The following is a 108,396-nucleotide window of genomic DNA, read 5'->3' as shown; positions in this document are numbered from 1 at the left end:
GCTCGTCTACGACGGCTACCCGTCCATCGGCTGCGCGCCGTGCACCCGCCGGGTCGCCCCCGGCGAGGACCCGCGCAGTGGCCGCTGGGCCGGCACCAACAAGACCGAATGCGGCATCCACTCATGACAGCGACGTCATCGGATGACCGCATCAGGGATGGAAGGGGTATCTCCTGATGACTGCTCCCGCACTCATCGCCCTGGCCCACGGCAGCCGCGACCCGCGCTCGGCCGCCACGATCACGGCCCTGGTGGACGCGACGAAGGCGCTGCGTCCGGACCTGCGCATCGAGAGGGCGTTCCTCGACCTCTCCAAGCCCGGGTTCCACACGGTCGTCGACCGGTTGGTCAAGGCGGGCTTCGAGGAGATCGTCGTCGTACCGCTGCTGCTGGTCGAGGCGTTCCACGCGAAGGTCGACATCCCCGAGACTCATCGCCGAGGCGACGACCCGCCACCCCGGTCTGCAGATCCGCGCGACCGAGGTGCTCGGCCTGGAGGCGCGCTTCCTGGAGGTGCTCGACGAGCGCCTGCGCGAGGCGCTGCGCGACGCCCGGGTCCGTGAGCCTGGACGCGCTGGTGCTGGCTGCCGCCGGGACGACCGACCCGCTCGCCAACCAGGCTGTCGCCCGGCTCGCCCGGCTCTGGGGCGCCCACCACCGGCTCCCCGTGACCGCGGCGTACGCGACCTCCGCCCCGCCGGCCACCGGCGAGGCCGTGCGCGCGTTCCGCGCCGAGGGCCGCCGGCACATCGCCGTCGCCTCGCTCTTCCTCGCCCCCGGCAACCTGGTCGACCGGGCCGCCGAGGCTCGCGATCGAGGCCGGCGCCGTCGCCGTCTCCGAGCCGCTCGGCGCGCACCCGGAGATCGCGCGGACCATCCTGGCCCGCTACGCCGTGGGCGCGGTCGAGCTCGTCCCGGTCTGAGCAGGCTAGCGAACCAGCGTCTCGAGCAGCCGCTCGAGCGTTCGGGCCGGGTCCGCGGTGACACCGCCGTGGACCGGGCCCGGCTGGAGGACGGTGCTGCGCGGCGCCTTGAGGAAGCCGAACCGGGTGCTGGCGTCGTCCTTCGCCTCCCGGTTGCCGTACGCCGTTGCGCGGGTCCCGACCCCGAAGTCGGTGTGCGCCTCGCCGCGGCACACCTTGGCGATCGCGACCAGCCCCGCCTCGACCGCGGCAAGGTCGACCTCCGCGTGCAGGGCCCGGAGCCGGACGGGGTCCACCGCGGAGCGGACGTCGAGGAAGTCGGCGTCCGGGCAGTGCAGCACCACCCCGACGTTGACGAACTCCTCGCGCTCCACGCGGGGCACGCAGCGCACGACGACGTACTGGTAGGGGCTCACGCGCCGGCCTCCGCCCGCACCTCGGGCAGCCAGGGGCGGCCGCCGTCGCGGCGCGCGGCGAGGAAGGCGACATACCGCTCGCGGAGGGCGGTGGCCGTCTCCGCGCCCGGCACCGGCTCGAACCAGTCGTCGCAGACGTCGGCCAGCACCGCGGTCAGCGCTGCGTCGTCGACCCGCGCGGCCAGGCTCCTCGTCCTGGGCACGGGCCCGGCCGGCGTAGGAACGCAGCACGTGCTCGCTCACGTCGTACGGCTGCCGGGCGAAGCGCTCCGGGTCGCCCGGTCCGCCGGGCCAGGAGTGGTGGAAGTAGAGCGACGCACCGTGGTCGATCGCCTGCAGGGTGCCGCGCCACACGAGCAGGTTCGGGTTGCGCCAGGCTCCGGTCGACGTTCGCGGCGAAGGCATCCAGCCACAGCACCCGGCCGGCGAGGTCGGCGTCCGGTTCCGTCGTCGGGTCGTAGCCGAACGAGCCGGGCAGGAAGTCGATGCCGAGGTTCAGCCCGGCGCTGGCGTTGAGCAGGTCCTGGACCTCCTCGTCCGCCTCGTACCGCGCGATCTCCGGGTCCAGGTCGAGCACGACCTGGTCGGGCGTCGGGATGTCGAGCAAGCGCGCCAGGCCCGCCACGATCACCTCCGCGACCAGCACCCGGAGGCCCTGGCCCGCTCCGCGGAACTTGCAGACGTAGGTCCCCAGGTCCTCCGCCTCGACGATCCCGGGCAGGCTGCCGCCCTCGCGCAGCGGCGTGACGTACCGGGTGACCCGGACCTGCTCCAGACCCACCGACGTCACAGCGGCTTCTCGTCGAGCAGGCGCTGCTTCTCGTGCTCGACGTCGAAGTCCGCCTCCGGCCAGGACAGGTCGAAGGAGCGCAGCGCGTCGAGCAGCAGCGTGCCGATCGCGAGGTTGCGGAACCACTTCTTGTCCGCGGGGATCACGTGCCACGGCGCGATCTCGGTGTTGGTCCGCTCGATCGCGATCCGGTACGCCTCCTGGTACGCCGGCCACAGACTCGCGCTCGTCCACGTCGCCCGGGTTGTACTTCCAGAACTTGGTCGGGTCGTCGAGCCGGGCCAGCAGGCGCTCCTTCTGCTCGCCGGCGGAGATGTGCAGCATGCACTTGATGATCGTCACCCCGGACTCGACCAGGCTCCGCCTCCCAGGCGTTGATCGCGTCGTACCGTCGCTCGATCTCCTCCGGCGGCGCCGACTCCCGCACCCGGCCGATCAGCACGTCCTCGTAGTGCGAGCGGTCGAACACCCCGATCAGGCCGACCGGCGGCAGCGCCTTCGTGATCCGCCAGAGGAAGTCGTGCTTGCGCTCCTCCTCGGTCGGCGCCTTGAACGAGGTGATCCGCACGCCCTGCGGGTCCACCAGGCCGACCGTGGAGCGCAGCGTGCCTCCCTTGCCGGAGGTGTCCATGCCCTGCAGCACCAGCAGGATCGAGCGGCGTCCGTCCGTCTTGCCCTGCGCGAACAGCCGCTCCTGCAGGCTCCTCCAGGCTCCGGTGCCAGGCTTCAGCAGGGCCTTCTCGCCGTCCGACTTGTTGCCGTCGAAGCCCGGCGCGTCGTCGGTCTCGATGGCGGCGAGATCGACCGGGCTGCCCGGCTCGATCCGCAGTCCGGCGGTCAGGTCCGAGAGAGGAAAGGCGCTCATGCCGCGAGACTAGTGGGCCACGCCGCCCCGGCGGTCGACCAGCGGCGGCGTCGAGGACCACGGGAAGTCGATCCACGCCTCCGTACGGCGCCACACGTACTCCGGCCGGATCACCGTCCACGGCTTCTCGTAGATCACCGCCGTCCGCGCCTCCGCGACGTGGTCGGCGAAGAAGTCCCGCACCACCTCCAGCGTCTTGCCGGTGTCGGCCACGTCGTCGGCGATGAGCACCTTCATCCCCGTCAGGTCGATCGCCGCCGGCGTCGGCGGCAGCATCATCGGCACGTCGAGACGCTGGTCCACCCCGGTGTAGAACTCGACGTTCACCGCGGACAGGTTCTTGACGTCCAGCGCGTAGCCCAGGCCCATCGCCAGCCCCAGCCCGCCCCGGGCGATCGCCAGCACGATGTCCGGCTCGAAGCCGTCGTCGACGACCTGCTGGGCGAGGTCGCGCACCGCGGTGCCGAAGAGGTCGTAGGTGAGGATCTCGCGCTCGGGAGCGGCTCCGGTGTCACTGGTCACGCGCACATTGTGCGACATCCCCCTGTGCCGCTCAGCAGTCGGCGTCGGGGTCGTCCTGGAGAGCGAGCTCCCGCCGGACCACGGCATAGGCCAGCCCTGCGCCGTACCCCTTGCGGGCGAGCATGCCCACCAGCCGGCGCGCGGCGACCTGCTCGTCGAGCCCGCGCATGCTGCGCAGACTTCTTCTGCACCAGCAGCCGCGCCGCGGCCTCCTCGTCGTCCGGGTCCACCTCGGCGAGCACGGTACGGGCGGTCTCGTCCGCGATGCCCTTGCGGCGCAGGCTCGACCGCCAGCGCCGTCCGGGCCAGGCCGCGGGTGCGCTGGCGGCTGTCCACCCACGAGCGCGCGAACGCCTCGTCGTCGACCAGGCCGACCTCCTCGAACCGGTCGAGCAGTCGGGTCGCGATCTCCTCGGGCACGTCCTTGCGAGCCAGCCGCTCCTCGAGCTCGCGGCGGCTGCGGGCGGTCATGCTCAGGCTGGTCGAGCAGGATCTTGCGGGCCACCGACTCGGGGTCGGCGTCGTCACCGGGCACGCCGGGGGGCGGCTCTGCTGTGCGGCGGGGCATCAGTGGTCTCCTGTCGGCTCGTGGTCCTGCGGCTGGCCGGTCCGTGTGGCTGTGGCGCCGGCCGGGGGCTGCTCGGCGGCTTCGACGGGGGCCCCGCCGCCGGCGCTGGTCTGGCTTCGCTATGGGAGTCTCCTTCGCGGGCCGGCGACACCCCGAGGCGCCGGCGAGCAGCACCCCGTCCCGCGCCCACACCACACGGCCTCACTCGCACGGGGACGAATCCGGGTGGCTCTGGCGTCGGCCGGGGTATTGCTCGGCGGCTTCGACGGGGCCCCGCCGCCGGCGCCGGCCTGGCTTCGCTACGGGAGTCTCCTTCGCGGGCCGGCGACACCCCGAGGCGTCGGCGAGCAGCACCCCGGCCCGCGCCCCTGACACACGGACCCACGCGGCTCGGACACGGACCGTGCGGCGCAGACGCCTGCCGAGGTGCTCCTCGGCGGCTTCGACGGGGACCCCGCCACCGGCGCCGGCCTGTGGTCGCAACGACGAACCTCGTTCGCAAGCCGGCGGCACCCCGAGGCGCCGGCGAGCAGCACCCCGACCTGCGCCTGCACCGCACGGACCACTCGCATGGGCCGCGCCCAGCGAGATCGAGCAACCCGAAGGAACCAAGCAAGGGAATCCACCTTCCTCCCCTTGCTGCCGCCCGACGCGGGATGGCGGCGGCCCGGAGCCGGAGGGAGCGAAGCGACCGGAGGCGCAGGGAGACGTCGTCCCGCGTGGCGGCCGGCTTGCCGCCATGCGAACGCAACCCCTACGCCACCCGACCGCGAGCGCGGCAGCGCGGCAGCGCGGCAAGCGAAGCGCCGACGCGCTCGCGCCATCAGAAAGTTCGTCGACGCCGATGGGCTCGTCGGAGAGGTCGTCGAGGTCGCCGTCGACGGTGGGGGTGACGCCGAGCTTCTCGAGGATCTTCTTCTCCAGGCTCGTTGGCCAGGTCGGGGTTGTCCTTGAGGAAGGCTCCGGGCGTTCTCCTTGCCCTGGCCGAGCTTGGTCGCCCTCGTAGGTGTACCAGGCGCCGGCCTTGCGGACGAGGCCTGCCTCGACGCCCACGTCGATGAGCCCACCCTCGCGGGAGATGCCCTTGCCGTACATGATGTCGAACTCGGCCTGCTTGAACGGCGGGGCCACCTTGTTCTTCACGACCTTGACCCTGGTCCGGTTGCCGACCATGTCGGTGCCGTCCTTGAGGGTCTCGATGCGGCGCACGTCGAGGCGCACCGAGGAGTAGAACTTGAGCGCCCGGCCACCGGTGGTCGTCTCCGGGGAGCCGAACATGACGCCGATCTTCTCGCGGAGCCTGGTTGATGAAGATCGCGGTCGTCTTCGACTGGTTGAGGGCACCGGTCATCTTGCGCAGGGCCTGGCTCATCAGGCGCGCCTGCAGGCCGACGTGGCTGTCGCCCATCTCGCCCTCGATCTCGGCCCGGGGCACCAGCGCCGCGACGGAGTCGATGACGATCAGGTCGAGCGCACCGGAGCGGATCAGCATGTCCGCGATCTCCAGCGCCTGCTCGCCGGAGTCGGGCTGGGAGACCAGGAGCGCGTCGGTGTCGACGCCGAGAGCCTTCGCGTACTCCGGGTCCAGCGCGTGCTCGGCGTCGATGAACGCCACGATGCCGCCGGCGGCCTGGGCGGAGGCCACCGCGTGCAGGGCGACCGTGGTCTTACCACTCGACTCGGGACCGTAGATCTCCACGACCCGCCCGCGCGGGAGCCCGCCGATGCCGAGCGCCACGTCGAGCGCGATCGCCCCGGTGGGGATCACGTCGAGCGGGGCGCGCGAGTCGTCGCCGAGGCGCATGACCGAGCCCTTGCCGTACTGCTTCTCGATGGTGAGCAGCGCCGTCTCCAGCGCCTTGTGCCGGTCGTCTCCAGCCATGTGCCTTGTCCTTTGTGAGTGGTGAGCCAGGTACGTCGGCGACGCTATGACGAGGGTCCGACACAAAGCCTGGTCAGCCGTGCCTGCTGTGGACAACCCGTGCGAGCGTCGTACCTGTGGACGGTGGGTGGACCGTCGTGAGGCTCACGTTAACGAACAGGTGTTCGAAAGCCCGTCAGGCCGTACGGCGTGTCGCCGCGCCCACCGCGCCGGAGGCACGCAGCGCCGCGCCGAGCACGCCCAGGACGAGCACCAGGCTGGCCAGGGCGAGGGCCGGGTAGCCGGCGGCGCCGACGATGACGCCGGCCAGCGCACCCGCGACCGCAGCGGTCATGCCCATGACCAAGTCGGAGCCTGCCCTGGACGTCGGTGCGCGCCTCCAAGGGCGCGTGCTCGGCGACCATCGTGGAGGCCGACACCATGGCCAGCGACCAGCCGAGGCCGAGCAGGAACAGCCCGGCCGTGACCTGCCACGACATCCCGCTGGGCGCGGAGGCGCAGAGCAGGAGCGCGACGAGCAGCACCGCTCCCCCGGCGCCCAGCACGGGTGGGCGCCCGAACCGGTCGGCGAGCAGGCCGACCAGTGGGGAGAAGGCGAACATGCCCAGCACGTGCACGCTGATGACGATGCCGATGACCTCCAGGCCCGAGCCGCCGTGCTCCATGTGCAGCGGCGTCATCACCATCACGCCGATCATGGTGGCGTGGGTCAGCGCCAGCCCGCCGATGGCGTAGCCCAGCACCGGCCGCTCACGCACGGCGGCGACGGCGCGGGACCACGACGACCCCGTGAGCGGTACGACGGTCCGCAGCCCCGCCTCCGCGTCGGCAGCCGCCTGCTCCTGGGCGAGCAGGAGCGGGTCGGGGCGGAGCAGCGCTCCCACGACGAGGGCCGCGAGCAGCATCCCGATCGCCCCGAGCGCGAACGGCCCGGTCAGGCTCGGGGATACCGAGGGTGTCGGCGAAGGAGCCCGCGGGTCCGGTGAGGTTGGGCCCGGCGACCGCGCCGACGGTGGTGGCCCACACGACCAGGGACAGCGAGCGGGCGCGGGTCTCGTCGGTGGCGAGATCGGTGGCGGCGTAGCGCGCGGCGCTGTTGGCGGCCGTGCCGGCGCCGAGCAGGACCGCGCCCACCAGCAGCAGCGGCATCGAGCCGAGCACTCCGGCGAGGACGGCGAGCAGGCCGCCGCAGGCGCCGACGAGGTAGCCGGTGAGCAACCCGGCGCGCCGGCCGCGCCGGGCCATCAGCGGCGCGAGCAGGAAGGAGATCAGCGCCGCACCCAGCACCTGCGTGGTCTGGGCGAGCCCGGACAGCGTCTCTGAACCGGACAGGTCCCGAGCCAGCAGCGAGGCCGTCGCGATGCCGATGGTGATGCCGACGGCTCCGACCGCCTGGGTCAGCACCAGGACCCGGACGGTACGGCGCTGGACGTTCACCGCTCGCTGTCCGGCAGCCCGAGCGCGGCCCACACCGCCCGCCACACCTGCTTGGGCGGGACTCCGGCGTCGAGCGCCTCCTGCGGGGTGCGGCCCTCGAGCTCGGACATCACCTGCTGCGTGGCCCAGGTCCGCGCGTAGGCCGCACCGAGGTGCTGCTCCATCCGCGCCCAGAACTCCGTGTGCCTCACCCGGCAATGATCCACCGCACGTCCCAGCGGTGGTGCACCAGGTCGTGCAGGTGGTAGCGCCCGAGCGTCTCGACGGTGAAGACAGAACCGTTGCTGCGGCGCCCGGGGCGGGCCCACTCCTCGTCGCCGACGCGGTCGTACCAGGCTCGCGGCGAGACTCGGCCGCCGCGAGCAGGTCCGGCCGCACCTCGGCTGCGGTCTGCAGGTCGTAGCGCTCGACGCGGGCGGTCTCGTCCTGGTCCCAGTTGGCGAAGAGCGGGTCGGGCTCGGTGAGCAGGCTGCTCGACCCGGCCGGCGAAGACGCGGTGGACGTCGCGTACGTGGGCGCCGTACTCGGTCGGCGACCAGATCGCCGGCTCGGGGCGGGTCCCCGCGCGCGGGTCGTCGAGGACGCGGGCCCAGAACGCGGCATCCTCGCGGATCGCCGCTCCGATGGCGGCTCGGTCGACGGCGGCGGCGTCGTAGCCGCAGTCAGGACAGACCTCGTCGAGCACCCAGGTCCAGTCCTTGGTGTCGGGCTCGATCGTGGTGCGCTCGGTCGTCATGGGCTCATCCTCGTGGACCCGCGAACCGGCCGCGAGCGAGATCCGGCCAAGCCCCGTCGAACGACTGCCATCGCCGGCGCCTCAGTCCGGGCGGCGCCGGACCCGGGCGACGAGGCGGGCCCGTCGTTCGGACGCGGGGCGCCACACCGCCTGCTGGAACGCCAGGGTGAGCCAGCCCGCGACGGCCATGCCGGCCACGTTGAGCAGCAGGCTGGAGCAGGCTGCCCCGGACCTCACCGGGGACGCCGAACGCCAGGCCCAGTGCGACGTTCCCGGCCGCGGGGATGGTGGTCACCGAGATGAAGACCCCCGACAGTCCGCTCGCCTTCGCCGAGGTGAGCGACAGCGCGCCGGCCGCGGCCGCGATGACGGCGACGATGAAGGACCACTTGTCGGGTGAGTAGACGAACGCGGTCGCCGGCCGTGGTGCGGTGACCTGCTCGGCCGTGACCCAGCCCAGCCACCGGGCGACGAGCGCGGCGAGGGTCGCGATGGCGATGGCGACCGCGAAGCCGACGGCGAGCGCGGCGGCGGCGTGACGCAGGAGCGCGGGACGACGGCGGACGAGGGCGAGGCCGAGCGCGGCGATCGGCACGAACTCCGGTCCGAGGACCATCGCGCCGATCACCAGGATCTGCGAGTCGAGCACGATCGCGATGCTCGCGATGAGGGTTGCCAGCGTCATGAACGTCAGGTAGGTCCAGTTCAGACTCGGACTCGTCGAACGCGCGCTGGGTCACCTCGGCCCACACCACCGCGTCGGCGGAGGATCCGGGCGTCCGCCGCTCGGCGTCGTGGGCGGGTCGGGAGAGCCAGGTCGCCACCGGTACGACGTGCACGGCGCCCTCGTGCTGCACGCCGATCGCCCGCAGCGCGTCCACCACCTCGTTCACCGCCTCCCGCGGCAGGTCCGCCTCCACGAGGTCGCCCTCGGGCACGATCGCCGCACCGCGGACACAGGTCAGCCCGGTGACCGCCGGGTCCTGCTGCAACAGGTCGACGACCGCATCGGTCAGGCTCGCGCGGCGAGGTGATCCGCAGGTGCTGCACGGCTCAGTCCTGCCGCGCCAGCGGACTCGGAGCGGCGCTGGGTCGCCGTGCGGTTCAGGCCGAGCAGGTTGAACCGGGCCAGGCGGGCCGGGACCGGCGCGGGGTCCACGCCGAGGAGCGCGGCCACGGTGGCCACAGCCTCGTCGTTGCCGTCCGCGGAGCGGATGGCGTCGAGCACCTCCTCGGCGCGCTCCCCCACGGCCGCGGCGAACCGCAGCCGGTCGAGCGCGGCGGCCCGCTCCACGGCGGGATCCTGGGGGTCGGGCGCGCGGCGGACCACCTCGTCGGCGTACCGCTCGCCGTCGGCCGCCCACCGCGCCTCGGTCCGCTCCGCCATCGACTGCAGGAGCGCGCACAGCAGCGGCACCTGGTCGGTCCGGATGACCACGTCCTCCAGGTCGGAGGCCCGCAGCCGGAGGTGCGGACCGGGCGTCCCGGCGTCGGCGTGGCTGGCGAGCCAGCCCTCGACCACGACCGACCGGTCGCGGCGACCGCTCGGCATGGCTCCCTGCGTGTCCTCGGACGGCTCCATGCCGGCACGCTAGCCGGTCAGCCCCCGTGCCAGGTCCGTACGACGAGCGGCACGCCCGGCCGGTAGGCCAGGTGCACGTGGCTCGGCGCGTCGAGCAGCACCAGGTCGGCGCGCTTCCCGGGAGCGACGGCACCGACGTCTTCGCGGCCCAGCGCGGCCGCTCCTCCGGCGGTCGCGGCTGTCACCGCCTCCAGCGGTGTCATGCCCATCTCCCGCACCGCGAGGGCGATGCAGAAGGGCAGCGAGTCTGGTGTAGCACGAGCCGGGGTTGCAGTCGCTGGCGATCGCGACGGTGACGCCCGCGTCGATCAGCCGGCGCCCGGACGGATAGGGCTGGCGGGTGCTGAACTCCACGCCCGGCAGCAGGGTGGCGACCGTTCCGGCGTCGCGCAGGGCGTGCACGTCGTCGTCGGTGAGGTAGGTGCAGTGGTCCACGGCGGTCAGGCCGAGTCCGGCGGCGAGCGCGACCCCGGGGCCGTGCCCGAGCCTGGTTGGCGTGCAGCCGTCCGCCGAGGCCGGCGGCCTCGCCCGCGCGCAGGATCGTGCGGGCCTGGTCCGCGTCGAAGGCCCCGGTCTCGCAGAACACGTCGATCCACCGGGCGTACGGCGCCGCGGCGGCCAGCATCGGACCGGTGACCAGGCCGACGTACCCGGCGGGGTCGTCGGCGTGCTCCGGCGGCACCACGTGCGCGCCGAGGAAGGTGGTCTCCTCGGTGAACCCGCGGGCGATGCGCAGCGAGCGCGCCTCGTCGGCGACGGACAGCCCGTAGCCGGACTTGATCTCGACGGTCGTGGTGCCCTGGCGCCGCATCTGCGCGACGTGGCGCGCCACACCCGCGGCGAGCTCGTCGTCGGAGGCGGCCCGGGTGGCGGCGACGGTGGTGCGGATGCCCCCGGCGGCGTACGGCTCGCCGGCCATCCGCGCGGCGAACTCCTGCGACCGGTCGCCCGCGAACACCAGGTGGCTGTGGCTGTCGACGAAGCCGGGCAGCACGGCCCGGCCCTCGACGTCGGCCACCTCGTCGGCGGCGGGCGCGCCGGCAGCGTCGCCCACCCAGGCGATCCGTCCGTCCTCGACCACCACCGCGGCGTCGGTGCGGACCGGGCGGGCCGGGTCGTTGGTGACCAGGCTCGCCGATGCCGGTGATCAGTGTGCTCACGTCCACAGCCTCTCGATCGCGGTGCCGAGCGCGCGGCCGACGCGCCCGTGGTCGCCGTCGAAGACGACGCGCCCGGCCGCGACCACCTGCGTGACGTCGGCGGCGGTCGCGGCGAAGACGGCGGTGTGCTCGTCGGCGCCGGTGCCGGCGGTGCGCGGGGAGTGCAGGTCGACGGTGACCAGGTCCGCCGGCTCCCCCACCGCGATCCGTCCGGTGGTGCGGGACAGCAGGTCGGCGGCACCGAAGCGGCCGCGCTCGATGGAGGCCAGGCGCTCGTCCATCTCCACGGCCCGCAGGCTCCTCGAACGGGTCCACGACCGCCTGGCTGTCGCTGCCGATGCTCAGCCGCACCCCGGCGTCGGCCAGGGCACGAGCCGGGCCGATGCCGTCGCCGAGGTCGCGCTCGGTGGTCGGGCAGAGACTGACCTCGCAGTCACTTCCGGCGAGGAGCGCGATGTCGGCGTCCGTCAGGTGGGTCGCGTGGACGGCCGTGGTGAGCGGGCCGAGGGCACCGGCGTCGGCGAGCAGCGCCACCGGGGAGAGCCCGTACGCCGCCACGCAGGCCTCGTTCTCGGCCGGCTGCTCGGACACGTGCACGTGCAGCGGCCGGCCCCGGGTCGCGGCCACCACGGTGGGCATCTGCTCGCGCGGGACCGCGCGCACGGAGTGGATCGCCCCGCCCACCCGGTCGTGCGCGATCGCGGCCACCCGCTCGGCCCAGCGGTCCGCGTCGCCGTCGCCGAAGCGGCGCTGCACCGGGCCCAGCGGCTCGCCGATCCCGCCGGCGAGGTAGCAGGTGTCGACCAGCGTGAGCCGGATGCCGGTGGTCTCCGCGGCGGCGACGAGGGCATGTCCGAGCGCGTTCGGGTCGTCGTACGGCGTGCCGTCGGGCTGGTGGTGCACGTAGTGGAACTCGCTCACCGACGTGTAGCCCGCGGCCAGCATCTCGGCGTACGTCGCCCGGGCGAGCTCGAAGTAGGAGTCCGGGTCGAGGCGGGCCGCCACGGCGTACATCTGCTCGCGCCAGGTCCAGAAGGTGCCGCTCCCCCGCTGCGTGCGCCCGCGCAGGGCGCGGTGGAAGGCGTGGCTGTGCGTGTTCGCGAACCCGGGCAGGGTCAGCCCACGCAACGGCGTGGCCGTGCGGGTGGCGTCCGGCTCGACGGCGGTGAAGACGCCGTCCTCGATCTCGACCCGCACCGTCTCGCGGACCGCGCCGTCGACCCAGGCCCGCTGCAGCAGCCAGGCGGTCATGCGACCAGCCCGGCGAGGGCGTCCGCCAGTGCCTCGACACCGGCGAGACAGTCCTCGACGGACGCGGTCTCGGCCGGAGAGTGGGAGACCCCGCTGGGGTTGCGGACGAAGAGCATCGCGCTCGGGATGCCGGCGGCCTGCAGAATGCCGGCGTCGTGGCCCGCCTGCGTCGGCAGCACCGGCAGTCCCGGACCGACCCGCTCGCGCAGCGCGGTGTCGAAGGCGACGGCGCCGCTGACCGACTCGGGAGTCACCTCCACGCTGGTGCCGTCGCGCCCGGCCCGGTCGGCGGCCTGCTTCTCGATCGCCGCGACCAGCACCGTGAGCGCCTCGTCGGACTCGGCACGGGCGTCCAGCCAGGCGGTGACGTGGGAGGGCACCGCGTTGGTGCCGTTGGGCCGCACGTCGATCCGGCCGAAGGTCGCCCGCTGCCCGGCGAGCCGGGCCTGCTTGTTGGCCGCCAGCGCGGTCATCGCAAAGGTCAGCATCGGGTCGGCGCGGTCCTCCATCCGGGTGGTGCCGGCGTGGTCGGCCCGCCCCGCGATGTCGTAGCGGTAGCGCCCGTGCGGCCAGATCCCGCTGTGCACCCCGACGGGCGCGTCCCGGTCGACGAGCCCACGACCCTGCTCCACGTGCAGGCTCGACGTAGGCCTCGACCCCGTCGAGCAGGGTGGACGAGCCGCCCTCGACCACGTCACCGAGGCGTACGCCGTCGCGGTCGGTCAGGCTCGCGCGCGTCGGCCCATGAGGCCGCGCCCACGGCGAGCCGGGAGCCGAGGCAGGCGCGGCCGAAGCGGGAGCCCTCCTCCTCCACGAAGGCGGCGACGCCGAGCCGCCGCGTGGGCGTCACGCCCCGGGCGACCAGCCGGTCCACGGCGGCGAAGGACGAGACCACGCCGAGCGGGCCGTCGTAGGCCCCGCCGTCCAGGACGGAGTCGAGGTGCGAGCCGGTCAGCACCCGCCCCGGCAGGTCGGCGGGCCCCCACCAGGCGACCAGGTTGCCGAAGGCGTCCTCCTCGACGTCCAGGCCGCGCTCGTCGGCGGCCGAGCGGAACCAGGCGCGCAACTCCGAACTCGGCGGGCAGCCAGGGCTGGCGGAAGTAGCCGCCGGAGGCTGCGGAGCGACCGATGGGTGCGAGGTCGGCCCACATCCGCTCGAAGTCAGTCATGCACCGAGTCCCGCTGCATCGGGATGGTGACACCGCGCTCGGCGGCGACCTCGACCGCGCGGTCGTAGCCCGCGTCGACGTGGCGGATGACGCCCATGCCCGGGTCGTTGGTCAGCACGCGCTCGATCTTCGCAGCAGCCAGGCTCGGTGCCGTCGGCGACGCACACCTGGCCGGCGTGGATCGAGCGGCCCATGCCGACGCCGCCACCGTGGTGGATCGAGACCCAGGAGGCACCGGAGGCGGTGTTGACGAGGGCGTTGAGCAGCGCCCAGTCGGCGATCGCGTCGGAGCCGTCGAGCATCGCCTCGGTCTCCCGGTACGGCGAGGCGACGGACCCGCAGTCGAGGTGGTCGCGGCCGATCACGACCGGCGCCTTGAGCCGCCGTTGGCGACCATCTCGTTGAACTTGAGCCCGGCGAGGTGGCGCTCGCCGTAGCCCAGCCAGCAGATCCGGGCGGGCAGGCCCTGGAAGTGCACCCGCTCCTGGGCCATCGTGATCCACCTGCGCAGCCGCTCGTTCTCGGGAAAGAGCTCGAGGATGGCCTTGTCGGTGGCGGCGATGTCGGCCGGGTCGCCGGACAGCGCGGCCCAGCGGAACGGCCCCTTGCCCTCGCAGAAGAGCGGCCGGATGTAGGCCGGCACGAAGCCGGGGAACGCGAACGCCCGGTCGTAGCCGCCCTTGCGGGCCTCGTCCCGGATGGAGTTGCCGTAGTCGAAGACCTCGGCCCCGGCGTCCTGGAACTCCACCATCGCCCGCACGTGCGCGGCCATCGAGGCCTGCGCCTGCGTGGTGAAGCCGGCCGGGTCGGCCTCCGCGCGCTGGTGCCACTCGGCGAAGGGGACGCCGACGGGCAGGTACGACAGGGGGTCGTGCGCGGAGGTCTGGTCGGTGACCACGTCGATCGGCGCCTTCATCTGCAGCAACCGCGGGAAGACCTCGGCGGCGTTGCCGAGCAGGCCGATGGAGAGCGCGCGGCGCTCGTCACGGGCCGCGACGGCCAGACCCAGGGCGTGCTCCAGCGAGTCGGCCTGCACGTCGAGGTAGCGGTGCTCGATGCGGCGCTGGATGCGCGAGGCGTCGACGTCGACGCAGATCGCGACGCCGTCGTTCATGGTGACGGCGAGAGGCTGCGCGCCGCCCATCCCGCCGAGGCCGGCGGTGAGCGTGATCGTGCCGGCCAGCGTGCCGCCGAAGCGCTTGTCGGCGACTGCCGCGAAGGTCTCGAAGGTGCCCTGGAGGATGCCCTGGGTGCCGATGTAGATCCACGACCCGGCGGTCATCTGGCCGTACATCGTCAGACCGAGGTCCTCGAGGCGCCGGAACTCCTCCCAGTTGGCCCAGTCGCCGACCAGGTTGGAGTTGGCGATCAGGACCCGCGGCGCCCACGGGTTCGTGCGCATCACACCGACGGGCTTGCCGCTCTGCACGAGCATCGTCTCGTCGTCCTCGAGGTCGCGCAGGGTGCGCACGAGGGCGTCGTAGGCCTCCCAGTCTGCGGGCGGCCTTGCCGGTGCCGCCGTAGACGACGAGGTCCTCGGGGCGCTCGGCGTTCTCCGGGTCGAGGTTGTTCATCAGCATCCGCAGCGGCGCCTCGGTCTGCCAGGCTCTTGGCGCTCAGGCTCGGTGCCCGTGGCGGCGTGGATGGGCAGGCGGGGGTTGGTCATGCGAGTTCTCCGATCGCGGCGGTGACGGCGGCGGTGACGGCGCGGCCGGTGACGAGCCTGGTGGGCGGTGTCGATCTCGGGGGCGAGGAAGCGGTCCGTGCCCGGTCCGCCGACGCCGGCGTCGCGGAGCAGGTCCACGACGGCGCCGGTGCCCGGGCCCGGGGTCAGCGGGGCCCGCAGGTTGAGGCCGCGGGCAGCGGTCATCAGGCTCGATCGCGAGCACCCGGGACAGCCCGTCGACCGAGCGGCGCAGGCTTTGCGCGCGGCCGACCAGCCCATCGAGACGTGGTCCTCCTGCATCGCGCTGCTGGGGATCGAGTCCACGGACGCCGGAACGGCGAGCCGCTTGAGCTCGGAGACGATCGCCGCCTGGGTGTACTGCGCGATCATCAGCCCGGAGTCGACGCCCGGGTCGTCGGCGAGGAACGGCGGGAGCCCGTGGTTGCGGGACTTGTCCAGGAACCGGTCGGTGCGACGCTCGGCGATCGAGGCCACGTCGGCCGCGACGATCGCGAGGAAGTCCAGCACGTAGGCCACCGGTGCTCCGTGGAAGTTGCCGTTGGACTCCACCCGGGACTCGTCGGCGAGGACGACCGGGTTGTCCACGGCGGCGGCGAGACTCGCGCGACGCGACGCCGGCCGCATGGGAGACGGTGTCGCGAGCGGCACCGTGCACCTGCGGAGAGCAGCGCAGCGAGTAGGCGTCCTGCACGCGGTTGCAGTCGGGCCCGCGGTGCGAGGCCACGACCCCGGAGTCGCGCAGCAGCGCGGTGAGGTTGGCAGCGGAAAGCGCCTGGCCGGGGTGGGGGCGGATGGCCTGCAGGCTCCGGGGCGAACACCCGGTCCGTGCCGAGTCTGGCCCTCCACGGACATCGCGGCCGAGACGTCGGCGACACGCAGCAGGCTCCGTGAGGTCGTCGATGGCCAGCACCAGCATGCCGAGCATGCCGTCGGTGCCGTTGATCAGCGCCAGCCCCTCCTTCTCCTGCAGGCTCCACCGGCGTCAGGCCGGCCGCGGCGAGCGCGGTCGCGGCATCGGCGAGACTCGCCGTCGGCCGTGCGGACCGGGCCCTCGCCCATCAGCGCCAGGGCGCAGTGCGCGAGCGGGGCCAGGTCGCCGGAGCACCCGAGCGAGCCGTACTCGTGGACCACCGGGGTGATGCCGGCGGTGAGCAGCCCGGCGAGCAGACTCGGCCGTCGCGCGTCGTACGCCGGTGTGTCCGGTCGCCAGCGTCGAGAGCCGCAGCAGCATGAGCGCCCGGACCACCTCACGCTCGACCTCGGGACCGCTGCCGGCGGCGTGCGAGCGCACCAGCGAGCGCTGGAGCTGGGCGCGCAGGCTCGGGCGCGATGTGCCGGGTGGCGAGGGCACCGAACCCGGTCGAGACGCCGTAGTGCGGTGTCGGCGAGGCTGCGAGATCCTCGATCACCGCCCGGGCCTTGTCGATCGCGGCCAGGGCGTCCTCGCCCAGCACCACTCCGGCGCCCCTGCGGGCCACTGCCACCACGTCCTCGAACGACACCGCACCGGTGCCGACCGTCACCATCTCCATGCCTCGATTTCATCTGCGAGGGGTGGCGCGCGCCACCCCTGTGGGCGATCATCAGTCTCGAATCCGAGACACAAGGGGGAACGGATGACACAGGTCCCGGCAGCGACCCGGGCGCTGCGGGTGCTGCGCTTCCTGGCGGCGCAGCTCGAGCCGGTGGCCGTCGAGCGGATCGCGCGGGAGGCTGGACATCCCGCGCTCCACGACGTACCACCTGCTGCAGGCGATGACCGAGGAGGGATTCGTGGTGCACCTCGTCGACGAGCGTCGCTTCGGGCTGGGCGTCGCGGCCTTCGAGGTCGGCAGCGGGTACGCCCGGCAGGCACCACTGCAGCGGATCGCGCGCCGCCCGCTCGCCGCCCTGGCCGATCGCACCGGGCACAGCGCGCACCTGGCGGTGCCGCACGGGCGCGACGTGCTCTACGTCGTCGAGGAGCGCGCTCCAGGGCGGCCGCCTCTCGTGACCGATGTCGGCGTCCGGCTGCCCTCGCACCTGACCGCGAGCGGGCGCGCGATCCTCGCCCACCTGCCGGCCAACCAGGTCCGCGCGCTGTATCCCGACCGCACGGTGTTCGTCGACCGCACCGGCGTCGGCCCCAGGCTCCCCGACCGCGCTCCGCTCGGTCCTGGTCGAGACCCGTCGGCGGGGGCATGCGACCGAGGACGGCGAGGTCACCACGGGCATGGCCAGCGTCGCCGCGGCCGTGCTCGACCACAACGGCCTGCCCGTGGCCGGCGTCGCGGTGACCTTCCCGGCCGAGGAGCGGCCACCGGCCACAGCCCTCGCGGAGGCGGTCGTGGACACCGCCGCCACGCTGAGCCGCCGGCTGCACGGACGGTGACGTTCCCGGTTCCGGGCACACGTTCTCTCCGAAGCCGGTGCCACCCCGGCGCCCGGCTAGGGTCGTGGCCGGCTGTGCGGGCAGCCGGGGGCGGGATCTCAGGGGAAGCACTGTGGACGGCTACGAGCGGTACGACGAGGACGTCGCCGCCTTCTGGAACCGCGTCGGCGACGCCGGGTCCGGCCGGCTCCGCTTCGCGCTACGCCATCCCGCCGCCACCGTCGGCGGTCTGCGCGAGATCCGCCGCCTTCCGCACCTGCACTACGAGCCGGGCTCCGGACCCGGCGCCCGCGCCCTGCTCGCCACCCTGCGCCGGCGCCGGCTGACCCGCCACGACTTCGCACTCTTCGGTGCCGCCGTGCTGGCGGTCCCGGACGACCCGGCCACCCTGCTGCAGGGCCGGCGTCAGCAGACCCTCCGACGGATGCTGCGCAAGGCCGAGCAGGCCGGGCTCTCCTGTCGCGCCGTCCAGCCGCACGAGCGGGCCGCGCTGCTGAAGCGGGCCAACGCCATGGAGCGTCAGCACCGGCTCGACCGCTATCGCGTCGAGGAGCCCGACAACGACGACCTGCTGGAGCACCCGCTGTGGCGGGTCTGCGAAGTGCACGGCCGTCCCGTCCTGCTGTCGGTGACGCCGGTCGACGGCACCTGGTCCTGCCTGCGCTACTTCCGCACGCTCGGCGCGAGCGAGCACCACACGCTCGCGCGGTGGCTCTCGACGTACGACCTCGTGGGTCAGCTTGTCCGCCCGCGGCGTGCGCCACCTGCTCGACACCGAGGCGCCGGCCGTGCAGACGAACGGGGTGCGCCACTTCCAGCGGATGCTGGGCTTCCGGTACGTCGTCGTGACCCGCCCGCTGGCGCGCGGCCGGCGGCGTGGTGGAGCCGGCACGCCCGCACCTCAGTCGCGTGAGACCCGGTCCCACCACCACTCGAGCGCTGGCCCCGGGCAGGAGTAGGCCGCGGCCATCACGCGGCCCGTCTCGCGCAGGAGCGCCGGTCGCTCCGAGGGGGGCGGCCTCCTGCGCCCGCCGGGCGAGGCCGGCCCCCTCGGCCCAGGCGTCCTCGTCGGCGGGCAGCGGCAGGGCCGCGAGCCTGGCGCGCGCTGACCTTGACCGAGCCGGGCGTGAGCCCGGTGCCGAGGTAGCGGGCGGCCGCGTGCGCGACCAACGGCGGCGCCAGGGTCACCGCCAGGAGCCGCCACAGGTCGGCAGGATCGTCCGGTACGACGCTCAGCACCGGCACCGACGGCAGCCACGCACCGCTCACGTCGACGACCGCCTCGATCACCCGGCCCTGGGCGGCCACCAGCAGGCTTGGGCACCAGCCGCGCGCCGGCCCAGGCGGCGAGCCGCCCATCGGCGCGGAGCGCGTCGAGGTCGACCGCCGGTGCGTCGTAGCGCTGCCGCGCGAAGCGGGTGGGCACCCTCCCCCACCGGCACTCCGCGGGGTCGATCAGCCCGCTCGTGACCAGCGGGGCGCCGCCGGGGTCCTCGCTCACGAACGGGACCAGGCCGTAGTACTGGTCGCGGAAGTCCGCCGTGCAGGTCGCGATCGTGCCCAGCGCGCGGCCTGTCGGCAGGCGCACGGCGGGGATGCCGAAGGCCGGTGCGGCCAGGTCGCCCCACGCGTCGGGGTCGGTCGCCGGCCCACTGCCGACGCGGACGACCGGGACGCAGGTGAGCACCGGGGTGCCGGCGAAGACCGGCACCGGGGAGCACCAGAAGTCGGTGATCGTGCCGCGCTCGGCGACCGCGCGCCGCACCGCTCCGGCGTCCCGGGTCGCCAGCACCGACAGCGGCTGCACGAGCGCCACGACGCCACCGTCCTCGACCAGGTCGAGGGCGTGGTGCAGGAACACCGCACTGGTGTCGGTGTAGGCGCCGAGCCCGCGACGGGCGTCCTCCGACTGCCCGGCCGTACGACGCCGCAGGCTGGCCCAGGAACGGCGGGTTGCCCACCACCGCGGCGAACCGGCGGCCGGCCCAGGCGGTGAGCCCGTCGGCGACCACCACCTGCGCGGCGATCAGGCTCGGCGGGCACGCTCGGGTCGAGCGCGGCGAGGCGATCCCGGGCGATCCGCACCGCCTCGGCGTCGAGGTCGGAGCCGTGCACGGCCGCGACGCCGACGCGCTGCGCAGCGGCGACGAGGAAGTGCCCGGTACCGCAGGCCGGGTCGAGGACCGGCGCACCCGGGGCGAGCGCGGAGCGGTCGAGGATCCAGGAGACCAGGCTCGGGAGGGGTGTAGAACGCTCCCCGGCGGCGACGCTCGTCACGACGCGCGGCGAGTCCGCGCTCGTGGGCCTCGGCAGCCTGGTCCCCGCCCGACATGATGGAAACCGTAGGCCACGGATGTTATAGTCACTATGACTACAACTTGAGGAGTCATGATGGACCGGACCGGACTGCTGACCGACCGCTACGAGCCTGACCATGCTCGACTCGTTCGTGCGCGACGGCAGCGCCGACCGGCCCGCGGTCTTCGAGGCGTTCGCCCGGCGGCTGCCCGAGGGCCGGCGTTACGGGATGCTCGGCGGGCTGGGCCGGCTGCTCGCCGCTATCGAGGCGTTCACGTTCGACGCCGACGAGGTCGCGTGGCTGGAGGCCGAGGGCGTCGTCGGCGAGCAGACCGCCGCCTGGCTGCGGGAGTTCCGCTTCGCCGGCGACGTCGACGGCTACCGCGAGGGCGACCTCTACTTCCCCGGCAGCCCGGTCCTCACCGTCACCGGCACGCTCGGCGAGTGCCTGCTGCTGGAGACCATCGTGCTGAGCATCCTCAACCACGACACCGCCATCGCCAGCGCGGCCGCCCGGATGGTCGACGCCGCGCAGGGCCGGCCGATCATCGAGATGGGCGGGCGCCGCACGCACGAGCAGGCGGCGGTCGCGACCGCCCGGGCGGCCTACGTCGCCGGCTTCGCGACCTCCTCCAACCTGGCAGCGGGGCGGCAGTTCGGCGTACCGACCGCCGGGACCGCGGCGCACGCCTTCACCCTCGCCCACGCCACCGAGGCCGACGCCTTCCGCAGCCAGGTGGAGGCGCTGGGCGTGGGTACCACCCTGCTCGTGGACACCTACGACATCGCCCAGGGCATCCGTACGGCGGTCGAGGTCGCCGGCACCGGTCTCGGCGCGGTCCGCATCGACTCCGGCGACCTGGCCGAGGAGTCGCACAAGGCGCGGGTGCTGCTCGACTCGCTCGGCGCCACCGGCACCCGGATCGTGGTGACCAGCGACCTCGATGAGTTCGTGATCGCCGCGCTCGCCGACGCCCCCATCGACGGCTACGGCGTCGGGACCCGCGTCGCCACCGGGTCCGGGCACCCCACGGCCAGCATGGTCTACAAGGTCGGTCGCGATCGCCGACGGCGACGGCGCCCCGCTGCGCCCGGTCGCGAAGAAGTCCCAGGACAAGGCATCCGTCGGCGGGCGCAAGCGCCCCTACCGGACCTACGCCGACGACGTGCTCACCGCGGAGTTCTTCACCACCCAGGACGCCTCGCCCCCGGACCCGGACGCGCGCCCCGTGCAGGTGCCGCTGATCCGCAAGGGCGAGGTCGTGCACCGCCCGAGCCTGACCGAGGTGCGCGACTTCGCCGCCACCACCCTCGCCACCCTCCCGGCCGACGCCCGCGGCGTGGCCGCGGGAGCGTCGTACCTGACCGCCAGCCTTCGAGAGGACAGCACCAAATGACCAGAGAAGCCACCCGCGCCCTGATCGTCGTCGACGTGCAGAACGACTTCGTCGAGGGCGGATCGCTCGGTGTCACCGGAGGCCGCGCCGTCGCCGGCCGGATCACTGCCCACCTCGCGGAGCACGCGTCCGAGTACGCCGTGGTCGCCGCCTCCCGCGACTGGCACCACGCCGACGACAGCAACGGCGGGCACTTCCACGCACCCGGCGAGGACCCCGACTACGTCACCACCTGGCCGGTGCACTGCGTGCAGGGCCAGCCGGGCTCGGACTACGCGCCCGAGCCTGGAGACCGGCGCCGTGACGCACCACGTCGTCAAGGGCATGGGCGCGCCGGCCTACTCCGCCTTCGAGGGCGTCACCGACGCCGGCGAGCGGCTGGCGGACGTGCTCCGCGAGGCGGGGGTCACCGAGGTCGACGTCACCGGCATTGCCACCGACTACTGCGTGCGCGCCACCGCGCTGGACGCCCGGAGGTCGGGCTTCGCCGTCCGTCTCCTCGGCGGGCTCCACGCGGGCGTGGCACCCGATTCATCGGAGGCGGCGCTCGCCGAGCTCGCGAGCGCGGGCGTGGAGGTGACGGCATGAGCGCGGCGCACCCCCCGTTCGCGGTCGCGGTCGACCTGGCGATCTTCACCATCCGCGACGGCGCTCTTGCCGTCCTGCTCGTCGAGCGCGGCGAGGAGCCGTACGCCGGCTCGTGGGCCCTGCCCGGTGGCTTCGTCGGGCCCGAGGAGGACGCCGAGCAGGCGGCGTGGCGCGAGCCTGCGCGAGGAGACCGGCGTCGAGCGCTTTCCCGGACACCTCGAACAAGCTTGCGCACCTACTCCGCCCCCGACCGCGACCCCCGGATGCGGGTGGTCTCCGTCGCCCATGTCGCCCTCGCCCCGGACCTGCCCGAGCCGCAGGCCGGCACGGACGCCGCCGATGCGCGCTGGTGGGCGGTGGACGACCTGCTCGAGGACGCCGACGGGCCGGCGCTCGCCTTCGACCACCACCAGATCCTGGTCGACGCCCGCGAACGGGTGCGGGCGAAGGCTGGAGTACACCACGTTGGCCACCGAGTTCGTCGCCGAGCCGTTCACCCTCCCCGAGCTCCGGCGCGTCTACGCCGCCGTCTGGGGCTCCCCGCCCGACCTCGGCAACTTCCGCCGCAAGGTGCTCGGCACCGAGGGCTTCGTCGTCCCGACCGACGACCGGGGCGAGGCGACCGGCGCGGGCGGCCGTCCGGCGCTGCTCTACAAGCGCGGCCCGGCCCGCCTGGTCCAGCCGCCGATGGCCCGCGGCTGACCGGCCGCGCACCACTCCCTGTCGTCAACCAGGTGGTTGACAAAGAGCGGGCACGGGTGTTTGCTCAACCACATGGTTGACCACGACGACCGGCTCTCCCGGGTCTTCGGCGCCCTCGCCGACCCGACCCGGCGCGACATGGTGGCCCGCCTCGCGACGGGCGATGCGACGGTGAGCGAGCCTGGCAGCGCCGTACGACGTGTCGCTCCAGGCCGTCTCCAAGCACCTCAAGGTGCTCGAGGAGGCCGGGCTGGTGCGGCGCAGCAAGGACGCGCAGCGGCGGCCGGTGCACCTGGACGCGGAGGTGTTCGACCTGATGAGGAAGTGGATCGAGAGGTACCAGCGGCAGGCCGAGGAGCGCTTCGGCCGCCTCGACCAGGTCCTCGCCCGGATGCAGGGCCAGGACTCCCCCGCCACCGACACCGAGCAGCAGCGAGCCGAAGGAGCAGCAGGATGACCACGAGCACCACCCCCGAGGTCCGCATCGAGGCGGACCCGGACGTCCCCACCGTGCGGATCGTGCGCGAGTTCGACGCCCCGCGCGAGCCTGGTGTTCCGCGCGCACGTCGAGCCCGACCTCGTGAGGCAGTGGCTCGGGCCGGACTCCATCGACACCGACATCGACGTCTGGGACATCCGCACCGGCGGCGAGTACCGCTACACCGCGACCCGGGCCGGCGAGCCGGTCGCCCACTTCTACGGCGCGGTCCACCGCGTGAACGAGAACGAGAAGATCGTGCAGACCTTCGGCTTCGAGGAGATGCCGGACGCCGTCAGCCTGGACACCCTGGTCTTCACCGACCTGCCGGGTGGGCGCTCCCGCATGGAGGCTCTCTCCATCGTCTACGACTTCGAGTCCCGCGCCGGCATGCTGGCCAGCGGCATGGAGGTCGGCATCCGTGAGGGGTACGCCGCCCTGGACCGCGTGCTCGCCGGCCTCGCCGAGGCGCAGGCATGAGCCCCGCCGAGGAGCACCGCACGATCGCGGGCACCTTCACCGACCGGGTCCGCGGTGTCCGCGACTGGGACGTGCCGAGCCCGGTCCCGGACTGGCGGGCGCGGGACGTCGTGCGCCACCTGGTGGAGTGGTTCCCGGCGTTCCTCGCCGACGGCTCCGACCTGCGTCTGCCGGCGGTCCCCTCCGTCGACGACGCCCCGGTCGGCGCGTGGGAGCAGCACACGACCGCGGTGCAGGCCCTCCTCGACGACCCGGCCAACGCGGAGATCGCCTTCGCCCACCCCCGGCTGCCGCAGTCGCCGCTCCCCCAGGCGATCGCGCAGTTCTACACCGGCGACGTCTTCCTGCACACCTGGGACCTCGCCCGGGCGACCGGTCAGGACGACCGCCTCGACCCCGAGCGCTGCCAGATGATGTTCGAGGGCATGCAGCCGCTCGACGAGATGCTGCGCCAGAGCGGGCAGTACGGGCCGCGCGTGCCCGTCGCCGAGGACGCCGACGTCCAGGACCGCCTCGTCGGCTTCATCGGCCGGGACCCGGCCTGGCAGCCGTCGTCCTAGTGCGCGGCGCCCCGCCAGCCGGGGTGCGGGCAGGGCTGCCGCGGGACATCTTCGCCGCGCAGGTGCGGGTCGTGCGGTCGTCGGCTCACTGGCGCCCCCTCCACCGTTGTCGGCAGGCGCGCCTAACCTGCTGCCATGGCGTACGACGAAGGGCTGGCCCAGCGGCTGCGTGACCTCCTCGTGGACGAGCCCGCCGTGGCCGGGCACGAGGTCGGCGAGAAGAAGATGTTCGGCGGGCTGGCGTTCCTCGTCGGCGGCAACATGGCCGTCGCGGCGAGCGGCCAGGGCGGGCTGATGGTGCGCATCGACCCGGCCGAGGGCGAGGAGCCTGGTAGCCACCACGGCGGCGTACCCGATGGAGATGCGCGGGCGCTCGATGGGCGGCTGGCTGCGCGTCGACCTCGACGACCTCGCCGACGACACGGCCCTGGCGACGTGGGTGCGGCGTGGTGCGTCGTACGCCGCGAGCCTGCCGGCCAAGCCGGCCAGGTGAGGTCCTTCTGGGCGCAGACTGCCCGCCGAGGGGCGCTGGCTGCTGTCGACCGTCGCGATCCAGACCCTCGGTCGCGGCCTGACGCTGCCCTTCACGCTGATCTACCTGCACGAGGTGCGTGGCTTCGACCTCGGCCTCTCCGGCACCCTGATGGCGCTGATCGCGATCACCGGCCTGCTGGTGACCGGCCCGGGCGGCGTCCTCACCGACCGCTACGGCGCCCGCACGATCCTGCTCACCGGCATCTCCGCGATGGTGGTCGGCAACGTGGTCCTCGCCTTCGCCACCACTCCCCTGGTCGCGGCGCTGGGCCTGGTGCTGATCGGCTTCAACTTCGGGGTGTCCTGGCCGGCGTTCAACGCCCTGATCGCGGCGGTCGTCTCCGGTGACCTGCGCCAGCAGTACTTCGGCATCAACTTCGCCCTGGTCAACCTCGGCATCGGCGTGGGCGGCATCGTCGGCGGGCTCTTCGCCGACGTCGGCCGGCCGAGCACCTTCACCGGCATCTTCCTCGCCGACGCCCTCACCGGTCTCGTGCCGATGGCGCTGCTGCTCGGCCCGCTCCGGCACGTGCACGGGCGCGCGGCGGCGCCGGAGGAGGGCGCCGACAGCGAGGTCGAGCTACCTGGCGATCCTGCGCCGGCCCGCGGTGCGCTGGCTGACGGCGCTCACCTTCGTCGCGATGTTCCTCGGCTACGGCCAGCCTGGAGGCAGGCTTCCCCGGCTTCGCGCGGCAGGCCGGCGAGGTCTCCACCCGCACGATCGGGCTGGCCTTCGCGGTCAACACCGCCGTGATCGTGGTGCTCCAGTTCTCCGTCCTGTCCAAGATCAAGGGCCGGCTGCGCACCCGGGTGATGATCGTGATGGCGGCGATCTGGGCGGTCGCGTGGGGGCTGCTGGGGCTGGCCGGCGGCGTACCGGGCGGTGGGGTGGCGATCACCGCGGTGCTCGCCTTCATGGCGGTCTTCGCGCTCGGCGAGACCCTGCTGCAACCGACCGTCCCGGCGATGAGCAACGACCTCGCCGCCGACCACACGCGCGGGCGCTACAACGCGATCAACGCCGCCGCCTTCCAGGGCGGCGCGATCGCCGGGCCGGTCGTGGCGGGCTTCCTGCTCGACCACGGCCTGGGCTCGGTCTACATCGGGGTGATGGTGGTCGGCTGTGCCGCCATCGCCGGGATGGCGCTGGTGCTGGAACGGCACGTCCCGGACGCCGCCAACGGCCGGGGCGCGCAGGCCCCGGCCGAGGTGGCTCCCTAGGTCACATCGCCCCGGTGCCGGTGAAGGTCGGGAACACCGGTTCCTCGTCCCACCTGAGTCGCAGGAGCACCCGCTGCTTCCCCGTCGCGGGGTCGACGGCGACGACCCGCTGGGCGTCGGGCGCCTGGGCCAGCACGACCAGGCTCCTCGCCGCTCCACCCCAGCGGGGTGCCGGGCACGCCCGCGCCCACGTCGATCGGCACCTGCTTGCCCGAGGAGACCTCGTAGACGTCGACCAGGCCCGAGGCGAGTCTGCTGGTAGGCCACCGTGTCGCGGTCACGCCACCGGGCGATCGCGCTCACGGGGACATCGCCGGCCTTCGCGACCGAGCCGTCGTCCGCAACGGTGGCGAACTCGGCCGTGCGCGAGCCTGAAACCGTCGACGAGGACGATCCCACCGGGTGCGAGGGCGCCGAAGTGCCGCTCCCCCGTGCGGATGGTCACCTCGGCGCCGGCGACGGTGCGCATCCGCTGCGTGGCACCGTCCTGCCAGTACAGCCGGCCCTGGTCGTCGAAGCCCCACAGCCACGGGTCCTCCGCGGCGGGGCGGCGCGACAGCGGCACCGTGTCGAGGACCTCCCCGCTGGCGGTGTCCCACAGCCGCAGCGAGGCCGTGGCGCCGGTGGTCACCGGTGCGGCGACCCGGGTGCCGTCGTACGACACCTGGGCGCTCCACGCGCCGTCCAGGTAGGGCAGCGCCTCCAGCCGGTCGCCCGCCAACCGCTGCCAGGTGATCGCGTCTCCGCTGGCCTCGGCACGGGCGACGAGCACCTGCGCTCCGGCCACGACGAGTTCGGTTGCCGCGGGTCGGCAGCGTCCGGCTCCCGACGTGCAGGCTCACCGTCGAGGAGGTAGGGAACCTCCGGGCCGTGCGGCTTCTCGGGCCGCTGCACCGGCGGGGCGGGGTCGTGGCCGCGCTGCGCCAGGCCGACCGGAACGGCGATCGCGGCCACCGCCGCCGCGACGAGGCCCGCCACGACCGCTCGCCGGCGCCAGGGCCGCGGCGGCTCGGCCTCGAGGAGGCCGGCCGGCACGGGCGGCACGTCGGCCTGCTCGGCACGGGTCGCGAACATCTCGGCGAGCTCCCGCTCGATCTGCTCGGTCATCACGACACCTCCTCGTTCGACTGCTCGGAGAGCCTGGGCGGAGCGCAGCGCGCGGAGCGCGGCGGACGCCTGTGACTTCACGGTCCCCGGCGAGACGCCGAGCACGGCGGCGATCTCCGCCTCGGACAGGTCCTCGTAGTAGCGCAGGACCAGGACCGCCCGCTGGCGCGGCGGCAACGCCTGGACCCGCTGCCACAGGTCCAACCGGGTCGCGGTGTCGGTGGCGGGATCGGCGCCGGGCGGTGGGACCGCGACGAGGTGCTGCTTGCCGGCGCGACGGCCGCGCTTGCGGCGCTCGCCCAGCAGGCTCGTTGAGCAGCATCTTGCGGACGTAGGCGTCGGGGGCGTCGGCGCGTCGTACCCGCGCCCACTGGGCCATCACCTTCAACAGGGTCGACTGCAGCAGGTCCTCGGCGGCTGCGGGGTCACCGGTGAGCAGGTGGGCGGTCCGGTAGAGCGCCGCCCAGCGGGCGGTGACGTACTCCTCGAAGGTCATCGTCGCCTCCTTCCACCCCCTCAGATGTCACGAGGCCGGCACCGGGTTGGGTACGGCGCCCACCGGATCTGCGAACCACAGCGTCCGGTGCGTCCACCGCCCCGGTCCGAGCCGCTGGCCGGAGCAGACCACGATGACGACCTGGGGCGCACCGTCCGCGGCGCTCCAGCCCGGGTACCCGTCCTCGACGCGCACCTCCACCCGCTTGGCCACCCGGTAGCACGCGATCCTCCCGGGCCGGGCGAGCCGCAGACTCGGCACCGACCCGGAGCCGGTCGAGCAGGGTGTTGCCCATCGCCGAGCCGTCCGGCCAGGTGTGGGTGTTGAGCAGGACGTGGCCCTGCCGGGACCCGGGCTCGACGCCGCCGAGGTCCCAGGCGAAGACCTGCTTGTCGGCGACGGGCGGGACACCGACCACGCCCGCGGCGTCACGAGGCAGAGCCCGGACCTCCGCGCGTCGTACGACGCCGGGGAGGGTGATGCTCGTCGGCACGAACCCGCGGCGTGCCTGCCCGGCGCACGGGTCGGCTCGCGGCGTCGGGCTCGGCGCCGGGGTGAGCGTCGGGACGGGGTCCGGTGCGGCGGCCGGTGGCGGGTCCTCGTCCCGGCCCAGCCACCAGGCGAGCAGGACGACGAGAAGCAGGGCCACAACACCCGCGGCTGCCGCCTGCCACGCCCTCCTCCGCCTGCTCACCGCACCATTGTGGGGCTTGTGTCGGAGGTCTGCGGAAGGATGGCTGTCGTGACCGAAGACCCGCTTGCCGCGTTCAGCGAGCCGACCCGGACCTGGTTCCGGGCGGCCTTCGCCGAGCCGACCGCTGCCCAGGCCGGCGCCTGGGACGCCATCGGCCGCGGGCGGCACACCCTGGTCGTCGCGCCGACGGGCTCGGGCAAGACGCTGAGCGCCTTCCTGGCCGGCATCGACCGGTTGCTGACGACACCACCCCCGGCCGACAAGAAGCACCGCACCCGGGTGCTCTACGTCTCCCCGCTCAAGGCGCTCGCGGTCGACGTCGAGCGCAACCTGCGCGCCCCGCTGACCGGCATCCGGCAGACCGCGGAGCGGCTCGGCGCGACCGGCCTGCCCGAGGTCACCGTCGGCATCCGCTCCGGCGACACGGCTGCGGGCGACCGGCGCAAGCTCGCGACCAAGCCGCCCGACGTGCTGATCACGACGCCGGAGTCGCTGTTCCTCATCCTCACCAGCCAGGCGCGGGAGACGCTGCGCGGCATCGAGACGGTGATCCTCGACGAGGTGCACGCGGTGGCCGGCACCAAGCGCGGAGCGCACCTGGCGGTCAGCCTGGAGCGGCTCGACGCGCTGCTCGCCACGCCGGCGCAGCGGATCGGGCTGTCCGCGACGGTGCGCCCGACCGAGGAGGTGGCCCGCTTCCTCGGCGGGTCCGCGCCGGTCGAGATCGTCGCGCCCCCGGCGCACAAGGAGTGGGACCTTCGGGTCGAGGTCCCGGTCGAGGACATGACCGAGCCTGGGCCAGGTCGTGGACGACGAGGATCCCACCGCGCCGCCCGCGCGGGCGAGCATCTGGCCGCACGTCGAGCAGCGGGTGGCCGAGGCTGATCGAGGAGCACAGACTCGACGATCGTGTTCACCAACGGCCGTCGCACGGCCGAGCGGCTGACGGCCCGGCTCAACGAGATCGCCGCCGAGCAGTCCGCCGAGGGTCTCGAGCCACCCGCCCAGATCATGGCGCAGTCGGGGGCGTCCGCCGGCGCGGCGCCGGTGCTCGCCCGCACCCACCACGGATCGGTCTCCAAGGAGCAGCGGGCGATCGTCGAGGACGACCTCAAGGCCGGCCGGCTGCCCGCCGTGGTCGCCACGAGCAGCCTCGAGCTCGGGATCGACATGGGCGCCGTCGACCTGGTCCTGCAGATCGCCTCGCCTCCCAGCGTCGCCAGCGCCCTGCAGCGGGTCGGCCGCGCGGGTCACCAGGTCGGCGAGACCTCGCGCGGGATCTTCTTCCCCCAGCACCGCGGCGACCTCGCCCCGGCCGCCGTGGCCGTCGCCCGGATGCGCACCGGTGGCATCGAGGAGCTCACGGTCCCGGCCAACCCGCTCGACGTGCTGGCCCAACAGGTCGTCGCCGCCACGGCCGTCGAGGAGTGGGACGTCGACGAGTCTCTACGACGTGGTGCGGCGGGCCGCGCCCTACGCCCACCTCCCCCGCTCGGCGTACGACGCGGTGCTCGAACTGCTCGCCGGCCGCTACCCCAGCGACGAGTTCGCCGAGTCTGCGCCCCCGGGTCACCTGGGACCGGGTGACCGGGCGGATCAGCGGCCGGCCCGGTGCCCAGCGGCTCGCGGTCACCAGCGGCGGCACGATTCCCGACCGCGGTCTCTACGGCGTGTTCCTCGCCGGCTCGGGCGACGGGCGCCGGGTCGGTGAGACTCGACGAGGAGATGGTCTACGAGAGCCGGGTCGGCGACGTCTTCGCGCTGGGCGCGACGAGTCTGGCGGATCGAGGACATCACCCGCGACCAGGTCATCGTCACCCCCGCGCCGGGCGTGCCTGGCCGGCTGCCGTTCTGGAAGGGCGACACCGCCGGGCGCCCGACCGAGCTCGGGGAGGCGATCGGCGCGTTCACCCGCGAGCTCGCTGCGCTCCCGGACAAGAAGGCCGAGGCCCGGGCCCGCGAGATCGGGCTCGACACCAATGCCGCGAGCAACCTGGTGACCTACCTGCGCGAGCAGGTCGAGTCCACCCGGGTCCTGCCCAGTGACAACACGGTCCTGGTCGAGCGCTTCCGTGACGAGACTCGGCGACTGGCGCATCGCCGTGCACTCGCCCTACGGCACCGCCGTGCACGCGCCCTGGGCGCTGGCGATCAACGCCCGGCTGCGCGAGCGCTTCGGCGTGGACGGCCAGGCGATGGCCTCCGACGACGGGATCGTGATCCGGATCCCCGACACCGACGCCGAGCCGCCCGGTGCCGACCTGATCGCCTTCGAGCCGGACGAGATCGAGGAGGTCGTGACCCGCGAGGTCGGTGGCTCCGCGCTCTTCGCCGCCCGCTTCCGCGAGTGCGCGGCCCGGGCGCTGCTGCTCCCCCGGCGCGACCCCGGCCGGCGCTCACCGCTGTGGCAGCAGCGGCAGCGGGCAGCGGCTCTCCTGGAGGTGGCGAGCCGCTACCCGTCGTTCCCGATCGTGCTGGAGACGGTCCGCGAGGTGCTCAACGACGTCTACGACCTGCCGGGCCTGACCACGCTGCTGCGCCGGGTCGAGCAGCGCGAGGTCACGGTCACCGAGGTCGAGACGAACCAACCCTCGCCGTACGCGCGGACGTTGATGTTCGGCTACGTCGCCCAGTTCGTCTACGAGGGCGACTCGCCGCTCGCCGAGCGCCGGGCCGCCGCACTCACCCTCGACCAGGGCCTGCTCGCGGAGCCTGCTCGGCCGGGCGGAGCCTGCGCGAGCCTGCTCGACCCCGACGTGCTGGCCGAGGCTCGAGGCAGAGCCTGCAGCGGACGATCCCGGACCGCCGTGCCCGCGACGCCGAGGGCGTGGCCGACCTGCTCCGGCTGCTCGGCCCGCTCACCGAGGCCGAGGTCACCGCCCGCGCCCGCGAGGAGGCGCCGGTCGCGGAGTGGCTGGCCGACCTGGTCGGCACCCGCCGGGTGGTCCCGGTCCGGATGGCCTACGGCGAGGCGTGGGCCGCCGTCGAGGACGTCGCCCGGCTGCGCGACGGCCTCGGTGTCCCCGTCCCGCCCGGCACCCCCGCCGCCTTCGCCGAGCCGGTCGAGGACCCGCTCTCGGACCTCGTCGGGCGCTACGCCCGCACCCACGGGCCGTTCACCCCCGACCAGGTCGCCGCCCGGCTGGGCCTCGGCGTCGCCGTCGTCCGGCACACCCTGCAGCGGCTGGAGGCCCAGGGCCGCGTCCTGTCGGGTGAGTTCCGGCCGGTCGGCGCGGGCGAGGAGTGGTGCGACGTCGAGGTGCTGCGCCGGCTGCGGCGCCGCTCGCTGGCCAGGCTGCGCCACGAGATCGAGCCCGTCGAGCCCGCCACGCTGGCCCGGTTCACCGCCGCCTGGCACGAGATCACCACCGCCCGGGGACCGCGCGGTGCGGACGGCCTGCTGCGCACCGTGGAGCAGGCTCGCCGGTGCGCCGGTGCCCGCCAGCGGGCTGGAGTCGCTGATCCTGCCGGCGCGGGTGCGCGACTACGAGCCGGCCCTGCTCGACGAGACTCACCGCGACCGGCGAGGTGCTCTGGGCCGGGCACGGCGCCCTGCCCGGCAGCGACGGCTGGATCTCGCTGCACCTGGCCGACCAGGCGCACCTCACCCTGCCCGAGCCGGGGGCGGTCGAGGACCCGCTGCAGCAGCGGGTGCTCGACGTGCTGAGCCCGGGCGGGGCGTGGTTCTTCCGCCAGGTCGCCGACCAGGTGGCTCGCGCCTGCGTCGAGGCCGGTGACCACGCACCGCTCGACGACGCCCTGAGTGCGGCGCTGTGGGGCCTGGTCTGGTCCGGCCACCTCACCAACGACACCCTCACGCCCGTGCGGGCGCTGACCCGCAGCGGCCGCGGCGCCCACCGCACCCGTCGCGCCCCTGCCCGGCCCGGCCGGGTCGCTCGCACCGGACCACCCGAGACCGCCGGGCGTTGGGCACTGCTGCCCGCGATCGACCGCGACCCGACCCGCCGGGCGCACGCCTTCGCCGAGCAAGCTTGCTGGAGCGGCACGGCGTGGTGACCCGGGGGGCGGTCGTCAACGAGCGGGTGCCCGGCGGCTTCGCGGCGGTCTACAAGGTCCTCAGCGCGTTCGAGGAGTCCGGCCGCTGCCGCCGGGGCTACTTCGTCGAGGGGCTCGGTGCCGCCCAGTTCGGCACCGCCGGCGCCGTCGACCGGCTGCGCACCTTCGTGCCGACCGGCCTGGAGGACAAGCCGGTTGCCGTCGCCCTGGCCGCGACCGACCCGGCGAACCCGTTCGGCGCGGCGCTCCCCTGGCCGCAGGCCGCCCGCGGCGAGGACGAGAGCGCCGGCCACCGACCAGGCCGCAAGGCCGGCGCGCTGGTCGTGCTGGTCGACGGTGCGTTGGTGCTGTACGTCGAGCGCGGCGGCCGAACGCTGCTCACCTGGAGCGAGGAGCCAGCCCTGCTCGCGCCCGCGGCCGAGGCGCTGTCCACCGCCGTCCGGCGCGGCACGCTCGGCCAGGCTCACCGTGGAGAAGGCCGACGGCGCGGCACTCCTCGGCAGCGGGAGCCCGCTGCGGGAGGCGCTCGCGGGAGCCGGCTTCGTGGCGACACCGCGGGGGTTGCGCATCCGTGCATGAGACACGATCCACCGGCTCTCCGCTGCCGCGCAGCCTTCGGCGGGCGCGCTCGCGCCTTGCGATCACACCCGTCGGGCGCCGCTCGCGTCACGGACAGCCGGTGTCTCGTGCCTGAGGGAGACGCCGTCCGCCGTACGGGCGACCGGTTGGACCGGGCCCTGGCCGGGCAGGTGCTGGTGCGCTCGGACTTCCGGGTGCCCCAGGCTGGCGCCCACCGACCTGGCCGGCGCGACCGTCCAGCCCACCGCGACCCATGGCAAGCACCTGCTGACCCGGCTGGTGACCGCCGACGGGACCCGGTTGACCCTGCACACCCACCTCAAGATGGAGGGCAGGCTGGCGCACCGTCGCGCCCGGCGAGCGCTGGCCGGGGCCGGCCGCGGACGCCCGGGTGGTGCTCACCACCGACCGGGTCGTCGCAGTCGGACTGCGGCTGGGCCTGGTCGAGTCTGTTCCCGACCGCCGAGGAGCCGGCGGTCATCGGCCACCTCGGGCCGGACCTGCTCGGGCCGTGGACCGACGCCGAGCGCGACGAGGCCGTCGCCCGGCTGACCGCGCGGCCGGACCGGGTGCTCGGCGAGGCGCTGCTCGACCAGACCGTGGTGGCCGGGATCGGCACCATCTGGCTCGCCGAGAGCCTGCTTCGTCCACGGCGTGTGCCCGGTCGGCCCGGTGTCCCAGGTCCGCGACCCCGCCCGGTTCCTCAACCGGGCCCGCCAGATGCTCCAGTCGGCGATGCGTACCGGGCGCCCGGTCACCACCGGCGACCGGCGCAACCCGGTCTACGTCTTCCGGCGCCAGCGCCAGCCCTGCCGCCGCTGCGGCACCACGATCCTCGCCGGCGAGGTGGGCGAGGCCGGGCGGGAGCGGACCACCTACTGGTGTCCCCGCTGCCAGCCCGGCCCCACCGGCTCGACCGCCACGAGCGGCTAGTCGTCGGTCCGCAGGCTCGAGCGTCGTACCGTGCGGCAGGGCCTGGACCAGCCGCAGCCGGGCCAGCGCCGGGTTGTCGGCCAGCAGGCTTCGCGCCGTTGGCGAGCGAGCGGAGCGCGGCCGTCTCGGCGCGTGCCTCCTCCAGGCTTCACCTGCGCCCGGTGCCGGGCCACGACCAGGTCCGCGCGCGCCTGGCGCAGGCTCGAACGGCAGCAGCACGTCCTTGACGTCCATGGCCAGCACCTCCATGCCGACCCGGGCACCCTCGGCACGCACGTCCGCGAGCAGCCGGTCGGTGCCCTCGGCACGGACCGCGGTGGCGACGTCCTCGGCGGCGAGGCCGGCCGCGAGTCTCGCGCACGGCGACCTGCACGGCGAGGTACACCACGGCGACGGCGTCCGTCGCGACCTCGGCGTAGGAGACCGGGTCGGCGACCCGCCAGCGCACCGTGGCCGAGATCTTCACGCTCAGCCCGTCGTCGGTCGGCACCTCCTGCGGAGCGAGGGCGGTGAGTCTGCTCGCGCAGGTCCACGATCTCGTACGACGCCCGCGGGCGCGCGGCATGCCGGCCCGCCGGGAGCACCACGGTCGGCTGGCCGTCAAGGCGCTCCAGCGCGACCGTCGTACGGACCGGGACCGCCGCAGGGCGCGGCGCGGGGTGGTGGCCGTCGCCCACCGCCTCAGGGAGACGGGAGTCGAACCCGAGTGCTTTGCAGGCACGTGCCGGCGAAGCGGGGGACAACACGCGGAACCGCCGCCGGTACGCCGGAGTGGCCGCTGACCTCGCGCCGAGAACGGTAGGCGCCGCTCCCCCGCCGGCGCACCTCATTTCTTCCCGCAGGGTGATCTGGCTCTCGCTGCAGGCCCGGAACGCGCGCCCTGGTTCCGTTCGTTGACCGAGCATGCACCGCCATCACAACGGCCTCAAGACCGCCGGTCTGTTCGGCGTCATCTTCGCCCTGCTGCTCGCCGTCGGCGGGCTGATCGCCGCTTCGACCGGCGAACTCGGCGTTCATCTGGATCTTCGCGCTGATCGGCGTCGGCACGACCGCCTACGGCTACTGGAACTCCGACAAGCTCGCGATCAAGGCGATGCACGCCTATCCGGTGAGCGAGTCGCAGCAGCCCGCGATGTACCGCATCGTGCGCGAAGCTCTCCACGACCGCCGGCCAGCCGATGCCCGCCCTCTTCGTCTCCCCCACCCAGGCGCCCAACGCGTTCGCGACCGGCCGCAACCCGCAGAACGCAGCGGTCTGCTGCACCGAGGGCATCCTCGGCCTGCTCGACGAGCGCGAGTCTGCGCGGCGTGCTGGGCCACGAGTCCATGCACGTCTACAACCGCGACATCCTGACCGGCTCGATCGCGGCCGCGGTGGCCGGCGTGATCAGACTCGGTCGCCCAGTTCCTGGCTTTCACCTCGTTCTTCGGCGGCGGCAACGACGAGAACCGGCCCAACCCGCTGGCCATGATCGCGACCGCGCTGCTGGCGCCCTTCGCCGCGGCGATCATCCAGATGGCGATCAGTCGCACCCGGGAGTACGACGCGGACGAGGACGGCGCCCGTCTCACCAACGACCCGCTGGCCCTCGCCTCCGCGCTGCGCAAGGCTGGAGTCGGGCACCGCCCGCGCGCCCCTGGCGCCCACCCCGCAGCTGCAGAACGCCAGCCACATGATGATCGCGAACCCGTTCCGGGCCGCGGACGTGCAGAAGATGTTCTCCACCCACCCGCCGATGGCGGAGCGGATCGCGCGCCTGGAGGCGATGGCCGGGGGACGCCGCTGACGGGAGCCGGCGGACCCCCGTCGGAGATCCGGTGGGGTCAGGCGGCGGAGGCGACGACCTCGCCCGTGCGGCGGGTCGTGATCGGCGTCGGGGCGGCGGCCACCAGAGCGGCCTCCTCCAGCGCCACGGCATCCGCGACCTCGCGGAGCACGTCGGACAGCGGCATCTCGAGCGCGTCGCACAGCGAGGACAGCAGACTCCGAGGACGCCTCCTTCTGGCCGCGCTCGATCTCGGAGATGTAGCCGAGGCTGACCCGGGCGGCACCCGAGACCTCGCGCAGGGTGAGACCGAGGCTCTGCGCGACGGTTGCGCAGGATGTCACCGAGTGAACGGCGGAACAGCACCATCTCGATCTCCTCTCCCTGGACGTCCCCGGGCTCCCGGTTCACCCGGGTCGTGTGCCCAACGCTACCCGAGGCCTGAATCTTCCGCGGGCTGAGTGTCCGAGCCGATCATGTCAGCCAGCGCCGACAACGCGGCGTCGACACTCGCTTCCTGGACGGTCGGCCGGTCCCCGTCGAGCGCGAGACCGACCGCGCGGACGCCGTGCGGGCCCGCCACGCCGACGTAGACGGTGCCGACCGGCTTGCCCTCCTGGCGCTCCGGCCCGGCGACGCCGGTGGTGCTGACGGCGTACGTCGTGCCGAGAAGCCGCCGCGCGCCGGCCGCCATCTCCTCGGCACACGCGGCCGAGACCACGCCGTGCTCGTCGACGGTCTCCTGGGCGACGCCGAGGACGTCCACCTTCACCTCGGTGTGGTAGGCTCACCACTCCCCCGGCGAAGACCGCGGAGGACCCGGGCACCCCGGTCAGCCGCGAGGCCAGCCGGCCTCCGGTCAACGACTCCGCGGTGGCCACCGTGGCCTCCAGGCTCGCGGAGGTGGTCAACGAGGTCGGCCGGCGATCCCATGGCACCGATCGTGCCACGGGACCGCCGGCCGGCGTACCTCAGGTCAGGCTCAGCGGACCACCGTGAAGGTGGACGTCACCCGCTTGAGCTCGAGGAGGGCGCTGCCGTTGTAGACCAGCGCCAGGGTCTTCGTGCCCGTGGTGGGGAAGACCGGGAGGCTTGGCCGAGGCACGCCCGTCGACGAGCGTGACCGTGACCGCCCCGACGCCCGTCGCCGAGACCGTCACGGTCCCGGTGGCCGGGACCCCGTCGGCGTTGGCGACCCGGACGTTGACGACCGTGCGGGTCGACTTCACCTTGACCGGCGAGGTCATCGCCATCTTGGTGATCGTCACCGTGCCCTTGCGGACCACGATGACGCCCGTGTCCGACCCGGTGCCCACACCGGCGTTGCCGCTGTAGGTGGCCAGGAAGGTGAACGGGGACAGACCCGGCACCAGCGAGCGCGCCGCGACGACGACGTTGGCACGACCGGTGGCGTCCACGGTCGCCGTACCGAGCACCTTGGTGCCGATCCGGAGGGTGACCGTGCCGCCGGCCGTCGAGGCACCGGCCGCCGTCACGAAGACCGGGACGGTGACCGTCTTGCCGTAGGTCATGGTCGCGTTGCCGGCCGTGACGACGGGAGTGGCCTTGGCAACCGCAGCGGTGGCCTCCGAGGTGGCGTCCTTCGCCGTGAATCCGGCCGCGGTGGCCGTCGCGACGACCGTGATCGTCTTGCCCACCTCGGCCGCCGTCAGCGTGTACGACGCGTCGGTGGCCCCGCTGATGGCGGTCCCGTCGGCGAACCACTGGTAGGTGACCGCGTCGGGCGCCGGGTCCCAGGCTGCCGGAGGAGGCGGACGAGCTTCTGCCCGACGACCGGCGAGCCGGAGATGGTCGGCACCGCCGTGTTGGCGAAGGTGCCCGGCGCGACCTCCGCGGTCGCCGCGGACGTCGCCGAGGCGTCGTCCCAGCCCTCGAGCGAGGCGGTCACCCGGACGGTGATCGTCTTGCCCGCCTGCGCCGCACCCGGGGTGAAGGTGGACGAGGTGGCGCCGGAGATCGCGACGCCGTCGGCCAGCCACTGGTACGCGTAGGACGTCGGGGTCGGCGTCCACGAGCCGTTGCCGGCCGTGAGCTCCTCGCCCACCTTGGGCGTACCGGTGATGGTCGGCTCGCCCGTGTTGGCCAGCGTGCCCCGCACGATCGTCGCCGGGACGGGCACGGTGGTGCCGGTCGAGGTCCCGACCAGCGTCAGGCTGGACCGTGCCGGAGGGCAGGCTCGTCGGCAGGACGACGTCGACCGACGCCTTGCCGTAGGGGTCGAACACGGCCGTGCCGATGGTGTTGTCGACCGGGAAGGTCCCCAGCACCTGGTCGCCGAGCCTTGACCTGCAGCGTGGCGTCCTTCGTGTCGGCGGAGGTGGACATCGCCCACGAGCCGACGGAGAAGGTCACGTGGTCACCCGGGGCGTACGACGCCGGGGCGCCGGCCGGGAAGTCCACCTGCACCGCGTGCTGGGTCCGGTCGACCGGGAGCGGTGCCTGCGCGGCCTTGGCGGCCATGTAGTCCACCATCGCCTGCAGGTCGGCCTTGCCGGTGTCGACCTTGCTCGTGCCGTTGGCGAACTCGCGGAAGTTGTCTCCGCCGGTCGCCAGGAACGAGTTGACCGTCACCGAGTAGACTCGTGGCCGGGTCGATCGGCTCGCCGTTGAGCCACATCCCGGTCACCGTGCCCTGGACGGTCGCGGTGCCGTTCGGCAGGGTGACCGGCTTCTCCGAGTAGGTGTAGGTGAACCCGTCGGAGACGCCGAGCCGCAGGAACGGCCGCGTGGGCAGCGTCCCGTCGGCGTTGCGCTGCCACTGCTGCTCGAGCACCTTCTTGGTCTGGGCTCCGGTGAGCCTTGATGTTGTTCAGCGTGTTGGCGAAGGGCTGGACGACCGCGGCCTGCTTGTAGGTCAGGATCCGGTCGCCGATCTTGGCGGTCGACTCCGGGTGGGCGTCTAGGTAGGCCTGGTCCACCACGGTGCCGACCATGTCCGCACGCAGACCGCCGGGGTTCATGAAGGCGATCTGGGCGTCGGTGGCCCAGCGCTGCACCTCGGCGACCTTGTTGCCCAGCGTCGACTCACCACCGCGGTTCTCGGTGGTGCCGTCGGCCGGCTTGGCGCGGTTGAAGGCACCCTGGATCTTGCCGAGGCTCCTTCGCCCCGAGCACGTTGGCCTGCGCCGAGGCGGCGTTGACGATCGAGGTGACCGCCGGGTCCGCCGGCCAGGTGCCGTTGGTGAGGTTCAGGACCTGCTGCGTCTTGGCCGTGACCTTGCCATCGCCGTCGACGGTGAACACCAGGCTTGTTGAGGTTGGTGCCGTACTGGCCGGCCGAGACGACCGGGCGCTCGGTGACCGCACGACCGTCCTGGGCCCACTTGGCGACGGGGATCGAGCAGTTGTAGGCCTTGTGCGTGTGGCCGGAGACGATCGCGTCCACGTCGGGCGAGACGTTCTGGGTGATGTTGCCCCAGACGGTGCTCGGGTCGGTGAACTGCGCCGAGCCGCAGTCCGTGTCGGCCGCGCCCTCGTGGACCAGCAGGACCACGAGCCTGCGCACCGTCGGTCTTGAGTCGCGCCGCGGCCGCGTTGGTCGAGTCGACGATGTCGCTCACGGTCACGCCCTGGATGCCACCGGGGCTGACCAGGGTCGGCAGGTCCTCGGTGACCGCGCCGACGAAGCCGACCTTGACGCCGTCGATCGTCTTGGTCCAGGTGTCCGCGAGATCGTCGCGACCGTTGGGCTCGTTGACGTTGGCGGCGATGTACTTCCAGTTCGCCCGGTCCTGCACCCGGCCCACGAGGTCCTCGTAGCCCTGGTCGAACTCGTGGTTGCCTGCGGCCGAGACCTCCAGGCCGGCCTCGTTGAGCGCGTCGATCGTCGGCTCGTCCCTCTGGATGAAGGACTCGAAGGTCGAGGCGCCGATCAGGTCGCCCGCGGCGACGAAGACCGTGTCCGGGTTCTCCGAGCGCAGGCTTCTTCACGGCCCCGGACAGGACTGCGGCACCGGCGGCGTTGGTTCCGTCAGCGAGCAGGCGGCCGTGGAAGTCGTTCGTGCCGATGATCTGCACGTCGGTGCTCGCGGGCACGACCTTCTTGATGCCGATGACCTCCGGGTTGTGGTCGGAGGCGCTGTAGGTGCCGTCGGTGTAGAGGTTCGTGCCGACGTAGTTGTAGCGGGAGTACAGGTTGAAGACCGTCTCGTTGGCGTTGATCTCCCAGATGTCGACCCCGGTCACGAGCGCCTTGGCGGCGGCGTTGGCGAGCACGTGGTCGAGCGAGCCGGACTGGCCGTCGAAGTCTGTAGGAGTGCTTGCCCTCCGCCTCGAGCCTGGCTGTAGCCCTTGCCATAGAGGACCTGCATCGGGTCCTCCTGCGAGTAGGAGTTGAAGTCGCCGGTCAGGAAGACGGCGCTCACCCCGCGCGCGGCGGCGAAGTCGTCGGCGTACTGGGCCAGGCGGGTGGCCTGGTTGATCCGGTCCGGGTTGGCGTTGCCCTGGCCCGTGCCGTCGTTGGCGCCGGAGCCCTTGGACTTGAAGTGGTTGACGATCACCGCGAACTTGCTGGCGTCGGTGGCGCCCTTCGGCTTGAACACCGAGGCGAAGGGCTCGCGGGCGTTGTCGAACTCGGAGGTGCCGAACAGCATGTCGGCGGCGCCGACGACCTCCACCTTGGCCGGCTTGTAGATGAAGCCGGTCCGGATCACGTCCTGCAGGGCGACGTTGGCGTCCGTCGACGCGCTCGCCGGCGAGCGGACGTAGTCCCAGGTACCGGCACCGGCGGCCGCGTTGAGCGCGGTCACCAGCGCGGCCAGCGCCTCGTCACGGTCGACACCGGCGCCGTCGACGACGCGGCTGTTCTCGATCTCCTCGACCGAGATGATGTCGGCGTCGATCTTGTTGATCGCACCGACGATCTTCGCCTGCTGGCGCTGGAAGTTCGTCTCGTCCCAGGCGCCGCGCGGACCGGTGCCGGGGCAGGTGTTCACCGCGATCGGGGTGCCGGCGCGGTCCTTGAAGGAGCCTGCAGCCGGCGTAGTCCTTGCCGAGGGTGGTGAAGTAGTTGAGCACGTTGAAGGTGCCCAGGCTTGATGTCGCCGCCCACCGGCGCCGGAGCGGCCGGCCGGTTCTGCTCGAAGGTCAGGCTTTGCCGGTCGGGGCGCCGACCACCTGGGAGGTGGGCTGCACCTTCCAGCCGAAGCGGTAGTCGAGGATCACGGGCTGGTCGAAGGTGACCTTCGCGCCCACCCGGACCTGGTGGTCGGGGGTGAACCAGGGCAGCGGCGAGTCCTTGCCCGCGGCGGTGTTGGCGGTGTTCCAGTACGTCGTGCTGGAGCCGTCGTCGAGGATGACCCGGTGCGCGTCGTTCCAGCGCGTGCGGGCCGCGATCGCCGCGGTGTCCTGGGCGTCGATGATGTCGGTCGGCGTGATGAGCGGCTCGTTCGACTCGGCCGCGAGGCCGATCTCGCCGAAGTTGCTGCTCGACGGGGTGGCGCCGGAGACGAACGCCGAGCCGTCGTAGGCGTCGGTGACGGTGTACGACGAGGTGGGCTTGAACGCCTCGCCCTCGACGGCCTCACGCGCGGCTTCCAGGGCGGCACCCTGGAGGCAGTCGGTGCCCGGGAGGGCGCAGTCCGTGCCGGGGAGGACCGTCTTGGGGACCACGGTGCCGAGGTTGGCGATCGTGGTGACCGATCCGGCGGTGACGTCGATCTCGGTGAGGCCGTTGAACTCCTTCACCGTGCCGGAGACCCGGACCGAGTCGCCGACGGCGAGCCCGGCCGGGACGCTGCCGAAGACGAAGACGCCGTCGGACTTGCCCGGAGTGGCGTCGGGGCCGGGGGTCTGGATGTAGAAGCCGTTGAAGCCGCCGGTCGGGTACGCCGCGGTGACGACGCCCTGGGTGGTGACCGCGGTGTCCACGAGCGGGCTGGCCGCGCCGCTGCCCTGGATGTCGGCGATCGGGGTGGTGGCCGCGGGGTCGTTGACGGTGATGGTGAACGTCGCCGTCTTCGTCGCCTGCGGGTCGGCCGAGTCCTTGACCGTCGCGGTCACCTCGGTCGTGCCGGCCGCGGAGGGCGTGCCCTCGATCGCGTTGCCGTTGAGGGTCAGGCCGGCCGGGACTCGGTCGTCGTCCAGGTGTACGGCGCGGTGCCGCCCGTGGCGCTGAGCGTGATCGGCGCGATCGCCGTGCCCTTGACGAAGGTCTTGGCGCCCGGGTTGGCCGCGGTCAGGCTCGTCGCTGACGACGACCGAGGCGTTCGTCGGCGTGGGGTCGGCCAGCACGAAGTCGGCGGCGTTGCTGTCGCTGTCAGCGCCGTTGGTGCGGTTCAGCGACTTCGCGGCGGTCGCGGCCGCGGTGGTCGCGGCGGTCTCGTAGGCTGGTCGCGCCGCTGGCGCCGACGAAGTCGACGAAGGCTGGCGTTGCCGCTGGTGTTGCCGGACGTCGCGATGATCGCGGTGCCCTTCTGCAGCGCGACCTGACCGCCGGCGGCGGCCATGGCCAGGCTGGCCGTGGCGTCCGGTGTCGGCAGCGCGGCGCCGTTGGCGCCGACGGCGCTCATCCGGATCAGGTAGTGGCCCTTCGCCGGCACGCTGCCGGACAGCGCCACGGGCGCCCCGCCCGAGCCGCCGGCCGCGGAGCGGTAGTGGATCGCCAGCCCCGAGAGGGGCGCGGCCGCGTTGGTCGGGTTGTAGAGACCGACGAAGTCGGCGTTGTAGATCGCTCCGGAGTTGCCGCCGGCGCCGTACACCTCCGAGATCACCAGGTCGGTGCCGCCGGGGTTGGCGTCGGCGGCGGGGGGTGGTGGCGAGCGCGGTCACGCCGGACAGTGCGAGCGCTGTGCCGAGGGAACCGAACAGGAACTGCTTCGCTGATCGCATTGACTACTTCCAGGGGTCGGCAAGAAAGGGATGCAGCAGCACACCGAGCCCGAGAAGGAGGCTGCCCTGTGGGGGAGGGAAGAGCCCTGACCCTAGGACGAAAGACCCACCCCGTGGCAAGGGGTTGAGAAAACGCGTGCAACGTTTTGATGAAGAAACGGTGCCGGTTGTCAGATCTGGCCGAAAGCAGCCCCGCCGCGACGCTCAGGCCGCGGACGACTTGCGGATCTTGTCCCGCTGCTTCCACACGTCGCGGAAGAACTCGTATCCCGACCAGATCGTCAGCACGAAGGCGACGAGCAGGAGCGCGATCGCGAAGACGTAGACGACCTCGCCGGGGACGTCGAGCCAGCCGTCGACCTCGAGCAGCGGCAGGGTCAGGAAGCCGAGCGCGAGCGCCTGGGCCGCCGTCTTCCACTTGCCGCTCTGCGCCGCGGCGATGACCACCGACTTGAGCACCGACAGGCGCAGCAGGGTGACCGCCCACTCGCGGACCAGGACCACGATGGTGATCGTCCACATCCACCAGGTGTCCATGATGATCGACAGCCCGATGAAGGCCATCCCCGTGATCGCCTTGTCGGCGATCGGGTCGGCGATCTTGCCGAAGTCGGTCACCAGGTTGCGGGCCCGGGCGATGTCGCCGTCCACCTTGTCGGTGACCATGGCGACGAAGAAGATGCCCCAGGCGACGGTGCGCCAGGTGATCGAGTCGCCGCCGTCGTACAGCAGCGCCCAGCCGTAGAACGGCACCAGGACGATGCGCAGGGTGGTCAGCGCGTTGGGGAGGTTCCAGTTGCTCGGCTTGGCCGGGACGGTGCTGGTCTCGCTCATGCGGCTCCTCCTGCGGGCTCGGCGATCAGGTCGACACCGTCGGAGGCGACCACGACGGCACGGAGCAGGTCGCCGACCCGGGCGTCCGGCACCCCGAGCACCCGGGTGGTGCCGTCGACCTCGGGGCCCTGCTGCGCGGCCCGTCCCTCGACGGTCCCGTCACCGGCGCCGTCGGGGTCGAGTCTCCTCGACGAGCACCTCGACGGTGCTGCCGATCCGCTCCTCGGCCCGCTCGGCGGTCAGGCTCGGAGACCAGGTCGTTGAGGTGCTGCACGCGGGCGTTGATCTCGTCCTCGTCGAGCTTTGCCGTCGAAGGACTCCGCCTCCGTGCCGTCCTCGTCGGAGTAGCCGAACACGCCCGTGACGTCCATCCGCGCGGCGACCAGGAAGTCGCACAGCGTCTGGAACTCGGCCTCGGTCTCGCCGGGGAAGCCCACGATCACGTTCGAGCGCACGCCGGCCTCCGGCGCGAGCGCGCGGACCTGGTCGAGCAGGCCCAGGAAGGCTCTCGGGGTCGCCGAAGCGGCGCATCCGGCGCAGCACCGTCGCGCTGGCGTGCTGGAAGGACAGGTCGAAGTACGGCGCCACACCCGGCGTGGTCGCGATCGCGCGGACCAGGCCCGGGCGGGTCTCGGCGGGCTGCAGGTAGGACACGCGCACCCGCTCGACACCCTCGATCGCCGCGAGCTCCGGCAGCAGGGTCTCCAGCAGGCCGAGATCCCCGAGGTCCTTGCCGTAGGAGGTGGAGTTCTCCGAGACCAGGAACAGGCTCCCGGGCGCCCTGCTCGGCCAGCCAGGCGGCCTCCTGCAGCACGTCGGAGGGACGCCGGCTGATGAAGGAGCCGCGGAACATCGGGATGGCGCAGAAGGTGCACCGGCGGTCGCACCCGCTGGCCAGGCTTGAGCGGAGCCATCGGGCCGCCGTCGAGACGCTTGCGCAGCGCCGCGCGGCCCGGGATGGAGACCTCCGGGCCGTCCACGGGAGCGGCCACGGCCTGACGCTCGGCCGGGCTGATCGGCAGCAGCAGCCGGCGGTCCCTGGGGGTGTGCGGGTGCGGCCGCTCCCCCGCCAGGATCGAGCGCAGCCGCCCGGAGATGTCCTGGTAGTCGTCGAAGCCGAGCACGGCGTCGGCCTCGGGGAGCGAGGAGGCCAGGCTCCTCGCCGTACCGCTCGGCGAGGCAGCCCACCGCGACGACCGCCTGCGGCCTGCCGGACTCCTTGAGGTCCGCGGCGGCCAGCAGGGTGTCGATCGAGTCCTTCTTGGCCGCGTCCACGAAGCCGCAGGTGTTGACCACGACGGTGTCGGCGTCCTCGGGATCGTCGACGAGGGCGAACCCGTCGGCCGCCAGGCGTCCGGCGAGCCTCCTCGGAGTCGACGTCGTTGCGGGCGCACCCGAGCGTGAGCAGGGCAACCGAGACGGGGGTGGGAGTGCTGGTCATGTCCGGTCGAGCCTACCGTTCGGGCAGGCCCGGCCGGGATTCCTCAGGACCCGGCCTTGCGCGCCACCACGGTCTTGTTGGCCTCGACGCCGGTCTCGCCCAGGGGCTTCGGCTTGGCGCCACCCACGGCGTAGAGCACCGAGCCGTCGGTGGTGTAGATCCGGATCGGCGGGACCACCTTGAGGACCGAGGTCTGCCCGAAGGCCAGGTTGCCGTCGAAGACGATCTTGCCGCCGCCGTCGCGGATGTTCAGCGTCGCTCCCCCGCCCGCGGCGGTGAGGGTCGACTTGACCGGGTCGCCCTGCGTGGCCGCGGTGTCGGAGACGCCGCCGCTCATGTTGAGCACCGGGTCCTTGCCGGCCGGCTCGGCGCCGCCCATGACCAGCCGGGCCACCGACCAGATCAGCACCGCGCCCATCACGGCCGCGATCATCACCGACCAGTTGCGCCCGCCGCGGGTGCTGCGGATCGCGCCCCCGGTGCCGGTCGCCAGGCTCGGACTGGAAGACCCGGCGCGGGTCCACCGGCTCGTGGGCGTAGCGCTCGTCGTACGAGGCGACGAGGGGTCCGGCGTCGACACCCAGCACCCGCGCGATGGTGCGCAGGTGGCCGCGAGCGTAGAAGTCGCCGCCGCACGGGCTGAAGTCGTCGACCTCGATCGCCTCGATCACGTGCGGACGGATCCGGGTGCGCTCGGAGACCTGGTCGATGCTCAGCCGCAGCCGGTCGCGCGCGGCCTGGATCTCCGGGCCGATCACCGGGTCGACGGCCGGACGGACGGCGAGGTCGTCCAGGACGACGGTGACCGAGTCCTCGGCCGGGGCCAGCGGCTCGACCGGCGCGGTGACCTGGACCCGCGCGGTGGCGGGCATCTCGACACGGGCCGACAGCACCGTGTCGCGGCCGGGGGCCGGCGGCTCCTCCTCGGGCTCGTCCTGCTCGACGACCGCGGCGATCTCCCCGGTGTCCTCGCTGTCGGCGTCGTCCTCGAAGCGCTCGACGTCGGCGAGCACGATCTCGTCGGTGGCCTCGGTGTCGTCCTGCACCTCGTCCTCGACCACGTCCGTCCGCCCGGTCAGGCCGGCGGCGACGCGGGCCGCGATGCCGCGACGGGTGCCGGGCTCGGCCCCGGGCTCGTCGTCGGTGTAGAGGTCGCTGAGGCTGGGGACGGCGGTGCGGGTCGCGGGCTCGTCGTCGAGACCCGGCACGACCTCCACCACGTCGGCACGGCCGTCGGCGAGGTCGGCGAGCACGTCGCTGAGCGAGAGCGCCGAGGCGCCGACCAGGCGGGTGGCCAGGGTGAGCGGTACGACGAGTTCGCTGGTCGTCGTAGCCGTCGACGAGGAGGTGGCCGTCGTGCAGCACGCCACGTCGCGGCAGGTGCTCCAGGCAGTCGATGTCGTCCCAGGCGATGCCGCGCCACGTCGCTCCCTGGCGCAGCCGGACACCGTGCTCGTCGGCGACGAGCAGCGGGGCGCGGCCGTCGGCCAGCGAGGCCAGGTGGGCGACGGTGACCACGGCGAGGATGCCGAAGGTCAGCCAGTCCAGGACGGTGCCGCCGGTGAACGCACGGGCCGCGAAGGCCGCGGTCATCAGCGCCGCGAAGCCGCCGACCCCCGCGGAGAGGGCGACATTGCGTCGTACCTCGACCTTGGCGCCGGTCGCGGCCGGCTGCTCGTCGGGCTCGGACTGCGTCGGGTTCTCGGTCATCAGGCTCACGCCTCCCCCTGGATGGTCATGATCACGGAGTCGAGACTCGTCGGGCTTGACCAGGACGTCGCGTGCCTTGGACCCCTCGCTGGGTCCGACGACGCCCCGGCTCTCGAGGATGTCCATCAACCGGCCGGCCTTGGCGAAGCCGACGCGGAGCCTTGCGCTGCAGCATCGAGGTCGACCCGAACTGGGTGGAGACGATCGAACCGATCGCCTGGACCACCAGGTCCATGTCGTCGCCGATGTCGTCGTCGAGGACCTTGTTCGACGCCGCCGGAGCGGTGACGTCCTCACGGTAGGCTCGGCTCCAGGCTGGGTCTTGCAGTGCTTGACGACCTGGTGGATCTCCTGCTCGGTGACCCACGAGCCCTGGACTCGTATCGGCTTCGAGGCCCCCATGGGCAGGAAGAGGCCGTCACCCTGGCCGACCAGGCTTCTCGGCGCCGGGGGTGTCGAGGATGACGCGGGAGTCGGCGAGGCTGGAGGTGGCGAACGCCAGCCGCGAGGGCACGTTCGCCTTGATCAGGCCGGTGACGACGTCGACGCTGGGGCGCTGGGTGGCCAGCACCAGGTGGATGCCGGCGGCGCGGGCGAGCCTGGGTGATCCGGACGATCGAGGCTCTCCACGTCGCGCGGGGCCACCATCATCAGGTCGGCGGAACTCGTCGACGATCACCAGCAGGTAGGGGTACGGCGTCAGGGTGCGCTCGCTGCCCGGCGGGACCTCGACCTTGCCCTCGCGCACGGCCTTGTTGAAGTCGTTGATGTGGCGGAAGCCGAAGTTCGCCAGGTCGTCGTACCGCATGTCCATCTCGCGGCACACCCACTCCAGGGCCTCGGCGGCCTTCTTGGGGTTGGTGATGATCGGCGTGATCAGGTGCGGCACGCCCTCGTAGGCGTTGGAACTCGACGCGCTTCGGGTCGACCATGATCATCCGGACCTCGTCCGGCGTGGAGCGCATCAGGACCGAGGTGATCATCGAGTTGATGAAGCTCGACTTTCCGGAGCCGGTGGCGCCGGCGACCAGCAGGTGCGGCATCTTCGCGAGGTTCGCGACCACGAAGCCGCCCTCGACGTCCTTGCCGAGACCGGAGACCAGCGGGTGGTGGTCGTTGCGCGCGACGTTGGAGCGGAGCACGTCGCCGAGGGAGACGATCTCCTTGTCGGTGTTCGGGATCTCCACGCCCACCGCGGACTTGCCGGGGATCGGGCTCAGGATGCGCACGTCCTCGGAGCCGACGGCGTAGGAGATGTTGCGCTGGACGCCGAGGATCTTCTCGACCTTGACGCCGGTGCCGAGACCGATCTCGTAGCGCGTGACCGTCGGGCCGCGGGTGTAGCCGGTGACCTGGGCGTCGACGTTGAACTCGTCGAGCACGGTCTGCAGGCGCGCCACGACCTCGTCGCTGGCCTTGGAGCGGGCCCGGTGCGGGTCGCCCGGCTTGAGCGCGGAGGCGTCGGGGAGCGTGTAGACGATGTCGCCGGACAGGGCGAGCCTGCTCGACGCGCTGCGGCAGGTCCGCGTGCGGCGGCGGCTCGAGCTCTCCGGTCTCGTCGGCCACGGGGGCCGCGGCGGCCTTGAGCCTGCGGCCGATCAGCGCGTTCGAGCCCGCCTCGGGGTCGACCGGCTCGTCGTCGGCGAGCGGGACGTCGATCGGCTCGAGGAGCCTCCATCGACTCCTCGACCTCCGGCACCGGCTCGCTCTTCTTGCGGCGCTTCTTCTTCGGCTCGGCGAGCACCGGGCTGTCGTACGCCGGGTCGCCCATCCGCTCGAAGGTGTCGTCGAAGCGGTAGGCCTGGGTCTCGTCACCGGTCTCGGCGGCGTGCCGGCCCAGCAGGAGGTCGCCGAGTCTCGCGCATCCGGTCGGGGATGCGGTAGAGCGGCGTCGCGGTGATCACCAGGACGCCGAAGAACGCCAGCAGCCCGAGCAGCAGCACGACCACCGCCTCCGAGCGGAGCAGGTCGAGCAGGAGCGCGGAGACGACGTACCCGACCGCGCCGCCGCCGTCGCGCAGCGCCGTGGTGTCGCCCTGCACGGGCTCCGGGGAGCCGTTGGCGATGTGCACGATGCCGAGCAGGCCGAAGGACAGCGCCGTCCAGCCGATGACCTGGCGGCCGGCCGGGCTGTTGCCGACCGGGTCGCGCATGATCCGGAAGCCGGCGAGGACGACCAGCAACGGGACGAACCAGCCGATCTTGCCGACCGTGCCCGACACGACCGCGCGGGCGAAGTCCATGACGCCGCCGGGCACCTCGAACCAGACCGCGGCGGCGATCACGAGGGCGAGCCCGCACAGCAGCAGGCCGAAGCCGTCGCGACGCTGCTCCGGCTCGATCTCGCGGGCGCTGTGCCCGATCCCGCGGGTGACCGCGCCGATCCCGTGCGCGAAGGCCAGCCAGAGCGCGGCGATCCCGCGGCCGAGCGCCGTGAAGGCACGCAGCACCGGTCCGGGACCGCTGCGGACGGCACGGGGTGCCGGCCGCCGGGCCGCTGCGGACTTCTTGGCCGGTGGCTTCTTGCGCTGGGTGGTCGTACTACGCGATCGCGAAGTTGGTCGTCTTCTTCGCGCCGGAGCGTGACGAAGGGGTGGTCCTGCTGCGCGACGCCGTCGGGGAAGACGTACGGGTCGCCATGCTCACAACCTACCCACAAGTCCCATCCGTCACAGGGACAACACGCGGTGCCGGAGCGCGCCGTTCGACGGTCAAATTTTGCTCGTTCCAAGCGGAGGATCTGCGCTGCCTGCACCAACGCGACGCAGTTCTTCCCGAGTTTCCCTGGACCACCCGTATCGGTGAGGTCTAACGTGCGGTCCACGTGCCCGGAGCGAGCCCACTCCGACCTCGCCGAAGGCACGACCATCTCGAGGAGAACATTTCGTGAGAGTCAACCTTTCGGAGCTCGTGAGGAAGGGCATCGGCCTTTCCCTCGTGGGCGCAGCAGTTTCCGTCGTACCCCTGTCGACACCGGCCGTGGCGGCCCCGAAGGATCCTTCGGTCATCCAGGAGATGCGCGCGGAGGCCGACGGCGACGTCACCGTGACCACCTCCCCCGCCACCGACGAGGTCAGGCTTCGTCAGCGCCAGCCGCGACCTCTTCCCGTCCGAGCGCACCGGCAAGACCGCGACCGGCGCGGCTGCCAAGGCCGACGGCTACGTCGCCAAGTTCGCCAAGGCGTTCGGTACGACGCCCGGCCAGGCTCGGCAACGGCAAGGCCACCGCGACCGCGACGGGTCACACCGTCGACTTCGCCCAGACCTACAAGGGCGTGCCGGTCTTCGCGGCCAAGCCTGCGCGCCCACGTCGACAACCAGGGCGACCTCACCTCGGTCTCCGGGTACGTCGCCCCGAACCTGAACCTCGACGTCACCCCGCGCCTCGACGAGGCCGCCGCCAAGGCCAAGGCGGTCAAGTCTGGCCAGCCAGGCGCCCGCAGGCGCCGGCGAGGCCGCGACGAAGAAGCCGAAGGCCTCCGACCTGTCGGTGACGAAGGCCGACCTCGTCGTCTACCGGATGGGCGCCATCCAGGGCGTCGAGGGCCGCAACCTCCTCGCCTGGGTCGTCGAGGTGACCGACGGCAAGCAGGTTCGCGAGACCAGCGTGCTGGACGCGAGGACGGGCAAGCCGGTCAACCGCTACTCGATGATCGACCACGCCCTCAACCGTGAGTCTGCACGAGCAGTCGATCGGCGACAGCCCGGTGTGGACGGAGGGCGACGCCTTCCCGGGCACCCTGGACAGCGACCAGCAGAACGAGGTCGCCGGCACCGGCGAGGCGTACTGGTTCTTCAAGAACTCCTTCGGTCGTGACTCCTACGACGCCAAGGGCGCCAAGATGATCACGGTCAACAACGACCCGAGCATCGACTGCCCGAACGCCAACTGGAACGGCAAGTCCACCAACTACTGCTCCGGCGTCTCCTCGGACGACACCGTGGCGCACGAGTGGGGCCACGCCTACACCGAGTACACCTCCGGGCTGCTCTACCAGTGGCAGCCGGGCGCGATGAACGAGGCCTACTCCGACATCTGGGGCGAGACCGTCGACATGCTCAACACGCGGTTCAACTCCCCCGACGAGGAGACCCACCGCACCGACGGCCAGTGCTCGAAGGGCACCCGCGGCGACATCGCCGTCGTGGTGAGCGACCCGGTCGGCACCTGCACCGGCGTCGCGGCCTCCTTCGGCCCGATCATCAGCCACGTCGAGGGCGACCTGGTCGTCGGCAAGGACGCGGTCGAGACCGACGGCACCGACACCGACGGCTGCTCCCCCTTCAGCAACGCCGCCGCTCTGGCCGGCAAGTTCGTCTACGTCGACCGCGGGCTGTGCGCCTTCACGACCAAGATCGACAACGCCGAGGCCGCGGGCGCCAAGGGCATCATCTTCGGCAACAACCGCGACGGCGTCTCGTCCGTGGCCGGTGACTCCGAGCTCTACGGCGCGATGGTCAGCCAGGCAGACGGCACCAAGATCAAGGCGGCTACCACGCCGCTGACGATCTCGCTGGACGACGCGGCGACCGACCCGCGCGACGACGAGCTACCGCTGGCTCTCGGGTGAGGGCGACACCGCCTTCGGCGGCGCGATCCGCGACATGTGGAACCCGAACTGCTACGGCGACCCGGCCAAGGTGTCCGACGAGGAGTACTTCTGCGACACCGACGACTCCGGCGGCGTGCACACCAACTCCGGCGTGGTCAACCACACCTACGCGCTGCTCGTCGACGGCGGCACCTTCAACGGCGTCACCGTTCCGGGCATCGGGCTCGACAAGGCCGCGAACATCTTCTGGCACACCCAGACGTCGTACCTCACCTCGACGTCGGGCTTCGCCGAGCCTGGCTGACGGTCTCGAGGCGTCGTGCGCCGACCTGACCGGCCTCACCACGCTGAAGAAGTCGGCCGTGGGTGAGAGCCCGACCGGTGGCAGCCAGGCCGACGGTGGTGCGTTGACGCCCATCACCGCGACCGACTGCGCGGCGGTGGCCAAGGCGACCGCGGCCACCGAGCCTGCGGGTCGAGCCGGTGCAGTGCAACTTCAAGCCGATGTTCGACAAGGGCACCGTCGGCTGCGGCGAGGGCACCGTCACCAAGAACCTCTGGTTCGAGGGCTTCGAGTCCGGCCTGCCGGCCACCTGGACCAAGGACGTCGAGGCGGAGAACGCCCACTTCGACCCCACGGTCACCACGAAGCTGCCCCTCGTCACCGAGGGCGGCACCGTGCACAAGGGCGGCTCGTCGGTGCTCTACTTCGACGACAAGGGCGACGACGGCAACTTCGGCAGTCTGCAACGGCGACGCCGAGGACTACTCCTCGCGGGTCGGCGTGACCACCCCGACGCTGACGGTGCCCGCGGGTGAGCCTCCCCCGGCTCTCCTTCGACCACTACGTCGCCTCCGAGGTCAACTTCGACGGCGGCAACGTGAAGGTCAGCGTCAACGGCGGCGCGTTCGCCCTCGTCCCGGCCGACGCGTGGCTCTACAACGCGCCGGGCGGCCAGGCTCGACACGGCCGCGGCGGGCAACACCGACCCGATGGCCGGCCAGCCGGCCTTCACCGGCACCGACGGCGGCCAGCCGACCGGTTCCTGGGGCTCGTCGGTCATCAGCCTCGCGGCGCTGGCGAAGCAGGGCGACAAGGTCCAGTTCCGCTTCGACTTCGGCATGGACGGCTGCAACGGCATCGACGGCTGGTACATCGACAACGTCGCGCTGAGCATCTGCACCGTGCCGGTCACCCCGCCGGTCCCGCCGAAGCCGAGCCCGGCGACGGTGGCCAAGAAGGCGATCGCCAAGCACGGCATCGTCAAGGTCGCGATCAAGGTCAAGAGCGGCGCGACCCCGACCGGCCGGGTGACCATCCGGTTCAAGGGACGCGTCTACACCGGCAAGGTGGTGCGCGGCGTGCTGACGATCAACGCCAAGCGCCAGGCTCGTCCGGCTCTGGCGGCACCACGTCCGCTCCGTGGGGGCCTACGTGAGCCTACCCGGGTGACAAGGCGGTCGCGAGGTTCGCCGGCAAGACCGTGATCCGGTTGGCCGGGCGGCAGTAGCACCCGTCGTACGACGAACGCCCCGCTCCTCCTCCGGGAGGGGCGGGGCGTTCGGCGTTCGGCGTTCGGCAGCGGCGCTCAGGCCTCGACGACCACCGGGATGATCATCGGCCGGCGCTTGTGGGTGTTGCTCACCCAGCGGCCGATCGTGCGGCGCACGACCTGCTGCAGGCTGGTAGGTGTCGGTGCTGCCCTCGGTCAGGGCGCGGTTGACGGCGTCGACGATGGGCTGCTTGATGGCGTTGAAGTCGGAGTCCGCCCAGGCGTGACCGCGGGCGTGGATCTCGGGGCCGGCGGAGACCTTGCCGGAGACCGAGTCGACGACCACGATCACCGAGACGAAGCCCTCCTCGCCGAGGATGCGGCGGTCCCTGAGCTCGGACTCGGTGACGTCGCCGACGGACTGCCCGTCGACGAAGACGTAGCCGCACTCGACCTTGCCGACTACCTCGGCGACACCGTCGACGAGGTCGACCACGACACCGTCCTCGGCGTACACGACGTTCTCGACGCCGGTCTGGCGGGCCAGGTCGCCGTTGGCGAGCATGTGCCGCACCTCGCCGTGCACGGGCAGGACGTTGCGCGGCTTGACGATGTTGTAGCAGTAGAGCGAACTCGCCGGCGCTGGCGTGCCCGGAGACGTGCACCAGCGCGTTGCCCTTGTGGACGACGCGGGCGCCGAGCCGGGCCAGGCCGTTGATGACCCGGTACACGGCGTTCTCGTTGCCGGGGATCAGGCTGGAGGCCAGGACGACGGTGTCGCCCTCCTCCAGGTGCACGAAGTTGTGGGTGCGGTGGGCGATCCGGGCCAGCGCGCTGAGCGGCTCGCCCTGGGACCCGGTGGAGATGAGCACCTGACGCTCGGGCGGCAGGTCGGCGAGCTCCTTGGCCTCGACCATCACCCCCGGCGGCACCTTGAGGTAGCCCAGGTCGCGGGCGATCGCCATGTTGCGCACCATCGAGCGGCCGACGTAGGCCACCTTGCGGTCGTGCAGCACGGCGGCGTCGAGCACCTGCTGGACGCGGTGCACGTGGGAGGCGAAGCAGGCCACGATGATTCGCTGCTTGGACTCGGAGAACGCCTGGTTGAGCACCGGGGTGATCCGCTTCTCGGCGGTGGTGAAGCCCGGGACCTCGGCGTTGGTGGAGTCGGTGAGGAAGAGGTCGACGCCCTCCTCGCCCAGCCGCGCGAACGCGCGCAGGTCGGTGATCCGGCCGTCCAGCGGGAGCCTGGTCCATCTTGAAGTCGCCGGTGTGCAGCACCAGGCCGGCACCGGTGCGGATGGCGACCGCGAGCGCGTCGGGGATGGAGTGGTTGACCGCGACGAACTCGAGCTCGAAGGGCCCGAAGGAGATCGTGTCGCCCTCCTTGACCGTGTAGAACGGCGTCTGGCGCAGGCGGTGCTCGCGGAGCCTTGGAGTTCACCAGGGCCAGGGTCAGGCTCGGAGCCGACGAGCGGGATGTCCTGGCGCTCCCGCAGGAGGTACGGCGTGGCGCCGATGTGGTCCTCGTGACCGTGGGTCAGGACCAGCGCCTCCACCTTGTCGAGCCGGTCCCGGATCGGGCCGAAGTCCGGCAGGATCAGGTCGACGCCCGGCTGGTGGTCGTCGGGGAAGAGGACGCCGCAGTCGACGATGAGCAGCCGGCCGTCGTACTCGAAGACGGTCATGTTGCGGCCGACCTCGCCCAGGCCGCCCAGCGGGATGACCCGGAGGCCGCCCTTCGGCAGCCTTCGGCGGGGCGGAGAGCTCGGGGTGCGGGTGGCTCATCAGAGGAGCCCCGCCGCGGTCAGCCCGGCCCGGAGATCGGCGACCTCGGCCTCGTCGAGCGCCAGCAACGGAGGTCGGACGACGCGGTTGTCCAGCACCCCGACGAGCTCCAGTGCAGCCTTGGCCGTGGTGGCGCCGTAGTTGGGCACACCCATGATCGCGTCGAACGCCGGCACCAGCGAGGTGTGGATGCGCAGCGCCTCGGCGTGGTCGCCCGCGTGGAAGGCGTCGATCATCGCGCGGAGCCTGGTTGCCGCAGACGTGGCCCGCGACGGAGACGACGCCCGCGGCGCCGTAGGCGAGGTAGCCCAGGGTGTTGATGTCGTCGCCGGAGTAGACCGCGAAGCCGAGGTCGACCAGGCCTGGGCGGTGCGGGCCAGGTCGCCGGTGGCGTCCTTGACGGCGGTGATCTTGTCCCAGGTCGCCGACTCGCGGTAGGTCTCTAGCGCGATCTTGGTGGCGGTCCGGCCCGGCACGTCGTAGGCCATGATCGGCAGGTCGGTGGCGTCGGCGACCAAGCGGAAGTGTTGCAGGACCCCGCCCTGGCTGGGCTTGTTGTAGTACGGCGTGACGAGCAGCAGCGCATCGGCGCCGGCCTTCGCGGCCTGCTGGGCCAGGCTCGACGGAGTGCCGGGTGTCGTTGGTGCCGACACCGGCGACGATCGCCGCCCGGTCGCCGACCGCGTCCTTGACGGCAGCCAGCGTCTCGCCGTCCTCGGCACCGGTGGTCGTGGGCGACTCACCGGTCGTGCCGGACACCACGATCCCGTCGTGGCCGTTGTCGACGAGGTGCTGGGCCACCTTCTGCACGCCGTCCAGGTCGACGGAGCCGTCCTCGTGGAGCGGCGTGACCATCGCGGTCAACACGGTGCCGAAGGGTGCAGAAGTCATGGCGCCCAGCCTATCGTCACAGGTGCGGCACGACCTCCGCCGCCACGAGGCGCAGGTGGTCGAGGTCACTGAGGTCGAGCACCTGGAGGTAGACCCGCTCGCTGCCCAGCGCCTCGAACCGCTTGATCTTCTCGACCACCTCGGCCGGCGTACCGGCCAGGCCGTTGGTGCGCAGGCTCGTCCACCTCGCGCCCGATCGCGGCGGCCCGGCGGGCGATCTCCGCCTCGTCCGCACCGACGCACAGGACGAGCGCGTTGGACCAGGTGATCTCGTCGGGGTCGCGGCGGATCTGCTCCGCGGCCTGCCGGACCCGGGCGAACTGCGCCGCCGTCGTCTCCTCGTCCGCGAACGGCAGGTTGAACTCGTCGGCGTAGGCCGCCGCGAGGGCCGGCGTCTTCTTCTTGCCCAGCCCGCCGACCAGGATCGGTACGCCGCCGCGGTGACCACGGCTCTGCACCGGCTTCGGCAGCGCCGGGCTGTCGGTGAGCCTGGTACTGGTCGCCGGCGAAGGTGTAGCGCTCCCCCACCGGCGTGGCCCACAGGCCGGTGACCAGGCTCGAGCCTGCTCGGCGTACCGCTCGAAGCGCTCCTTGGTGTCCGGGAACGGGATGCCGTAGGCCTCGTGCTCCTGGGTGAACCAGCCGGCACCGATGCCGAGCTCCACCCGGCCGCCGCTCATCTGGTCCACCTGCGCGACCTGGATCGCCAGCACGCCGGGGTGGCGGAAGGTCGCGCTCGTCATCATCGTGCCGAGCCGGATCGTGCTGGTCTCGCGCGCCAGGCCCGCCAGCGTGGTCCAGGCGTCGGTCGACCCGGGCAGCCCGTCCCCGCTCATGTGCAGGTAGTGGTCGCTGCGGAAGAAGGCGCCGAAGCCGAGCCTCTCGGCCTCGAGCGCGACGGCCAGCAGGTCGTCGTAGGTCGCACCCTGCTGCGGTTCGGTGAAGACGCGGAGCTCCATGGCCCCACCCTCTCAGGCAGCCGGTGACGCCGCGCCCTGCCATCCCTTGTCAGTTCCGGTCACGACGTGCTGACGGCGCGGTCGCGCTCGCCTAGGATCCGGCCACCGACTACGGAGGACGTCATGGGGACATTCCGGTGGTGCGCAGCCGCCCTGACCGCCGTTGCGCTGGTCCTGGGCTTCGCCCCCGCCCGGAGCGACGCCGCGGTGCGGCGGACCCTCTCACTGCAGGCGCCGACAGCCACCGCCACCGGAGCCGCGATGACCCTGCGCGGCACGCTCACCAGGACTCCGAAGGGCAGCCCGGTCGTGGTCCGCCGTGCGGCGGGGGCTCGCTGGGTCGTCGTCGCCAGGACCCGGACCACCACCGCCTCCGGCGGCTACGCGGTCTCGGTCCGCGCCCCCGGCACCGGAGCGACGTACCGCTTTCGCGCCGACGCGGCCGGCACCGCGACCCGCTCCGCCGCCGTCTCCCCGGTGCGCTCCGTCGTCGTCCGCGTCCCGGTCCGCGCCTCCCTCGCAGCCTCGAACCTGACCCCGGTCGAGGGCAGCGCCGTCTCCCTGTCCGGGCTGGTCTCGCCGTGGCTGGGCGGCACCCCGGTCGTGCTCCAGCAGCGCACCGGCACGGCGACCACCTGGTCCACCGTGCGCAGCCTCGTGCCGGACGCGACCGGCCGGTTCCGGCAGGCGGTCGTGCCGGCGTTCGCGAGACCCACCCACTACCGCGTCAGCGTAGGCGCCCGGGGCTACCGGACCGCCGCCGTGTCGGCGAGCGTGACGGTCTCGCCGGTGGCCCCGGGCCCCGCCGTCGTGACCGGCCTGACGATCTCCTCGACCGGGCGGCAGGTGTCGCTGCGTTGGAACAACCCCACCGGTACCCGGGCGGTCGCCGTACGACGCGCGGCGGGGAGCGTCCCGCCGACGACCGCGACCTCGGGCACGGCCGTGCCCACGAGCGGCGTGGTCACCACAGCGACGGACAGCACGGTCGAGCCGGGTGAGGCCTATGCCTACTCGGTGTTCGCCACCACTGACGCCGGCGCCTCACCGCCCGCCTCCGGCGCACGTCCTGGCCCCGACCTGGTCTCGAACGTGTGGACCTCCGCCGTCCCCGGCAAGGTCACCTTCCACTGGACCAACCCCGCGGGTGCCGCCCGCGTCATCATCGAGGTCCACGACACCGGCGGCGTGCCTCTCGGCCAGACGACGTCGCCGCCACCCGGCACCGACATCGGCAAGGCCGAGAGCCTACACGGTGGGCGGCCTGACCTCGCGCCAGCGGGTGTACCTCTGGATCTACACCCTCGACAGCGCGGGCGAGCTACCGCGACGTCACCGTGCACGGCGCAGAGGCGATCAACGGGACCGACACCCCGTCCGGCCCGGTCTCCGGGGTGTCCGCCGACGGGGCACCACACGCGGTGACCCTGCGCTGGACGAGCCCTGCGACGGCGCCCGGCTCGACGGTCGCCATCGCCCGCGCCGAGGGCACCACGGCCCCCGCCTCGCCGACCTCGGGCTGGGTCGTCGGCCGCACCTGGTCCACCGAGACCTTCACCGACGAGATGGTCGAGCCCGGCCGGACGTACAGTCTACGCCCTCTGGGCGGTCGACGACAGCGGCAACTACGCGACGCCCGTCACGACGACCGTGACCACCCCCGCGGGCACCCCGCCCGGACCGGTGACCGGCCTGACCGCCACTGCGCTGGCGCCCAGCGCGACCGAGCCCGGTGCGAGCGGCTTCCACCGGCAGCGCGTTCACGCTGCGCTGGACGAACCCGCCCGGCGCAGACTCCGTCGTGGTCTCCCGCGCCCGCGGCACCGCGCCGCCCGCGAAGCCGCTCGACCGCGGCGGATGGTCACTGCCGCTGCCGGTCACCACGATGCTCGACGACGACCTGGACGCCGACACCGACTACTCCTACGCCGTGTGGGCCGTCGGCCAGGACGGGAGGCTCCTCCCCCGTCGCCACGACCACGGTGCGCACCGATCCCAACCGGCCGCGGCCGGTGAGCGGCCGGGTCGTGGACGCGCGGTCGGGTCAGGCGCTCGCGGGGGTGCGGGTGACCCTCGGGTCCCATGACGACATCCCGCTGCAGGGCAGCCGGTCCTACCACGTGACCAGCGGCGCCGACGGTCGCTACGCCGTCGACCTGCCCGTCGGCCGCTACCAGGTGTGCGCACCCGGCGGCTCGTTCCCGGGCGGCAGCGCCCAGGGCTACGTGCCGTCGTGCGACGAGACTCGTCGTGACCAACGCCGCCACGACGTCGTACGACGTCGCGGTGGATCCCGCCGTCTCGGTCCGCGGTGTCGTGCGGGACGCCGACACGGGCGAGCCGGTCGCCGGCGCCCTGGTCTACGCCGGCGGGCGCCGGCCTCCCGAGCTCATCCCGACAGCCACCACGGCCGCGGACGGCGAGCTACCTGCTGACCGGGATCTCGGCGAAGCAGTACCCGCGGACGGAGCCTGGGAGCCGACCCCTCGCTGGTCACCAACGGTGCGCCCCAGGGCTACGAGCGCAGCGCCAACGTGACCGTCGCGACCGCCACGCCCGGTGAGATCGTCGAGCGTGACCTCACCGTCACGCCCCTGCGGGTGGTCACCCTCAGCGGCCGGGCCACCGCGGAGTCGAGCGGCGCCCCGGTGGCAGGCGTCGAGGTGCACGTCGTGCGGGAGAACGACCTGCGCGACGAGCGACCGCTCGCCACCACGGCCGCGGACGGGACGTGGTCGCTGACGACGGGCCTGCGCGCCGACGAGGGCGTCTGGGTGTGCTTCGACGCCGAGCGGCCGGGCAACCCCACCTCGGCGACCGGCTTCTCCAACCAGTGCATCGGAGGGGCGGACTTCGATCCGGCCCCACGCACCACCACCGCCGACCGGCGTGTGTTCGGGACCGCCACCGCGGTGTCGTCGTCCGGCCGGCTCGACATCGCTCTGCGCCCGACGAGGAGCGTCACCGGCCGGGTCCAGGACAGCGACGGCGTGCCGCTCGGCGGTGCCGTCGTCCTCGTGCGCAAGCCGTCCACGGAGATCACCTACTCCGCGACCACCGACGCCACCGGCCGCTACGCCGTCGCCGTGGGCATCCGCAGGTCCGTGTGGGACGGCATGGTCCGGATCTGCAGCGACCCGGACGCAGCCTACGGGCGGCGCTTCGTCGGGCGGGTACACGTCGTCGCCGTGCCAGGAGCGATCCATCACCTCCGGCGAGCCCCTGGTCGCCGACTTCACCGCGTCGCCGGCCGCCACACTCACCGGCAGCGTGCGCGAGAGCACCACCGGCAAGGCTGTCGCCGGACTGACCGTGAGCGTGGCGTCCACCACGAGGCCCGACGAGAGGATCGGATCCGCGGTGAGCACCGACGACGGCAGGCTTCCGGGCCCAGGGCCTCGTGCCCCGCGCGGACACGTCGTACCAGGCTGTGCACGAGCGGGCTGAACCTGCCGCAGACCTGCGTCCCGCTGACCGCCCTCGGGATCGCTCAGGCTGCGTACCGGGGAGAGCCACCACGCCGAGCCCCTGGCCGTCGTACCGCGGGGCTCCGTGTCCGGCGTCGTGACCGGCAGCGACACGGGCGAGCCGGTGGCGGGTGTGTGGGTCAACATCTCGGACAGCCTCGACGGCACCCGCGTCCTCACCGATGCCTCGGGCAGGTACTCCTTCACCCGCGTCACCCCCGGCCCGACCTGGGTGTCGACCAACGCCACCACGGTGGGCCCCCGCGGGTACCAGGCCTGGGGGCCGGCGAGCGACGGTCGTCGGCGGCGCCGACACCACGCTCGACCTCGTCGTGGAGCCGGCCGCCGCGCTGAAGGTCAAGGTCGTCACCCCCGACGGCCGGCCCGCCCCCGGCGTCCAGGTCCAGGCTCTTCGCCGGCGACGTCTCCCCGGAGTTCAGGACCGACGCGGACGGCGTGACCACCCTGAAGGGTCTCGTCGCGACCGACTACCCCGCCTTCGAGAAGGTCTGCGCCGGACTCGGCGGTGACGGTCCGGGCACCCATGCCGGCTACAGCGTCGGCTGCGGGTGGCGACCGACACTGGTCCCCGGACAGACCGCCACGACGACCGTCGTCGTGGGCCTGGACGCCTACTTCGGAGCCTGGGTCTACGACGCCACGACCGGCAAGCCGATCCCGGGACCGACAGTCAAGGTCACCCCGGCCAACGACCAGGGCGGCGCCTTGGTCTGGGGGACGGACCAGGGCTTCGGGTTCCCCGACCATGCGGTCTTCCCGCCCTCGATGGGCGCGACCGGCATGAATCCCCGCTTCCCTCGCTGGGACGAGGCCCGCATCTGTGTGGAGGCCGTGGGCTACCGCCCCGCGTGCTTCCGCGGCGGGTCCGCGGACGGCTCGTCGGGACCAGTCCTGCACAACCGCCCCGGACTGCGCACGGTCGCGACCTTCGCGCTCGAGCGCGCGACCTCGTCTCCCTGAATCTCTCCGAGCCCTACGAGGTCGCGCCGCCGCCGCAGGCGAGGACCCGCTCCCACCACACGATGGTGAAGCCCTCGCGCGGCTCGCGGCGCACCTCGCGCCAGCGCTTGCGGCTGAACTCCGGGTAGTGGGTGTCGCCCTCCGGGGAGAGCGGGATCTCGGAGAGGACCTGCTCGTCGGCGTACGGCAGCGCGGCGTCGTAGACGGCAGCACCGCCGCCGATCATCACCTGCCGGTCGGCCGGCTGCTCACGCAGCAGGCTCGTCGGCCAGGTCCAGCGCGTGGGTGATCGAGTGCGCGACGTGGACGCCCTCGGCGGACCAGTCGGTGTCGCGGGTGAGCACGACGGTGGTCCGGCCCGGCAGCGGCCGGCCGATGCCCTCGTGGGTGGTGCGGCCCATGACGAGCACGTGGCCGGTCGTGGTCGCCTTGAAGTGGGCGAAGTCCTCGGAGATCTTCCACGGGATGTCGGCGTCGGCGCCGATGACGCCGTTCTCGGCGACGGCGGCCACCATCGTGACCCGCCGCCCGGCAGGAGTCGTCATACCGCGATCGGGGCCTTGATCGCGGGGTGCGGGTCGTAGCCCTCGACCGCGATGTCCTCCAGGTCGAAGGCGTCGATCTCGGTGATGGCCGGGTTCAGCACCAGCCGCGGCAGCGGGCGCGGCTCGCGGGTGAGCCTGGAGGTGCGCCTGCTCGAGGTGGTTGGAGTACAGGTGCGCGTCGCCGAGGGTGTGCACGAAGTCGCCGACGCCGAGACCGGCGACCTGGGCGACCATGTGCGTCAGCAGGGCGTACGACGCGATGTTGAACGGCACGCCGAGGAAGACGTCCGCCGAGCGCTGGTAGAGTCGGCGACTGAGCCTCCCGTCCGCGACGTAGAACTGGAAGAGGCTGTGGCACGGCGGCAGCGCCATGTCGTCGACCTGGCTGGGGTTCCACGCGGAGACGACGTGCCGGCGGCTGTCGGGGTTCTCCCGGACCTGGCGGATCACCTGGGCGAGCCTGGTCGATGTGCCCGCCGTCGGGCGTCGGCCAGGAGCGCCACTGCGCGCCGTAGACCGGGCCGAGGTCGCCGTTCTCGTCGGCCCACTCGTCCCAGATCGTGATGCCCCGGTCCTGCAGCCACTTCACGTTGGTGTCGCCGCGCAGGAACCACAGCAGGCTCGCCGAACACCGAGCGGGTGTGGACCTTCTTCGTGGTGACCAGCGGGAAGCCCTCGGTCAGGTCGAAGCGCATCTGGTGGCCGAAGACGCTCAGCGTCCCGGTGCCGGTCCGGTCGCCCTTCTCGGTGCCCTCGTCGAGGATCCGCTGGACGAGGTCGAGGTACTGGCGCACGCCCCCAGCCTAGTTCGCGACCGGCCTCAGAGGGTGACCCGTCCGGAGATGGTCGAGAGCGTGTCCCCGCCCACCCAGATCGTGCCGTCCTCGGCGGTCTCGACGTGGATCCGGCCGCGGCGCCCGATCGCCGTGCCCTGCGCGGCGACGTACGACGCCGGGAGCACGTCACCGGCCAGCCACTGCGCCAGCGAGGCGTTGAGCGAGCCGGTCACCGGGTCCTCGGTGATGCCGGCGGCGTGCGGCACGAAGGCACGGACCTCGGCGGCGCACTCGGCGCCCTCGGGGTGCGGGCCGACGACGCCGACATCGACCGGCAGGCTCGCCGTACGACGGCTCGAGGGCGAGCACCGCCGCGGCGGACTCCATCCGCACACCCACCCAGCCCGGGCCGTTGTCGGCCCAGGCGACGTCGAGCACGTCGTCACGCTCGATGCCGAGCGCGGAGACGATCCGCCGGACCAGGCTCCTCCTCGACCGGGCCGGAGCGGATCAGGTCGGGCGCCGCGAACGCCAGCCGGCCACCGTCACGGCGCAGGCTCGACGAGCCCGACGCCGCACTCCTGGACCAGCCGCTCCCCCGCCGGTACGCCGCCCGCCTCCAGCCACGCGTGCGCGGAACCGAGGGTGGGGTGACCGGCGAACGGCAGACTCGGTCTCGGTGGTGAAGATCCGCAACCGGTAGTCCGCCGCGGGGTCCTCCGGCGCGAGCAGGAAGGTGGTCTCGCTGAGGTTGGTCCAGCGGGCGAAGGCCTGCATCTGCTCGTCGCTGAGGCCGTCGGCGTCGTGCACCACCGCCACCGGGTTGCCGAGCAGCGGCTCGGCGGTGAAGACGTCGACCTGCCGGAAGGCCCGGGCCTCGCCGGTGCCGCTCATGCGCTGAGCGACATCGGGCCGTAGACCTCGCGGTCGGACTCGAAGAGGGTCACCTGGGCCACCCCGGCGTCGGCGAGCTCGTGCCAGATCTCACCGACCCAGGACTCCGCGTCGCCCTGGCTCGGGAAGGTCTGGCCAGCGAGCCTCTCCGGTGACCGCGACCTCGGCACCGGAGGCGTCCTCGAGGCGCCAGTGCCAGGGCTGCTCGCTGGAGGGACGGAAGGTGGACGGCGACGGCTGCTCGGGGAGGTTCACCGCTCAAGCCTCCCGCACCGACGGCTGGACGAATGGCGGCTTGGTCACCTGGAACACCTCGGGCCGGCCTCGCACGTCGACGGTGACCTCTCCGTCGTCGGCGACGGTGGCCGCGACGAGCGCGAGGGCGATGCCCTTCTTGAGCGTCGGGGAGAAGGTCCCGGACGTCACCTCGCCGAGAGGCACGTCGCGCAGCAGCCGCACGCTCATGTGCGGGCGCGGGATCGCGCGCCCGGTCGAGACCAGACCCACCAGGCTTTGCGGCGCGAGCCGGCCTCCTTCTCGGCGAGCAGACTTGTCGCGGCCCCAGAAGGCCGGCTTCTTCCAGCCGACGGCCCAGCCGAGGCGCGCCTCGACCGGGTTGACCTCGGGGCCGATGTCCTGCCCGTGCAGCGGGTAGCCCATCTCGGTGCGCAGCGTGTCCCGGGCGCCCAGGCCGGCCGGCACGAGGCCGAACGCCGCGCCCTTCTCCATCAGCGCGTCCCACAGCGCCGGGGCCAGGCCGCTCGGCGCGATCGACTCGTAGCCGCGCTCCCCGGTGTAGCCGGTGCGGCACACGATGATCGTCGCGTCGGGGTCGGGGTCACCGTCGCCGGCCTCCCAGGGCGCCTCGACGAAGGTGAGGTACTCGTGCCCGACGGGCAGGCCCACGGCCGCCACCACGTCGTCGGACCTGGCGCCCTGCACGGCCAGGACGACGTAGTCGCGGTGGTGGTCGACGACCTCGACGCCCTCGGGCGCGGCAGCCACCAGGCGGCGTCGTACCTCCTCGTTGTTGGAGGCGTTCGGCACCACCAGCACGTGCTCGTCGTCGCGGTAGTAGGTGAAGACGTCGTCGACGATCCCGCCCGTGGCGTCGTCCACGACGAGGCTGTACTGCGCCTTGCCGGGCCCGATCCGGTGCAGGTCGTTGGTCAGCGTGGAGTTGAGGAAGTCCACCGCACCGGGGCCGCGGACCACGAGCCTTGCCGAGGTGGCTGACGTCGAAGATGCCGACGCCGTCGCGGACCGCGGTGTGCTCCTTGACCACGCCGGTGGGGTACTCCAGCGGCATCAGCCAGCCGCCGAACTCGGAGAACTTGGCGCCGAGTGCCTCGTGCCGGTCGTGGAGCGGGGACTGCAGGGGGGTCGCGTCGGCCATGGTCGGCAATCTATCGCCCGATCGTCCGGATATCGTCTCTCCGGTGACGACCTTCGCGCTCCGCACCGCCAGCCCCGCCAAGACCAAGGCAGAAGCCGTCGTGGTCGGCGTGCTGGGCGACGGCACGCTCGCGCCGGGCGGCGAGGCGGTGGCCGAGGCCTACGGGCGCAAGGCTGCCCGGCCTGCTCGCCACGCTGGGCGCCCAGGGCCGGCCCGGCGAGGTCGCCAAGGTGCCGACGAACAAGGTGATCGCCTCCCCGCTGCTCGTCCTGGTCGGCCTGGGCGAGGAGGTGACCCCGGACGCCGTACGACGCGCCGCGGGCAACGCGGCCCGCGCGGTCACCAACGCCGCCTCCGTCGCGCTCGCGCTGCCCGCCGACTCCCCCGCGCTGGTGCGGGCCGTGGTCGAGGGCTGGGGCCTGGGCGGGTACTCCTTCACGACGTACAAGAGCAAGCCCGGCACGCCCACCGCGCCGGCCGAGGTCGTGCTGCTCACCCCAGCCGCGCGCCGGGCGGACGTCGCCGCCGCGGTCGAGCCGGCCCAGGTCGTCGTGGACGGCATCGCCGCCGCCCGGGACTGGGTCAACACCCCGCCCGGCGACCTCACGCCGCCGGCCTTCGCCGACGCCATCGGCGCCGCCGTCAAGGCCGCCAACAAGGAGGCTCGCCGGCCGGTGGCCGGATCAAGGTCGACGTGCTCGACGAGCAGCGTCTCGACGAGCTCGGCTGTGGCGGCCTGCTCGCGGTCGGGTCCGGCTCGGCCGCGCCGCCGCGCCTGGTCGAGCCTGACCTACGCACCCAAGGACGCCGTGGCGCACGTCGCGCTGGTCGGCAAGGGCATCACCTTCGACTCCGGTGGGCTGTGGATCAAGCCCGCAGCCAGCATGGCCACGATGAAGGAGGACATGGCCGGCGCCGCGGCCGTCGTCCAGGCGACCATCGCCGCAGCCCGCCTCGGGCTGCCCGTCCGGGTCTCCGCCTTCGCGGCGCTCGCCGAGAACATGGTCGGCGCGGCCTCCATGCGCCCGGGCGACGTGCTGACGACGTACGCCGGCACCACCGTCGAGGTCACCAACACCGACGCCGAGGGCCGCCTGGTCCTGGCCGACGCCCTGGGGCGCGCGGTCGAGCGCGCGCCGGACGTCCTCGTCGACATCGCCACCCTGACCGGGCACATGGTGCTCGCCCTGGGCGACAAGATGGCCGGCGTGCTCGGCGACGACGCCGTCGTCGCCGAGGTGCTCGCCGCCGGCGAGGCGGCGGGCGAGGACGCCTGGCCGATGCCGATCCCGGAGTTCTACGACGAGCGGATCCGCAGCAGCAAGGTCGCCGACCTCGCCCAGTACGACGGCATCCGCTGGGGTGGCGGGATCTTCGCCGCGGCCTTCCTGCGCGAGTTCACCGGCGGGCTGCCGTGGGCGCACCTGGACATCGCGGGGCCGACCTTCAACAAGGGCGGCGCGAACGGGCACCTCGCGAGCGGGGCGACCGGCTACGGCGTGGCCACCCTCGTCGAGGTGCTCAGGGCTCGCGCCGCGCCTGCTCCTTCTGAGCCTTCCTGACCCGGGAGTTGTAGTCGCGCATCCGCTGCGGGACGCCGACCACCGCGGCGTCGTACGACGGGACCTGGTGGCGGTTGCAGAAGTCGTGGGCCCACTTCACCGACGGCACCCGGCGCCGGGTCCACTCGCCGTCGTGGGCGACGAGGAGCAGCGTGATCTCGCTGACCGCCGTCCGCGGCTCGACGAAGCCCTCCACCCCACGGCGCTCCTGGACCCAGGTGCGCAGGTGCTCCTCGTCGCCCCGCTCCGAGGCACGCACCCGCGTCGAACCCGTGCGCGCAGCGTCCTTGGCGGGGTTACTGGTGCGTACCCTCGAGCCGCCTCGGAACCGGTCGAACAAAGCCATGGGGACAGTTTGCCCGATCTCTGGGTGACCTGTTGCGACTTGGTTCACCCGTGGTGCAAGGATGGCTCCCATGGCGACCGAAGTCACTCTTCCCGCACTCGGTGAATCCGTCACCGAGGGCACTGTCACCCGCTGGCTCAAGCAGGTCGGCGACCAGATCGCGATCGACGAGCCGTTGCTCGAGGTCAGCACCGACAAGGTGGACACGGAGATCCCGTCTCCCGTTGCCGGAACGCTGATCGAGATCCGCGCCAACGAGGACGACACCGTCGAGATCGGCGCCGTGCTGGCTGTCGTCGGCGAGGCCGGCGAGGGTGGCGGCGACGCGCCCGCGCCCGCCGAGGAGGCGCCCGCGCAGGAGGCCCCGGCCGCCGAGGCTCCTGCTCAGGAGGCTCCCGCCGCCGAGGCCGCACCCGCCCCGGCCGCCCCCGAGGCCCCGTCGGCTCCCGAGGCACCGGCCCCCGCGGCCGCGTCCGGAGGCGCCACCAGCGGAACGCCGGTCACCCTCCCCGCGCTCGGAGAGTCCGTGACCGAGGGCACCGTGACCCGCTGGCTCAAGCAGGTCGGCGACGAGGTCGCCGTCGACGAGCCCCTGCTCGAGGTGAGCACCGACAAGGTCGACACCGAGATCCCCTCGCCGGTCGCCGGCACCCTGCTGGAGATCAAGGCCGCCGAGGACGAGACCGTCGAGATCGGCGCCGAGCTCGCCATCGTCGGCTCCGGCACCCCCGCCGCCGCCCCGGCCCCCGAGCCCGAGCCGACGCCGGAGCCCGAGGCGAAGCCCGAGCCGACGCCGGAGCCCGAGGCGAAGCCCGAGCCCACCCCAACGCCCGAGGCGAAGCCTGAGCCGGCCCCGGCCGCTCCGGCTCCCGCCGCGAGCTCCGCGCCGACCCCGTCGCCGGCCGTCGCCGAGGCCGCTGCTGCCAGCGTCGCCGACGAGGGCCCGGGCTACGTCACTCCCCTGGTCCGCAAGCTCGCCGCCCAGCACGGTGTCGACCTGGCCCAGGTGAAGGGCTCCGGCGTCGGTGGCCGGATCCGCAAGCAGGACGTCCTCGACGCCGCCGCGGCCAAGTCCGCCGCTCCGGCTGCCGCGGCCGCCTCGGCTCCCGCTGCCTCCACGCCGGCCGCCTCGGGCGGTGCGACGGGTGGCTCCCCGTCGCCGCTGCGCGGGCAGACGGTCAAGGTCACCCGGCTGCGCAAGATCATCGCCGAGCGGATGGTCGAGTCGCTGCACGTCTCGGCCCAGGCCTGACCCAGGTGGTCGAGGTCGACGTCACGAACATCGCCCGGCTGCGGGAGAGCGTGAAGGAGGAGTTCCTGGCGCGCGAGGGCGTGAAGTCTGTCGTACCTGCCCTTCTTCACCAAGGCCGCCATCGACACCCTCAAGCACCACCCGGCGCTCAACGCGACGCTGGACCTCGAGGCCGGCGAGATCACCTACTACGACCGCGAGAACGTCGCCTTCGCCGTCGACACCGAGAAGGGCCTGCTCACGCCGGTCGTCAAGGACGCCGGTGACCTCGCCATCTCCGGCCTCGCCAAGAAGATCGCCGACGTCGCCGAGCGGACCCGGACCAACAAGATCGGGCCCGACGAGGCTCTCCGGCGGCACCTTCACCATCACCAACCTCGGCAGGCTTCGGCGCGCTGTGGGACACCCCGATCATCAACCAGCCGCAGGTCGCCATCCTCGGCCCCGGTGCCGTGGTCAAGCGTCCCGTGGTGATCGACGACGACGACCTGGGCGAGACGATCGCGGTGCGCCACATGGTCTACCTGGCACTGACCTACGACCACCGCGTGGTCGACGGTGCCGACGCCGGCCGCTTCCTGCGCGACCTCAAGAAGCGCCTGGAGTCCGGCCAGTTCGAGGTCTGACCCCGGACGTCCGACGCACGAAGGCCCCTGCCGCTCGGCAGGGGCCTTCGTCGTCTGCGCGGTCCCTCAGCGGGTGGTCTGCCGCATCGTCACCCCGAAGCCGGTACGGACCCGCTGCCCGCCCACCTCGACGACCGAGGACCCCTCGAGGCTCGACTCCGACGACACCGGCATCACGAACCCGCTGCGCCCGGTCAGCGTTCCCGTGCCGGTCGCGGAGCCCTTGACGATGGACCCACCGCCGGCGGCCGTGCCCGGGTGGGTGCGCTGCTGCACGGACAGACTTCAACGTGTAGCCGTCGTCGCGCAGCCTGCGTCAGGCTCGTACGTCGTGGTGATCGTCGAGGTCGTCCCCGACAGCCGCAGCGTGCTGACCGCGCGCCACCGTGCCCCTACGCCGACCGCCTCGGCCGGAAGGGGGGACGGTCATCCCGATCGCCTGGCTCGCGAAGGTGTCGGTCATCCGCGCCACCACTGCAGGCGCACCGTCCGGGAGCTCGATCTTCGAGGAGGTCACCGCGCCGTCGCGGCCGGACTCCAGGCGCATCGTGGTGCCCTCGACCTGCCCGAGCGTCTGCTCGAGGGTCGCGGCCAGGGCCTGGGGCAGCCTCGCCGCGTCGACCGTCGGCCTGCCGAGCACCGCCGCGAAGGCGTAGCCGTCGTCGTCGGCCCGGGTCACGGTCGTGGTGACCGGCGTGGCGAACGGCACCTCGACCTTGCCGACCGGTCCCATCTCCATCCGCATCACCATCTCGACCGTGCTGGTCTCGCGGTGCCCCTGCGCGAGCCTCCAGGCGGAGCAGCCGCCGCGGGCCGGTACCGGTCCCGAGCACCTCGATCCGCGGCGCGGTGGCTGCCGACGCGCTCGCGCTTCCGCTCCCGCTCGCCGTGGCCGAGCCGGAGGCGGCATCACCGCTCGGCGCGGTGGAACCTCCACCCGTCGCGCCCGGGCTCTCGCGGACCGGCCGCGAGCCCTGCTGCGGCTCCTTGTCGTCGTTGCAGCCCGCCAGGGCCAGCAGCGCGACGGTGGCGAGCGCGACCGCGGCGGTACGGCGCGGGCGACGACGTGCGTCGTTCATGGATCTCCCTCCAGAGGTTGCGCACAGGGTGCCACGCGCCACCGTGGGAGTGGCAGGCTTGCGGCGTGTCCTCCTCCTCCCGCCTGTCCGTGGTCGTCGCCGGCTCCTCCGGCTTCCTGGGTCGTCACCTGGTCGATGCGCTGCGCGAGCACGGTCACGACGTGACCACCCTCGTCCGACGTGAGCCCGGCGCAGGCGAGTCACGCTGGGCTCCCCAGGACGGCCAGGTCGACGCCGGCCTCGTGCAGGGCGCCGACGTGGTCGTCAACCTCGCCGGTGCCCCGCTCATCGGCAACCCGCACTCCCGCGCGTGGGCTCGCGACGTCCGCACCAGCCGGGTCACCACGACCGGCCTGCTCGCCCGCACCATCGCCGCCGCCCCGCAGCCACCGGCCCTCGTGAACGCCTCCGGCATCAGCCTGGTACGGCGACCACGGCACTGCGCCGCTCACCGAGGCCTCCGACACCCGCGGCCACGCCCTGCTCACCCGGGTGTGCCGGGAGTGGGAGGGCGCGGCCCAGCCCGCCCAGGAGGCCGGCGCGCGGGTCGTCCTCCTGCGCACCGCCCCCGTGCAGGACCGCAGCAACCCGCCGCTGCAGGCTCAGCGCCTGCAGTTCCTCGCCGGACTGGGGGGCCGGATCGGCTCGGGCAAGCAGTACGCCCCGCTGATCTCGCTGCGCGACTGGGTCGGCGGCGTGCGCTTCCTCGTCGAGCACCCGACCGCGGCCGGGCCGGCGAACCTCTGCGCGCCGCGGACTCCCACGAATGCCGAGTTCACCCGCGCCCTGGCCAGGCAGGTGCACCGCCCCGCGCTGCTCGCCGCGCCGGCACCGGCGATCAAGATCGCCGCCGGTCCGCTCGCCGACGAGTCTGCTCGGCTCGCTCAACGTGGCCCCGCGCACGCTGCTCGACCTGGGCTTCGACTTCGCCGACCCCGACGTGGACGCGATCCTCGCCACCGGCCTCATCCGTCGCTGAGCACCACCGCCCCGGCGAGCAGCCACCGCCCCGCCACCCGGCGGAGCTCGAGCCGGCGCCGGGTCGGCTGGTCCTGCGGCAGCGCGAGCCGCCCCGGCACCGCGACCGCGCCGACCAGCCGGTCGGTCACCACGAGCACCAACCGGGACGCTCCCCGCGCCCGCAGGCTCGACACCCAGCACCTGCATGCGCATGCCGTGCACCCGCAGGCCGCGCTCCTGCCAGCGGCGGAGCATCGCGACGTCGGCCTCGCCGGCGGGCGAGCCGCGCACGTAGAGCGCCCGCAGCGCGGCTGGGTCTCCCCGCTCCCAGGCGCTCGCCCGGGCCCGGTCCCAGTCGCGGAGCACGGCCAGTGCCACCACCGCTGCAGGCGGATCGGCCCGCGCTCCCGCACCGCCAGAGGAGGCACCCGGCGCGGTGGGCGTGGCCGCGGCTCGTGGGGCGGGCGCCGTGCCGCCGGGTGGGTCGGGCCGCAGAGCCGCCCAGCCCGCGAGGAGGCCGGCGACCACCACGAGCAGGGCCGTGAAGGCGAGGACGAGGCGGGATCCCGAGATGCGCATGGAGCGATGATGCGTCGGCTCCAGGGCCTCCGGGCGGTTCTCCACAGGGGAACCGCCCGGAGGTGGCTCAGTAGAGCTTTTCGGTCCAGCCGGCGGCTGCCTTGCCGTAGCCGACGATGTCGGCACCGGAGCCGTCGGTGGCGTTCTTGTCCCAGTAGGTGTAGACGTCGCCGTTGGTGAGGACGCCCAGCAGCATGCGCCCGGCCGGAGCGCCGCTGGCGGTGAAGCAGTCGCCGGTCGTGAGCACCTTGAAGCCGCCCCAGGTGGCGCTCTTGAGGTCCACGCGCGTCCACTGCTCGGGGTGGTCGAGCGGCACGGTGTACTCCACCAGGCTTGCCGTCGGTGGTGGTCGCCAGGAAGACGTCGGCGCGCCGCGTCGTGCCCGGCAGGGTCACCACCCGCTCCCACACCATCGTCCGGACGCCCTGCCACCCCGAGGTGCCGACGGTGACCCGCCCGTAGGGCGCCAGGCTCTTCGAGCCGGTCTCGTAGCGGTAGAAGCCGCCACCGTCGGTCAGCCCGTAGAGGTAGGTCGAGTCCGTCGTTCCCGTCCCGGTGTGGATGATCGAGCGGATGCTGGCCCAGGTGGCATCGACCACGGTCGCCGCGACGACGACGTCCTCGGTGCTGTTCTGCCCGACTGCGGAGATCCGGTAGAAGCCACCGGCCGGAGAGTTTCCGACGTAGAACGAGTTCACGTAGGGCCGACCGCCCGAGCCGCCGGGATCAGTGATGAAGCCCCGCGGCACGAACGCCAGCCGCCCCGGGTTGAAACGGTCCAGCCGGGAGCTCGGGATCCCGCCGTCGGTGTCGTAGGTCCGGCGCGTGATCTGTCCCGTGTCGGGCCCGCTGTCGACCACCCCGTCGAGGTGGATGAAGCACGATGCCGGTGGCCCGGCCTGCGCCACCGGCACCGGCGTCGAGCCTGGCGCCCGCCGGACTCCCCCGTCAGTGCCGCACCCAACGACCCCGTCAGGGCGGCCGTCAGCCCGACGGCGACGCGGAGCGTCGTTCGGGGGCCGGTCGATCTCTTCGTCATGGCGATTCCTCTCGGTCGATCTCTGCGACTCCGCCCGGCGGGCGCCGGCCGGTCAGTCCTGTTGCGCGCACGCTCACGTTCCACACGACCGCCTCGATGCCGCCCGGAGATCCCCCGCCGAGAGCGCCGGCGATCACCACCGGCGGGAGCAGGGGGAACCACACGGTCCGCACGAAGGAGATCCAGCCGGAGCGCCAGAATCCCGGCCACGCGCCGTCGGAGCGTCGTACGACGCGGGTGCCGAACAACGCGCACCCGAGGCTGCGACGGCCCGGCACGAAGAACAGCAGGAAGCCGTAGAGCCAGGCGATGCCGACCCACGCGAGCACCGCACCTCCGGCGACGACGCCGAGCGGCTCCCGCGGCAGCGCCAGCACGACGGCTGCGGTCGCGGTGAGGACCACCAGGACGTCGGCGAGGAGGGCCCCGGCCTTCGCCCCGTCGGTCGGCGACGCGACCTGGACGCCGTTCTTCAGGCTCCATCGACTCGGCGCGTCGGCGACCTTGATGTCGAGCTTCACGTCGTCGCCGTCCACCGAGGTGACCTTCACCGCCACGTCGTACGACGAGCCGCCGGAGGTCAGCGTGCAGGTCGTCTCCGCGCCCTTCTCGGCAGGGAGATCGTCCGGGCAGGAGACGTCGTCGGGCTCCTGGCCGACGGTGCGGGTGGTTTGCTCGCTCACCTGTCGCGCGACGTCGGACCGGGAGACCTTCTTCTCCCCGGCCGAGACCGACGCGTCGCAGCCCACGGCGGTGAGCAGGACGAGCGAGGCCGCGAGGGCCGCGACGCCCTGACGGGCGGACGGGTAGGGACGTGTGCGCATGGTGGAGGCTCCTCGGGTGGCGGACGGGACGGTGGGAGGGATGTCTCAGGCGGCGGTGCCGACGATCGCCGTGCTCGATCCCTGGTCCGCCGCCGGCCTCGTCGCGTGTTCCCGGTCTCGGTGCCGCCCGCTGGTACGTCGCGAGCAGGACGACGGTAGGCAGCGACTCCCGGTCGTTGGCGATCTCCCACCACCGGTACTGATACCGCGCGGCGACGGACGTGCTCACGGGGGCGTTCACGGGGCCGTCGGGAGGGAGAGGCTGGAGCCGAGGAAGGCGCCGATGGGCAGCACCAGTCCTCCGGCCAGGCAGACGAGCCCCCACCAACGGGCGAAGCCGCCGAGCCGCAGCACCACACCGGCCGTCGTCGCGGCCATGCCGGCGACCGAACCGGCCGCGGTGCACAGGGCGATCAGGTTGAGCCGCCGCTCGCAGCCGTCGGTCTCGCACGACGCCGCGCCCATCGGCAGCACCACGGCCATCAGGAGCAGGAACCCGGCTGCCAGGAAGGCCAGGACCGCCAGCACCACGACGACGACGTCGAGAGTGCGTGAGCGCAGCGGCCGCGCACGGCCCGCGGGGGGCGGCCACGGTGCACTCACGCGGCGACCGTAGGCGGCCTCGGAAGGGGGTTGGCGATCTCCCACCACCGGAACCGATACCGGCGACCGGAACCGATACCAGCAGCGGCCGCTCGGGGTGTCGCGCTCCTACACTCGCGCCATGACCTCGCACCTGTCCCGGGAGATCCTCGGTCAGGCTGATGCGAGACCTGCGCACGGCCTCCGAGCGGCCGTTGAGCGAGGTGGCCCGCGCCATCGGGTGCAGCCGCAGCCACCTCAGCAACGTCGAGCGCGGACGCGACGCACCGAACGCCGCGATCGTCACCTACTACGACCTGACCTTCCACGGCGACGGCCAGGTCTGGGACGCCTGGGTGGAGGTGACGTGCGGTCCGCGGCCCTTCCAGAGGCGGCAGCGCATCTCGACGGCGGAGTACCCCGTGCCCGGCGACGCCGCCGCCTTCGTCGGCGACGTGACCGTCCCCGACGGCGAGGTGCTGCTCCCCCGCACCCCGTTCACCAAGATCTGGCGGATCCGCAACACCGGCACGGTGCCGTGGATCGACCGCCGCTACGCACGGCAAGGCCCGGCCGGCGGGATCGGTGTGCCGACGTCCGCACCGTGGACCCTGCTCCCGGACACGATGCCCGGCGAGGAGGTCGACCTCGTCGTACCCCTCGTGTCCGGCCGGCTCGAGGGGACCACCCAGGCGCGCTGGAAGATGACCGACGCCGCCGGCTGGACCTGCTTCCCGCACGAGCACCCGGAGGGCGTCATGCTCCTGGTCGTCACGCGTGAGGACGCGCCCGCGTACGCCGAGCGCCGCCTCCTCCCGCCGATGCCCAGGCTGAGCGCGGAGTACCGTTGCCGACGTGACGCTCGACTTCACCGAAGCCGGCCTCGGAGCCGACGCGATCGACTACCTGGCGGCGTGGGACCTGCAGCGCTCGGTGCACGCGGAGGTCGTCGCGGGGACGCGTCCGGACACGGTCCTGCTGCTCGAGCACCCCGCCGTCTTCACCGCCGGCAAGCGCACCCGCCCCGAGGACCGGCCGCTCGACCCGGGCGGCGCCGCCGTCGTCGACGTCGACCGCGGTGGGCAGATCACCTTCCACGGCCCCGGCCAGGCTGGTGGGCTACCCGATCGTGCGCCTGCCCGACCACGTCAAGGTCGTCGACTACGTCCGCCGGGTCGAGGAGGCGCTGATCGCGGTCTGTGCCGAGCTCGGCGTCACCACCGCGCGCGTCCCCGGACGCAGCGGCGTGTGGCTCAAGGCCGACGCGCGCGGGCCCGAGCGCAAGATCGCCGCGCTCGGGATCCGGGTGAGCAAGGGCGTCACCATGCACGGCTTCTCGCTCAACTGTGACGTCGACCTGGGCTGGTACGACCGCTTCGTGCCCTGCGGGATCTCCGACGCCGGGGTCACCTCGCTGAGCGCCGAGCTCGGCCGCGACGTACCGGTCACCGAGGTCCTCGATGCCGTACGACGCCACGTGGCCGACCTGCTCGCCTGGGGCCCCTACGACGCGACGCCCGACTACGAGCCGCGTCCCGACCCGGCGAAGGCGCGGGGCGGCGTGGCGGTGCTGGCCTACCCCGCCCGCTGATGCCGGTCGCCCATCGCGTGCGGAGTACGCTGAGCGGGTGACTGCAGCACCCGAGGGACGCAAAGCCTTCTCCGCCTGGAAGTGCGCAACGCGGAGACCCCGATCGAACGCAAACCCTCGTGGATCAAGACCAAGGCCAAGATGGGCCCGGAGTACACCGCCCTGCAGAAGCCTGGTGAAGTCCGAAGGACTGCACACCGTGTGCCAGGAAGCCGGCTGCCCCAACATCTTCGAGTGCTGGGAGGACCGCGAGGCGACCTTCCTCATCGGTGGCGACCAGTGCACCCGGCGCTGCGACTTCTGCCAGATCGACACCGGCAAGCCGCAGCCCCTCGACCGCGACGAGCCCCGCCGCGTGGCCGAGTCCGTGCAGCAGATGGAGCTCAAGTACGCCACCATCACCGGCGTCGCGCGTGACGATCTCGCCGACGGTGGCGCCTGGTTGTACGCCGAGACGGTGCGCGCCATCCACGAGCCTGAACCCCGGCACCGGCGTGGAGAACCTGATCCCCGACTTCAACGGCCGCCCCGAGTTCGCTGGCCGAGGTCTTCGAATCCCGCCCCGAGGTGCTGGCCCACAACGTCGAGACGGTGCCGCGGATCTTCAAGCGGATCCGGCCCGCCTTCCGCTACGAGCGCTCGCTCGACGTCCTCACCCAGGCGCGGGCGTTCGGCCTGGTCACCAAGTCGAACCTCATCCTCGGCATGGGCGAGACCCGCGAGGAGGTCTCCCAGGCCCTGCGCGACCTGCACGAGGCCGGCTGCGAGCCTGATCACGATCACCCAGTACCTGCGGCCCTCGCCCCGCCACCACCCCGTGGAGCGGTGGGTGAAGCCGGAGGAGTTCGTCGAGTCTCGCCGCCGAGGCCGAGGAGATCGGCTTCGCCGGAGTCCTGTCCGGGCCGCTGGTCCGTTCGTCGTACCGGGCCGGTCGTCTGTATCGTCAGGCGATGGCCGCGCGGGAGTCGCGCGCCCAAGTCACCGCCTGATGGCCTGAGGAGAACGCAGCACCCCATGTCGAACACGCCCCTCGACCCGTCGACCATGAGTCGCCGCCGGCAGATCCTCGAGACCTACAAGATGACCCGCGAGGTCGACCCGGCCGCGCGCTGGTGGATGCTCGGCGCCTTCTTGGTGTTCGGCGGCATCGGGTTCGTCATCTTCCAGTTCGTGCTTCCCGGCGAGGGCACCTTCAGGCTGGTGCTGAGCATCATCGGCACCCTGCTCCTTGGCCTGCTCGGCGTGATGATCGTCTTCGGCCGGCGTGCCCAGCGCGCGGCGTTCCGCCGGCTCGACGGCCAGGCTCGGCGCCGCTGCTCGCGCGCTCGGCATGCTGCGCCGCGGCTGGGTCGTGGAGGACGCCGTCAGGCTTCAACAAGCAGCAGGACATGGTGCACCGCGTCGTCGGCCCCCCGGGCATCGTGCTGGTCGCCGAGGGCAACCCTTCGCGCGTCAAGCGGCTGCTGGTCAGCGAGCACAAGAAGCACGAGCGGGTGGCCGGGGAGTACCCCGTCCACGAGATCGTCGTCGGCAAGGACGAGGGCCAGGTCCCGCTCCCGAAGCCTGGTCCGCCACGTGCAGAGGCTCGGTCGCCAGGTGAAGCCCGCCGAGATCACCGAGATCCGCCAGCGGCTGCGGGCTCTCGACGCCCAGCGCCCCAAGGCTCCGATCCCGCGGGGTCCGGTGCCCACGTCGATGAAGGGCATGCGCGGCAACCTCCGCGGCCGCTGATTGTCAGTACTTTCCACATCTGGTTGTCAGCCTGTGGCACCTTCGCCCGGATCGGTTAGCGTCGTCACGCGCCCGGTCCGGGCGAAGTCTGTTCTCGGGGAGGAACAATGGGGTGGCTGCGCAGTCTCGCCGCGGTGGCGGCGTGCGGCGTCCTGCTGGCGGGCTGCTCGGACGACGAGCCCGACGGGCAACCGTCCCCGTCGCCGAGCGTGAGCACGACCGCTCCGGTCTCCCCCACGCCGTCGGCCGCGCCGGCGAAGGAGCCCGTGCTGCCCGCCGCGGCGAGGCAGCCGACGGAGGCGGGGGCGCGGGCGTTCATCGCGTACTACTGGGACCTGATCAACTATGCGCAGGTGACCGGGGATGTGAAGGCGCTGGAGAAGGTCTCGGGGCCGAACTGCGAGCGATGTCTGGCGGGTATCGATGCGATCCGGACGCTGTACGAGTCCGGCGGCCGACTGACGGACGCCCGTTACGAAGTCAGGCAGACCAGCATCAGGTCACTCAAGGTAGGCTGGCTCTGAAGTCGTTGCTTTCGAGATTTACCTAGATGTCAGCAATCAGGCACATCAGTCGATCTCTGTTGATGGCGCAACCAAAGAGTTCCAAGCATCCACGGTGTCCTACGTCGTGGACATTCTCTGCGCGGGCCGCTGGCGAGTTGATGTGATGGAGCGGGCGTAGTGTTTGCATCCGTCGCCTGCGTGCTCACCTGCGCCGTCGCCCTTTTTGTAGCTTGCGGATCCGGGCCAACCACCGCCTACCGTGCAACCCGGTTCCAGTGACGGTGGATTCTGGGCTGAGGCCGGAGACCGAGCCGGGACTTCATCGAGGCCGCCCGCCGTTTCGTCACCGTCCGGATCGATTGGGCATAGCCCGGCGCTCGCAGTTGGAGGTGGCGCATGCCCCGGCGCGATCGCTGTCGCGGGCTCTGACATAGATCTCACCTTCTGTCCCGCCGCCGACCCGAAGACCCCACCCGTCCTCACCGTCGGCCTCATCCGCTCCGCCTTCGCCGCGCTCCGCCTCCCGGCAGGCACCCTCGTCGTCCAGCCGCCCGACGGGCGGACCCTGGTCAACTTCGCCACGAACTTCTACACGACCAGCACCGCCCCGATCACCCGCACGGTGACCTTGCTCGGCCAGCGGGCCACCCTGGAGGCGACGCCGAGCCGCTACCGGTGGGAGTTCGGCGACGGGGAGTCGACCAGCACGACGCAGCCGGGGGCGCCGTACCCGCGCCTGGAGGTCACCCACGACTACCTGCGCAAGGGCACCTACCAGCCGCGGCTGGCGACGACGTACACCGGTCGCTACCGGGTGGGGAACGGCGGCTGGCGCGCGATTCCCGGCACGGTGACCGTCCAGGGCGGCGCGCAGGCGCTGCGGGCGATCGAGGCCAGGCCGACGCTGGTCGACCTACGAGTGAGGGTCACTTCATCAGGGAGCGCAGGGTGGCGAAGGTGACGGTCGAGGTCCCGGCGAAGAGGTCGTGCAGGCCCCGGCCGTCGGGACGGAAGACGAGCGGCGGGATGACCAGCGCGACGAGGACCTGACGGCCGAAGGCCTTGACGGGGCTCAGGCTTTGCGCAGACGCCCGTCCGCCGGCACCACGCAGAGCCCGGTGAGCAGGCTTTGCCGATCGAGCCCCCGGCGAGCCAGGTGAGCAGCGCGGACTCCAGCACGAAGACGGGCAGCACCATGAGCGAGGCGGTGGAGCCGGTGGTGGTGTACTCGTCGAGGCCGTAGATCGCGACCACCACGAGGGTGCAGATCAGCCAGTCGACGAGCAGGGCGAGGATCCGGCGGCCCCACGAAACGTTCTCGATCACTCCCCAAAACTACCGGGCGCCCCGGCCGCGCCCGCCCCGACCAACCTGTTACCTGCCCGAAACAATCGGGCGACTTCGCGAAATCTTCGACCCCTAGCGTTCACGTGCAGGTCGCCCGTGCGACCACCCCTGCAACGAGCACCAGGAGTTTCCATGACTGCGAACCCGACCCGTCTGGGCGCGATCCGCGACATCGAGGCGAACGAGGCACCGGCCGCGTTCTTCGACGTCGAGGAGAAGACCGGCGCCACCTACGGCGAGAACGTCTTCTCCCTCGCGGTCATGCAGAAGCGTCTGCCGAAGTCGGTGTTCAAGTCCGTCGCCGCGACCATCCAGAAGGGCGAGAAGCTCGACCCGGCGGTCGCCGACGTCGTCGCCTCGGCGATGAAGGACTGGGCGATGGAGAAGGGCGTGACCCACTACGCCCACGTCTTCTACCCGCTGACCGGCCTGACCGCCGAGAAGCACGACTCCTTCATGGAGCCCGTCGGCGACGGTACGGCGGTGTGGGAGTTCTCCGGCAAGACGCTGGTCCAGGGCGAGCCGGACGCCAGCCTCCTTCCCCAACGGCGGGATCCGGGCGACCTTCGAGGCGCGGGGGTACACCGGCTGGGACGTCCAGTCGCCGGCGTACATCCTGGAGAACCCGAACGGCAACACCCTGTGCATCCCGACGATCTTCGTCTCGATGACCGGCGAGGCGCTGGACCACAAGACCCCGCTGCTGCGCTCGCAGCACGCCATGTCCGAGCAGGCCAAGCGTGTCCTGACCCTCTTCGGCCACGAGGACATCGACAACGTGGTGTCGTACTGCGGGCCGGAGCAGGAGTACTTCCTGGTCGACACCTCCTTCGTGAACTCGCGCCCCGACCTGCTCAACGCCGGCCGCACGCTGTTCGGCGCGAAGCCGCCGAAGGGCCAGGAGTTCGACGACCACTACTTCGGCGCCATCCCCGAGCGCGTCCTCGGCTTCATGCACGACACCGAGCGCGCGCTGTTCAGAGCTCGGCGTCCCGGCCAAGACCCGCCACAACGAGGTCGCGCCCGGCCAGTTCGAGATCGCGCCGGTCTTCGAGCGCGCCAACCTGGCCTCGGACCACCAGCAGCTGCTGATGTCGACCTTCCGCTCGATCGCCAAGCAGCACGGCATGGAGTGCCTCTTCCACGAGAAGCCCTTCGCAGGCGTCAACGGCTCCGGCAAGCACGTGAACTTCTCGTTCGGCAACGGCAACCAGGGCAACTTCCTGAGCCCGGGCGACAACCCACACGACAACGCTCAGTTCCTCGTCTTCTGCGCCGCCGTCATCCGCGCCGTCCACCTGTACGGCGGGCTGCTCCGGCTCTCCATCGCCAGCGCCGGCAACGACCACCGTCTCGGAGCCAACGAGGCTCCCCCGGCGATCATCTCGATCTTCCTCGGCGACCAGGCTGCAGGACGTCTTCGAGCAGATCGCCTCCGGCGGCGCGACCTCCTCGAAGCAGAAGGGCGTCCTGTCCGTGGGCGTCGACACCCTGCCCGACCTCACCAAGGACGCCGGCGACCGCAACCGCACCTCGCCGATGGCCTTCACCGGCAACCGGTTCGAGTTCCGCGCGGCCGGCTCCAACCAGACGGTCGCCGCGCCGATGGTCGTGATCAACACGATCATGGCCGAGGCGCTGGACTACCTCGCCACCGAGTCCGGAGGCCGCGGTCAAGGGCGGCACGGAGTTCAACGACGCCGTCCAGTCGGTGCTGGCGAAGGTGATGGAGCAGCACGGCGCGGTCGTCTTCAACGGCAACGGGTACGCCGAGGAGTGGCACGTCGAGGCGGAGAAGCGCGGCCTGAAGAACCTGCGGACCACGGTGGACGCGCTGCCGGAGTACCTCTCCCCCGAGGCCAAGAAGCCTGTTCTCGTCCTACGGCGTGTTCAGCGAGACCGAGTCTGGAGTCCCGCTTCGAGGTCGGCGTGGAGCAGTACGTGATGACGATCAACGTCGAGGCGAACCTCACCGAGGAGATCGCGCGGACGACGATCCTGCCGGCCGCCGTGCGCTACCAGACCGAGTCTCGCCTCCAACGTGGCGGCGCTCAAGGCCGCCGGTGTCGAGGCCGACACCACCGACCTGCTGGCCGTCTCCGAGACTCGTCACGGCGCTGCGCTCGGGGCTCGCCGGCCTGGTGGACGCGCTCGCCGGCACCCACGACCACGAGGGGCTGGCGGAGGCGGCGTACCACCGCGACAGCGTGCTGCCCGCCATGCTCTCCGTGCGCGAGGCCGCCGATGCCCTGGAGGCCGTCGTCGCCGACGACCTGTGGTCGCTGCCGACCTACCAGGAGATGCTCTTCATCCGCTGACCTCAGCCGATCCCTCAGGCCGGGCCGCTCGCATCGCGGGCGCCCGGCCTGGTGGCGTTGGGCATCTTGTTACATGGGCGAAACAAACCGGTGACGGTCGGGAAACTGCCGGTTCGGTAGGTTGCGGGGAGGAAAGACGGCGCATCGCCGCGTCGTACCCCCAGACCGTCACCGGACTGACCGAATGGCTGGCTCCGCAGGTCAGCCAAGGAGGAACGAATGTTCAACAACAGCGAAGAGCCTGCTCAAGTTCATCAAGGACGAGGGCGTCGAGATGGTCGACGTCCGCTTCTGCGACCTGCCCGGCGTCATGCAGCACTTCACCGTGCCGGTCTCGTCCTTCGACCAGTCCGTCTTCGACGACGGCCTGGGCTTCGACGGCTCCTCGATCCGGGGCTTCCAGGCCATCAACGAGTCCGACATGCAGGCTCTACCCGGACCCGACGACGGCGTACCTCGACCCGTTCCGCAAGGCCAAGACGCTCAACGTCAACTTCTTCATCCACGACCCGATCACCGGCGAGGCCTACTCGCGCGACCCGCGCAACATCGCCAAGAAGGCGCTGGCCTACCTCGCCTCCACCGGCATCGCCGACACCGCTTTCTTCGCCCCTGAGGCCGAGTTCTACATCTTCGACAACGTGCGGTACTCCACCGGCGTCAACGAGGGCTACTACCACATCGACTCCGTCGAGGGCTGGTGGAACTCCGGCAAGGAGGGCGAGGACAACCTCGGCTACAAGACCCGCCTCAAGGGTGGCTACTTCCCCGTCGAGCCCTACGACCACTACTCCGACCTGCGTGCGGACATGGTCAAGAACCTCGAGGCTCTGCGGCCTCCAGGTCGAGCGTGCGCACCACGAGGTCGGCACCGCCGGCCAGGCGGAGATCAACTACCGCTTCGACACGCTGCTCAAGGCCGCGGACGACGTGATGAAGTTCAAGTACCTCATCAAGAACACCGCCTGGGAGCAGGGCAAGTCCGTTACCTTCATGCCGAAGCCGATCTTCGGCGACAACGGCTCGGGCATGCACGTGCACCAGTCGCTGTGGAAGGACGGTTCGCCGCTGTTCTACGACGAGACCGGCTACGGCGGTCTCTCGGACCTCGCGCGCTGGTACATCGGCGGCATCCTGCAGCACGCCCCCGCGCTGCTCGCCTTCACCAACCCGACGGTGAACTCCTTCCACCGCCTGGTCCCCGGCTACGAGGCCCCGATCTCGCTGGTCTACTCCTCGCGCAACCGCTCCGCCTCGGTCCGGATCCCGATCACGGGCACCAACCCCAAGGCCAAGCGGATCGAGACCCGTTTCCCCGACCCGTCGGCGAACCCGTACCTCGCGTTCTCGGCCCTGATGCTCGCCGGCCTCGACGGCATCCAGAACAAGATCGAGCCCGCCGCCCCGATCGACAAGGACATCTACGAGCCTCCCGCCGGACGAGATGGCCGAGATCGCCCAGGTCCCGACCTCGCTGGGTGCCGTGCTCGACGCGCTGGAGGCCGACCACGACTTCCTCACCGTCGGTAACGTGTTCACCCCCGACCTGATCGAGACGTGGGTGGACTTCAAGCGGGTCAACGAGATCGCGCCGGTGCAGGCTGCGCCCGCACCCGCACGAGTTCGAGCCTGTACTACGACCTGTGATCACTTGTCACGTAGTACTCGAACTCGCTCTTGGGAAAGAGACCCTGGCAACGGCGCCACCGAGAGTCCGAGGTACCTCAGACCCACCTCGGTGATTTTTCGCGACGTCTCCGGGCGCGTCCACGTGGGAAGGGCTAGGTGACTAACCGTGAGCCGGACCAGGGCGTCCGCCGCGTCGGACACTTCTTCGGCGACCATGTCTGGGAAGTTCGAGGTTACCCAGTTGACCAGCGACCTCGTCGCCAGGTCGAGCAGTCTGCGCTGACGTTGTGAGCAACGGCAGGATCCCGGTCGCCGACTGCGAGGAGAGACTCGCCGTTAGAGATCAGCACGGCCCTGAGGAGAGGGCTGCGTTCGGCTTCCTCCAGCGTGAAGTCGACGGCAGCCGCGAGTCCGCGACCGGCATCGGCGCGGTGATGGGCCAGCACCTCCTCGATTCCGTCGATAAATCGCGCCGCCTCCCGGAGGACCACGGCCTCGCCCAACCCGGGCTTGTCCTTGAACTCCTTGTACAGCAGGGCACGTGAGACGCCGACGGCGTCGGCGATCTCTCCCATGCGGACTCGTTCCCATCCGCGCTTGACGATCAGGTCGTGGGCGGTCTCGAGGACCGCGGCGCGGACGTGTTCGCGGTACCGATCCCGCATCGTTGGAGGTGCCACAATGAACAGACTAGCCAGAATGTCACTCTCTGGACTGGTGCCGCGCTCGCACGACAATGTGACAGACTAGGTTGCCAGCATCCGTTTTCGGACAACCTCCACTTTCTGTCTCTAGGATGAAGTACATGGCTAGGCTCTCAGCAACGTGTCGTCAGCCCCTACCCCCACCGCCTGGGCGGTCACTGCGGCTCCGGCGCGATGCGGGACCTGCTGGAATGGGCCGGACTTGGGTGGAACGGCCCTCCTGACGAAGGACTCGTCTTCGCACTGAGCGGCTCCCTGGACCTCGCATACGTCAGGGACACCGAGTCTCATGCCCCCGATCTACCTCGTGGGCCGCGGAGGCGACCTGGAGACAGACCTGCCGATGCGCCTGGGGGCAGCGGTCTCGGTGCACGCCACCGACGACCCGAGCGAGGGATGGGGTTGGGTGCGTGACTCCATCCAGCGTGGCCGCCCAGCCCTCGTGTGGGCGGACATCGCCGAACTGCCGTACCTGCGGGTCCAGGCTCCAGATGAGCAGGCACGACATCGTGGTCATCGGGTACGACGACGAGCATCAGATCGCGCACGTCGTCGACAACGACCGCGAGGACGTGCAGATGGTGCCCTACGAAGCGCTGGCCAAGGCGCGGTCCTCGCAGGGCTTCCCCGTCCCGACGCGTCACACCTTCTTGGACATCGAGTGGCCCCAGAAGCCTCCCTGACCTGAGGGTCGCCAGCCGTGCCGCGTTCGCCCAGGCGGCCGCTGCCATGACCGCCTCGGACGGACCGTCGATCGTCTCTGGCAGCGACCCGGCGGTGGGAGCCACCGGACTTGCCGCCGTCGACCTGTTCGCCGACGATCTCCCGCGATGGCCCGAAGTATTCCCCGACGACGTACTGCACCTGCTCCTCCTCGGCCTGAGCGCGTTCGTCGAGAAGGCAGGTACCGGCGGCGGACTCTTCCGCAAGTCTGCTGGCCAGCGGCGCGCACGACATTGCCCGGCTGACCGACGACCCTGCGGCCACAGCGGTGTCCGACAGTGCCCGTCGCTGCGCCGCGACCTGGTCGCAGGTCGCGTCCCAGGCGCGCAGCGACGGGGCGCCGGCCCGCGAGCGTGCCCGTGAGGCAGCCCGGGTCGCCGCCGCACTCCCAGAGGCTGGAGCGGGAGCTCGTGCGCGCGCTCGAGGCCGCCGGGGCTGCCACGCACACCCGGGCGGTCGTCTGGTGAACGGCCAGCACGAGCCGAGCGATGCGGTGGCGTCCGGGCACTTCGTCGACAGCGACCACCCGGCAATCCGTCAGTTCGCCTCATCGGTGGTGGAGGGGGCAGACGACCCACGCGAGCGTGTCCGGCGGCTCTTCGCGGAGGTCCGCGACCGCCTTCGCTACAACCCGTACGGCCTCACGCCCGATCGCGACCACTACAAGGCCAGGCTCCATCTTGAACGGCGGCCCCACCTGGTGCGTCCCGAAGGCGGTGCTGCTCACCGCCAGCCTTGCGCGCAGTCGGGATTCCGGCCCTGCTGGGCTTCTCCGACGTGCGCAACCACCTGAGCAGCGAACAACTGCTGTCGGTGATGGGCACCGATCTCTTCGTCTACCACGGGTGGACCGCCGTCCACGTCAACGGTCACTGGCACAAGGGCTCGCCGGCCTTCAACACCGAGTCTGTGTGAGCGGTTCGGCGTTCCCCCGCTGGACTTCGACGGGACCCAGGACGCGCTGCTCCACGCCGCAGACGGCGCCGGTCGTCGACACATGGAGTACGTACGAGAGAGAGGGACCTACCTCGACCTCCCGTACGACGACATCATGCGGACCCTGCACGAGACCTACGGGCCCGGCCTGACGCAGAGCGGCACCGCGGGACCGGTCCGCCAGGATCCCGCCTTCGAACCGTGAGAGTCAGCATCGGCGACCACGCCGCTCGATCGATGCCGCCAGGGGCACGGTTCACCGATCCGCCGGGACCCCTGCCAGGCTGATCGACCATCGCGGTAATGGCGGCCTCCAACCGCCGACACCCTTCCTTCACAGCCCAGGTCTCCCCCAGGTCGTGGAGGTCGTCGAGGGGGACCGGGGGCCCCACGACAAGGCTCACCCGTCGACGCCAGCCCAGGCGAAGACGCCCACTGTAAGGAGGGAGGATCTCCTGCGCGCCCCACTGCGCCATCGGGAGAAGGGGAACAGACGCCGCCAAAGCGACGCGGACGGCGCCGGACTTCATCGCCATGGGCAGTCCGTCCTCTCGCTTCGTGATGGAGCCCTCCGGGTAGACCAGGACCAGTTGACCTCGCGCCACGGCTTCCACGGCACTGCGATAGCCAGCCTGTCCCGCCGACCGGTCGACCTCGACGTGACCTGCGGAGCGGAACCACCACCCCACGACCGGGACCGCGAAGAGGCTGTCCTTGGCCAGGAACCGGGGCACCCGTCGCTGGGCGAGGATCATCTCCGCGACCAGCAGGGGGTCGATGTGCGACACGTGGTTCGCGGCGAGCACCGCGCCGCCGGACCTTGGGACGTGCTCGACACCACGCCAATCCGGGCGACGCAGCACGAGCAGGATCGGCTTGCACACCAGGATCGAGAGCCACCACGCGAAGCCCCTGGCCTCGGCACCGAGGCGTCGATCGGTCCTGAGCACCTCTCGGATCACCCGACGAGTGTAGACAGATGCATGGCAAACGTCCTGCGTGGAGACAAACTAGAGTTTGCGTCACCGTCCGTCCGTCCGTCCGTCGTGACCCTCGAGGAGCCGATCATGAGCGACCTTCCCGCCACTTCGACCGCGCAGCCGAACCGCTCGTCATGAGCGGCTACCACGAGCACGGTCCCGCTGCGCCGACGACGTTGGCGGCGTGGATCAGTGCCATGTCGCGACCACAGCCATCCGAATCGGGCCGCCTCCCCTCACACTCCCCCACCTGCGCGGGATGCGGCACGGAGAACCCCGCCGGGCTCGCCCTGCAGGTCGACGCCACCGAGGCGGGCGTGCGCTGCGTGCACCGCTTTGACCACCGCCAGGAGGGTGCGCCCGGGATCACCCACGGCGGTCTGGTGGCGGCGGCGTTCGACGACCTCTTCGGATTCCTCCTCTACCGCGTCGGAGAGACTCGCCGTGACCCGGTCACTGACCGTCGAGTACCTCCGGCCGGTCCTGTTGGGGACCGAGTACGAGTTCACGGCCCGCGTCCGCGACCATGCGGGACGACGACTGCGCGTGGACGCCGAGGCGGTCGACCAAGTCGGCGACAAGGTCGCCACCGCGCACGCGACGTTCATCGTCGTCGACCTCCAGCACTTCGAGCAGGGCATGGCCACGACCGGTCCCTGACATCCTCATTCCGCGACGAACGGCTCCAGGCTCGACCGCGGGGTCGAGCGGGATCCCGTGGCCGGCCAGCGCATCCTGGAGCACGAGGGTGACGTGACCAGCGAGCCGTCCGACCATGACGTCCAGGGACTCGTCTCGCTGGTCGAGCCACCAGATGACGGTGGCATCCACCATCCCCATCACCCCGACCAGAATGCCTTCAGGAAAGCTCGCCACACCCGATTTGGTGTAGCCGCGGGCAGCCGCAGCGATCTCGTCGAGGAGGCGCGACCGCCCCATCCGGGCACGATGCAGGGTCCGACTCTGCCCACGGGCTGCCAGGAAGCGGTAGAGATGCGGATGCTCGTCGGCCCAGGTGGCGCAGGCGCGCACCAACCCCTCGACGACCTGCTGAGGCGTGCCTCGTCGGGTCAGGTTCGGGCGTACCCGCGCGATCAGGTCCTGCGCTGCTCGCCTGGCCATCTGGTCGTCCAGGTCGTCTCGGCTGGTGAAGTAGCGGTAGACGTGCGGCCTGGGGATGCCAGCCCGCTCCGCGATGAGGGCGGTGCCGGCGCCGATCCCGGACTCGTCGATGACCTGCATCGCGGCCTTGACCACGCGCTCGCGCTTCTCGTTGCGATCCAGGCTCGTCGCGCGACGACCGCCGTCGGACGGTCGAGTCCGCCCATCGTCTCACTTCGACCATCGCCGCAGCCTACAGGCGCGGGGCGACGGCTCTGCTCGGTGCCGCACAACGCCGGGCACCGCCCAACGCCGACGTGGGACACCTTGTACCCAGGTCGGTGGCCGTGGTCTGATGGGGGTACACCCTGTACCCAATGATCCGGAGGCTCCCATGACCACGCGCCGTTCCCCTTGGATGGACGACGACCTCGAGGACCTGCGTGACCTGGCCCGCACTTTCTGCGAGAAGGAGATCAGGCCGCACATCGAGACCTTCATCGCCGACAAGCACGTCGACCGGGACCTGTGGAACCGCGCCGGAGCGGTGGGTCTGCTGTGCCTCTCCATCCCCGAGGAGTACGGCGGCGGCGGCGGGACCTTCGCTCACGAAGCCTATCCTCATCGAGGAGCAGGCACGAGTCGGTGACAGGCTCGTGGGGCGCCTCCCTGCACAACGGCATCGTCGCGCACTACCTGCTCGCCTACGGCACCGAGGAGCAGAAGCAGCAGTGGTTGCCGAAGATGGCGTCCGGCGAGGTCGTCGGAGCGATCGCGATGACCGAGCCCGGTACCGGGTCGGACCTGCAGAACATCAAGACCAAGGCGATCCGTGAAGGCGACGAGTACGTCGTCAGCGGCTCGAAGACCTTCATCACCAACGGTTCACAGGCCGACCTCGTCCTCACCGTCGTCAAGACCGATCCCGACGACAAGGCCGCCGGGATCTCGCTGATGCTGGTGCCCACCGCCGCTGAGGGATTCTCAAGGGGGCGGGTCCTCGACAAGATCGGGATGAAGGGACAAGACACCTCCGAACTCTTCTTCGACAACGTCCGCGTCCCCGCCACCAGCCTGCTCGGCCACACCGAAGGACAGGGTTTCGTCCAGGCTGATGGAACAACTTCCCCAGGAGCGACTGCTCGTCGCCGTGTCGAACGTAGCGGCCATGGAGTTCTGTCTGACCGAGACACTGCGCTACGTGCGCGACCGCAGCGCGTTCGGACGCCCGATCTGGGGGTTCCAGAACACCAAGTTCAAGATGGCAGAGGTCGCCACCGAGGCGCGGGTCGCGCGCGCCTTCGTCGATGAGTGCATCGAACTGCACCTCGACGGGAAACTGGACATCCCCACCGCAGCCATGGCGAAGTTGTGGTGCTCCGAGCGGGCCCAGCGAGTCGCCGATGCCTGCCTCCAGGCTGCACGGCGGGTATGGCTACATGAACGAGTACCCCATCGCCCGCGCCTGGGCCGACCTGCGCGTCTCCCAGATCTACGCAGGCAGGCTCGGAGATCATGAAGGAGATCATCAGCCGCTCCCTGTGAGCCCATCCGCGACCGACCATCCCAGGCTCGGGGCGGGTTCCCTCGACGGGCGTCGAGCATTGGCGCGTCGGCGCCCGTCGCTGCCACGGGGATCGAGCGGGGGAACAAGACGCCACCGCCGAGGATGTCGGACGTTGCCGACATGCCAACGCGCCCCAGGACAAGAGGTCCGTGAACCAGCGGGCCGCCCTCCCCGAGAGAGTCTTCCTCGCCGCAGAGCCCCACGTCATGCTCCACATGGGCGGCGCTGCTGCGCCTCTCACCCCCGCCCGACCCGGGTCCCGCACAACCTGGTCGAACTGGTGAACGAGGTGCGCCCCGGTCGCCGTCGTCCGCCCGTGGAACCTCAAGCCGGGCCCACCCAGTGCTCGGTCCCGGACCGTTGCAGCGGTGGGTCGTCAACGAGGACATCGCCTTGACCACCACGTCCGACGCTGGGCGCCTTCGTCTCCAGGCTGCACGGCCCCAGGCCGACATGCCCCCCGGCTACCCGGGGAGATGCACCCCGCCGAGGGTCTCGCCGACGGCATCGCCATGTCTGCCACGATGCACCACGCACTCGTGGACGGGTACACCGCGATGAAGTCTGCTCCAGCGGCGCCTCTCCACCAGTCGCGACGATCTTAAGTCCCGGCCCCTCCTCGCCGTTGGTCCCCGGTCGCGCCGAACAAAGGAGCGGGCACCGATGGCCCGCTTGCGAGTGCGGGGCCGCGGTGCTCGACGACCTGCTGGGCGGGGAGTGGGAGGCCAGGTCGGCGCATTGACGCTGCGCTGTGGTCTCCCCCTGCGCGGATCCTGCTCGGGCCCGTCGCGGCGGTGCCCGCCTGGTCAGGCTCCTGCTGACCCGCTCCAGGTAGGCATGCCGAGCAGCAGTGTCCACGCGGTCGAGGAACATCGTGTCGGTCCCGAGTATTGCGCCGAGCCGGGTCGCGATCTTTTCGGGCACGAACTTCATCGCTGCCACCATGGAACCCGCCGCCCGCGTAACCCTCACGTACGGCTGTGGCCGCTCAATCAGCGCCGCCGTCGCGCGCGCGATCTCCTGCGGCTCGGCATTGCGCATGCCCTTGGCCCCACTCGTCCCGGACACCAGGCTCGGTGTTGGTGAAGGTGGGCCGCACCGTGGACAGCCTGACACCCGACTTCCGATACTCCAACCGTGCCGCCTCGGTGAACCCGATGACGGCGAACTTGGTGCCGCAATAGGTCGCCAGGCCCGGCACCGGCAGGCTCTCCGGCCAGCGAGGCCGTGTTGATGATATGCCCCCGCCGCCGCGGCAGCATCCTCTGCAGCGCGAGCCTTCGTGCCGAAAATGACACCCAGGACGTTGATCTCGACCTGTCGACGGGTGACCTCGTCCGGCTCCTGGTGGACATGCCCGGTCGGCATCACCCCCGCGTTGTTGATAAGCACATCGATGGGACCGAGCGCGTCCTCGGTCGCGTCGAGGAAAGCGCTGATCGACTTCGGGTCCGTCACGTCGAGTCGGACCGCAACCTCGACGCCGAGGTCCTCGGCAGCGGACTTGAGCCTGATCTCGTCGATGTCGCCGATCGCCACCTGGTGGCCGCATCTGATCAGGCTCCTGCGCGGTGTGGAAGCCGATCCCTCGGGCGCCGCCGGTGATGGCAACCACCCGTGATCTCGTCGTTGTCGTCATGGTGCCTGTTCCTTTCAGACGCCGAGCCGCTGGCGCAGGCCGCGTCCCGCGGCCAGGCGCAGCACTCGGCCGGCGATGGCCGCACGCCGGGCGGAGTACGGGTACCAGGTGAGACTCCTTGGTGGTCAGCGGGATGCGCGGCTCGGTGATGGCCTGGACACGGCAGTACTTCCGCAGGCCCTGCGCCCCGCCCAGCCGTGCCCCCAGTCCCGACGACTTCCAGCCGCTGTGCGGCAGCCCGACGGCGAACAGGTTGCTAAAGACGTCGTTGACGTTGACCGCTCCGACGTCGAGCCGGTCGGCAATCCGCCGTCCGCGTTCGACGTCGCGCGTCCACACCGTCGCAGAGAGCCCGTACTCGGAGTCGTTGGCCGGGCGCACCGCCTCCTCCTCATCCGCCGCTCTCATGACCGGCAGCGTCGGACCGAAGGTCTCCTCGGTCATGCACGCCATGCGGTGGTCGACGTCGACGAGCAGGGTGGGTGCATAGAAGTTCCCCTGCGCACCACGGGCGCCACCGACCAGCACCCGTGCGCCCGACTCCCGGGCGTCCTCCACGTGCCGCTCCACCGTGTCCACCTGCGCCCGGGTCACCATCGCGCCCACGTCGTCGCGCGTCCCCGACCCCTGCCGGAGCGATCCGACCGCGGTGGCCAGGCTTCTCCACAAACCGGTCGTAGACCTGGTCCACCACGTAGACGCGCTCCACGGAGATGCACACCTGTCCGGAGTTGAACATGCCACCCCACGCGATGCCGTGCGCGGCTCGGTCCAGATCGGCGTCCTCCAGCACGATCGCCGCATCCTTGCCACCCAGGCTCCAGGCTGACCGGCTTCAGCAGGCTCCGCGCAGCGCGTGGCCACGCGACGCCCGGTGGCCGTCGAACCGGTGAACTGGACGAAGTCGGCGGCCTCGAGCACCTCCGCTCCCGTCTCGCCGGGACCCGCCACGTGGGCGAGCACGGGTGGCGCTCCGATCTCGTGCCATCCCTCGATGACGCGTGCGCAGGTCAGCGGAGTCATCTCCGAGGACTTCGTCAACACGGCACAGCCGGCTGCCAGCGCAGGTGCGGCATCCATGAGAAAGAGAGTGATCGGGAAGTTCCACGGGTTGATGAGTCCCACGACGGGGTAGGGGCGATAGGTGCGCGTCAGCCTCTTCGGGAGGCTCAGCAGCCCTCCGGACCCGATGCGTTCGGGAGCGAGGAACGCCTTCGCGTGGTCGGCGTAGTAGGAGATGAACTCGCACGAGGCCGTCGTCTCCACCAGGGCGTCGGGCCGCACCTTGCCGGTCTCCGCCACGAGCATGTCCGTCAGGCTCGTCGGTGTGCTCGAGGATCCAGGTCCGCCAGCGGCGCAGCCACACCGCACGGGCAGCCGGCCCGATGTCACGCCACTCGGTTTGGGCGGCACGGAGATCGGCCGTGATGGCTTGCACATTAGTGGCGTCGGCGACCGGTACCGAGCCAACGACCGTCCCGTCGATGGGTCGACGGATGTCGAGGGCAGACGCGGACGGGGCGTTCATTGGAGGCTCCTGTCTAGGGGGCGCGGACCAGCGGGATAAGCGAGGTTCCAAGGCGATGAGGCGTATCAGATGTCGATGACGTCAAGATCTTCGTCGGCGTGGAGAGCGCGAAGGCGCTTCTTGTCGAACTTGCCGACCGAGATCTTGGGCACCTCGGGGATGGCTGCCGTCGTGAGTGGAGGTTCATTCATCGTGCTCTTCAGTGGTTCCTCAGGCTGTCAGTGAGCAGGTGCGGCGGGGCGCCGCGATCGAGCCGGTGCGGCAATGGTGGCCGGTCTGAACGGTCAGGCTCGCTGCGACGCCCAGGAGCGCGTCTCGGTCGACGTGGAGTCCCTGGGCGATCGTCCGCTTGCTGAAGGCGAAGTCGCGCGGCCGGTTGACGCAGTCAGCGGCAATGAGTTCCCCGGCGCGCAGGTAGAAGCAGGTGAAGTCGCGATCACAGACTTTGGGTCACCACTGAGCACGATCTCGTCGTAGCCGGTGTTCAGTCCCGCGATCTGGAGCCTTGAGATCGTACTGATCCGACCAGAACCACGGCAGCGCCGCGATGGTCTTGTCCTTGCCGCATAGGGTCGCGGCTGCGACCTTCGCCTGTTCCCCCGCGCTCGGCACGGACTCGAGTCGGACGCGCCGCCCGTACCGCGCCATCAGGTGGCTGGTGCAGTCGCCCGCGGCCACGATGTCGTGATCGCTGGTGCGGGCCTGGTCGTCGATCACGACGCCGTCGTCGACGAGGAGACCCGCGGCGGCTGCGAGACCGGTGTTGGGTTGGATCCCGACGCCGACGACGACGAGGTCGGCCGGGAGTTCGTCACCACCGGCCAGTCGGACCTCTCGGACCCGGTTGTCGCCACCCAGGGCCTCGACGAGGGCACCGGTGCGGACGGTCACTCCCGCGTCGCGGTGGAGGCGCTCGTAGAACGCCGAGACCTCCGGGGCGGTGACCCGTTCGAGCACCCGGTCGGCGGCCTCGAGAACGGTGACGTCCAGTCCGAGCGCACGCAGGGAGGCAAGCTTGTCTCCAGGCCGATGTAGCCGCCGCCGACGATGACTGCTCGCCGACCCGGTTGCGCCGACTCTCGGATCTGCTCCACGTCGGTGAACGTGCGTAAGTAGTGGACGCCCGGGATGTCGGCTCCCGGCACGGGGAGCCGCCGTGCCCGGCCACCCGTGCACAGCGCGAGCTTTGTCGTAGGGCATGCTCTCGCCGTCGGCCAGCATTACCCGCCGGTCTGTGCGCTCGATCGACTCCACGTGCGCATTGACCAGCCGGATCTGCTGCTTGGCGTAGAAGTCCGCCTTCCGGATCGCCAGGCTCCTCCAACGTGCTCTTGCCGGCGAGGTATGCCTTGGACAGCGGCGGTCGCTGGTAGGGCAGAGCCGCCTCGTCACCGACGACGACGACCTCGCCGGCCCAGCCTTCCTGACGGAGGCTGGCCGCCAGTTGAGCCCCGGCGTGACTGGCTCCGACCACGAGCGCGGTCCCCTGTGTCATGCGCCGCGCTTCGGGGTCAGGCGCACCATGAGACTTGCTGATGCCCCTGACGAAGTTGGACTGGACGTACTCCGGCTCGCCGACGACCTCGATGTCCTCGAACCGAGGAAGCAGGCTCCTCCCAAAGAATCCTCAGGCGGAGCTCGGCCAGCCTGTTGCCCATGCACCGGTGCACCCCGAACCCGAAGGAGATGTGGTTGCGCGCGTTCTTGCGGTCGATGATCAACTCGTCAGGTCGTTCGAAGACACGCTCGTCCCGGTTCCCCGAGGCGTACCACATGACCACCTTGTCGCCCTTGCGGATGAACTGCCCATTAAGCACGGTGTCCTTCTTCGCGACCCGGCGCATGTACGCAAGTGGCGTCTGCCAACGAATGATCTCCGAGACCATGTTCGGGATCAGGTCCGGATTCGCCTTGAGCTTCTCGAACTGCTCGGGGAACTGGTTGAGGGCCAGCACACCGCCACTCATCGAGTTGCGCGTGGTGTCGTTGCCTCCGACGATCAGCAGGATCAGGTTGCCCAGGAACTCCATCGGACGCTCGATCAGGTCCTTGGTGTCCTCGTTGCTCTGCAACATGGTGATCAGGTCGAAACCGGGCTCCTCCCCGGCAGCGAGTCGAGCCGCCTTGTCGTGCCAGTGCGCGCTAAGGCCGCGAACGGCGCCGACCATGCCTCGAAAGATCTCGTCGTTGTCGGAGGGACCTCCGTTGGCCTCCTCCATCGCGGTGGCGAGGTCGGACCACTCGGTCAGCCTTGCGTCGTTGGTCGTAGGGGAAGTCCAGCAGCGTCGCGAGCATCCGAGCGGTCAGCTCGATCGACACCCGGTCGACCCAGTTGAACGGCTCACCGGTCGGGAGGCTCGTCCAGCACCTCCTGGACCCGCGAACGGATCAGGGCCTCCATCTCGCGAAGGTTCTTGGGCGCAACGACCCCTTGAACGGCGGCCCGCTGCTGGTCGTGCTTCGGGGGTCCATGGCGATGAACATCGCGACGTCCATGAACCGGGGTGGTTTGCCGATGATGATGAAGGGTTCGGCGGAGAAGACCTCGTGGTTTTTGTCGACGGCGATGATGTCGGCGTGCCGAGTGACCGACCAGAACGGACCGAACGGGCTGTTGGGCTGGTAGTGCACGGGCGCTTCGTTGCGCACACGCTCGAAGTACGACTGCCACCTGCCCTGGCGGTACAGGAACGGGTTGCTCAGGTCGATGTCGGCGAAGCTCGACCTCGTCCGCCGGCGGGATCGGGGTCTCGACGAAGATCTTCTGCCCGTTCGTTCCGGTCACCCAACGACGGGTCTTGTCGTAGAGATGGGCGCCCCGGATCTGCAGTTCCATCGGGAGGGTCGACTGGACCTTATCGCTCAGCGTGTCTGCAATGTTCATCATCATCGATCCACTTTCCTTTCGATCACATCTGGAACTCGGGCAGTCTGGACGACCAGGCCGTCCCACTCCTGCGACACCGCCATCTGGCAAGACAGCCGGGAGGTCGGCTGTCGCTCAGGATTCATCGACAGCATCTCCTCCTCGACGGGACCGGAGAGACCCACCTCCTCAGACCACTGCGGGTCGACGATCACGTGACAGGTGCCGCACGCGGCCTCGCCCCCACAATCGCCGTCGATGCCCGGCACCATGTTGTCGACCGCGACCTGCATGAGCGACCGGCCCTCCTCCAGCGGCGCCTCATGCTTCTCGCCGTCGTAGGAAACAAAGGTGACTACACCCATTGGCTTGACTCCTCACGTATCGAAGACGTAATGAGAGTCTTGTGACTCTGGGTGCGTGTGGCTATGGTCTCCACAGTCAGAATGTTGTGATTTCGGCTCAAGGGATGCGTGCGATGCGTGTGTACGAACCCGGCGTCCCGCCTCTCGCCTTTACGCAGATGCTCAACAGGCTCTGCAATCGATCGTGAGGCTGCTGCCCGGTTCCGCACGGTGATGGCGCGGGAAGGGACCGATGAGACCGCACTTCTCGCCCAGGATCGGCAGGCACCGGTGCGCTGGTTCCGAGAGGTGTACCCGGTCCTCGACAGGGCCGAGGCGACTCAGTTGGGTTTCGCCTTCGCCGAACATTCCCAACTGACCTCCTTCGGGCCGCTGAGCGTGCCGCTGGTGAGCGCGGGCTCGGTCGCAGAAATCGTTGAGGCTCTTTGCCTTTCTGCCTTTGATCTCCACGGCCCTGCGCCCCCACGTCCACCCGGGCGAAAGCGGCCTCACCATTGGGCTCACCGGACACACGCGCGACCCGGACTTGGACTGCCTCGTCGTCGCCTATGGCGGCTCCACGGTGCTGCGACTGCTGGACCTGCTCGCAGGGACCCTGCCCTCGGTCACGCTGTACCTGGAGTGGCCAGCGCCGGCGTCTGCGGCGGAATGGGAGCAGTCCCGAGGTGGGCGCGTGGTCTTCGACGCGCCCACTTCGTACGTGCAGGTTCCTCAGGACGCGCTCGACGAGGTGTGCCGCTTCGCGGACCCTGTTGCCTACCGCGTCGCGATCGCGGACCTGCGCACAGCGCTGGAGCGGCGCCACGGCACGATCTCCTTCGCAGAGCGAGTGCGGCTTTTGCTCGAGGAGGACCCCGGACAGGCTCACGGCGCCCGCGTTGCCGACAAGGCTCTCGGTCTCGACCAGCACCCTGAAGAGGAGACTCGCCGAGGAGGGCACGACCTTCCGTGAGGTCCGCGAGTCCTGGCTGCGCGAACAGGCGATCGCGCTCCTGCTCGACCCGACCATAACAATCAGCCAAGTGGCCGCGGATCTCGCGTACGGCGATCTAAGCAACTTCTCACATGCGTTCAAGCGATGGACCGGGCAATCCCCGAGGGAGTTTCGACACACGAGGGGCCACCCGCCAGACGACTTGTCACGCGCGTCCCCCGCCGGATCGGGGCGACGCGATCAGCGATGAGGAACCTCGATCAAGTCGTCCCGCTGGTCATTGCGTCGACCGTCGACTTGCCTCGCCTGAACCGAGCGATCTCCTAGGCTCGCAGGTGGCCTCACCTGATGGTGCAGCAGGCCGACCCTCTGCGCGCAAATGGCCTCCTGGCGGGCTGGCTAACTGCCTTCATGCCGGCCCCACCGTGAACGCGCTCCACATGGGCACAGTCCAACTCTGGGTCTCCCTCAGACCCCGGCGACCCGGGGGAACCGGAGATGATTTTCGGACCGCGCGGGCGGTGTTTGGCGAGGGTCAGCCGGGCCGAGGAGTCAATCGCTGCCCAGGCGCTGGATCGTCGACTCCCTTGTCCAGGTCTTGGCGGGGGCCTCAATCGGTGAGCATCGCCTTGAGCTTGCTCAATGCGCTCTCTCGTTGAGACGCGGGCCTGGTCGCGTCATCGGCCCGCATACGTTGTCGGGCCGCTAACCGAGTCGATGGCCGATTCGGATGGCGGGTTCGTCAAAGTCGCTGGCGAGGCCGGCGGCGACGGCCATGGCGGCCCAGTCGTGGCGCGCGGTGGTGCGGGCTGCCCGCGCGACCGCTTCGGTGGGTGGATTGGTGGCGAGTTCATCGATGACCAGGCGCACACCCCGGTAGTCCTTGGCGGCGTGACACCAGGCTTCGATGACGCTGGCCTCGCGGTCGTCGGGCTCCTCGGCGAGAGCACGTTCTATCCGTGCGGTGAGAAGGGTGTGCCAGCGGAGCAGGAGCGCGTCGGCGAGGTCCTCCTCGTCGGCGAAGAAGGTGTCGACGTGGTCGACGTCGGTGGGGATTCGTCCGTCTTGGCGGGTGAGGATCTCTTGGGTCACGGTGTGTAGGACGGTGGCACGAGTGGGCTTGGGCTGGTCCTTCATCGGTGCGCCTCTCGCGGGGTCGAGCTGGTGCGCTTGCCTGGTCGCAGGGGCAGGGAGGCGTAGCCGCGGATAGGGCCGGAGCGGAGCCGGACGGCTGCGTCGAGGTCGACGTCCCAGTCGCGGTGGCGGGCCAGCAGCGCCTGGAGCGCGAGGCAAGCCTCGAGGCGGGCCAGGGATGCGCCGAGACAGAAGTGGATGCCGTGTCCGAACGCGACCTGTCGTTCGGGGGGCGCGGTGGATGTCGAACCGGTCGGCGTCGGGGAAGGCGTGGTCGTCGCGGTTTGCGGAGCCGAACAAGAGCAGCACGGTGTCGCCCTTGTTGAGGTGCTGGCCGTGCAGGTCAACCGGTCGGGTCAGGGTGCGCGCGAGCCCCTGGACGGGTGAGTCGTAGCGCAGCAGGCTCCTCGACCGCGGCCGGGATGCCGGCCGGGTCGTCTACGAGCCTTGCGTCGGCTGTCGGGGTGGTGGGCAAGGACCACGGCGCTGTTGGAGAGCAGGTTGGTGGTGGTTTCGTGGCCGGCGATGAGCAGCAGGAGGCAGAACCCGAGGAGGCTCTTCCTCGCTGAGGTGCCGGCCGTCGACCTCGGCGTGGACGAGGGCGGTCATGAGGTCGTCTTGGGGGTGCGTGCGGCGCTCGGCGAGGAAGGCTGGCGAAGTAGTCGTAGAGCGCGGCGGCGGCGTCCAACCCGGGACCGAACTCTCCTCGGGTGGGGTTGGATTGGATGAGGGTGGTCGACCAGGTACGGAACCGGTCGCGGTCCTCGCGTGGGACGCCGAGCATGTCGGCGATCACGATCGCTGGGAGCGGGCCGGCGAGTACCGGCGACGAAGTCCCAGGTGTCGGCGTCAGGGGTCCGGTCGAGGAGGTCGTCGACGAGGGTGTGGATGTGGGGCTCGAGTGCGGCGATGCGGCGGGGGGTGAAGGCGCGGCTGACGATGCGGCGGAGCCTGACTGTGCCGTGGCGGGTCGGTCATGATCAGCATGGGAAGGAAGAGTTCGGTCATGTCCACACCTGGTGGGGTGGGGAAGATCCCTGAGGCCGAGGAGTAGGTCGTCGGGTCGTGGAGGGCGGCGTCTATGTCGTCGTAGCGGCTGAGCACCCAGCAGTCCGCCGTGGCCGACCAATACGCGGGGGCGCTTTCACGCAGGGCGCGATAGACCGGGTAGGGGTCCGCTATCACTGCCGGGTCGAAGGGGCTGTAGGTCAGCCGCTGCTCGATCATCGGTTGCTGGGGCTGTGGTTGCTGGGTCATTCGCATCCTCTCTTGTGGGTCGTCGGATCAGGTGGCCGCGTCGGCACGAGCCTCGTCCCGGGCGAAGTGTTCGGGCGGGTGCGATCCTGCTGTGAGGCCACCAGCCTGCGGTCCTCGAACAACGCCGCGCAGGCGGGGACGACCAGGGTGCGGACCACGAAGGTGTCGAGGAGTAGTCCGGCGGCGACGGCGAACCCGGTCTGGGCGAGTGCTTCGACGGGCGAGAAGAGCAGCGCGACGAATGTGGAGGCGAAGATGAGGCCGGCGGCGGTGATCACGGGGCCGGTCGCGGTGACCGCGCGGGCGACCTCGTCGCGGTCCAGCGCGAGCCCGCTTTCACGCATCCGGCTCATCAGCAGGATGTTGTAGTCCGCGCCCACGGCGACGAGCAGCACGAACACGATGACCGGCACGGTGAAGTGGATGTCTTGTCCGGCCAGGTGCTGGAACACCAGGGTGGTCAACCCGAGAGCGGCTGCGCAGGACAGCACCACGGAGGCCAGCAGGTACAGGGGCGCTACCACGGCGCGGAGGGTGAGGACGAGGATGAGCAGCACCATGAGCAGCACTGCCAGGACCACCAGCACGGCGTCGTCGGCGAGGTAGTGGGCTAGGTCGGCGCCGAGCCCGGCTGCGCCGGTGGCGAGGATCGTGGAGTCGTCGAGTCGGGTGTCGTTCATGGCTTGCTCGGCGGCCGCATGGACTTCGTCGTAGCGTTCCTGGCCGGCGGGGGTGAGGGGGTCGGTGTCGCCGGTGATCTGGATGCGAGTCAGCTTCCCGTCTGCGGAGAGGAACTGACTGCGGGCCAGGGCGAAGTCGGGCTTGCCGAGGGTCGAGGCGGGCAGGTAGAAGCCGCCGGCCTCGGGGGTGTCGGCGCGCTGGTTGACGTCCTGGAGGTAGCCGGCGGATCCGCCGAGGCCTTCTTGGAGGCTTCTCGGTCTGGGTGAGGAGCCGCTCGATTCCAGGTGCGATGCCGGCGGCGCCGTCGGCGAGCCGGTCGGTGCCGCCCTCCAGTTCGCCGAGCTTCGACCCAAGGCTGCGCCTGTCCTTCGGCGATCCGCCTGCTGCCGGACTGTGCCTGGCGAAGTCCGGCCGCGAGCTGGTCGAGCCCGTGGGCGAGGCGGCCGTCACCGGCGGCGAGCCGGTCCGCGCCGGCGGCCGCTCGGGCCAGCCCGGGCAGAAGCTCATCTCGCAGGCCGGTGTAGATCTTGCGCAGGCCCTCACGGGAACGCTTGCAGGTCGGGTCGGCGGTGCAGATCGGATCGTCCTCGAGGGCCTCGACGATCATCCCGAGACCGTCGACGGCCACGGCGACCTGGTCGTGGGCGGTGCGGAGTCCGGCGGCCAAGGTAGCGGCACCGTCGCGCAGGCTGGCGGGCTCCGTCGGCTGCCTGGTCAGTGCGGTCGGCGGCCTGTCCGAGCCCGTCGGCGATGAGGCGGCTGCCGTCGCTGAGCTTCCCCGCGCCTTGCTCGGCTTTCCCGGCGCCAGCCGAGACCTGCCCGAGTGCGTCACTGAGGTCGCCGGCGCCGAAGGCGAGCCGCTTCAGGCCGGGCTCGCCGGCCTCGAGCCTTGTTCTCCGCCTGGCGGAGTCCTTTGGCGAGCTTCCCGAGTCTGGTTGGCGATGGATGCGGGTTCGAGCGGTGTCCCAGCCGGTCTGGTGATGCTGCGGACCTGGTCGACACCGTCGACCTTGGCCACGGCAGTGCTGATGGCGTTGATGACGGCCAGGTCGCGGGTGTTGGCCATGTCGTGGTCGGAACGAATGAGCAGGTAGTCGGGCAGCGTCTGGTTGGGCGGGAAGTGCTCCGCCATCGCCGCGAGTCCGAGGTTGCTGGGAGTGTCGGGCGGCTGGGCGGCGCGTTCGTCGAAGGAGAGGCTGCATCGTGGGCAGCGCCAGAGCCAGGAGAATGAGCACCGTGAGGCCCGCGACCAGGATCCGGGCGGGGTGTCGTCCGACGAGGCGGCCGGTGCGGGCCCATCGCGAGTCGGCTCGGGGTTGCGGCGCGGGGCCGATGCGGGGCCCGAACCAGCGCATCAGTGCCGGAGTGAACGTGAGACTGACCGCGACCGTGACCGCGACGCAGATCGCCATCGGTGGGCCGGTGGTGGCGAAGATTGCCAGGTCGGTGAAGCCGAGGCAGATCGCGCCGAGGATGACGGTGGCGGCCGAGGCCAGAAGCGCCGGACCGACTCGGGAGACCGACTCGGCGACGGCGTCGAGGGGTTGGAGTCCTCCGGCGTACTCCTCCCGGAACCGGGAGATGAGAAAGACGCAGTAGTCGGTCCCCGCACCCAGGGTGATGGCCACGACGAAGGCGTCGGTGTAGGTCGACAACGCCAGCCCGTGCTCACCCGCCCAGGCCAAGGCGCCGCGGGTGCACAGCAACGCGACCCCGATCGTCGCCAGCGAGACGAGCACGGTCGCGACCCGGCGGTAGACCAGCCACAAGATGCCAACCAGCAACAACAGCGAAACCACGGTGACCTTCAACGACGCCTCGTTCACCGCCGTGGTCAGGTCCGCGATCATCGCCGGATCCCCGGTGACGTGCACCTCCGTGCCAGTGGGGGTCCGGAGGTCGTCCACCACCGAACGGAGCCACTTCACGTCCTCATCCGAGGCCGGTGACCCGACCGAGGAGCGCAGCCCGACCACCAGGTAGGTCGCCTCGCCGTCCGTGCTGGTCATCGACTCGCGGACCTCAGGCTTGCCCAGGTAGTCCTGGACCTCCGATACACGATCCGAGTTCTCGAGCATGCGCACCAGATCGACGTAGACTCTGCGGTCCCTGACGCCGAGGCCGTCATCGCTGGTGATGACCACGTACACGTAGGAACGGGTCTCACCCGAGCCGAACGCGGTGTCCATGACCCGCAGCCCGTGCAGGGTCGGGGCGTCCTCGGGCAGGAACGCGGTGCTGCTGCGCTCCACCACCGTGCCGAGTGGAGTCACCAGCAACGACAAGGCGGTCGCCGCTAGCACCCACCCGACCATCACCACAGCCGGAAAGCGATACCCCAACCCCAGGCCCGACCTCAGCGACCTGCCGATCCCGTCTCGTCGAGTCTCGCTCCATCTGTCCCAACGTCCTCGTGTTGGATTCACAGTTTGTACTAGCAGTACAACATAGGATGTGGCTCGCGTCGAGAACGTGGTTCCTCCAACGACCGCGCCAACGGAAGGGAGACGAGATGAGGAAGCCTTCCGGTGAAGTTCGGCCAGTCAGGCTCTACGGGGCGGCGGAGCCTGATCGCCGAACGCGGGCTCGACGGCACCAAAATCGAGGACATCGCCGAGGCCACCGGCATCCCCAAGGCCACACTCTATTACCACCTCGAAGGCAAGAACGCAGTCCTGGAGTTCCTCCTCACTGACCTGCTGGAGATGATCGCCGGCGCCGTCGGGATAGCCATAGCGAGCGCCGAGAGCGCGCGGACCCGCCTCGAAACCGCCGTCACCGCACAACTAGGCGTAATGCTCGAGCACCCCTTCCTCTGCCGGGCGTTGGTGGGCGACCTCGGGCGCGCCACGCGACTTCCCGATTTGGCGGTAGCGCTGCGCGCAGCCTTCTTCGAACCCATCGAGCAACTCTTGACCGACGGAGCCGCCGATGGCTCTCTGCGCCAGGTCACCGACCCAAGCGCCGTGGCGACGAGCATTTTCGGCGCCATCACCGTCGCCGGTCTGAGCGCTGCTGTCGACGGGCCACTGAAGGAACCGTCTTCCGAGGCAGTTCGGCTGTCCGCGGCGATCAGCGACCTGATCCTCGACGGTCTCGCCCCGCCCGGCACGCGCGATGCCCTCGAGTCATGACTCGCCCTTGGGCGGGGAATACCCGCGCACTTGCTGACGCCTTTACGAGACGCTTGCGGGAGTGCCGAACCAGGGGAGACGGAAGGCGAACGTTGCACCGCCGCCGGGCGGGGACAGGTAAACCACGTCGCCCCCATTGAGAAGCAGTAGTCGCCGGACGATGTGAAGCCCTAACCCACTTCCCCGCTGCCCACCCGCTCGGGCGCTCTCGGACCGTGTGAAGCGGTCGAACATGCGACGTTCGAATTCCCGAGGCACCCCGGGACCCCTGTCCGTCACCGCAACGCGAACGGACCTGGCGTCTGTTCGAATGTCCACCACGACTGGTTCCGCGCCGTACTTCAGCGCATTCGTCAGCAGGTTCGTCACGATCTGTATCAGATGGCCACGGTCGACGAGCGCCGTGGCGTCTCCTGAAGTGCGGACCATAATCGACGACGTCACACTCAGACTTTCCAAGACCTCAGCAACCACCTCGTTCACTCGCACAGGCGTCCGGGTGATGGCCACGCCAGCCTCGTCCAGAACGGACACCGTCAGAGTGTTCTCAAGCAGAGCCAGTGCCGAATGCGCCGCTGCGTGCGTCTTGAGGAGAAAGCCATGACGTTCGTCATCGCGCGAAGAATCCCAGGTGTCAAGAAGTAGTTCGACGTACCCCGTAACCACCGACAACGGCACCCGGAGGTCGTGCGACAACATTGCGATCATGTCGCGAAGCGAGGCCTCGTGTGCCTTGCGGTCGCTGATGTCCTGAATCTGCGCGATGAGATACTGGGGTCTGCCATCCGGGTCGCGTACGGACGTGACCGCCAAGTGCGCCCACACGATTGAACCTGAGCCGGTGATGTAGCGCTTTTCCAGATCGTACGAAGTCGACTTCACCTGCAAGCAGGCGACTCAGGTGATTCAGGTCCGTTTCGAGGTCATCGGGGGGCGATCCGAGTTGATGTTGCACATATGGTACGGCGCCGGACGGGGATGAGGCATGACTTGGTCCCGCTCGAAAGCGAAACTCCACGCCGCATCGGCGGCGTTCCGCCCGCCCGCCGCCAGCAAACCGTATCAGCGGCCATTCCTCGACCTGGGCATCGGATGGAGCCCCATGCTGCGCGGCGAACCCGCGACCTGGGCGCCCTGGCTGCAGCGGTACGCCGGCACCCGAGTCATGATCGACGGCGCACTCACCAGCGGCTTTGGCGAGACCAACCTCCTTCGCACTGAGACTCGGATGGATCGCAGCGCTGCTGCTCGCCGCAGCGGCGCTTCTCCGCCATATTGCCGGCGCCCGCGACACGCGACCCTTGATCTCGCAGGCCAATAGAGCACTCAAGACCGACGTAAACACGGCCCGTTCGTTACACGCGTGGTACAAAAGGAGCCCGATCGTCGACATTTGCGCAGGTCAACATGGGTCAGTCAGTCAGTACTACGACCTGTAGTCACTTCTCGCGTAGAGACTCGAACTCGCCGAGTGTGATCGCGACGTGGCTTCCAGTCCGCAACCACGCAAGCGCTCATCGGCGATGATGACCCGCCGTGCGGCGCTGGGTGGCGTGTTGACGGCCATGGTTGTGGCTGGATGCGGCGACCGGGACGCGTCTACCTCGTCGACCCCGCGGGAGGTGGATTACCGGAGCGTTGGGCCTACGGACTTTGCGTTGCTGGCGGAAAGATCATCGACTTTCGTGCTCAACGTGCATTCGCCCGATGAAGGCAGCATTCCCGGGACCGATGCCACGATTCCCTACGCTCAGGCTTGAGCGACGCGCTGGGGAGTTGCCCGACCGTTCCACGGTGGTGGCTGTCTACTGCCGCACCGGGCGGATGAGTACCGAAGCCGTGTCTACGCTTCGCGAACTTGGTTTCACACGCATCACCGAGTCTGTCAGGGGGCATGGAAGCATGGCGGGCCGACGGGCGACAGACTCTTGAGCGAAAGGTGACGAATCCCCTCGTCGTCGCTCGGGGATTGACCCGACAACCCGGCCTCGTCGCGAGAGGTGCTGGCCGATGGCGAACTAGCAACCGGTCCTTTTGAGGGGTTGTGTCGCCTCAATGACGTCCGCACCTCAAGGACGTCGGGCACAGACTCACGCCGCCGGCACAGACTCCACGACCGCCATCATGCCGTTGTCCTCGTGGTCGAGGATGTGACAGTGGTAGACCGTTCGTCCGGTGTAGTTGTCGAAGGACACCCGCACGGTCACCTCGCTGCGAGCCTGGCACGTTGACTACGTCTTGCCGGAACACCCCTCGGACGGGCTGACCAGCCTCAGCGGTGATCTGCATGGGCCACACGTGGAGGTGGATGGGGTGATCCATCGGTGAGTCGTTGACGAGCGTCCATTCCTCGACCGCGCCCTGCTGGACGGTCTGGTCGATCCGTTGGGCGTCGAACTCCTTGCCGTCGACGGTGAAGGCTCATCCCCCTAGCCTCTCCCCCACCGCCGCCCATGCCCATGCCGCCGCTCATGTCGCCGCCCATGCCCATGGCGAAGGTGATCCGTCGCCGCCTTGCAGGCTCGACGGCGCGCAGGTCCTTGGGCGTCGGTTGAGCCGGAACCGCAGGCAACGCTGGTGCGGTGTCGCCTTCCACCCGGAGTGTCGCCAGTGCGCCGACACCGCCGGACAGGTCGCCGAGGGTCTCATCATGCCCATGCCCCCGCGGTCGACAGACCCGGTCTCCCACGAAGGCTGACCCGGCACGGGTCGTGACGAGAAGGTCAGGCTCGGTTGCCGGGGGCCAGCACGAGACTCGTCGACCGGTTGAGGCTCGGGGAACCGACCGGAGTCGATGCCGAGGAGGTCGGAGTCCTGACCGTCGAGCCGCAGGCGCAGGTAGCGGGCGGAACAGGCGTTGATGATGCGCCACCGTTCCCGCTCACCCGGGCGGGCGCTCAGTCTCGGCGTCGCCTGGCCGTTGACCAGGACCAGGTCACCTTCCCTACCCGCCATGCGGCTCATCGTGGACGGCGCCACGACCTGTCCGGACCTGTCGAGGGTGATGTCGGAGATCACGAGCACACGTTCGCGGGTGACGGCGATGGGGTCCGGGTCCTCGACGATGATTGCGCCGTAGAGACCTCGGAAGATCTGATCGGCGACCATGCCGTGGTGGTGGGGGTGGTACCAGTACACCCCGGGCGGGTGGTCCTCGGGCGCCTGGTAGTCGTAGTCAAAGGACTCACCGGACTCGACGCTGATGAAGACGTTGTCGCTGTTTCCCTGCGGGGAGACATGGAGCCCGTGAACATGCAGGTTGGTCGCCGTCACAAGCCGGTTGACCAACCGCACCTGCAGTCGGTCCCCGGGATGCAGCCGCAGCGTGGGGCCGGGCAGACTGGCGTTGTAGCCGTACACCGTTGCCTCGCGGCCAGCCACAGTGATCTGGCCCTGGGCTGCCTCCAGGCGCACCTGCAGGAGGCCGCCGCGGCTGCGGAGCACTTCCGGCTCGGTCAGGTCCGAACCGGTGACCGGGTCCAGGCGTGAGCCGCGCTGCCACAGCAAGCCTGTGGTGCCGATCGCGAGGCTCGCGACGCCGAGGCCGCCGAGTTGAAGGGCCTGGCGGCGCGTGATGGGTCGCACTACCGGTCTTGCCCCAGCGCGCGTAGCCGTTCCTGGTACTCCTCGGTAGTCAGTTCGCCGCGGGCGTAGCGCTCATCGAGCACCTCCCGGGCTCGGCCTGGACCAGGTGGCGCACCCGTCGGCGTTCCCGGCGCCGAGGAGCGAGGCGACACGCCTCCACCGATGGCGCGCACGGCGAGGACGATCAACAACACCACCCCGACCATGACCAGTGGTCCGAACATCCATCCCCAGCCCATGCCAGAACCCATCATGATCGCTCCTTCTCGGGTTTCTCCGTCTGTGTCAGACCTCGTTGTGTCGATGCCGGCCGATGTCGCAGTCCCCCGACTCCTGGGGTTTGGACATGCGCGTCTACCCTTCGGCGCCGGCGGCCGGTGGCCCATCTAGCGATGAGCGCGAGCACGGCGAGCGCGAGGCCGGCTACTGCCCAGGCGGTGGGGCTCGGCCAACCGGCACCCACCGAGACAAGGCCGCCCGGCGCTGCGGCGGTGAAAACATTGAGTGACTCAATCATCGGAGCCCTTCCTTGTGTGATGTGTTGGTCCAACCGCAGGGCTCCTGGCGGCCGCCCCTGCCAGTTGGTGTCGGTAGACGCCGGGCCGGCCGAAATGCGCGCTCGGGGAACCGCTCTGCGAACTGTGGGCGACGGCCGCCGCGGTCCCACTCGGGCATGGTCCTAGTCCTGGTCGCCGAAGGGTGGGACGGACGGGCTTCTTGGCCGGCGGGTGCGTTGCAGGGCCTACGGTTCGGGTTCCGGCGCGTCTTGCCTGCATCCGAGGACGCCAGTGACGACCGACCTGTGCGCGCCGAGCCGCGAGGAGGCGCGACGGGGTGGCCGCCCCCGATAGACGGAGGGTGCGGGGCGCGTCGGCCGAGGCGCCACTTGTCGCTCTGTCCGGATCGGCGTGCTCCATAAGACGTTTGGTCATCTCCGCTCACCGCTTGAGGACGCGATTGAGCCAGCCTTGCTTCCCGAGCCGGTTGGTGGTGGCGGGGCACCACTGGTCTGGGGAGGAGGTCCGCACCTGGTTGGCGTGTTGGCCGCAGCCGGTCCAGGTGGATCTGCCGCAGGTGCGGCATGTCGTGGCACGGCGCATGGTGTGCTCCTGTTCTCGAGGGTCGGTGGTGCGACGAGGTGTGGGTTCAGCCGGTGCGAAGGTAAAGATCACCGCGACCATGACGGCACCGGCGGCGAGGATCACGCGCCCGGGATGGGCCAGGGAGCCGACGATGGCGTCCTTCGGGTTCCCGACGCTCGTAGTGCTCCTTGGCGGAGGCGAGCAGGAAGACGGTGTGGTCCATCGCGATCGCGAAGATCATGACGAAGGAAGTACGCCGGCACCGGGTCGTGAGCGCCGCGGCTGGACCGCCTCAGGCCAGGGCGAGGAAGAGCTTCTCCATCTTTTTGACGTCCACGCCGTCGAGACCCTCGTTGGACTCGGTGAGGCAGTGCTGCAGCCCCGTGGCAACGATGGCGTAGCCAGCACGGGAGAGGGCCTTGTTGACCGCGGCGAGTTGGGTGAGGACAGACTCGCAATCGGAGCCTTCCTCCATCATGCGGATCACGCTGGCGAGGTGGCCGTTGGCGCGCTTCATACGGGTGATGATCGCCTTGATCTCGGTGGGCTCGAGGTCCATCAGGCCTGCCCTCTGTTCTGGGTAGAAGCGATAGGGGCAGCGGCGACGGCCGACAGGGCCGTAAGGAGTCGCGCCCGTGCGTCCTCGGAGACGGCACGCAGCGCTTCGCTCGGCTCGGCGACGAACGACGTCATCATCGCCGGGTCGAAGGCCTCGACAACCGTGGCTTTCTCTCCCACCGAGCGGACGACGACGTTGCACGGCAGCAGCGCCGCGATGGACGGCTCGGCCTGCAGTGCCTGGTGGGCGAGTTGCGGGCGGCAGGCGCCGAGGATGACTTGGGGGGCGACGTCGACGTCGAGTTTGGTCTTGAGGGTCGACTTCAGGTCGATCTCGGTGAGCACGCCGAAGCCTGCCTCGGCGAGTCTGCTCGCGCACGGCAGCCACCGTCTCCTCGTAGGTGCGCTCCGTGGTGATCGCGAGCGTGTAGTCGGCCATTGTCCTGCCTTTCGTTGGTCTCTTGGTGGCCCTTCCAGGGGCCTCGTCCGCCAACTGTACAACCCCCCGGGGGTTGTGCTAACTTGCGTCTCGAACCCCCCGGGGGTTGTGTTGTTCCAGGTTCGATCAGCCAGTGAAGGAGTCCCCTCGATGCGTGAGACCACCGTCGACCAGCTTCGCTGCAGCGCTCGATCAGGGCGCGCCTGTCATCGACGTCCGCGAGCCTGCGGAGTTCCGCGAGGGCCACGTGCCTGGTGCGACCAACATCCCGATGGGCCAGCCTGACCGCCCGCATGGGCGAGATTGACCCGAACCGACCGGTGCACGTGGTGTGCGCCTCGGGCAATCGCAGCAGCGCGATGGCCGACGTTCTGACCGCCAACGGCTTCGACGCGATGAATGTCGCCGGTGGCACCAGAGCCTGGATCCGCTCCGGGCGACCGATCGAGAAGTGAGGCGAACATATGACTGACGACACCACCACCGAGACACCCGCGCCGGCCTCGGCGACCGAGGAGGCGCAGCAGCGGCCAGCCGACGGGCTGACCGTCCGGACCCTGGAGACGCCGTCCCTCGGCGACCGCACCTACGTGGTCCACGACGGTGAAGTCGCCCTCGTGATCGACCCGCAGCGCGACATCGACCGGGTGCTGGAGGTGCTCGAGGCCGACGGGGTCCGATTGACCCACGTCTTTGAGACCCACATCCACAACGACTACGTCACCGGTGGCCTGGCGCTCGCGCAGACAACCGGAGCGGCCTACCTGGTCAACGGCGAGGACGACGTGTCCTTCGACCGAACCCCGATCGCCGACGGCGAGGTCGTCGAGGTCGGCGACCAGGTGCGCGTCCGCGCGATCGCCACCCCCGGTCACACCTTCACCCACCTGTCCTACGCGCTCTCGGTCGATGGGCCCGACGGCGAGGAGCCGTACGTCGTGTTCACCGGCGGCTCGCTGCTCTACGGCGCCACCGGCCGGCCGGACCTGCTCGGAGAGGAGCACACCGACGCCCTGGTGCGCCACCAGCACGCCTCGGCGCACAAGCTCGCAACCGAGCCTTCCCGATGAGGCTGAGGTCTACCCGACGCACGGGTTCGGGTCGTTCTGCTCGGCCACGCAGTCCGATGCCACCGCCTCGACGATCGGCGACGAGAAGCGCTCGAACCCGGTCCTGACCCAGGACGAGGAGACCTACGTCGGCGAGACTGCTGGACGGACTCGGTGCCTGGCCGGCGTACTACGTGCACATGTCACCGGCCAACGCCGCCGGTCCCTCCGCGCCCGACCTCTCCCCGGCGCAGGAGGCCGACGCGACCGAGCCTGCGGCGCCGGATCGAGGCGGGCGAGTGGGTAGTGGACCTGCGCAATCGCAAGGCCTTCGCCGCCGGGCACGCCCCCGGCACCTTCAACTTCGGTCTCGACGG

The 108,396-nt window shown here is 71.4% G+C and carries 130 protein-coding genes and 39 pseudogenes (1 of these 169 only partly in view); 67 read left to right on the top strand and 102 right to left on the bottom strand.

Annotated elements, in window-relative coordinates:
• The 3 genes and pseudogenes from G5V59_RS35555 to G5V59_RS03185 all read left to right on the top strand — a co-directional run.
• Positions 1-127 carry the 3' portion of a hypothetical protein gene (locus G5V59_RS35555; RefSeq protein ID WP_341351123.1) on the top strand. The gene continues 14 nt to the left of window position 1, outside the view, so the window shows 127 of its 141 coding nt (coding positions 15-141); its start codon lies beyond the left edge, outside the window; the stop codon is at positions 125-127.
• A 49-nt stretch (positions 128-176) separates the two neighbouring features.
• Positions 177-563 (top strand): CbiX/SirB N-terminal domain-containing protein, encoded by a 387-nt coding sequence (locus G5V59_RS03190; RefSeq protein ID WP_278255559.1) that lies wholly within the window; start codon positions 177-179, stop codon positions 561-563.
• Positions 560-736: pseudogene (locus tag G5V59_RS03185) on the top strand (sirohydrochlorin chelatase); the annotation flags it as partial. The gene G5V59_RS03190 and the pseudogene G5V59_RS03185, both read left to right, overlap by 4 nt.
• Before the next feature lie 192 nt (positions 737-928).
• Here G5V59_RS03185 and G5V59_RS03180 read toward each other — a convergent pair.
• From G5V59_RS03180 to G5V59_RS03055, 24 genes and pseudogenes are all read right to left on the bottom strand, one after another.
• A complete protein-coding gene (locus G5V59_RS03180) occupies positions 929-1,339 on the bottom strand; it encodes a DUF3037 domain-containing protein (RefSeq protein ID WP_278255558.1) in 411 nt (136 codons plus the stop codon).
• Entirely contained in the window at positions 1,336-1,488 is a 153-nt protein-coding gene (locus G5V59_RS03175) for a hypothetical protein (RefSeq protein ID WP_278255557.1), read from the bottom strand. The genes G5V59_RS03180 and G5V59_RS03175 overlap by 4 nt, the downstream gene beginning before the upstream one ends.
• A gap of 5 nt (positions 1,489-1,493) precedes the next feature.
• On the bottom strand, positions 1,494-2,120 hold the full coding sequence (locus tag G5V59_RS03170) for a HipA family kinase (RefSeq protein WP_278255556.1): 627 nt from the start codon (positions 2,118-2,120) through the stop codon (positions 1,494-1,496).
• A 5-nt stretch (positions 2,121-2,125) separates the two neighbouring features.
• Positions 2,126-2,994, bottom strand: a pseudogene (locus G5V59_RS03165) (PPK2 family polyphosphate kinase).
• Between the two features lie 9 nt (positions 2,995-3,003).
• On the bottom strand, positions 3,004-3,516 hold the full coding sequence (locus G5V59_RS03160) for a phosphoribosyltransferase (protein WP_278259609.1): 513 nt from the start codon (positions 3,514-3,516) through the stop codon (positions 3,004-3,006).
• A 351-nt stretch (positions 3,517-3,867) separates the two neighbouring features.
• A pseudogene (locus G5V59_RS03150) lies at positions 3,868-3,987 on the bottom strand (regulatory protein RecX); the annotation flags it as partial.
• 988 nt (positions 3,988-4,975) lie between these two features.
• Positions 4,976-5,966, bottom strand: a pseudogene (gene recA, locus G5V59_RS03145) (recombinase RecA); the annotation flags it as partial.
• A 149-nt stretch (positions 5,967-6,115) separates the two neighbouring features.
• The gene (locus G5V59_RS03140; protein WP_278255555.1) at positions 6,116-6,850 is read right to left on the bottom strand and encodes an MFS transporter; all 735 of its coding nucleotides are present in this window, start codon (positions 6,848-6,850) and stop codon (positions 6,116-6,118) included.
• Between the two features lie 154 nt (positions 6,851-7,004).
• Positions 7,005-7,370: pseudogene (locus tag G5V59_RS03135) on the bottom strand (MFS transporter); the annotation flags it as partial.
• Between the two features lie 29 nt (positions 7,371-7,399).
• Positions 7,400-7,594 carry a DUF3046 domain-containing protein gene (locus G5V59_RS03130; RefSeq protein ID WP_278255554.1) on the bottom strand — a complete coding sequence of 65 codons (195 nt, stop codon included), beginning with the start codon at positions 7,592-7,594 and terminating at the stop codon, positions 7,400-7,402.
• On the bottom strand, positions 7,591-8,139 hold the full coding sequence (locus G5V59_RS03125; protein ID WP_278255553.1) for a DinB family protein: 549 nt from the start codon (positions 8,137-8,139) through the stop codon (positions 7,591-7,593). The genes G5V59_RS03130 and G5V59_RS03125 overlap by 4 nt, the downstream gene beginning before the upstream one ends.
• Before the next feature lie 4 nt (positions 8,140-8,143).
• Positions 8,144-8,824, bottom strand: coding sequence for a DUF389 domain-containing protein (locus tag G5V59_RS03120; RefSeq protein ID WP_278255552.1), 681 nt, complete (start codon positions 8,822-8,824; stop codon positions 8,144-8,146).
• A gap of 20 nt (positions 8,825-8,844) precedes the next feature.
• The gene (locus tag G5V59_RS03115; RefSeq protein ID WP_278255551.1) at positions 8,845-9,189 is read right to left on the bottom strand and encodes a hypothetical protein; all 345 of its coding nucleotides are present in this window, start codon (positions 9,187-9,189) and stop codon (positions 8,845-8,847) included.
• On the bottom strand, positions 9,152-9,691 hold the full coding sequence (locus tag G5V59_RS03110) for a hypothetical protein (protein ID WP_278255550.1): 540 nt from the start codon (positions 9,689-9,691) through the stop codon (positions 9,152-9,154). Before G5V59_RS03110 ends, G5V59_RS03115 begins: the two co-directional genes overlap by 38 nt.
• 47 nt (positions 9,692-9,738) lie before the next feature.
• Positions 9,739-10,881 (bottom strand): annotated as a pseudogene (hutI, locus tag G5V59_RS03105) (imidazolonepropionase).
• A gap of 357 nt (positions 10,882-11,238) precedes the next feature.
• Positions 11,239-12,132 (bottom strand): annotated as a pseudogene (locus G5V59_RS03095) (formimidoylglutamate deiminase); the annotation flags it as partial.
• Entirely contained in the window at positions 12,129-12,830 is a 702-nt protein-coding gene (locus G5V59_RS03090) for a M20/M25/M40 family metallo-hydrolase (protein WP_278255549.1), read from the bottom strand. The gene G5V59_RS03090 and the pseudogene G5V59_RS03095, both read right to left, overlap by 4 nt.
• On the bottom strand, positions 12,827-13,198 hold the full coding sequence (locus tag G5V59_RS03085; protein ID WP_278255548.1) for a M28 family peptidase: 372 nt from the start codon (positions 13,196-13,198) through the stop codon (positions 12,827-12,829). The genes G5V59_RS03090 and G5V59_RS03085 overlap by 4 nt, the downstream gene beginning before the upstream one ends.
• 95 nt (positions 13,199-13,293) lie before the next feature.
• A complete protein-coding gene (locus tag G5V59_RS03080; protein WP_278255547.1) occupies positions 13,294-13,398 on the bottom strand; it encodes a hypothetical protein in 105 nt (34 codons plus the stop codon).
• A gap of 106 nt (positions 13,399-13,504) precedes the next feature.
• Positions 13,505-14,772, bottom strand: a pseudogene (locus G5V59_RS03075) (urocanate hydratase); the annotation flags it as partial.
• 102 nt (positions 14,773-14,874) lie between these two features.
• Positions 14,875-15,612, bottom strand: a complete 738-nt coding sequence (locus tag G5V59_RS03070; protein ID WP_278259606.1) for an aromatic amino acid lyase — start codon at positions 15,610-15,612, stop codon at positions 14,875-14,877.
• Between the two features lie 34 nt (positions 15,613-15,646).
• A pseudogene (locus G5V59_RS03065) lies at positions 15,647-15,904 on the bottom strand (aromatic amino acid lyase); the annotation flags it as partial.
• Between the two features lie 26 nt (positions 15,905-15,930).
• On the bottom strand, positions 15,931-16,119 hold the full coding sequence (locus G5V59_RS03060) for an aromatic amino acid lyase (protein WP_278255546.1): 189 nt from the start codon (positions 16,117-16,119) through the stop codon (positions 15,931-15,933).
• Positions 16,120-16,235: 116 nt separating this feature from the next.
• Positions 16,236-16,514 (bottom strand): aromatic amino acid lyase, encoded by a 279-nt coding sequence (locus G5V59_RS03055; protein ID WP_278259605.1) that lies wholly within the window; start codon positions 16,512-16,514, stop codon positions 16,236-16,238.
• Positions 16,515-16,604: 90 nt separating this feature from the next.
• On the opposite strand from G5V59_RS03055, the pseudogene G5V59_RS35550 reads away from it, so the two are divergent.
• The 3 genes and pseudogenes from G5V59_RS35550 to G5V59_RS03045 form a co-directional block, all read left to right on the top strand.
• Positions 16,605-16,736: pseudogene (locus G5V59_RS35550) on the top strand (helix-turn-helix domain-containing protein); the annotation flags it as partial.
• A gap of 335 nt (positions 16,737-17,071) precedes the next feature.
• A complete protein-coding gene (locus tag G5V59_RS03050; RefSeq protein WP_341351122.1) occupies positions 17,072-17,359 on the top strand; it encodes an IclR family transcriptional regulator C-terminal domain-containing protein in 288 nt (95 codons plus the stop codon).
• Positions 17,360-17,471: 112 nt separating this feature from the next.
• Positions 17,472-18,272 carry a hypothetical protein gene (locus G5V59_RS03045; protein WP_278255545.1) on the top strand — a complete coding sequence of 267 codons (801 nt, stop codon included), beginning with the start codon at positions 17,472-17,474 and terminating at the stop codon, positions 18,270-18,272.
• A gap of 56 nt (positions 18,273-18,328) precedes the next feature.
• Here the strand turns inward: G5V59_RS03045 and G5V59_RS03040 are convergent, their stop codons facing one another.
• From G5V59_RS03040 to G5V59_RS03030, 3 genes are read right to left on the bottom strand one after another with little or no spacing between them, the layout of a single operon-like run.
• Complete coding sequence (locus G5V59_RS03040; RefSeq protein WP_278255544.1) at positions 18,329-18,667, bottom strand: hypothetical protein; 339 nt, start codon at positions 18,665-18,667, stop codon at positions 18,329-18,331.
• Positions 18,646-19,374 (bottom strand): hypothetical protein, encoded by a 729-nt coding sequence (locus G5V59_RS03035; RefSeq protein ID WP_278255543.1) that lies wholly within the window; start codon positions 19,372-19,374, stop codon positions 18,646-18,648. The genes G5V59_RS03040 and G5V59_RS03035 overlap by 22 nt, the downstream gene beginning before the upstream one ends.
• An 11-nt stretch (positions 19,375-19,385) precedes the next feature.
• A complete protein-coding gene (locus G5V59_RS03030) occupies positions 19,386-19,691 on the bottom strand; it encodes a hypothetical protein (protein WP_278255542.1) in 306 nt (101 codons plus the stop codon).
• Between the two features lie 102 nt (positions 19,692-19,793).
• On the opposite strand from G5V59_RS03030, the pseudogene pncB reads away from it, so the two are divergent.
• From pncB to G5V59_RS02985, 9 genes and pseudogenes are all read left to right on the top strand, one after another.
• Positions 19,794-20,708 (top strand): annotated as a pseudogene (pncB, locus tag G5V59_RS03025) (nicotinate phosphoribosyltransferase); the annotation flags it as partial.
• Positions 20,709-21,378: 670 nt separating this feature from the next.
• Positions 21,379-21,642 carry an isochorismatase family protein gene (locus tag G5V59_RS03020; RefSeq protein ID WP_278259603.1) on the top strand — a complete coding sequence of 88 codons (264 nt, stop codon included), beginning with the start codon at positions 21,379-21,381 and terminating at the stop codon, positions 21,640-21,642.
• Positions 21,639-21,959: pseudogene (locus tag G5V59_RS03015) on the top strand (NUDIX domain-containing protein); the annotation flags it as partial. The gene G5V59_RS03020 and the pseudogene G5V59_RS03015, both read left to right, overlap by 4 nt.
• Positions 21,928-22,344, top strand: coding sequence for a hypothetical protein (locus G5V59_RS03010; RefSeq protein ID WP_341351121.1), 417 nt, complete (start codon positions 21,928-21,930; stop codon positions 22,342-22,344). The pseudogene G5V59_RS03015 and the gene G5V59_RS03010, both read left to right, overlap by 32 nt.
• 199 nt (positions 22,345-22,543) lie before the next feature.
• Entirely contained in the window at positions 22,544-22,801 is a 258-nt protein-coding gene (locus G5V59_RS03005; RefSeq protein WP_278255541.1) for a hypothetical protein, read from the top strand.
• A gap of 123 nt (positions 22,802-22,924) precedes the next feature.
• Positions 22,925-23,302, top strand: coding sequence for an SRPBCC domain-containing protein (locus G5V59_RS03000; RefSeq protein WP_278255540.1), 378 nt, complete (start codon positions 22,925-22,927; stop codon positions 23,300-23,302).
• Positions 23,299-23,862, top strand: a complete 564-nt coding sequence (locus tag G5V59_RS02995) for a TIGR03086 family metal-binding protein (protein WP_278255539.1) — start codon at positions 23,299-23,301, stop codon at positions 23,860-23,862. Before G5V59_RS03000 ends, G5V59_RS02995 begins: the two co-directional genes overlap by 4 nt.
• Before the next feature lie 511 nt (positions 23,863-24,373).
• Positions 24,374-25,150: an MFS transporter gene (locus G5V59_RS02990; RefSeq protein ID WP_341351120.1), complete on the top strand. Its 777-nt coding sequence runs from the start codon at positions 24,374-24,376 to the stop codon at positions 25,148-25,150.
• Positions 25,147-25,617, top strand: coding sequence for an MFS transporter (locus G5V59_RS02985; RefSeq protein ID WP_278255538.1), 471 nt, complete (start codon positions 25,147-25,149; stop codon positions 25,615-25,617). Before G5V59_RS02990 ends, G5V59_RS02985 begins: the two co-directional genes overlap by 4 nt.
• On the opposite strand, the gene G5V59_RS02980 is transcribed toward G5V59_RS02985, so the two are convergent.
• The 4 genes and pseudogenes from G5V59_RS02980 to G5V59_RS02965 all read right to left on the bottom strand — a co-directional run bounded on the left by G5V59_RS02980 (position 25,614) and on the right by G5V59_RS02965 (position 27,914).
• Complete coding sequence (locus G5V59_RS02980; protein ID WP_278255537.1) at positions 25,614-25,898, bottom strand: hypothetical protein; 285 nt, start codon at positions 25,896-25,898, stop codon at positions 25,614-25,616. The two genes, G5V59_RS02985 and G5V59_RS02980, sit on opposite strands and share 4 nt — an antisense overlap.
• Complete coding sequence (locus tag G5V59_RS02975; protein ID WP_278255536.1) at positions 25,895-26,389, bottom strand: hypothetical protein; 495 nt, start codon at positions 26,387-26,389, stop codon at positions 25,895-25,897. Before G5V59_RS02975 ends, G5V59_RS02980 begins: the two co-directional genes overlap by 4 nt.
• Before the next feature lie 434 nt (positions 26,390-26,823).
• Positions 26,824-27,027, bottom strand: a pseudogene (locus tag G5V59_RS02970) (sigma factor-like helix-turn-helix DNA-binding protein); the annotation flags it as partial.
• Between the two features lie 122 nt (positions 27,028-27,149).
• The gene (locus G5V59_RS02965; RefSeq protein WP_278255535.1) at positions 27,150-27,914 is read right to left on the bottom strand and encodes a hypothetical protein; all 765 of its coding nucleotides are present in this window, start codon (positions 27,912-27,914) and stop codon (positions 27,150-27,152) included.
• Between the two features lie 48 nt (positions 27,915-27,962).
• On the opposite strand from G5V59_RS02965, the gene G5V59_RS02960 reads away from it, so the two are divergent.
• The 7 genes from G5V59_RS02960 to G5V59_RS35545 are packed head-to-tail and all read left to right on the top strand — an operon-like array spanning position 27,963 to position 33,670.
• On the top strand, positions 27,963-28,799 hold the full coding sequence (locus G5V59_RS02960; RefSeq protein ID WP_278255534.1) for a DEAD/DEAH box helicase: 837 nt from the start codon (positions 27,963-27,965) through the stop codon (positions 28,797-28,799).
• A gap of 24 nt (positions 28,800-28,823) precedes the next feature.
• Positions 28,824-29,501: a helicase-related protein gene (locus G5V59_RS02955; RefSeq protein WP_278255533.1), complete on the top strand. Its 678-nt coding sequence runs from the start codon at positions 28,824-28,826 to the stop codon at positions 29,499-29,501.
• Entirely contained in the window at positions 29,422-29,625 is a 204-nt protein-coding gene (locus G5V59_RS02950; RefSeq protein WP_278260267.1) for a hypothetical protein, read from the top strand. Before G5V59_RS02955 ends, G5V59_RS02950 begins: the two co-directional genes overlap by 80 nt.
• Positions 29,622-29,960, top strand: a complete 339-nt coding sequence (locus G5V59_RS02945; RefSeq protein ID WP_278255532.1) for a hypothetical protein — start codon at positions 29,622-29,624, stop codon at positions 29,958-29,960. The genes G5V59_RS02950 and G5V59_RS02945 overlap by 4 nt, the downstream gene beginning before the upstream one ends.
• Entirely contained in the window at positions 29,957-31,651 is a 1,695-nt protein-coding gene (locus G5V59_RS02940; protein WP_341350828.1) for a hypothetical protein, read from the top strand. Before G5V59_RS02945 ends, G5V59_RS02940 begins: the two co-directional genes overlap by 4 nt.
• On the top strand, positions 31,566-31,931 hold the full coding sequence (locus G5V59_RS02935; protein ID WP_278260266.1) for a hypothetical protein: 366 nt from the start codon (positions 31,566-31,568) through the stop codon (positions 31,929-31,931). Before G5V59_RS02940 ends, G5V59_RS02935 begins: the two co-directional genes overlap by 86 nt.
• Positions 31,925-33,670, top strand: a complete 1,746-nt coding sequence (locus G5V59_RS35545; protein WP_341350827.1) for a hypothetical protein — start codon at positions 31,925-31,927, stop codon at positions 33,668-33,670. Before G5V59_RS02935 ends, G5V59_RS35545 begins: the two co-directional genes overlap by 7 nt.
• On the opposite strand, the gene G5V59_RS35540 is transcribed toward G5V59_RS35545, so the two are convergent.
• Complete coding sequence (locus G5V59_RS35540; protein WP_341350826.1) at positions 33,592-34,008, bottom strand: SPFH domain-containing protein; 417 nt, start codon at positions 34,006-34,008, stop codon at positions 33,592-33,594. The two genes, G5V59_RS35545 and G5V59_RS35540, sit on opposite strands and share 79 nt — an antisense overlap.
• A gap of 328 nt (positions 34,009-34,336) precedes the next feature.
• Between G5V59_RS35540 and G5V59_RS02920 the strand changes: the two genes are divergently transcribed.
• From G5V59_RS02920 to G5V59_RS02910, 3 genes and pseudogenes are all read left to right on the top strand, one after another.
• Positions 34,337-34,477 carry a hypothetical protein gene (locus G5V59_RS02920; RefSeq protein WP_278255530.1) on the top strand — a complete coding sequence of 47 codons (141 nt, stop codon included), beginning with the start codon at positions 34,337-34,339 and terminating at the stop codon, positions 34,475-34,477.
• Between the two features lie 144 nt (positions 34,478-34,621).
• Complete coding sequence (locus G5V59_RS02915; RefSeq protein ID WP_278255529.1) at positions 34,622-34,915, top strand: hypothetical protein; 294 nt, start codon at positions 34,622-34,624, stop codon at positions 34,913-34,915.
• Positions 34,912-35,049: pseudogene (locus G5V59_RS02910) on the top strand (M48 family metalloprotease); the annotation flags it as partial. The gene G5V59_RS02915 and the pseudogene G5V59_RS02910, both read left to right, overlap by 4 nt.
• A gap of 218 nt (positions 35,050-35,267) precedes the next feature.
• Here the strand turns inward: G5V59_RS02910 and G5V59_RS02905 are convergent.
• The 17 genes and pseudogenes from G5V59_RS02905 to G5V59_RS02830 all read right to left on the bottom strand — a co-directional run bounded on the left by G5V59_RS02905 (position 35,268) and on the right by G5V59_RS02830 (position 48,493).
• A pseudogene (locus G5V59_RS02905) lies at positions 35,268-35,578 on the bottom strand (helix-turn-helix transcriptional regulator).
• Positions 35,579-35,639: 61 nt separating this feature from the next.
• Positions 35,640-35,975: a CinA family protein gene (locus G5V59_RS02900; protein WP_278255528.1), complete on the bottom strand. Its 336-nt coding sequence runs from the start codon at positions 35,973-35,975 to the stop codon at positions 35,640-35,642.
• Between the two features lie 71 nt (positions 35,976-36,046).
• A pseudogene (locus G5V59_RS02895) lies at positions 36,047-36,090 on the bottom strand (hypothetical protein); the annotation flags it as partial.
• Positions 36,091-36,180: 90 nt separating this feature from the next.
• A complete protein-coding gene (locus tag G5V59_RS02890; RefSeq protein WP_278255527.1) occupies positions 36,181-37,497 on the bottom strand; it encodes a hypothetical protein in 1,317 nt (438 codons plus the stop codon).
• Positions 37,379-37,801: a hypothetical protein gene (locus tag G5V59_RS02885; protein ID WP_278255526.1), complete on the bottom strand. Its 423-nt coding sequence runs from the start codon at positions 37,799-37,801 to the stop codon at positions 37,379-37,381. Before G5V59_RS02885 ends, G5V59_RS02890 begins: the two co-directional genes overlap by 119 nt.
• Complete coding sequence (locus G5V59_RS02880; protein ID WP_278255525.1) at positions 37,798-38,226, bottom strand: hypothetical protein; 429 nt, start codon at positions 38,224-38,226, stop codon at positions 37,798-37,800. The genes G5V59_RS02885 and G5V59_RS02880 overlap by 4 nt, the downstream gene beginning before the upstream one ends.
• A 28-nt stretch (positions 38,227-38,254) precedes the next feature.
• Positions 38,255-39,445: a hypothetical protein gene (locus G5V59_RS02875; protein ID WP_278255524.1), complete on the bottom strand. Its 1,191-nt coding sequence runs from the start codon at positions 39,443-39,445 to the stop codon at positions 38,255-38,257.
• Positions 39,412-40,164 (bottom strand): hypothetical protein, encoded by a 753-nt coding sequence (locus G5V59_RS02870; protein WP_278255523.1) that lies wholly within the window; start codon positions 40,162-40,164, stop codon positions 39,412-39,414. The genes G5V59_RS02875 and G5V59_RS02870 overlap by 34 nt, the downstream gene beginning before the upstream one ends.
• 151 nt (positions 40,165-40,315) lie before the next feature.
• Positions 40,316-41,461, bottom strand: a complete 1,146-nt coding sequence (locus G5V59_RS02865) for a putative Ig domain-containing protein (RefSeq protein ID WP_278255522.1) — start codon at positions 41,459-41,461, stop codon at positions 40,316-40,318.
• Positions 41,462-41,505: 44 nt separating this feature from the next.
• Positions 41,506-41,940: a hypothetical protein gene (locus tag G5V59_RS02860; protein ID WP_278255521.1), complete on the bottom strand. Its 435-nt coding sequence runs from the start codon at positions 41,938-41,940 to the stop codon at positions 41,506-41,508.
• 322 nt (positions 41,941-42,262) lie between these two features.
• Positions 42,263-42,892, bottom strand: coding sequence for a CDP-diacylglycerol--glycerol-3-phosphate 3-phosphatidyltransferase (gene pgsA / locus G5V59_RS02855; protein ID WP_278255520.1), 630 nt, complete (start codon positions 42,890-42,892; stop codon positions 42,263-42,265).
• A pseudogene (gene rimO, locus G5V59_RS02850) lies at positions 42,889-44,333 on the bottom strand (30S ribosomal protein S12 methylthiotransferase RimO). Before rimO ends, pgsA begins: the two are co-directional and overlap by 4 nt.
• A 43-nt stretch (positions 44,334-44,376) precedes the next feature.
• Complete coding sequence (locus tag G5V59_RS02845) at positions 44,377-44,766, bottom strand: hypothetical protein (protein ID WP_278255519.1); 390 nt, start codon at positions 44,764-44,766, stop codon at positions 44,377-44,379.
• The gene (locus G5V59_RS02840; protein WP_341350825.1) at positions 44,766-46,445 is read right to left on the bottom strand and encodes a DNA translocase FtsK; all 1,680 of its coding nucleotides are present in this window, start codon (positions 46,443-46,445) and stop codon (positions 44,766-44,768) included. Before G5V59_RS02840 ends, G5V59_RS02845 begins: the two co-directional genes overlap by 1 nt.
• Before the next feature lie 16 nt (positions 46,446-46,461).
• Positions 46,462-46,932 carry an FtsK/SpoIIIE domain-containing protein gene (locus G5V59_RS35535; protein ID WP_341350824.1) on the bottom strand — a complete coding sequence of 157 codons (471 nt, stop codon included), beginning with the start codon at positions 46,930-46,932 and terminating at the stop codon, positions 46,462-46,464.
• Between the two features lie 19 nt (positions 46,933-46,951).
• Positions 46,952-47,524 (bottom strand): annotated as a pseudogene (locus tag G5V59_RS35530) (DNA translocase FtsK); the annotation flags it as partial.
• Between the two features lie 330 nt (positions 47,525-47,854).
• The gene (locus tag G5V59_RS02830) at positions 47,855-48,493 is read right to left on the bottom strand and encodes a hypothetical protein (protein ID WP_278255517.1); all 639 of its coding nucleotides are present in this window, start codon (positions 48,491-48,493) and stop codon (positions 47,855-47,857) included.
• A 529-nt stretch (positions 48,494-49,022) separates the two neighbouring features.
• Between G5V59_RS02830 and G5V59_RS02825 the strand changes: the two genes are divergently transcribed.
• The 5 genes from G5V59_RS02825 (at position 49,023) to G5V59_RS02805 (ending at position 52,035) form a co-directional block, all read left to right on the top strand.
• Positions 49,023-49,718 carry a hypothetical protein gene (locus G5V59_RS02825; RefSeq protein WP_278255516.1) on the top strand — a complete coding sequence of 232 codons (696 nt, stop codon included), beginning with the start codon at positions 49,023-49,025 and terminating at the stop codon, positions 49,716-49,718.
• Complete coding sequence (locus G5V59_RS02820; protein ID WP_278255515.1) at positions 49,715-50,614, top strand: PA domain-containing protein; 900 nt, start codon at positions 49,715-49,717, stop codon at positions 50,612-50,614. Before G5V59_RS02825 ends, G5V59_RS02820 begins: the two co-directional genes overlap by 4 nt.
• A gap of 34 nt (positions 50,615-50,648) precedes the next feature.
• Positions 50,649-50,900, top strand: a complete 252-nt coding sequence (locus tag G5V59_RS02815) for a M4 family metallopeptidase (protein WP_278255514.1) — start codon at positions 50,649-50,651, stop codon at positions 50,898-50,900.
• A gap of 179 nt (positions 50,901-51,079) precedes the next feature.
• Positions 51,080-51,415 carry a hypothetical protein gene (locus tag G5V59_RS02810; RefSeq protein ID WP_278255513.1) on the top strand — a complete coding sequence of 112 codons (336 nt, stop codon included), beginning with the start codon at positions 51,080-51,082 and terminating at the stop codon, positions 51,413-51,415.
• On the top strand, positions 51,412-52,035 hold the full coding sequence (locus tag G5V59_RS02805) for a hypothetical protein (RefSeq protein ID WP_278255512.1): 624 nt from the start codon (positions 51,412-51,414) through the stop codon (positions 52,033-52,035). Before G5V59_RS02810 ends, G5V59_RS02805 begins: the two co-directional genes overlap by 4 nt.
• Positions 52,036-52,185: 150 nt before the next feature.
• Here G5V59_RS02805 and G5V59_RS02800 read toward each other — a convergent pair.
• The 3 genes and pseudogenes from G5V59_RS02800 to G5V59_RS02790 form a co-directional block, all read right to left on the bottom strand.
• Positions 52,186-53,877 (bottom strand): annotated as a pseudogene (locus G5V59_RS02800) (ribonuclease J).
• Between the two features lie 681 nt (positions 53,878-54,558).
• Positions 54,559-54,732, bottom strand: a pseudogene (locus G5V59_RS02795) (dihydrodipicolinate synthase family protein); the annotation flags it as partial.
• A 101-nt stretch (positions 54,733-54,833) separates the two neighbouring features.
• On the bottom strand, positions 54,834-55,727 hold the full coding sequence (locus G5V59_RS02790; protein ID WP_278255511.1) for an LLM class F420-dependent oxidoreductase: 894 nt from the start codon (positions 55,725-55,727) through the stop codon (positions 54,834-54,836).
• A 123-nt stretch (positions 55,728-55,850) separates the two neighbouring features.
• On the opposite strand from G5V59_RS02790, the gene G5V59_RS02785 reads away from it, so the two are divergent.
• From G5V59_RS02785 to G5V59_RS02765, 5 genes are all read left to right on the top strand, one after another.
• The gene (locus G5V59_RS02785; RefSeq protein WP_278255510.1) at positions 55,851-57,152 is read left to right on the top strand and encodes a hypothetical protein; all 1,302 of its coding nucleotides are present in this window, start codon (positions 55,851-55,853) and stop codon (positions 57,150-57,152) included.
• Entirely contained in the window at positions 57,065-58,162 is a 1,098-nt protein-coding gene (locus G5V59_RS02780; protein WP_278255509.1) for a carboxypeptidase-like regulatory domain-containing protein, read from the top strand. The genes G5V59_RS02785 and G5V59_RS02780 overlap by 88 nt, the downstream gene beginning before the upstream one ends.
• 99 nt (positions 58,163-58,261) lie before the next feature.
• Positions 58,262-59,548 carry a carboxypeptidase-like regulatory domain-containing protein gene (locus tag G5V59_RS02775; RefSeq protein ID WP_278255508.1) on the top strand — a complete coding sequence of 429 codons (1,287 nt, stop codon included), beginning with the start codon at positions 58,262-58,264 and terminating at the stop codon, positions 59,546-59,548.
• Positions 59,527-59,724 carry a hypothetical protein gene (locus tag G5V59_RS02770; RefSeq protein ID WP_278255507.1) on the top strand — a complete coding sequence of 66 codons (198 nt, stop codon included), beginning with the start codon at positions 59,527-59,529 and terminating at the stop codon, positions 59,722-59,724. Before G5V59_RS02775 ends, G5V59_RS02770 begins: the two co-directional genes overlap by 22 nt.
• Positions 59,651-60,175, top strand: a complete 525-nt coding sequence (locus tag G5V59_RS02765) for a hypothetical protein (protein ID WP_278255506.1) — start codon at positions 59,651-59,653, stop codon at positions 60,173-60,175. Before G5V59_RS02770 ends, G5V59_RS02765 begins: the two co-directional genes overlap by 74 nt.
• 13 nt (positions 60,176-60,188) lie before the next feature.
• Here the strand turns inward: G5V59_RS02765 and G5V59_RS02760 are convergent, their stop codons facing one another.
• From G5V59_RS02760 to G5V59_RS02720, 8 genes and pseudogenes are all read right to left on the bottom strand, one after another.
• Entirely contained in the window at positions 60,189-60,401 is a 213-nt protein-coding gene (locus tag G5V59_RS02760; RefSeq protein WP_278259599.1) for a dihydrofolate reductase, read from the bottom strand.
• Between the two features lie 22 nt (positions 60,402-60,423).
• Positions 60,424-60,690: a dihydrofolate reductase gene (locus tag G5V59_RS02755; protein WP_278255505.1), complete on the bottom strand. Its 267-nt coding sequence runs from the start codon at positions 60,688-60,690 to the stop codon at positions 60,424-60,426.
• A 26-nt stretch (positions 60,691-60,716) separates the two neighbouring features.
• Positions 60,717-61,514: pseudogene (locus tag G5V59_RS02750) on the bottom strand (thymidylate synthase).
• A gap of 26 nt (positions 61,515-61,540) precedes the next feature.
• Positions 61,541-61,762, bottom strand: coding sequence for a PhzF family phenazine biosynthesis protein (locus tag G5V59_RS02745; protein ID WP_278259598.1), 222 nt, complete (start codon positions 61,760-61,762; stop codon positions 61,541-61,543).
• The gene (locus G5V59_RS02740) at positions 61,683-61,934 is read right to left on the bottom strand and encodes a hypothetical protein (protein ID WP_278260265.1); all 252 of its coding nucleotides are present in this window, start codon (positions 61,932-61,934) and stop codon (positions 61,683-61,685) included. Before G5V59_RS02740 ends, G5V59_RS02745 begins: the two co-directional genes overlap by 80 nt.
• Before the next feature lie 72 nt (positions 61,935-62,006).
• Positions 62,007-62,390: a PhzF family phenazine biosynthesis isomerase gene (locus G5V59_RS35525; RefSeq protein WP_341350823.1), complete on the bottom strand. Its 384-nt coding sequence runs from the start codon at positions 62,388-62,390 to the stop codon at positions 62,007-62,009.
• On the bottom strand, positions 62,387-62,560 hold the full coding sequence (locus tag G5V59_RS02725) for a hypothetical protein (protein ID WP_278255504.1): 174 nt from the start codon (positions 62,558-62,560) through the stop codon (positions 62,387-62,389). The genes G5V59_RS35525 and G5V59_RS02725 overlap by 4 nt, the downstream gene beginning before the upstream one ends.
• An 88-nt stretch (positions 62,561-62,648) precedes the next feature.
• Entirely contained in the window at positions 62,649-63,584 is a 936-nt protein-coding gene (locus tag G5V59_RS02720) for a glycine cleavage T C-terminal barrel domain-containing protein (RefSeq protein WP_341350822.1), read from the bottom strand.
• Positions 63,585-63,959: 375 nt separating this feature from the next.
• Between G5V59_RS02720 and G5V59_RS02715 the strand changes: the two genes are divergently transcribed.
• Complete coding sequence (locus tag G5V59_RS02715; protein ID WP_341351119.1) at positions 63,960-65,348, top strand: leucyl aminopeptidase; 1,389 nt, start codon at positions 63,960-63,962, stop codon at positions 65,346-65,348.
• Here the strand turns inward: G5V59_RS02715 and G5V59_RS02710 are convergent.
• Positions 65,308-65,607 carry a hypothetical protein gene (locus tag G5V59_RS02710; RefSeq protein ID WP_278255503.1) on the bottom strand — a complete coding sequence of 100 codons (300 nt, stop codon included), beginning with the start codon at positions 65,605-65,607 and terminating at the stop codon, positions 65,308-65,310. The two genes, G5V59_RS02715 and G5V59_RS02710, sit on opposite strands and share 41 nt — an antisense overlap.
• A gap of 157 nt (positions 65,608-65,764) precedes the next feature.
• Between G5V59_RS02710 and sucB the strand changes: the two are divergent.
• A pseudogene (gene sucB / locus G5V59_RS02705) lies at positions 65,765-67,572 on the top strand (2-oxoglutarate dehydrogenase, E2 component, dihydrolipoamide succinyltransferase).
• A gap of 66 nt (positions 67,573-67,638) precedes the next feature.
• Here the strand turns inward: sucB and G5V59_RS02700 are convergent.
• The 3 genes from G5V59_RS02700 to G5V59_RS02690 are packed head-to-tail and all read right to left on the bottom strand — an operon-like array spanning position 67,639 to position 68,676.
• Entirely contained in the window at positions 67,639-67,848 is a 210-nt protein-coding gene (locus G5V59_RS02700) for a hypothetical protein (protein ID WP_278255502.1), read from the bottom strand.
• A gap of 40 nt (positions 67,849-67,888) precedes the next feature.
• A complete protein-coding gene (locus tag G5V59_RS02695) occupies positions 67,889-68,485 on the bottom strand; it encodes a hypothetical protein (RefSeq protein ID WP_278255501.1) in 597 nt (198 codons plus the stop codon).
• On the bottom strand, positions 68,482-68,676 hold the full coding sequence (locus G5V59_RS02690) for a hypothetical protein (protein WP_278255500.1): 195 nt from the start codon (positions 68,674-68,676) through the stop codon (positions 68,482-68,484). Before G5V59_RS02690 ends, G5V59_RS02695 begins: the two co-directional genes overlap by 4 nt.
• Before the next feature lie 40 nt (positions 68,677-68,716).
• Here G5V59_RS02690 and G5V59_RS02685 point away from each other — a divergent pair, with 40 nt between their 5' ends.
• A complete protein-coding gene (locus G5V59_RS02685) occupies positions 68,717-70,156 on the top strand; it encodes an NAD-dependent epimerase/dehydratase family protein (protein ID WP_278255499.1) in 1,440 nt (479 codons plus the stop codon).
• A 101-nt stretch (positions 70,157-70,257) separates the two neighbouring features.
• Here G5V59_RS02685 and G5V59_RS02680 read toward each other — a convergent pair whose 3' ends face one another.
• From G5V59_RS02680 to G5V59_RS02670, 3 genes are all read right to left on the bottom strand, one after another.
• Positions 70,258-70,518 carry a hypothetical protein gene (locus G5V59_RS02680; protein WP_278255498.1) on the bottom strand — a complete coding sequence of 87 codons (261 nt, stop codon included), beginning with the start codon at positions 70,516-70,518 and terminating at the stop codon, positions 70,258-70,260.
• A gap of 707 nt (positions 70,519-71,225) precedes the next feature.
• Entirely contained in the window at positions 71,226-72,053 is an 828-nt protein-coding gene (locus G5V59_RS02675) for a DUF4333 domain-containing protein (protein ID WP_278255497.1), read from the bottom strand.
• A 237-nt stretch (positions 72,054-72,290) separates the two neighbouring features.
• Positions 72,291-72,656, bottom strand: coding sequence for a hypothetical protein (locus G5V59_RS02670; RefSeq protein ID WP_278255496.1), 366 nt, complete (start codon positions 72,654-72,656; stop codon positions 72,291-72,293).
• 161 nt (positions 72,657-72,817) lie between these two features.
• On the opposite strand from G5V59_RS02670, the pseudogene G5V59_RS02665 reads away from it, so the two are divergent.
• The 8 genes and pseudogenes from G5V59_RS02665 to G5V59_RS02630 all read left to right on the top strand — a co-directional run.
• Positions 72,818-73,360 (top strand): annotated as a pseudogene (locus G5V59_RS02665) (NBR1-Ig-like domain-containing protein); the annotation flags it as partial.
• A gap of 181 nt (positions 73,361-73,541) precedes the next feature.
• A pseudogene (lipB, locus tag G5V59_RS02660) lies at positions 73,542-74,226 on the top strand (lipoyl(octanoyl) transferase LipB).
• 75 nt (positions 74,227-74,301) lie between these two features.
• Positions 74,302-75,215 (top strand): annotated as a pseudogene (lipA, locus tag G5V59_RS02655) (lipoyl synthase).
• 25 nt (positions 75,216-75,240) lie between these two features.
• Positions 75,241-75,519: pseudogene (locus G5V59_RS02650) on the top strand (DUF4191 family protein); the annotation flags it as partial.
• A 95-nt stretch (positions 75,520-75,614) separates the two neighbouring features.
• A pseudogene (locus G5V59_RS02645) lies at positions 75,615-75,728 on the top strand (DUF4191 family protein); the annotation flags it as partial.
• A gap of 61 nt (positions 75,729-75,789) precedes the next feature.
• The gene (locus tag G5V59_RS02640) at positions 75,790-75,957 is read left to right on the top strand and encodes a DUF4191 family protein (RefSeq protein WP_278259595.1); all 168 of its coding nucleotides are present in this window, start codon (positions 75,790-75,792) and stop codon (positions 75,955-75,957) included.
• A gap of 134 nt (positions 75,958-76,091) precedes the next feature.
• Complete coding sequence (locus G5V59_RS02635) at positions 76,092-76,481, top strand: DUF6318 family protein (protein ID WP_278255495.1); 390 nt, start codon at positions 76,092-76,094, stop codon at positions 76,479-76,481.
• Between the two features lie 604 nt (positions 76,482-77,085).
• Positions 77,086-77,424, top strand: a complete 339-nt coding sequence (locus G5V59_RS02630; protein WP_278255494.1) for a PKD domain-containing protein — start codon at positions 77,086-77,088, stop codon at positions 77,422-77,424.
• Positions 77,425-77,535: 111 nt separating this feature from the next.
• Here G5V59_RS02630 and G5V59_RS02625 read toward each other — a convergent pair whose 3' ends face one another.
• The gene (locus G5V59_RS02625; RefSeq protein WP_278255493.1) at positions 77,536-77,772 is read right to left on the bottom strand and encodes a hypothetical protein; all 237 of its coding nucleotides are present in this window, start codon (positions 77,770-77,772) and stop codon (positions 77,536-77,538) included.
• Positions 77,773-77,942: 170 nt separating this feature from the next.
• Here G5V59_RS02625 and G5V59_RS02620 point away from each other — a divergent pair, with 170 nt between their 5' ends.
• From G5V59_RS02620 to G5V59_RS02585, 8 genes and pseudogenes are all read left to right on the top strand, one after another.
• Complete coding sequence (locus tag G5V59_RS02620; RefSeq protein WP_278255492.1) at positions 77,943-78,902, top strand: glutamine synthetase III; 960 nt, start codon at positions 77,943-77,945, stop codon at positions 78,900-78,902.
• Positions 78,836-79,537: pseudogene (locus G5V59_RS02615) on the top strand (hypothetical protein); the annotation flags it as partial. The gene G5V59_RS02620 and the pseudogene G5V59_RS02615, both read left to right, overlap by 67 nt.
• The gene (locus G5V59_RS02610; RefSeq protein ID WP_278255491.1) at positions 79,522-79,755 is read left to right on the top strand and encodes a hypothetical protein; all 234 of its coding nucleotides are present in this window, start codon (positions 79,522-79,524) and stop codon (positions 79,753-79,755) included. The pseudogene G5V59_RS02615 and the gene G5V59_RS02610, both read left to right, overlap by 16 nt.
• Entirely contained in the window at positions 79,697-80,128 is a 432-nt protein-coding gene (locus G5V59_RS02605) for a hypothetical protein (protein WP_278255490.1), read from the top strand. The genes G5V59_RS02610 and G5V59_RS02605 overlap by 59 nt, the downstream gene beginning before the upstream one ends.
• Positions 80,129-80,312: 184 nt before the next feature.
• Positions 80,313-80,744: a glutamine synthetase gene (locus G5V59_RS02600; RefSeq protein WP_278255489.1), complete on the top strand. Its 432-nt coding sequence runs from the start codon at positions 80,313-80,315 to the stop codon at positions 80,742-80,744.
• Positions 80,629-80,904, top strand: a pseudogene (locus G5V59_RS02595) (type I glutamate--ammonia ligase); the annotation flags it as partial. The gene G5V59_RS02600 and the pseudogene G5V59_RS02595, both read left to right, overlap by 116 nt.
• Positions 80,885-81,658: a glutamine synthetase gene (locus tag G5V59_RS02590; protein ID WP_278255488.1), complete on the top strand. Its 774-nt coding sequence runs from the start codon at positions 80,885-80,887 to the stop codon at positions 81,656-81,658. The pseudogene G5V59_RS02595 and the gene G5V59_RS02590, both read left to right, overlap by 20 nt.
• Positions 81,573-81,917 carry a hypothetical protein gene (locus G5V59_RS02585; protein WP_278255487.1) on the top strand — a complete coding sequence of 115 codons (345 nt, stop codon included), beginning with the start codon at positions 81,573-81,575 and terminating at the stop codon, positions 81,915-81,917. The genes G5V59_RS02590 and G5V59_RS02585 overlap by 86 nt, the downstream gene beginning before the upstream one ends.
• Before the next feature lie 73 nt (positions 81,918-81,990).
• Here the strand turns inward: G5V59_RS02585 and G5V59_RS02580 are convergent, their stop codons facing one another.
• Positions 81,991-82,422 (bottom strand): TetR/AcrR family transcriptional regulator, encoded by a 432-nt coding sequence (locus G5V59_RS02580; RefSeq protein ID WP_278255486.1) that lies wholly within the window; start codon positions 82,420-82,422, stop codon positions 81,991-81,993.
• A 213-nt stretch (positions 82,423-82,635) separates the two neighbouring features.
• Here G5V59_RS02580 and G5V59_RS02575 point away from each other — a divergent pair, with 213 nt between their 5' ends.
• The 3 genes from G5V59_RS02575 to G5V59_RS02565 are packed head-to-tail and all read left to right on the top strand — an operon-like array spanning position 82,636 to position 83,547.
• Positions 82,636-82,875, top strand: coding sequence for a hypothetical protein (locus tag G5V59_RS02575; protein ID WP_278255485.1), 240 nt, complete (start codon positions 82,636-82,638; stop codon positions 82,873-82,875).
• Positions 82,760-83,149 (top strand): BtrH N-terminal domain-containing protein, encoded by a 390-nt coding sequence (locus G5V59_RS02570; RefSeq protein WP_278259594.1) that lies wholly within the window; start codon positions 82,760-82,762, stop codon positions 83,147-83,149. Before G5V59_RS02575 ends, G5V59_RS02570 begins: the two co-directional genes overlap by 116 nt.
• Positions 83,146-83,547 carry a DUF4872 domain-containing protein gene (locus tag G5V59_RS02565; protein WP_278259593.1) on the top strand — a complete coding sequence of 134 codons (402 nt, stop codon included), beginning with the start codon at positions 83,146-83,148 and terminating at the stop codon, positions 83,545-83,547. The genes G5V59_RS02570 and G5V59_RS02565 overlap by 4 nt, the downstream gene beginning before the upstream one ends.
• A 184-nt stretch (positions 83,548-83,731) precedes the next feature.
• On the opposite strand, the gene G5V59_RS02560 is transcribed toward G5V59_RS02565, so the two are convergent.
• Positions 83,732-83,911: a hypothetical protein gene (locus G5V59_RS02560; RefSeq protein WP_278255484.1), complete on the bottom strand. Its 180-nt coding sequence runs from the start codon at positions 83,909-83,911 to the stop codon at positions 83,732-83,734.
• Positions 83,912-83,961: 50 nt separating this feature from the next.
• Between G5V59_RS02560 and G5V59_RS02555 the strand changes: the two genes are divergently transcribed.
• Positions 83,962-84,099: a hypothetical protein gene (locus tag G5V59_RS02555; protein ID WP_278255483.1), complete on the top strand. Its 138-nt coding sequence runs from the start codon at positions 83,962-83,964 to the stop codon at positions 84,097-84,099.
• Between the two features lie 134 nt (positions 84,100-84,233).
• Here the strand turns inward: G5V59_RS02555 and G5V59_RS02550 are convergent, their stop codons facing one another.
• Together G5V59_RS02550 and G5V59_RS02545 are read right to left on the bottom strand one after the other, a co-directional pair.
• Entirely contained in the window at positions 84,234-84,908 is a 675-nt protein-coding gene (locus tag G5V59_RS02550) for a lysophospholipid acyltransferase family protein (RefSeq protein ID WP_278259592.1), read from the bottom strand.
• Between the two features lie 428 nt (positions 84,909-85,336).
• Positions 85,337-85,474 (bottom strand): hypothetical protein, encoded by a 138-nt coding sequence (locus tag G5V59_RS02545; protein WP_278260264.1) that lies wholly within the window; start codon positions 85,472-85,474, stop codon positions 85,337-85,339.
• Between G5V59_RS02545 and G5V59_RS02540 the strand changes: the two genes are divergently transcribed.
• A complete protein-coding gene (locus G5V59_RS02540; RefSeq protein WP_341351118.1) occupies positions 85,455-85,760 on the top strand; it encodes a thioesterase family protein in 306 nt (101 codons plus the stop codon). The genes G5V59_RS02545 and G5V59_RS02540 overlap by 20 nt on opposite strands.
• 529 nt (positions 85,761-86,289) lie before the next feature.
• On the opposite strand, the pseudogene G5V59_RS02535 reads toward G5V59_RS02540, so the two are convergent.
• Positions 86,290-86,342: pseudogene (locus G5V59_RS02535) on the bottom strand (hypothetical protein); the annotation flags it as partial.
• 277 nt (positions 86,343-86,619) lie between these two features.
• Between G5V59_RS02535 and G5V59_RS35520 the strand changes: the two are divergent.
• The 3 genes and pseudogenes from G5V59_RS35520 to G5V59_RS35510 all read left to right on the top strand — a co-directional run bounded on the left by G5V59_RS35520 (position 86,620) and on the right by G5V59_RS35510 (position 87,720).
• Positions 86,620-86,850, top strand: coding sequence for an acyl-CoA dehydrogenase family protein (locus G5V59_RS35520; protein ID WP_341350821.1), 231 nt, complete (start codon positions 86,620-86,622; stop codon positions 86,848-86,850).
• Positions 86,760-87,197: pseudogene (locus G5V59_RS35515) on the top strand (acyl-CoA dehydrogenase family protein); the annotation flags it as partial. The gene G5V59_RS35520 and the pseudogene G5V59_RS35515, both read left to right, overlap by 91 nt.
• A gap of 118 nt (positions 87,198-87,315) precedes the next feature.
• Complete coding sequence (locus G5V59_RS35510; protein WP_341350820.1) at positions 87,316-87,720, top strand: acyl-CoA dehydrogenase family protein; 405 nt, start codon at positions 87,316-87,318, stop codon at positions 87,718-87,720.
• A gap of 372 nt (positions 87,721-88,092) precedes the next feature.
• On the opposite strand, the gene G5V59_RS02525 is transcribed toward G5V59_RS35510, so the two are convergent.
• The 15 genes and pseudogenes from G5V59_RS02525 to G5V59_RS02455 form a co-directional block, all read right to left on the bottom strand.
• Complete coding sequence (locus G5V59_RS02525; protein WP_278260263.1) at positions 88,093-88,701, bottom strand: hypothetical protein; 609 nt, start codon at positions 88,699-88,701, stop codon at positions 88,093-88,095.
• 55 nt (positions 88,702-88,756) lie between these two features.
• Entirely contained in the window at positions 88,757-88,969 is a 213-nt protein-coding gene (locus tag G5V59_RS02520; RefSeq protein WP_278259590.1) for an SDR family NAD(P)-dependent oxidoreductase, read from the bottom strand.
• Between the two features lie 128 nt (positions 88,970-89,097).
• Positions 89,098-89,307 (bottom strand): annotated as a pseudogene (locus G5V59_RS02515) (SDR family oxidoreductase); the annotation flags it as partial.
• Positions 89,308-89,617: 310 nt separating this feature from the next.
• Positions 89,618-90,010, bottom strand: a pseudogene (locus tag G5V59_RS02510) (aldehyde dehydrogenase family protein); the annotation flags it as partial.
• A gap of 121 nt (positions 90,011-90,131) precedes the next feature.
• A pseudogene (locus tag G5V59_RS02505) lies at positions 90,132-90,200 on the bottom strand (hypothetical protein); the annotation flags it as partial.
• A gap of 110 nt (positions 90,201-90,310) precedes the next feature.
• Positions 90,311-90,715, bottom strand: a pseudogene (locus G5V59_RS02500) (aldehyde dehydrogenase family protein); the annotation flags it as partial.
• A 73-nt stretch (positions 90,716-90,788) separates the two neighbouring features.
• Positions 90,789-90,935: pseudogene (locus G5V59_RS02495) on the bottom strand (hypothetical protein); the annotation flags it as partial.
• Positions 90,936-91,000: 65 nt separating this feature from the next.
• Positions 91,001-91,126: a hypothetical protein gene (locus tag G5V59_RS02490; RefSeq protein ID WP_278255482.1), complete on the bottom strand. Its 126-nt coding sequence runs from the start codon at positions 91,124-91,126 to the stop codon at positions 91,001-91,003.
• Positions 91,127-91,145: 19 nt separating this feature from the next.
• Entirely contained in the window at positions 91,146-91,331 is a 186-nt protein-coding gene (locus tag G5V59_RS02485; RefSeq protein WP_278259589.1) for an oxidoreductase C-terminal domain-containing protein, read from the bottom strand.
• Positions 91,332-91,385: 54 nt separating this feature from the next.
• Entirely contained in the window at positions 91,386-91,892 is a 507-nt protein-coding gene (locus G5V59_RS02480; RefSeq protein WP_278255481.1) for an FAD-dependent oxidoreductase, read from the bottom strand.
• Entirely contained in the window at positions 91,823-92,080 is a 258-nt protein-coding gene (locus G5V59_RS02475; protein WP_278255480.1) for an FAD-dependent oxidoreductase, read from the bottom strand. The genes G5V59_RS02480 and G5V59_RS02475 overlap by 70 nt, the downstream gene beginning before the upstream one ends.
• Positions 92,081-92,310: 230 nt before the next feature.
• Positions 92,311-92,430: pseudogene (locus G5V59_RS02470) on the bottom strand (pyridine nucleotide-disulfide oxidoreductase); the annotation flags it as partial.
• A 16-nt stretch (positions 92,431-92,446) separates the two neighbouring features.
• On the bottom strand, positions 92,447-93,154 hold the full coding sequence (locus tag G5V59_RS02465; RefSeq protein ID WP_278255479.1) for a cytochrome P450: 708 nt from the start codon (positions 93,152-93,154) through the stop codon (positions 92,447-92,449).
• A gap of 122 nt (positions 93,155-93,276) precedes the next feature.
• Positions 93,277-93,720, bottom strand: coding sequence for a hypothetical protein (locus G5V59_RS02460; protein ID WP_278255478.1), 444 nt, complete (start codon positions 93,718-93,720; stop codon positions 93,277-93,279).
• 101 nt (positions 93,721-93,821) lie between these two features.
• Positions 93,822-94,166, bottom strand: a complete 345-nt coding sequence (locus G5V59_RS02455) for a 2Fe-2S iron-sulfur cluster-binding protein (protein ID WP_278255477.1) — start codon at positions 94,164-94,166, stop codon at positions 93,822-93,824.
• Positions 94,167-94,728: 562 nt separating this feature from the next.
• Here G5V59_RS02455 and G5V59_RS02450 point away from each other — a divergent pair.
• The gene (locus G5V59_RS02450; protein WP_278260262.1) at positions 94,729-95,118 is read left to right on the top strand and encodes a hypothetical protein; all 390 of its coding nucleotides are present in this window, start codon (positions 94,729-94,731) and stop codon (positions 95,116-95,118) included.
• Positions 95,045-95,350, top strand: a complete 306-nt coding sequence (locus G5V59_RS02445; RefSeq protein WP_278255476.1) for a helix-turn-helix transcriptional regulator — start codon at positions 95,045-95,047, stop codon at positions 95,348-95,350. Before G5V59_RS02450 ends, G5V59_RS02445 begins: the two co-directional genes overlap by 74 nt.
• A 455-nt stretch (positions 95,351-95,805) precedes the next feature.
• Here the strand turns inward: G5V59_RS02445 and G5V59_RS02440 are convergent, their stop codons facing one another.
• The 6 genes and pseudogenes from G5V59_RS02440 to G5V59_RS02415 all read right to left on the bottom strand — a co-directional run bounded on the left by G5V59_RS02440 (position 95,806) and on the right by G5V59_RS02415 (position 100,445).
• Positions 95,806-96,237 (bottom strand): hypothetical protein, encoded by a 432-nt coding sequence (locus tag G5V59_RS02440; RefSeq protein ID WP_278255475.1) that lies wholly within the window; start codon positions 96,235-96,237, stop codon positions 95,806-95,808.
• 291 nt (positions 96,238-96,528) lie between these two features.
• A pseudogene (locus G5V59_RS02435) lies at positions 96,529-96,576 on the bottom strand (hypothetical protein); the annotation flags it as partial.
• A gap of 1 nt (position 96,577) precedes the next feature.
• A complete protein-coding gene (locus tag G5V59_RS02430) occupies positions 96,578-97,030 on the bottom strand; it encodes a hypothetical protein (RefSeq protein WP_278255474.1) in 453 nt (150 codons plus the stop codon).
• A 53-nt stretch (positions 97,031-97,083) separates the two neighbouring features.
• The gene (locus G5V59_RS02425) at positions 97,084-97,242 is read right to left on the bottom strand and encodes a hypothetical protein (RefSeq protein WP_278255473.1); all 159 of its coding nucleotides are present in this window, start codon (positions 97,240-97,242) and stop codon (positions 97,084-97,086) included.
• Between the two features lie 245 nt (positions 97,243-97,487).
• On the bottom strand, positions 97,488-98,525 hold the full coding sequence (locus G5V59_RS02420) for an MMPL family transporter (RefSeq protein WP_278255472.1): 1,038 nt from the start codon (positions 98,523-98,525) through the stop codon (positions 97,488-97,490).
• A gap of 186 nt (positions 98,526-98,711) precedes the next feature.
• Positions 98,712-100,445, bottom strand: coding sequence for an MMPL family transporter (locus G5V59_RS02415; protein WP_278255471.1), 1,734 nt, complete (start codon positions 100,443-100,445; stop codon positions 98,712-98,714).
• A gap of 255 nt (positions 100,446-100,700) precedes the next feature.
• Here G5V59_RS02415 and G5V59_RS02410 point away from each other — a divergent pair, with 255 nt between their 5' ends.
• Positions 100,701-101,306 carry a TetR/AcrR family transcriptional regulator gene (locus G5V59_RS02410; protein WP_278255470.1) on the top strand — a complete coding sequence of 202 codons (606 nt, stop codon included), beginning with the start codon at positions 100,701-100,703 and terminating at the stop codon, positions 101,304-101,306.
• 42 nt (positions 101,307-101,348) lie between these two features.
• Here G5V59_RS02410 and G5V59_RS02405 read toward each other — a convergent pair whose 3' ends face one another.
• From G5V59_RS02405 to G5V59_RS02370, 8 genes are all read right to left on the bottom strand, one after another.
• A complete protein-coding gene (locus G5V59_RS02405) occupies positions 101,349-102,188 on the bottom strand; it encodes a sensor histidine kinase (protein WP_278259588.1) in 840 nt (279 codons plus the stop codon).
• A gap of 1,208 nt (positions 102,189-103,396) precedes the next feature.
• Complete coding sequence (locus tag G5V59_RS02400; protein ID WP_278255469.1) at positions 103,397-103,513, bottom strand: multicopper oxidase domain-containing protein; 117 nt, start codon at positions 103,511-103,513, stop codon at positions 103,397-103,399.
• A 65-nt stretch (positions 103,514-103,578) separates the two neighbouring features.
• The gene (locus G5V59_RS02395) at positions 103,579-103,797 is read right to left on the bottom strand and encodes a hypothetical protein (protein ID WP_278255468.1); all 219 of its coding nucleotides are present in this window, start codon (positions 103,795-103,797) and stop codon (positions 103,579-103,581) included.
• Positions 103,776-104,750 carry a multicopper oxidase domain-containing protein gene (locus G5V59_RS02390; RefSeq protein ID WP_278255467.1) on the bottom strand — a complete coding sequence of 325 codons (975 nt, stop codon included), beginning with the start codon at positions 104,748-104,750 and terminating at the stop codon, positions 103,776-103,778. Before G5V59_RS02390 ends, G5V59_RS02395 begins: the two co-directional genes overlap by 22 nt.
• A 140-nt stretch (positions 104,751-104,890) precedes the next feature.
• On the bottom strand, positions 104,891-105,145 hold the full coding sequence (locus G5V59_RS02385) for an SHOCT domain-containing protein (RefSeq protein ID WP_278255466.1): 255 nt from the start codon (positions 105,143-105,145) through the stop codon (positions 104,891-104,893).
• An 892-nt stretch (positions 105,146-106,037) separates the two neighbouring features.
• On the bottom strand, positions 106,038-106,214 hold the full coding sequence (locus G5V59_RS02380) for a hypothetical protein (RefSeq protein ID WP_278255465.1): 177 nt from the start codon (positions 106,212-106,214) through the stop codon (positions 106,038-106,040).
• Between the two features lie 51 nt (positions 106,215-106,265).
• A complete protein-coding gene (locus G5V59_RS02375) occupies positions 106,266-106,532 on the bottom strand; it encodes a metal-sensitive transcriptional regulator (RefSeq protein ID WP_278255464.1) in 267 nt (88 codons plus the stop codon).
• The gene (locus G5V59_RS02370; protein ID WP_278255463.1) at positions 106,532-106,876 is read right to left on the bottom strand and encodes a DUF302 domain-containing protein; all 345 of its coding nucleotides are present in this window, start codon (positions 106,874-106,876) and stop codon (positions 106,532-106,534) included. The genes G5V59_RS02375 and G5V59_RS02370 overlap by 1 nt, the downstream gene beginning before the upstream one ends.
• Positions 106,877-107,103: 227 nt before the next feature.
• Here G5V59_RS02370 and G5V59_RS35505 point away from each other — a divergent pair.
• Both G5V59_RS35505 and G5V59_RS02355 read left to right on the top strand, forming a co-directional pair.
• Positions 107,104-107,425: pseudogene (locus G5V59_RS35505) on the top strand (rhodanese-like domain-containing protein).
• A gap of 9 nt (positions 107,426-107,434) precedes the next feature.
• Entirely contained in the window at positions 107,435-108,040 is a 606-nt protein-coding gene (locus G5V59_RS02355) for an MBL fold metallo-hydrolase (RefSeq protein WP_278255460.1), read from the top strand.
• Positions 108,041-108,396 lie beyond the last annotated feature (356 nt).

Source organism: Nocardioides convexus (assembly GCF_011090295.1).
This window is presented reverse-complemented; position numbering and strand designations above follow the sequence as displayed.

Excerpts from the sequence above, each read along its gene's own strand:
- G5V59_RS03190 (WP_278255559.1), top strand. The coding sequence starts at position 177 with ATGACTGCTCCCGCACTCATCGCCCTGGCCCACGGCAGCCGCGACCCG.
- G5V59_RS03125 (WP_278255553.1), bottom strand. The coding sequence starts at position 8,139 with ATGACGACCGAGCGCACCACGATCGAGCCCGACACCAAGGACTGGACC.
- G5V59_RS03120 (WP_278255552.1), bottom strand. The coding sequence starts at position 8,824 with ATGACGCTGGCAACCCTCATCGCGAGCATCGCGATCGTGCTCGACTCG.
- G5V59_RS03110 (WP_278255550.1), bottom strand. The coding sequence starts at position 9,691 with ATGCCGAGCGGTCGCCGCGACCGGTCGGTCGTGGTCGAGGGCTGGCTC.
- G5V59_RS03080 (WP_278255547.1), bottom strand. The coding sequence starts at position 13,398 with ATGGGCGTCATCCGCCACGTCGACGCGGGCTACGACCGCGCGGTCGAG.
- G5V59_RS03070 (WP_278259606.1), bottom strand. The coding sequence starts at position 15,612 with ATGCGGCCGGCGTCGCGTCGCGCGAGTCTCGCCGCCGCCGTGGACAAC.
- G5V59_RS03055 (WP_278259605.1), bottom strand. The coding sequence starts at position 16,514 with ATGGTGACGGTCGGCACCGGTGCGGTGTCGTTCGAGGACGTGGTGGCA.
- G5V59_RS03030 (WP_278255542.1), bottom strand. The coding sequence starts at position 19,691 with ATGTCGGGCGGGGACCAGGCTGCCGAGGCCCACGAGCGCGGACTCGCC.
- G5V59_RS03020 (WP_278259603.1), top strand. The coding sequence starts at position 21,379 with ATGGGCGCGCCGGCCTACTCCGCCTTCGAGGGCGTCACCGACGCCGGC.
- G5V59_RS03010 (WP_341351121.1), top strand. The coding sequence starts at position 21,928 with ATGTCGCCCTCGCCCCGGACCTGCCCGAGCCGCAGGCCGGCACGGACG.
- G5V59_RS02995 (WP_278255539.1), top strand. The coding sequence starts at position 23,299 with ATGAGCCCCGCCGAGGAGCACCGCACGATCGCGGGCACCTTCACCGAC.
- G5V59_RS35540 (WP_341350826.1), bottom strand. The coding sequence starts at position 34,008 with ATGCCGCGCGCCCGCGGGCGTCGTACGAGATCGTGGACCTGCGCGAGC.
- G5V59_RS02915 (WP_278255529.1), top strand. The coding sequence starts at position 34,622 with ATGCCCGCCCTCTTCGTCTCCCCCACCCAGGCGCCCAACGCGTTCGCG.
- pgsA (WP_278255520.1), bottom strand. The coding sequence starts at position 42,892 with ATGAGCGAGACCAGCACCGTCCCGGCCAAGCCGAGCAACTGGAACCTC.
- G5V59_RS02845 (WP_278255519.1), bottom strand. The coding sequence starts at position 44,766 with ATGATCGCGGCCGTGATGGGCGCGGTGCTGATCTGGTCGGTGGCCCGG.
- G5V59_RS02840 (WP_341350825.1), bottom strand. The coding sequence starts at position 46,445 with ATGGGGGCCTCGAAGCCGATACGAGTCCAGGGCTCGTGGGTCACCGAG.
- G5V59_RS02815 (WP_278255514.1), top strand. The coding sequence starts at position 50,649 with ATGTGGAACCCGAACTGCTACGGCGACCCGGCCAAGGTGTCCGACGAG.
- G5V59_RS02790 (WP_278255511.1), bottom strand. The coding sequence starts at position 55,727 with ATGGAGCTCCGCGTCTTCACCGAACCGCAGCAGGGTGCGACCTACGAC.
- G5V59_RS02785 (WP_278255510.1), top strand. The coding sequence starts at position 55,851 with ATGGGGACATTCCGGTGGTGCGCAGCCGCCCTGACCGCCGTTGCGCTG.
- G5V59_RS02760 (WP_278259599.1), bottom strand. The coding sequence starts at position 60,401 with ATGATCGGCGGCGGTGCTGCCGTCTACGACGCCGCGCTGCCGTACGCC.
- G5V59_RS02755 (WP_278255505.1), bottom strand. The coding sequence starts at position 60,690 with ATGGTGGCCGCCGTCGCCGAGAACGGCGTCATCGGCGCCGACGCCGAC.
- G5V59_RS35525 (WP_341350823.1), bottom strand. The coding sequence starts at position 62,390 with ATGAGCGGCACCGGCGAGGCCCGGGCCTTCCGGCAGGTCGACGTCTTC.
- G5V59_RS02675 (WP_278255497.1), bottom strand. The coding sequence starts at position 72,053 with ATGCGCACACGTCCCTACCCGTCCGCCCGTCAGGGCGTCGCGGCCCTC.
- G5V59_RS02620 (WP_278255492.1), top strand. The coding sequence starts at position 77,943 with ATGACTGCGAACCCGACCCGTCTGGGCGCGATCCGCGACATCGAGGCG.
- G5V59_RS02600 (WP_278255489.1), top strand. The coding sequence starts at position 80,313 with ATGGCTGGCTCCGCAGGTCAGCCAAGGAGGAACGAATGTTCAACAACA.
- G5V59_RS02585 (WP_278255487.1), top strand. The coding sequence starts at position 81,573 with ATGGCCGAGATCGCCCAGGTCCCGACCTCGCTGGGTGCCGTGCTCGAC.
- G5V59_RS02580 (WP_278255486.1), bottom strand. The coding sequence starts at position 82,422 with ATGCGGGATCGGTACCGCGAACACGTCCGCGCCGCGGTCCTCGAGACC.
- G5V59_RS02575 (WP_278255485.1), top strand. The coding sequence starts at position 82,636 with ATGCGGGACCTGCTGGAATGGGCCGGACTTGGGTGGAACGGCCCTCCT.
- G5V59_RS35520 (WP_341350821.1), top strand. The coding sequence starts at position 86,620 with ATGGACGACGACCTCGAGGACCTGCGTGACCTGGCCCGCACTTTCTGC.
- G5V59_RS35510 (WP_341350820.1), top strand. The coding sequence starts at position 87,316 with ATGGAACAACTTCCCCAGGAGCGACTGCTCGTCGCCGTGTCGAACGTA.
- G5V59_RS02525 (WP_278260263.1), bottom strand. The coding sequence starts at position 88,701 with ATGAAGTTCGTGCCCGAAAAGATCGCGACCCGGCTCGGCGCAATACTC.
- G5V59_RS02490 (WP_278255482.1), bottom strand. The coding sequence starts at position 91,126 with ATGAATGAACCTCCACTCACGACGGCAGCCATCCCCGAGGTGCCCAAG.
- G5V59_RS02465 (WP_278255479.1), bottom strand. The coding sequence starts at position 93,154 with ATGGAGGAGGCCAACGGAGGTCCCTCCGACAACGACGAGATCTTTCGA.
- G5V59_RS02455 (WP_278255477.1), bottom strand. The coding sequence starts at position 94,166 with ATGGGTGTAGTCACCTTTGTTTCCTACGACGGCGAGAAGCATGAGGCG.
- G5V59_RS02440 (WP_278255475.1), bottom strand. The coding sequence starts at position 96,237 with ATGAAGGACCAGCCCAAGCCCACTCGTGCCACCGTCCTACACACCGTG.
- G5V59_RS02425 (WP_278255473.1), bottom strand. The coding sequence starts at position 97,242 with ATGACCGAACTCTTCCTTCCCATGCTGATCATGACCGACCCGCCACGG.
- G5V59_RS02395 (WP_278255468.1), bottom strand. The coding sequence starts at position 103,797 with ATGGGCATGGGCGGCGACATGAGCGGCGGCATGGGCATGGGCGGCGGT.
- G5V59_RS02385 (WP_278255466.1), bottom strand. The coding sequence starts at position 105,145 with ATGATGGGTTCTGGCATGGGCTGGGGATGGATGTTCGGACCACTGGTC.
- G5V59_RS02380 (WP_278255465.1), bottom strand. The coding sequence starts at position 106,214 with ATGATCTTCGCGATCGCGATGGACCACACCGTCTTCCTGCTCGCCTCC.
- G5V59_RS02375 (WP_278255464.1), bottom strand. The coding sequence starts at position 106,532 with ATGGACCTCGAGCCCACCGAGATCAAGGCGATCATCACCCGTATGAAG.
- G5V59_RS02355 (WP_278255460.1), top strand. The coding sequence starts at position 107,435 with ATGACTGACGACACCACCACCGAGACACCCGCGCCGGCCTCGGCGACC.